Source organism: Actinomyces sp. oral taxon 169 (genome assembly GCF_013394715.1).
Taxonomy (GTDB): Bacteria; Actinomycetota; Actinomycetes; order Actinomycetales; family Actinomycetaceae; genus Actinomyces.
The window spans coordinates 57672-173014 of the sequence record NZ_CP058259.1; the positions used below are offsets into that span (position 1 = coordinate 57672).

The 115343-nt window shown below is 68.2% G+C and carries 83 protein-coding genes, 3 tRNA genes and 2 pseudogenes (1 of these 88 only partly in view); 57 read left to right on the plus strand and 31 right to left on the minus strand.

What is annotated here, in order from left to right; translation table 11 throughout:
• Positions 1-101 precede the first annotated feature (101 nt).
• From nrdH to HW274_RS00260, 4 genes are read left to right on the plus strand one after another with little or no spacing between them, the layout of a single operon-like run.
• On the plus strand, positions 102-347 hold the full coding sequence (nrdH, locus tag HW274_RS00245) for a glutaredoxin-like protein NrdH (protein WP_003788409.1): 246 nt from the start codon (positions 102-104) through the stop codon (positions 345-347).
• A 17-nt stretch (positions 348-364) separates the two neighbouring features.
• The gene (nrdI, locus tag HW274_RS00250) at positions 365-775 is read left to right on the plus strand and encodes a class Ib ribonucleoside-diphosphate reductase assembly flavoprotein NrdI (protein ID WP_070512349.1); all 411 of its coding nucleotides are present in this window, start codon (positions 365-367) and stop codon (positions 773-775) included.
• Positions 760-2916: a class 1b ribonucleoside-diphosphate reductase subunit alpha gene (gene nrdE / locus HW274_RS00255; RefSeq protein ID WP_075255329.1), complete on the plus strand. Its 2157-nt coding sequence runs from the start codon at positions 760-762 to the stop codon at positions 2914-2916. The genes nrdI and nrdE overlap by 16 nt, the downstream gene beginning before the upstream one ends.
• 44 nt (positions 2917-2960) lie before the next feature.
• Positions 2961-3542, plus strand: a complete 582-nt coding sequence (locus HW274_RS00260; RefSeq protein WP_144020858.1) for a hypothetical protein — start codon at positions 2961-2963, stop codon at positions 3540-3542.
• Between the two features lie 173 nt (positions 3543-3715).
• Here HW274_RS00260 and HW274_RS00265 read toward each other — a convergent pair whose 3' ends face one another.
• Complete coding sequence (locus tag HW274_RS00265) at positions 3716-4762, minus strand: bile acid:sodium symporter family protein (RefSeq protein WP_075255330.1); 1047 nt, start codon at positions 4760-4762, stop codon at positions 3716-3718.
• Between the two features lie 189 nt (positions 4763-4951).
• A complete protein-coding gene (locus tag HW274_RS00270) occupies positions 4952-5668 on the minus strand; it encodes an NB-ARC domain-containing protein (protein ID WP_075255331.1) in 717 nt (238 codons plus the stop codon).
• A gap of 439 nt (positions 5669-6107) precedes the next feature.
• Here HW274_RS00270 and HW274_RS00275 point away from each other — a divergent pair, with 439 nt between their 5' ends.
• From HW274_RS00275 to HW274_RS00310, 8 genes are all read left to right on the plus strand, one after another.
• On the plus strand, positions 6108-8864 hold the full coding sequence (locus tag HW274_RS00275; protein WP_260679235.1) for a DUF5979 domain-containing protein: 2757 nt from the start codon (positions 6108-6110) through the stop codon (positions 8862-8864).
• 309 nt (positions 8865-9173) lie between these two features.
• Positions 9174-10058, plus strand: coding sequence for a hypothetical protein (locus tag HW274_RS00280; protein WP_260679115.1), 885 nt, complete (start codon positions 9174-9176; stop codon positions 10056-10058).
• A gap of 183 nt (positions 10059-10241) precedes the next feature.
• Entirely contained in the window at positions 10242-11081 is an 840-nt protein-coding gene (locus HW274_RS00285; protein ID WP_256692562.1) for a hypothetical protein, read from the plus strand.
• A gap of 182 nt (positions 11082-11263) precedes the next feature.
• Positions 11264-12103, plus strand: coding sequence for a hypothetical protein (locus HW274_RS00290; RefSeq protein ID WP_256692561.1), 840 nt, complete (start codon positions 11264-11266; stop codon positions 12101-12103).
• Between the two features lie 132 nt (positions 12104-12235).
• Positions 12236-13210, plus strand: coding sequence for a class 1b ribonucleoside-diphosphate reductase subunit beta (nrdF, locus tag HW274_RS00295; protein ID WP_010612846.1), 975 nt, complete (start codon positions 12236-12238; stop codon positions 13208-13210).
• A 109-nt stretch (positions 13211-13319) separates the two neighbouring features.
• Complete coding sequence (locus tag HW274_RS00300; protein WP_075255187.1) at positions 13320-14033, plus strand: hypothetical protein; 714 nt, start codon at positions 13320-13322, stop codon at positions 14031-14033.
• A gap of 166 nt (positions 14034-14199) precedes the next feature.
• Entirely contained in the window at positions 14200-15615 is a 1416-nt protein-coding gene (locus tag HW274_RS00305; protein ID WP_260679116.1) for an LssY C-terminal domain-containing protein, read from the plus strand.
• The gene (locus tag HW274_RS00310; protein ID WP_185988942.1) at positions 15612-16469 is read left to right on the plus strand and encodes a hypothetical protein; all 858 of its coding nucleotides are present in this window, start codon (positions 15612-15614) and stop codon (positions 16467-16469) included. Before HW274_RS00305 ends, HW274_RS00310 begins: the two co-directional genes overlap by 4 nt.
• A 214-nt stretch (positions 16470-16683) precedes the next feature.
• On the opposite strand, the gene HW274_RS00315 is transcribed toward HW274_RS00310, so the two are convergent.
• Entirely contained in the window at positions 16684-17670 is a 987-nt protein-coding gene (locus HW274_RS00315) for a LacI family DNA-binding transcriptional regulator (protein WP_185988943.1), read from the minus strand.
• A gap of 249 nt (positions 17671-17919) precedes the next feature.
• Here HW274_RS00315 and HW274_RS00320 point away from each other — a divergent pair, with 249 nt between their 5' ends.
• From HW274_RS00320 to efeB, 5 genes are all read left to right on the plus strand, one after another.
• A complete protein-coding gene (locus HW274_RS00320; RefSeq protein ID WP_185988944.1) occupies positions 17920-21111 on the plus strand; it encodes a glycoside hydrolase family 2 TIM barrel-domain containing protein in 3192 nt (1063 codons plus the stop codon).
• Positions 21108-22670: an MFS transporter gene (locus HW274_RS00325; RefSeq protein WP_185988945.1), complete on the plus strand. Its 1563-nt coding sequence runs from the start codon at positions 21108-21110 to the stop codon at positions 22668-22670. The genes HW274_RS00320 and HW274_RS00325 overlap by 4 nt, the downstream gene beginning before the upstream one ends.
• A gap of 228 nt (positions 22671-22898) precedes the next feature.
• Positions 22899-23822, plus strand: a complete 924-nt coding sequence (gene efeU, locus HW274_RS00330; RefSeq protein ID WP_185988946.1) for an iron uptake transporter permease EfeU — start codon at positions 22899-22901, stop codon at positions 23820-23822.
• A 57-nt stretch (positions 23823-23879) separates the two neighbouring features.
• Positions 23880-25208 (plus strand): iron uptake system protein EfeO, encoded by a 1329-nt coding sequence (gene efeO, locus HW274_RS00335; protein ID WP_075405317.1) that lies wholly within the window; start codon positions 23880-23882, stop codon positions 25206-25208.
• A 45-nt stretch (positions 25209-25253) separates the two neighbouring features.
• The gene (gene efeB / locus HW274_RS00340; protein WP_185988947.1) at positions 25254-26801 is read left to right on the plus strand and encodes an iron uptake transporter deferrochelatase/peroxidase subunit; all 1548 of its coding nucleotides are present in this window, start codon (positions 25254-25256) and stop codon (positions 26799-26801) included.
• Positions 26802-26989: 188 nt separating this feature from the next.
• On the opposite strand, the gene HW274_RS00345 is transcribed toward efeB, so the two are convergent.
• Entirely contained in the window at positions 26990-28234 is a 1245-nt protein-coding gene (locus HW274_RS00345) for an MFS transporter (RefSeq protein WP_185988948.1), read from the minus strand.
• A gap of 115 nt (positions 28235-28349) precedes the next feature.
• On the opposite strand from HW274_RS00345, the gene HW274_RS00350 reads away from it, so the two are divergent.
• On the plus strand, positions 28350-28943 hold the full coding sequence (locus HW274_RS00350; protein ID WP_075255178.1) for a TetR family transcriptional regulator: 594 nt from the start codon (positions 28350-28352) through the stop codon (positions 28941-28943).
• Between the two features lie 33 nt (positions 28944-28976).
• On the plus strand, positions 28977-30371 hold the full coding sequence (locus tag HW274_RS00355; protein ID WP_185988949.1) for an amidohydrolase: 1395 nt from the start codon (positions 28977-28979) through the stop codon (positions 30369-30371).
• Between the two features lie 57 nt (positions 30372-30428).
• On the opposite strand, the gene HW274_RS00360 is transcribed toward HW274_RS00355, so the two are convergent.
• Positions 30429-31640 carry a diacylglycerol kinase family protein gene (locus HW274_RS00360; protein ID WP_185988950.1) on the minus strand — a complete coding sequence of 404 codons (1212 nt, stop codon included), beginning with the start codon at positions 31638-31640 and terminating at the stop codon, positions 30429-30431.
• Positions 31641-31747: 107 nt separating this feature from the next.
• On the minus strand, positions 31748-32692 hold the full coding sequence (locus HW274_RS00365; protein WP_185988951.1) for a hydrogen peroxide-inducible genes activator: 945 nt from the start codon (positions 32690-32692) through the stop codon (positions 31748-31750).
• Positions 32693-33252: 560 nt separating this feature from the next.
• Between HW274_RS00365 and serS the strand changes: the two genes are divergently transcribed.
• The 6 genes and pseudogenes from serS to HW274_RS00395 all read left to right on the plus strand — a co-directional run bounded on the left by serS (position 33253) and on the right by HW274_RS00395 (position 41490).
• Positions 33253-34533, plus strand: a complete 1281-nt coding sequence (gene serS, locus HW274_RS00370; protein WP_070511151.1) for a serine--tRNA ligase — start codon at positions 33253-33255, stop codon at positions 34531-34533.
• A gap of 10 nt (positions 34534-34543) precedes the next feature.
• Positions 34544-35677, plus strand: a complete 1134-nt coding sequence (locus HW274_RS00375; RefSeq protein ID WP_185988952.1) for an HAD family hydrolase — start codon at positions 34544-34546, stop codon at positions 35675-35677.
• The gene (locus HW274_RS00380) at positions 35677-37326 is read left to right on the plus strand and encodes an ABC transporter substrate-binding protein (RefSeq protein ID WP_185988953.1); all 1650 of its coding nucleotides are present in this window, start codon (positions 35677-35679) and stop codon (positions 37324-37326) included. Before HW274_RS00375 ends, HW274_RS00380 begins: the two co-directional genes overlap by 1 nt.
• A 145-nt stretch (positions 37327-37471) precedes the next feature.
• Positions 37472-38821 carry an AGE family epimerase/isomerase gene (locus HW274_RS00385; RefSeq protein ID WP_075255172.1) on the plus strand — a complete coding sequence of 450 codons (1350 nt, stop codon included), beginning with the start codon at positions 37472-37474 and terminating at the stop codon, positions 38819-38821.
• Positions 38822-39703: 882 nt separating this feature from the next.
• A tRNA-Ser gene (locus HW274_RS00390) sits at positions 39704-39789 on the plus strand.
• A 286-nt stretch (positions 39790-40075) separates the two neighbouring features.
• Positions 40076-41490, plus strand: a pseudogene (locus HW274_RS00395) (DHA2 family efflux MFS transporter permease subunit).
• 259 nt (positions 41491-41749) lie between these two features.
• Here HW274_RS00395 and HW274_RS00400 read toward each other — a convergent pair.
• Positions 41750-42136: a VOC family protein gene (locus HW274_RS00400; protein ID WP_185988954.1), complete on the minus strand. Its 387-nt coding sequence runs from the start codon at positions 42134-42136 to the stop codon at positions 41750-41752.
• A 104-nt stretch (positions 42137-42240) separates the two neighbouring features.
• Between HW274_RS00400 and HW274_RS00405 the strand changes: the two genes are divergently transcribed.
• Positions 42241-43224: a YafY family protein gene (locus HW274_RS00405; RefSeq protein ID WP_185988955.1), complete on the plus strand. Its 984-nt coding sequence runs from the start codon at positions 42241-42243 to the stop codon at positions 43222-43224.
• Between the two features lie 103 nt (positions 43225-43327).
• Here the strand turns inward: HW274_RS00405 and HW274_RS00410 are convergent, their stop codons facing one another.
• On the minus strand, positions 43328-44038 hold the full coding sequence (locus tag HW274_RS00410; protein ID WP_185988956.1) for a DNA alkylation repair protein: 711 nt from the start codon (positions 44036-44038) through the stop codon (positions 43328-43330).
• Positions 44039-44290: 252 nt separating this feature from the next.
• Between HW274_RS00410 and HW274_RS00415 the strand changes: the two genes are divergently transcribed.
• From HW274_RS00415 to HW274_RS00425, 3 genes are all read left to right on the plus strand, one after another.
• Positions 44291-44380 (plus strand) — tRNA-Ser (locus HW274_RS00415).
• Between the two features lie 210 nt (positions 44381-44590).
• Positions 44591-45898 carry a hypothetical protein gene (locus HW274_RS00420; RefSeq protein ID WP_260679119.1) on the plus strand — a complete coding sequence of 436 codons (1308 nt, stop codon included), beginning with the start codon at positions 44591-44593 and terminating at the stop codon, positions 45896-45898.
• 158 nt (positions 45899-46056) lie between these two features.
• Positions 46057-46132: transfer RNA gene (locus HW274_RS00425), tRNA-Arg, on the plus strand.
• A 104-nt stretch (positions 46133-46236) separates the two neighbouring features.
• Here HW274_RS00425 and HW274_RS00430 read toward each other — a convergent pair.
• The 3 genes from HW274_RS00430 to HW274_RS00440 all read right to left on the minus strand — a co-directional run bounded on the left by HW274_RS00430 (position 46237) and on the right by HW274_RS00440 (position 50810).
• The gene (locus HW274_RS00430) at positions 46237-48003 is read right to left on the minus strand and encodes an alpha/beta hydrolase (protein WP_260679120.1); all 1767 of its coding nucleotides are present in this window, start codon (positions 48001-48003) and stop codon (positions 46237-46239) included.
• Positions 48004-48096: 93 nt separating this feature from the next.
• Positions 48097-49305 (minus strand): PLP-dependent transferase, encoded by a 1209-nt coding sequence (locus HW274_RS00435; protein WP_185988959.1) that lies wholly within the window; start codon positions 49303-49305, stop codon positions 48097-48099.
• A 128-nt stretch (positions 49306-49433) separates the two neighbouring features.
• Entirely contained in the window at positions 49434-50810 is a 1377-nt protein-coding gene (locus HW274_RS00440; protein ID WP_185988960.1) for a MalY/PatB family protein, read from the minus strand.
• A 571-nt stretch (positions 50811-51381) separates the two neighbouring features.
• On the opposite strand from HW274_RS00440, the gene HW274_RS00445 reads away from it, so the two are divergent.
• The gene (locus HW274_RS00445) at positions 51382-52395 is read left to right on the plus strand and encodes an alpha/beta hydrolase family protein (protein ID WP_081376257.1); all 1014 of its coding nucleotides are present in this window, start codon (positions 51382-51384) and stop codon (positions 52393-52395) included.
• Between the two features lie 125 nt (positions 52396-52520).
• On the opposite strand, the gene HW274_RS00450 is transcribed toward HW274_RS00445, so the two are convergent.
• The 3 genes from HW274_RS00450 to HW274_RS00460 form a co-directional block, all read right to left on the minus strand.
• Positions 52521-55277: a cation-translocating P-type ATPase gene (locus HW274_RS00450; RefSeq protein WP_185988961.1), complete on the minus strand. Its 2757-nt coding sequence runs from the start codon at positions 55275-55277 to the stop codon at positions 52521-52523.
• A gap of 99 nt (positions 55278-55376) precedes the next feature.
• On the minus strand, positions 55377-55646 hold the full coding sequence (locus HW274_RS00455) for a heavy-metal-associated domain-containing protein (RefSeq protein ID WP_009406768.1): 270 nt from the start codon (positions 55644-55646) through the stop codon (positions 55377-55379).
• 84 nt (positions 55647-55730) lie between these two features.
• Positions 55731-56012, minus strand: coding sequence for a metal-sensitive transcriptional regulator (locus tag HW274_RS00460; RefSeq protein WP_010612815.1), 282 nt, complete (start codon positions 56010-56012; stop codon positions 55731-55733).
• Between the two features lie 172 nt (positions 56013-56184).
• On the opposite strand from HW274_RS00460, the gene HW274_RS00465 reads away from it, so the two are divergent.
• Entirely contained in the window at positions 56185-57189 is a 1005-nt protein-coding gene (locus HW274_RS00465) for a hypothetical protein (protein WP_185989637.1), read from the plus strand.
• 44 nt (positions 57190-57233) lie between these two features.
• On the opposite strand, the gene HW274_RS00470 is transcribed toward HW274_RS00465, so the two are convergent.
• Positions 57234-57959, minus strand: a complete 726-nt coding sequence (locus HW274_RS00470) for a response regulator transcription factor (protein WP_060957005.1) — start codon at positions 57957-57959, stop codon at positions 57234-57236.
• 264 nt (positions 57960-58223) lie between these two features.
• On the opposite strand from HW274_RS00470, the gene HW274_RS00475 reads away from it, so the two are divergent.
• The 8 genes from HW274_RS00475 to HW274_RS00510 all read left to right on the plus strand — a co-directional run bounded on the left by HW274_RS00475 (position 58224) and on the right by HW274_RS00510 (position 68589).
• Positions 58224-59624, plus strand: coding sequence for a YcaO-like family protein (locus HW274_RS00475; RefSeq protein ID WP_185988962.1), 1401 nt, complete (start codon positions 58224-58226; stop codon positions 59622-59624).
• Between the two features lie 5 nt (positions 59625-59629).
• A complete protein-coding gene (locus tag HW274_RS00480; protein WP_185988963.1) occupies positions 59630-60403 on the plus strand; it encodes a cyclodehydratase in 774 nt (257 codons plus the stop codon).
• Position 60404: 1 nt separating this feature from the next.
• On the plus strand, positions 60405-62237 hold the full coding sequence (locus HW274_RS00485) for a bacteriocin biosynthesis protein (RefSeq protein WP_185988964.1): 1833 nt from the start codon (positions 60405-60407) through the stop codon (positions 62235-62237).
• Positions 62227-62964, plus strand: a complete 738-nt coding sequence (locus HW274_RS00490; protein WP_185988965.1) for a hypothetical protein — start codon at positions 62227-62229, stop codon at positions 62962-62964. Before HW274_RS00485 ends, HW274_RS00490 begins: the two co-directional genes overlap by 11 nt.
• A 207-nt stretch (positions 62965-63171) precedes the next feature.
• On the plus strand, positions 63172-63375 hold the full coding sequence (locus tag HW274_RS00495; protein ID WP_020992058.1) for a thiocillin family RiPP: 204 nt from the start codon (positions 63172-63174) through the stop codon (positions 63373-63375).
• A gap of 98 nt (positions 63376-63473) precedes the next feature.
• The gene (locus HW274_RS00500; protein ID WP_185988966.1) at positions 63474-64709 is read left to right on the plus strand and encodes a PqqD family protein; all 1236 of its coding nucleotides are present in this window, start codon (positions 63474-63476) and stop codon (positions 64707-64709) included.
• Positions 64706-67348, plus strand: coding sequence for a lantibiotic dehydratase (locus tag HW274_RS00505; protein WP_260679122.1), 2643 nt, complete (start codon positions 64706-64708; stop codon positions 67346-67348). Before HW274_RS00500 ends, HW274_RS00505 begins: the two co-directional genes overlap by 4 nt.
• Positions 67345-68589, plus strand: coding sequence for a thiopeptide-type bacteriocin biosynthesis protein (locus HW274_RS00510; protein ID WP_185988967.1), 1245 nt, complete (start codon positions 67345-67347; stop codon positions 68587-68589). Before HW274_RS00505 ends, HW274_RS00510 begins: the two co-directional genes overlap by 4 nt.
• A 2109-nt stretch (positions 68590-70698) precedes the next feature.
• On the opposite strand, the gene HW274_RS00515 is transcribed toward HW274_RS00510, so the two are convergent.
• The 6 genes from HW274_RS00515 to HW274_RS00540 form a co-directional block, all read right to left on the minus strand.
• Positions 70699-72399 (minus strand): RNA-binding domain-containing protein, encoded by a 1701-nt coding sequence (locus tag HW274_RS00515; RefSeq protein ID WP_185988968.1) that lies wholly within the window; start codon positions 72397-72399, stop codon positions 70699-70701.
• 209 nt (positions 72400-72608) lie between these two features.
• Positions 72609-74054, minus strand: coding sequence for an adenylosuccinate lyase (gene purB, locus HW274_RS00520; protein WP_185988969.1), 1446 nt, complete (start codon positions 74052-74054; stop codon positions 72609-72611).
• Positions 74055-74059: 5 nt separating this feature from the next.
• Positions 74060-74470 (minus strand): hypothetical protein, encoded by a 411-nt coding sequence (locus HW274_RS00525; RefSeq protein WP_185988970.1) that lies wholly within the window; start codon positions 74468-74470, stop codon positions 74060-74062.
• A gap of 545 nt (positions 74471-75015) precedes the next feature.
• On the minus strand, positions 75016-75387 hold the full coding sequence (locus HW274_RS00530) for a hypothetical protein (protein ID WP_185988971.1): 372 nt from the start codon (positions 75385-75387) through the stop codon (positions 75016-75018).
• A gap of 153 nt (positions 75388-75540) precedes the next feature.
• The gene (locus HW274_RS00535; protein WP_185988972.1) at positions 75541-76299 is read right to left on the minus strand and encodes a siderophore-interacting protein; all 759 of its coding nucleotides are present in this window, start codon (positions 76297-76299) and stop codon (positions 75541-75543) included.
• 223 nt (positions 76300-76522) lie between these two features.
• A complete protein-coding gene (locus HW274_RS00540; protein WP_185988973.1) occupies positions 76523-77827 on the minus strand; it encodes an aminopeptidase C in 1305 nt (434 codons plus the stop codon).
• A 103-nt stretch (positions 77828-77930) separates the two neighbouring features.
• Between HW274_RS00540 and HW274_RS00545 the strand changes: the two genes are divergently transcribed.
• From HW274_RS00545 to HW274_RS00555, 3 genes are all read left to right on the plus strand, one after another.
• On the plus strand, positions 77931-78602 hold the full coding sequence (locus tag HW274_RS00545; RefSeq protein ID WP_185988974.1) for a bifunctional 2-polyprenyl-6-hydroxyphenol methylase/3-demethylubiquinol 3-O-methyltransferase UbiG: 672 nt from the start codon (positions 77931-77933) through the stop codon (positions 78600-78602).
• A gap of 542 nt (positions 78603-79144) precedes the next feature.
• Positions 79145-79366, plus strand: coding sequence for a hypothetical protein (locus HW274_RS00550; RefSeq protein WP_075254490.1), 222 nt, complete (start codon positions 79145-79147; stop codon positions 79364-79366).
• A gap of 176 nt (positions 79367-79542) precedes the next feature.
• Positions 79543-81327: a hypothetical protein gene (locus tag HW274_RS00555; RefSeq protein ID WP_081376254.1), complete on the plus strand. Its 1785-nt coding sequence runs from the start codon at positions 79543-79545 to the stop codon at positions 81325-81327.
• Between the two features lie 144 nt (positions 81328-81471).
• Here the strand turns inward: HW274_RS00555 and HW274_RS00560 are convergent, their stop codons facing one another.
• A complete protein-coding gene (locus HW274_RS00560) occupies positions 81472-81879 on the minus strand; it encodes a phage holin family protein (protein WP_075254489.1) in 408 nt (135 codons plus the stop codon).
• 46 nt (positions 81880-81925) lie between these two features.
• Between HW274_RS00560 and hisC the strand changes: the two genes are divergently transcribed.
• On the plus strand, positions 81926-83080 hold the full coding sequence (hisC, locus tag HW274_RS00565) for a histidinol-phosphate transaminase (protein ID WP_075254488.1): 1155 nt from the start codon (positions 81926-81928) through the stop codon (positions 83078-83080).
• A 63-nt stretch (positions 83081-83143) separates the two neighbouring features.
• On the opposite strand, the gene HW274_RS00570 is transcribed toward hisC, so the two are convergent.
• The 3 genes from HW274_RS00570 to pgm all read right to left on the minus strand — a co-directional run bounded on the left by HW274_RS00570 (position 83144) and on the right by pgm (position 87159).
• Complete coding sequence (locus HW274_RS00570) at positions 83144-84337, minus strand: YwiC-like family protein (RefSeq protein ID WP_178385016.1); 1194 nt, start codon at positions 84335-84337, stop codon at positions 83144-83146.
• A 234-nt stretch (positions 84338-84571) separates the two neighbouring features.
• Positions 84572-85102: a GNAT family N-acetyltransferase gene (locus tag HW274_RS00575; protein WP_239653387.1), complete on the minus strand. Its 531-nt coding sequence runs from the start codon at positions 85100-85102 to the stop codon at positions 84572-84574.
• Positions 85103-85476: 374 nt separating this feature from the next.
• On the minus strand, positions 85477-87159 hold the full coding sequence (gene pgm / locus HW274_RS00580; RefSeq protein WP_070510841.1) for a phosphoglucomutase (alpha-D-glucose-1,6-bisphosphate-dependent): 1683 nt from the start codon (positions 87157-87159) through the stop codon (positions 85477-85479).
• Between the two features lie 301 nt (positions 87160-87460).
• Here pgm and HW274_RS00585 point away from each other — a divergent pair, with 301 nt between their 5' ends.
• The 10 genes and pseudogenes from HW274_RS00585 to HW274_RS00630 all read left to right on the plus strand — a co-directional run bounded on the left by HW274_RS00585 (position 87461) and on the right by HW274_RS00630 (position 101942).
• Complete coding sequence (locus tag HW274_RS00585; RefSeq protein WP_075254484.1) at positions 87461-87859, plus strand: RidA family protein; 399 nt, start codon at positions 87461-87463, stop codon at positions 87857-87859.
• Positions 87860-88181: 322 nt separating this feature from the next.
• A complete protein-coding gene (locus tag HW274_RS00590; RefSeq protein ID WP_075254483.1) occupies positions 88182-89195 on the plus strand; it encodes a DUF5129 domain-containing protein in 1014 nt (337 codons plus the stop codon).
• A 368-nt stretch (positions 89196-89563) separates the two neighbouring features.
• The gene (locus tag HW274_RS00595) at positions 89564-91045 is read left to right on the plus strand and encodes a DUF5129 domain-containing protein (protein ID WP_256692500.1); all 1482 of its coding nucleotides are present in this window, start codon (positions 89564-89566) and stop codon (positions 91043-91045) included.
• Positions 91046-91143: 98 nt separating this feature from the next.
• Positions 91144-92694, plus strand: coding sequence for a DUF5129 domain-containing protein (locus HW274_RS00600; protein WP_081376261.1), 1551 nt, complete (start codon positions 91144-91146; stop codon positions 92692-92694).
• A 166-nt stretch (positions 92695-92860) separates the two neighbouring features.
• Positions 92861-94435 carry a DUF5129 domain-containing protein gene (locus HW274_RS00605; RefSeq protein WP_256692499.1) on the plus strand — a complete coding sequence of 525 codons (1575 nt, stop codon included), beginning with the start codon at positions 92861-92863 and terminating at the stop codon, positions 94433-94435.
• A 94-nt stretch (positions 94436-94529) separates the two neighbouring features.
• Positions 94530-96173 (plus strand): annotated as a pseudogene (locus tag HW274_RS00610) (DUF5129 domain-containing protein).
• Between the two features lie 111 nt (positions 96174-96284).
• Positions 96285-97880 carry a DUF5129 domain-containing protein gene (locus HW274_RS00615; RefSeq protein WP_075254479.1) on the plus strand — a complete coding sequence of 532 codons (1596 nt, stop codon included), beginning with the start codon at positions 96285-96287 and terminating at the stop codon, positions 97878-97880.
• Between the two features lie 149 nt (positions 97881-98029).
• Entirely contained in the window at positions 98030-99010 is a 981-nt protein-coding gene (locus HW274_RS00620) for a DUF5129 domain-containing protein (protein WP_075254478.1), read from the plus strand.
• A complete protein-coding gene (locus tag HW274_RS00625; RefSeq protein ID WP_260679124.1) occupies positions 99007-100665 on the plus strand; it encodes a DUF5129 domain-containing protein in 1659 nt (552 codons plus the stop codon). Before HW274_RS00620 ends, HW274_RS00625 begins: the two co-directional genes overlap by 4 nt.
• Entirely contained in the window at positions 100614-101942 is a 1329-nt protein-coding gene (locus tag HW274_RS00630; protein WP_081376251.1) for a DUF5129 domain-containing protein, read from the plus strand. The genes HW274_RS00625 and HW274_RS00630 overlap by 52 nt, the downstream gene beginning before the upstream one ends.
• An 8-nt stretch (positions 101943-101950) precedes the next feature.
• Here the strand turns inward: HW274_RS00630 and HW274_RS00635 are convergent, their stop codons facing one another.
• Positions 101951-103345, minus strand: coding sequence for a serine/arginine repetitive matrix protein 1 (locus HW274_RS00635; protein WP_185988975.1), 1395 nt, complete (start codon positions 103343-103345; stop codon positions 101951-101953).
• A gap of 155 nt (positions 103346-103500) precedes the next feature.
• On the opposite strand from HW274_RS00635, the gene HW274_RS00640 reads away from it, so the two are divergent.
• Positions 103501-104391, plus strand: a complete 891-nt coding sequence (locus HW274_RS00640) for a DUF5926 family protein (protein WP_075378031.1) — start codon at positions 103501-103503, stop codon at positions 104389-104391.
• 87 nt (positions 104392-104478) lie between these two features.
• On the opposite strand, the gene HW274_RS00645 is transcribed toward HW274_RS00640, so the two are convergent.
• From HW274_RS00645 to HW274_RS00655, 3 genes are all read right to left on the minus strand, one after another.
• Positions 104479-105336 (minus strand): DUF817 domain-containing protein, encoded by an 858-nt coding sequence (locus HW274_RS00645; RefSeq protein WP_075254473.1) that lies wholly within the window; start codon positions 105334-105336, stop codon positions 104479-104481.
• A gap of 260 nt (positions 105337-105596) precedes the next feature.
• Entirely contained in the window at positions 105597-106343 is a 747-nt protein-coding gene (locus HW274_RS00650) for a DNA alkylation repair protein (RefSeq protein WP_075254472.1), read from the minus strand.
• Between the two features lie 3 nt (positions 106344-106346).
• A complete protein-coding gene (locus HW274_RS00655; protein ID WP_075254471.1) occupies positions 106347-106958 on the minus strand; it encodes an NAD(P)H-dependent oxidoreductase in 612 nt (203 codons plus the stop codon).
• A gap of 1217 nt (positions 106959-108175) precedes the next feature.
• On the opposite strand from HW274_RS00655, the gene HW274_RS00660 reads away from it, so the two are divergent.
• Positions 108176-110200: a DUF885 domain-containing protein gene (locus HW274_RS00660; RefSeq protein ID WP_260679125.1), complete on the plus strand. Its 2025-nt coding sequence runs from the start codon at positions 108176-108178 to the stop codon at positions 110198-110200.
• A gap of 501 nt (positions 110201-110701) precedes the next feature.
• Positions 110702-111583, plus strand: coding sequence for a glycosyltransferase (locus HW274_RS00665; protein ID WP_185988976.1), 882 nt, complete (start codon positions 110702-110704; stop codon positions 111581-111583).
• On the opposite strand, the gene HW274_RS00670 is transcribed toward HW274_RS00665, so the two are convergent.
• Entirely contained in the window at positions 111580-114060 is a 2481-nt protein-coding gene (locus tag HW274_RS00670) for a hypothetical protein (RefSeq protein WP_260679126.1), read from the minus strand. The two genes, HW274_RS00665 and HW274_RS00670, sit on opposite strands and share 4 nt — an antisense overlap.
• A 26-nt stretch (positions 114061-114086) precedes the next feature.
• Positions 114087-115028, minus strand: a complete 942-nt coding sequence (locus HW274_RS00675; RefSeq protein ID WP_185988977.1) for a fructosamine kinase family protein — start codon at positions 115026-115028, stop codon at positions 114087-114089.
• Between the two features lie 234 nt (positions 115029-115262).
• On the opposite strand from HW274_RS00675, the gene pheA reads away from it, so the two are divergent.
• On the plus strand, positions 115263-115343 hold the 5' end (the start) of the coding sequence (gene pheA, locus HW274_RS00680) for a prephenate dehydratase (protein WP_185988978.1). The gene runs 864 nt beyond the window's last position; 81 of the gene's 945 nt are visible here — the first part of the coding sequence; the start codon lies at positions 115263-115265; its stop codon lies off the right edge, out of view.

Below are 115343 nucleotides of genomic sequence, written 5' to 3' on the forward strand. Positions count from 1 at the left end.
TCTGGCCTCCCGTGAATGACAAGCGTGTGGTGCCGCCGGCGCAGTCCCTGTTCGGGGACGGGCCGCAGTCACCGCCACTCGACCCTGAGGAAGAGACGGACATGGCGATCACCATCTACAGCAAGCCCAACTGCGTCCAGTGCACGGCCACCTACCGCGCCATGGACAAGGCCGGCCTGTCCTACGAGACGGTGGACATCTCCTTGGACGCTCAGGCCCTCGAGCAGGTCAAGTCCCTGGGGTACGCTCAGGCCCCCGTCGTCGTCGCCGGAGAGGACCACTGGTCCGGCTTCCGTCCGGACAAGATCAAGACCCTCGCCCTGGCCGTCGAGTCCGTCGCGGTCTGAGGCCGCGGGGGCGCGCCGTGAGTAGCGGGCCTCTGCTGGTCTACTTCTCCTCCACCTCGGAGAACACGCACCGATTCGTGGGCAAGCTCGGCTTCCCGACGGCGCGCATCCCCCTGAGGCGCACGGAGCCGCCGCTGACCGTGGACGAGGAGTATGTCCTGGTCGTGCCCACCTACGGTGGCGGCTCTGTCAAGGGAGCGGTGCCCAAGCAGGTCATCGCCTTCCTCAACAACCCGGACAACCGGGCCCTGTGCCGGGGCGTCATCGCCTCGGGCAACACCAACTTCGGCCAGGCCTACTGCCTGGCGGGTGACATCATCGCCAGCAAGCTGGGGGTGCCGTTCCTGTACCGCTACGAGCTGCTCGGCACCCCCACGGACGTCGCACGCGTCAAAGAAGGATTGGAAAACTTTTGGCAGACACGCTGACGGACACCGGCTCTGAGACCGTGTCCTCCCCGGAGCTGGACTACCACGCGCTCAACGCGAAGCTGAACCTCTACGACGCGGACGGCAGGATCCAGTTCGACGCCGACCACGAGGCGGCCCGGCAGTACTTCCTCCAGCACGTCAACCAGAACACGGTCTTCTTCCACGACCTGGAGGAGAAGCTCGAGTACCTGGTCGAGGAGGGCTACTACGAGGGCCACATCCTGGACAAGTACTCCCCGGAGTTCGTCAAGTCCGCCTTCAAGGCCGCCTACGCCCACAAGTTCCGCTTCGAGACCTTCCTGGGTGCCTTCAAGTACTACACGTCCTACACGCTCAAGACCTTCGACGGGAAGCGCTACCTGGAGCGCTTCGAGGACCGCGTCACCATGGTGGCCCTCACGCTGGCCGACGGCGACGAGCAGCTGGCCCTCGACCTCGTCGACGAGATGATGTCCGGCCGCTTCCAGCCGGCCACCCCCACCTTCCTCAACGAGGGCAAGGCCCAGCGCGGGGAGCCCGTCTCCTGCTTCCTCGTGCGCATCGAGGACAACATGGAGTCGATCGCCCGCGGCATCAACTCCGCCCTCCAGCTGTCCAAGCGCGGTGGGGGAGTGGCCCTCCTGCTGAGCAACCTGCGGGAGATGGGCGCCCCCATCAAGCGCATCGAGAACCAGTCCAGCGGCGTCATCCCCGTCATGAAGCTGTTGGAGGACTCCTTCTCCTACGCCAACCAGCTCGGGGCCCGCCAGGGTGCGGGGGCCGTGTACCTGCACGCCCACCACCCCGACATCATGCGGTTCCTGGACACCAAGCGTGAGAACGCCGACGAGAAGATCCGCATCAAGACCCTCTCGCTGGGCGTCGTCATCCCGGACATCACCTTCGAGCTGGCCCGCAACAACGAGGACATGTACCTCTTCAGCCCCTACGACGTCGAGCGCGTCTACGGCATGCCCTTCGCGGACATCAACGTCACCGAGAAGTACCGCGAGATGGTGGACGACGGGCGCATCAAGAAGAAGAAGATCAACGCCCGCACCTTCTTCCAGACCCTGGCCGAGATCCAGTTCGAGTCCGGCTACCCGTACGTCATGTTCGAGGACACGGTTAATAAGGCCAACCCCATCAAGGGCAAGGTCGTCATGTCCAACCTGTGCTCCGAGATCCTCCAGGTCTCCGAGCCCAGCGAGCTCAATGAGGACCTCACCTACGCCCATGTGGGCAAGGACATCTCTTGCAACCTGGGCAGCCTCAACATCGCCAAGACGATGGACTCCCCGGACTTCGCTCGCACGATCCGCACCGCCGTGCGTGGCCTGACCGCCGTCAGCGACCAGACCCACCTGCCCAGCGTGCCCTCCATCGACCGAGGCAACCACGAGTCGCACGCCATCGGCCTGGGGCAGATGAACCTCCACGGATTCCTGGCGCGCGAGCGCATCCACTACGGCTCGGAGGAGGGTCTGGACTTCACCAACGTCTACTTCGCCAGCGTCCTGTTCGCCGCCCTGACGGCGTCGAACGAGATGGCCGTGGAGCGCGGGGAGAGCTTCGTCGGCTTCGAGGACTCGGCCTACGCCAGCGGCGAGTTCTTCGAGAAGTACGTGACCCAGGACTTCGTGCCGGTCACCGAGCGCGTCAAGGAGATCTTCGCGGCCTCCAGTGTGCACGTTCCCACGCGTGAGGACTGGGCCGAGTTGGCGGAGAAGATCAAGAAGGGCGGCCTGTACAACCGCAACCTGCAGGCCGTGCCGCCCACCGGCTCGATCTCCTACATCAACAACTCCACCTCCTCGATCCACCCGATCGTGGCCAAGGTGGAGATCCGCAAGGAGGGCAAGATCGGCCGCGTCTACTACCCGGCGCCCTTCATGACGAATGACAACCTCGAGTACTACCGGGACGCCTACGAGATCGGCCCCGAGAAGATCATCGACACCTACGCCGTGGCCACCCAGCACGTGGATCAGGGACTGAGCCTCACGCTGTTCTTCCCGGACACGGCCACCACCCGCGACGTCAACCGCGCCCAGATCTACGCCTGGCGCAAGGGCATCAAGACCCTCTACTACATCCGCCTGCGTCAGGCCGCCCTGACCGGCACCGAGGTCGAAGGCTGCGTCTCCTGCATGCTGTGAGCCGGAGTTGGTGGGCCTCTTTAAGGAAGTGGAAAGGATCTTGAGTGGGCCGCGTCGCCTACGGGGATGAGAGTGTTCGTCGTGCTGGCGTTCCTGCTCCGGTGTACTTGTTAGGCGTATATATTGCCGATGAAGATCAATCAGATCTCGCTGATGCGCTCTCTGTGTATGTGCGGCAAGATGGAAAGTTGCACTGGCGAGATCATACTTCTCGTACGAAGCGGGCAGTCTGTAAGACCATCAGTGAATACAGTGCGAACTATCTTGTTGTTGCCGCTTCCCCCATTCCTGAGGGGAGGGGTGAGGAGCGTGCTAGGCAGCAGGCGTTGCACTGTTTAAGCGTGATGCTTGAAGGGGATTTTGGCGTGGATTCACTTGTCCTCGAAAGAAGGCAGCGAACTCAGGATGAAAAGGACAAGAGGACGATTTCCTTGGCTCAGCGTAATAAGGTGTTGACGCCGGGGTTTCGTTTGACTCACAGGTTTGGTCATGAAGATAAGCGCCTATGGGTTCCTGATCAGGTGATCGGAGCGCTGGGCGATCATCGGGCTGGCTCAGATGCTGGCGATAACTGGAGCATGATCGCTGACCGCGTGCGGGTGGAGGAGATTGATCCCCGTAGGTAGCGCGAACGCCGGGCCCACATGACAACACGGGTGCACCGGCGCTTACTTCCACTCCGCGCCTTAACGCGGCGGCACATCCACTATACGCCAGCATTGCTGGGATTGCCAGCAATTGCCGTAATGCTGGCAATCGCGGCATGAGTCACACGTCCCTGACCTTCCGTGTGGCCCTGTCAGTCGACTGCAGGTGACGACTTCTCGGCACGACGGCGCAGCTCGCGCACGGTGGCGTGCGGATCCTCGCCGGCCGGGAACCCGCGCAGGCGCCAGTACATGGCCAGCAGGGAACCGGTGATCGTGTGCCAGAAGGTCGCCACCGCGCAGGGCGCCGCCACCGCCGCGCTCAGGTACTGCAGGGCGAGCGTCGAACCGAGCCCCGCGTTCTGCAGGCCCACCTCGATACCGATCGTGCGGCGGTCGGCCCGCGAGACGCCGAAGACCCGCGCCACGGCGTAACCCAGGGCGTAGCCGGTCGCATTCTCCAAGGCGATCGCGGCGAACATGAGCGGCCCCGCGGTGGCGATGAGCGGCTGGCTCTTGGAGGCCACGGCCGCCACGACCGCGGCGATCGCCACGACCGAGACCCACGGCATCGCCGGCTGGATCCGCGCCACCTGCCGGTGGAAGAAGACGTTGCAGGCCAGGCCCGCGCCCACCGGCAGCAGCACGATCTGCACGATCGACAGCGCCATCGAACCGGCCGGCACCCGCATATAGGTGCCGGCCAGCCACAGGGTCAGCAACGGGGTGACGATAGGGGCGAGCATCGTGGAGAAGGCGGTCATCGACACCGAAAGGGCCGTGTTGCCCTTGGCCAGGTAGCTCACCACGTTCGACGTCGTCCCGCCGGGCACACAACCGATGAGAATGATGCCCACCTTGAGCTCGGGGGACAGCGGAAGCAGGTTCGCCACGCTCCAGCCCACCAGCGGCATGACCGCGTACTGGCTGAGCACGCCCAGAATGACCGGCTTTGGGTGACGGGCGATCATCGTGAAGTCCGGGATGGACAGGGTCATCCCCATTCCCAGCATCGTGACGGCCAGCAACGGCGTCATGTAGCCGGCCAACGGCACGAAGGTGGAGGGCGAGAAGAAGGCGGCGAGGAAGGCGCCGAACATGATGAGTGGGAAGACCGTCACCGCGATGCGAGCGCTGCGGTCCTGTCTCTTCTCGGCGGCTGCATCGGTGCCTGCGTCAATGTCTGTCGGGGGTGTCATGGGATGCCTCGGATCAACGGTGGAGCGTCAGCGGGGATACGCGCCGTGACGATATTCCGAGGAGTGAAACAATGCCGTCTCAGTCCATCGTGCGGACGCACCTGAGTGCTGAGGGCTCGGAACGGGCCGCTGACCGTGATCCGTGTCTGTGGCCTCGCGGGCTCTTTGGGATCGGCGCAGGCCGGGGCTCTACTCGAGGTCGTCGGCGGTGTCGTCGTCGACGACGCCGGACTCGGGTTCATCCTCGGGCTCACGCCACACCTCATCGCAGCGGTGGACGCTCGTGGCGATGAGGCGAGCATTGGGTAGATCCACGGTGCGCACCCAGTGACCGGCCGCCAGCGGGTTCTTACCGAATTCCTCGTGCCGGTTGATGAGCCGCAGCACGAGTACCTCCTCGGGCACGTCAATGTGGATGAGTAGGTCGATCCGCTCGCGCGCCGCACCCCACCCTCGCGTCTCGAGCGCGAGGTAGTTGCCCTCGGTCACGACGACGCCGGTGCCGCTGACGATGCTCCCGGCCGCCACGGACTCGTGCAGATCACGCCGGTAGGCCGGGGCGAAGACTTGTGGGGCGCCGTCGGCCCGCACCCGGTCCAGGGTTGCCAGATATCCCTCGACATCGAAGGTGTCAGGTGCCCCCTTGCGGTTGCGGCGCCCCAGCTCGTCCAGGACGGCGTTGGACAGGTGGAAGCCGTCCATGGCGACCAGCCCGGCGAAGACGCCCGCCGCCTTCAGGCCGGTCTTCAGCTGCTCGGCGATCGTTGATTTTCCCGAACCGGGAGCCCCCACGAGCCCGACGACGAGGCGCTCAGGCGCGTCGTCGGCTGTCAACCGCTGCGTGAGCTGGTCGACGAGGTTGCTGACCAGGGTGGGGATCTCGCCCACCCGAACCGAGGGACTCATGAATCTATTATCTCAGTCAACTAAGTGCCTGAGGGACAGGTGCGGCATCTGCGTCCGTCGTGACGCCAGGAGCGGAGCGGTGGCCGGCTGGACGGCGGAATTGCGGGCGACACCGCCGATGATTGGTTGTTGGCTGCGGTCTCAAGGCCGGCGACGGAACGGGCCGGGGTGCTCACCGTTAATATTCCATTCCGCCCACCCGTTTGATTAGCGATGAAGTCGTCATCATCGTCATCATTCCGAGGCGAAACGGCTGCTGATTCGTAACCCTAGCCTGAGATTTTCGCCATTGATACCAGTAAATATAGAACTTAAGTTCGGCTCCGCATCAATTGAGTGCCGGACTTCTCCCGAAAGGTATGCCGTGTCAAAGATCCCTGCCCCCAGAGCGCTCAGAGCGCCTGCGCGTGCCACAGGTGCTCTCCTCCTGCTCGTGGTGATGGTCGCCGCGATGCTGACGGTCCTGCCCATGCAGGCTCGAGCCGCCATCAACCCGAAGATCACCATCTCCGACCTGTCACTGACCCCCTCCAACGCCACCGGCGAGGAGGACCCGAGCAAGACCTCGGTTCAGAGCGGTGACTACCTCAAGCTGAAGTTCAGCTGGGATGCCAGCAAGGCCCAGGCCAAGGGCGGGGACTCCTTCGAGATCGCACTGCCCGATCAGGTCCGCAGCAAGGACAAGATCACTGAGCCGATGATGCTCAACCACGATGGCGTCAGCACGCAGGTGGGTGAGTGCTCGGTGGCCGAGCGTAAGATCACCTGCACCTTCAACAGTGAGCTCGACAAGATCGTCGCCCAGGGCTTCAAGGACCTGCGGGGTAACGGGACGTCACTGCTGGTGGCTAACGGGGCCTCGAATCTGCCCAACCTGCCGATCAAGGCCAACGGTGTGGATACTCCCGTGGCCGTTCCCGGCGGGAAGGTTGCCCCATACGTCGAAGGCCCCTACAAGCCGGAGAAGGTCACCAAGTGGGCCAGCGACCTGACCGCTGACTCCGACAAGATTGCCTGGCAGCTGATCTTCGGTCCTGACCAGATCAAGGCGGCTCTCGAGGAGAACGGTCAGTCGCTGACCGTGGACGGCAAGACCCGCTCGACCATCATGTTCACCGATGAGCTCGGCCCCGGGCAGAAGTACGTCGCCGACAAGAGCAGGTGGAGGCTGGAGACCGGCACCTCCGAGAGCAAGAGCGCCAGCTCCGGCCAGCTCACGGATGCCTCCGGCGCCGACCAGAACACCAACGCGGGAGACTTCGACCTCGACGTCACCTTCAATGGCGATGTCGCCTTCGTCAAGGTGACTGGCCCCTTCGCGCCGCGCAGCAACTACATCGTCCGCTACGAGTCGACCCCTGACACCGACAACGGCAAGGTTCAGGCGGGTGTGCGGTACAAGAACGACGCCACCGCGCTGGGAACCAGCCTGCGGGGCTCTTACGCAGTGCACTACGCCTCATCCTTCTCCATTAACGTTGAGATGAAGCCCGGCTTCGGTGGATTCGAGATCACCAAGCTCCTCACCGGGACCGAGACCGGCAAGGTGCCGGCGGACACCACCTTCAAGGTCAGTGTCAGCTATGACCTGCCCGGTGACGCGAAAGCAAGCGCCTATCCGGGTTGGAAGGCCCCGGGTACCCTCAACCAGGACCGTACTGGCGGAGACCTGGAAATGACCCTCAACATCGGTGCGAAGACCGTGTTCAAGGAAATCTTCCCCACCGGAACGGTCCTCACGTTCAACGAGGACCCGACGAACGCCTCGACCACTCCCGAAGGTGTCGTCTGGGGCAAGCCGGCTTTCACGGTGAACGGCCAGAGCACCAACACTGCAACCGTTGAGGAGCAGATGCTCGAGACCGTGACGCTGAGCAACTCCGCTGACGCCGTGCCCGTGGATCACGGTGACTTCACGATCACGAAGGCCCTGGCCGGCGACGGCGACTTCAGCAACTCCACCTTCCTGTTCACCTACAGCTGCACTGACAACACCACGGGCTTCCTGATGGTGAAGGGCGGGAAGACCTCGGAGCACTCCGAGGAGGTCAAGGCGGGCTCGACCTGCACCGTCAACGAGGTCACCGACTCCGCCTTCCGGGCGGGGTACACGCTGACCGCCCCGGAGTCGCAGACCGTCGCCATCGTCAAGGGTGAGACGGCCGAGGTGACGATGACCAACACCTACACGAAGGCCAAGGGCTCGTTCTCGGTGACCAACACTGCTTCGGGCGCTCCTGTGGCCGACAAGGAGTTCACCTTCACCTACACCTGCGACAACGGGCAGGAAGGCACCCTCAAGGCCAAGGCCAATGGCGCGGCGGTCAACGGTCCGGAGCTGCCCGTGGGCACTGAGTGCACCATTGAGCAGGACATGGACAAGGCTCAGGTCGACGGGTACACCCTCAAGGCGCCAGCCTCTCAGAAGGTGACTATTGGCGAGAAGGTGCTGGACCTGAGGTTCGCCGGCATGTACACCTCGCTCGCCGTGCCGACGCCGAGCGCTGACGCGACTGCGGAGCCTTCCGCTGAGCCGAGTGCTGCGCCGAGTGCCGCTCCGGCTGACAAGCCCGCTGCTGACGCGAAGGCCGACCCGAACGCCAAGCCCAGTGCTGACGCGACTGCGGAGCCTTCCGCTGAGCCGAGTGCTGCGCCGAGTGCCGCTCCGGCTGACAAGCCGGCTGCTGACGCGAAGGCCGACCCGAACGCCAAGCCCAGTGCTGACGCGACTGCGGAGCCTTCCGCTGAGCCGAGTGCTGCGCCGAGTGCGGACCCGGCTGACAAGCCGGCCGCTGACGCGAAGGCCGACCCGAACGCCAAGCCCAGTGCTGACGCGACCGCTACGCCGAGCGCCGAGGCGACTACGGAGCCGTCCGCGGAGGAGACTGCTACGCCGAGCGCCAGCGCCGGCTCTGACGTGAACGGAGACCCGAACGCTGACGCTGACGCGAACCCGAACGCCAAGCCCAGCGCCAGCGCGAGCAGCTCCACCGCTGCGGGTGACTCGTCGTCCTCCGGTGCGACTCCGCCGGTGACGTCCACCAACTCGGCGGCGCCGGTCCCGGCCGATGGGGCGCCGAGCGGTTCGGCGGGCGGTCCGCTGGCCAGCACCGGTGTGAGGATCGGCCTGCCTCTGGGCATCGCCGTGGTCGCTGTGATGGGAGGGGCTCTGCTGGTGAGCCGCCGCCGCGCCTGACGCCGGCCCCCAGTTCCCACCTCTCACAGGGATAGATCCCCGGGCCCACCTGAGTTCCGCACTCAGGTGGGCCCGGGGCTTCCTGCGCTCCAGCAGCCGCACAGGATGGACAGGGGAACAATCCCCATCCCGTGCGCCGGGGGCGAGGCCCTACGGTGGCGCCATGGCTCATCGTCGACGCAGCGTCATCCGGTTCCTGTTCATCGCGCTCTTCCTGGCGCGTTCGGGTGAGTCGGTCCGGTTGTGACGGGGCTGGCGGTAGGAAAAGCCCTCCCGAGGCGCACGATTCTGGTCGGTGACGGAGCGTTGGTGCTGCCGGTGATGTCGGGCTGCGGGGCGCTGGCTCCAGAGAATATCCGGGCTCGTCATCAGATCGAAAAGTCCTTGAAGAGCTTCCATGCCGTCAAATCAGTAAATGTGGAGCTGGATTCCAACTTCACTGCAGGTGACTCCTGGTCCGTCCTGATCCTCCTTAACAAAAATCCTGGGCGAGAAGAGACTCTTGCCGTCCTTAAAGGCGGTTATGATCGGGTTGTGCAGGTGGTGGAGGATGACTTTGCCAGTGTGTCGGCATCATGGGTGCAGAACGGGGCCTCTGTGTCGTGGCCGATCTCAGGGAATGAGCCGAATGGGGCAGAACTCGATTATCTGAGAGAGCTGGCGAAGCCCGGTCGAGGCACCATGAGTGCTGGTCGTGGTCGTATCTCGGTAAGTCGAGGAGTGGTCAAGGAGTTTCCAGCTGACCTTATCGTGGCGCCACGATCCGGAGTGGGTGTGAGTGACAGCTTTGAGCTTGACGGTATGATTATTCGGGCGGTTTCCGATGCCGTCGACCTCAGTCCCATTCCTCTCCGTAGGGTTGTGGAGGCTATCGACGCTAAATATTGGGAAGGAGCTGTCGTTGAGCTCACAGACAACGATATCGTGAGTGGAAGCATATCGCTCGATGTTGCTGCTTTTGGAAAAGAGTCTGACGGGCTTGACGTCGCCGCGGCAGCGAAAGTTCTCAATGTCATCTCAGGAAATCAGCTACTTCAAGAGCTTGGCCTCACGACCGCATGGAACACGAGTGCTGCCAGTCGAGAAGGCGTGTTCTTCCACATGAAAGCGGGTGTTTTCGATGCCGGAGACCCACCGGAAGAGGGCGCGAAGATACTTGCAGCAGCACAGAAGTCTGCCTCCGATTCGTCGTAACGGGAGCATGAATCTGATGGTTCCCTGTAACAGGAGAGTGCGGCAGGTGTTCTCGATGCAACGGAGTGACGTCCGATGAGTGTGCGACGTCGTCAGGTCCTGGCCGTAGCGGCCGCATCTCTTGTTCTCGCAGTGGCCGGGTGCTCGCCCATGGCCATGGCACGCAAGAGACGGAAGCGGAAGGTGCAGCAGTACCTCTCCGGGCTCGACGCCGTGGCATCCGCGCGGGTGGAGGTGCACCCGGAATTCGTAGAGCCAGATCGTTGGATCGCGGACGTGCGGCTCAAGGATGATCCGTCCGCCGAATCGGTGGCGACAGTTGTCCGGGACGCCTACGCCAAGGTGCTGAACCTGACCGGAGCCAATGAGGTGAGGATGGTCGTCTCCTGGGTCAAGGGGAAGACCTCCGTGTTCTGCTACCTGCCGATGAAGGAGGCTGACAAGGCCGCATCCTCCACGGTGGAGGCGTTATCGCCCGGCATGGAGCGAGTCCAGATCGAAGAGGAAAGAATATCCTTCGAGTACCGGACTACTGAAACCCTCCCGGATCATTTCATCCTGCCGCCCACTTCCCCGGTGCTGCGCCTCGGCTCCCTAAGGGTCGAGCAGAGCATTCTCATTGGACGGTCTCACTGCTTCATCTCCCACGCCAAGGGTAAGGACCTCGCATCCGTGCCGATCAAACGTGCACTGGAAGCCATCCCCGCCGACAAGCGGTACGGAGCGGTTCTGAGCCTGGAGGCGGAGGATTATAACAGTCACCAGGCCCGTCTCATATTCAAGAAATGGGTCAATGACTGGCAGGATGAGGATGTTCAGCCCGACGCTGCAGTTCTTGCCACAGTGCTCGGAAACCAGGTGCTCCAGCGGGTGGAGCTGCTTACCTCGGTGGAAAGCAAAGTCCAGCCCAGGGTGGTTGGCTTTGACATGAAGTCCGGCACTGTGATCGGCCAGGGGGATCCGCCTGAGAAGGGTGCGCCCATCCTCGCCGCGGCTCAGCAAATGGTGGCCTCGGCATCCTGATGGGTCCGAACTCGGGGGCGTCTCTGTCTGACGTGCACATGCCAGACATCATCAAAGGAAGGGCGGTGAGGTCGATGAGTGTTCGACGTCGTGAGGTGCTGGTACTGGGAGTCGCGTCTCTTGCTCTCAGTGCGACTGCGTGCTCGCCGTTCGCTCTGGTTCGCGGCAGGAAGAAAAGGAAGGTGAGCGCGTACCTTTCCGGGCTTGATGGTGTCGCGTCTGTCGAGGTGCATGTTGATCCAGACCTCGTGTCTGGTGATCGTTGGGACGTGACAGTGAACCTCAAGGGGGATCCTGGGCAGGACACAGTCCTCGCAATCATTCGCAACGCACGAAACGAGGTCGTGCATCTGGTTGATTCTGACAAGGTGGACCTTGATGTCAGATGGGATCAGGGTGTGACGTCGATGGCCTGTCACCTGCCCATGGATGACCCCGAGAAGGCTGTGCTGGCTGCCATCAAGGTGGTCTCCTCCGAGCTGGAGCGCGTGGGAATATCCAAGGAGAGAATCACTCTCGACTATCAGAACGGAACAAGCCTTCCTGACAACGCCATCCTGCCGCCGACGTCGCCGGTTGTGGGTATTGGTTCACTCAAGACCGAGCAGGATTACTTTCTGGGTGGATCCTATTGTTTTATCACGCATTCTCAAGGTGTGGATCTCACGTCCGTTCCGATCAAGCGTGTTCTCGATGCCATCCCGGCAGATCAGCGAGTTCATGCGACGGTGATTCTGAATGCGCACGACGACATCAGCCAGGTGACCCAGCTGACCGTGCGAGGGCTCGGTGAGGACGGGAAGGGTGTGGATACTGCTGCGGCAGCCCCAGTCCTGGCGGCCGTCCTGGGGAATCAGGTGCTTCAGAGGGTCGAGCTGACCACCGCGCTGGACGGAGATCAGGACTTTGAGGAGGTCGTCTTCGACATGCAGTCGGGCGACGTGCTCGGGCAGGGCGACCCCCCTGAGAAGGCAGCCGCCATCCTCTTCGCCGCCCGGCAGGCCGCGGCCTCCTCGTCGTGACGGCGGCGACGACGTCGAACCGGACCTCAGGAGCGCGGCGGGTACCACAGACTCGTTCGGGCGGGCTGGGCTGCCCGCCGAGGGACTCGTCGGTAGCATGAGGCCGGATCACCCAAACCTCGGGAGGAACTGATGCACGAGCCCATCAAGCTGGTCGACCGCGTCCAGGCCATCAACTGGAACCGCCTGACCGACGACAAGGACCTCGAGGTCTGGGACCGCCTCACCGGCAACTTCTGGCTGCCCGAGAAGGTGCCGCTGTCCAACGACGTGCAGTCCTGGGCCACCCTCAACGAGGCCGAGAAGAACATGACCACCCGCGTCTTCACCGGCCTGACCCTCCTGGACACGATCCAGGGCACGGTCGGCGCGGTCTCCCTCATCCCGGACGCCCGGACCCCCCACGAGGAGGCGGTGCTCACCAACATCGCCTTCATGGAGTCGGTCCACGCCCGCTCCTACTCCTCGATCTTCTCCACCCTCATCTCGACGGCGGAGATCGACGAGGCCTTCCGCTGGAGCGAGGAGAACGCGAACCTCCAGCGCAAGGCCCGCATCATCCTGGACTACTACCGCGGCGACGACCCCGAGAAGCGCAAGGTCGCCTCCACCATGCTGGAGTCCTTCCTCTTCTACTCCGGCTTCTACGCCCCCATGTACTGGTCCAGCCACGCCAAGCTGACCAACACCGCCGACCTCATCCGCCTCATCATCCGTGACGAGGCCGTCCACGGCTACTACATCGGCTACAAGTACCAGCTCGCCGTGCGCGAGTCCTCGCCCGAGCGCCAGGCCGAGCTCAAGGACTACACCTTCGAGCTGCTCATGGAGCTCTACGACAACGAGGAGCAGTACACCGAGGACCTCTACGACGAGCTCGGCCTGACCGAGGACGTCAAGAAATTCCTGCGCTACAACGCCAACAAGGCCCTCATGAACCTGGGTTACGAGGCACTGTTCCCGGCCGACGCCGTCGACGTCAACCCGGCGATCCTCGCCTCCCTGTCCCCCAACGCCGACGAGAACCACGACTTCTTCTCCGGCTCGGGCTCCTCCTACGTCATGGGTACGGCCGAGGCCACCCAGGACGAGGACTGGGACTTCTGAGAGGCAGGCGGCCGGAGACGGGGAGCGCTCCCCTGGGTGGGCTCCCCATGGTAGGGGGCTCGCGCCGGGTGCACACTTTCGCTATCCCCAGCGCGAGAAAGGAATCCCCATGCGCTCCTCCGTCAAGGTTCTCTCCGTCGCCGCTGCCCTTGTCATGGCTGTCGGACTGTCCGCCTGCGATGAGCAGGACATCGCTCAGCCCTCCCCCGGTAGCGGCTCTGCGACCAGCTCCGCCGAGCCGGACTCAGGCGACTCGGATGCGTCCCCGTCCGAGGACTCCAAGGACGACAAGGATGCCAAGGACACCAAGGGCAAGAGTGGTGAGACCACCAAGTCCGGCTCCGAGATTCAGGAGATCAAGCCGGTGACCTTCAAGGACGAGGAGATCGGTCTTACCCAGACCTGCGACAAGGTGATCGAGGACTACGCCGCACCGAAGTACAAGGCAAGCCGTGATTCAGACACGGTTTACCTGCTTCACTGCACGCTCGACTTCAGTGGAGATATTGCTTTCAGCAGCACGATCGTGGACTCCACCTCGCTCCAGGACAAAACGGAATCCAGGCACAAGGCGGATGAGTACGGGGCGCTGCTGGCCGACGACCTGAAGGATGACGGTCTTGAGGTGTTCGACTCCGAGGACTCCGGATCCACGCATGTTGAGGGCTGGGTCTCCATGGCCACCGTATCGGAGTCGACCAAGCTGAAGCCCTTCTCCGAGGGCACCACCAGCATCGTCTACGACCGCGCAGCCGGAAAGGGCATCCAGTCCGGCAAGCAGTACGCGGCCTACTCCGACACCCAGGACCTCGTGCTCAAGTGATCTCATAGCACTGTCTCCTCGGCGGCCCTGAGAATCCCGCCGATGCTGTTCCCCGACTGCCGCGCCCTACGTTCCACTGGTCCGAAGGGCGCGGCAGCGCGTGAGGGGGCGGCTGATGGCGGTACGGCCGGCCTCCAACGTCAGAGGTATTCGGTAACGTGCTGTCATGACGTCATCCGAGGTGACTCGCCCCCGTCCGACGGTGCCGCCCGTCTACCGGGACGGCCCGTCCAAGATGTCGGAGGTCGATGCCCGCTCCTGGAGCATCGACGACGTCCTCGACGCCGTCTTCTTCGCCATCGCCGCCGTCGCCACGCTCTGGCTGGCCTGGCTGCTCATCGGCTCGGGCTGGCACCTCAATGCGGTGCTCGTGGTCAACTCCCTGCTGTTCTGGGCGGTCCTGGCCTACCTCGCCCTGCCGCGCCTCCATCAGGTCCTCACCTGGCTCTACGTCCCCGACTACTTCATCGGTCGCACCCGCACCCCTGATGGGCTCCTGGGCGACCCCGTCAACCTCGCCGTCAAGGGCGACGAGGAGGACATTCACGAGGCGATGATCGCGGCCGGCTGGGTGCGCGCCGACCCCATCACCCTGCGCTCCTCCTGGCGCATCATCGTCTCCTCGCTGCTGCGCCGCTCCTACCCGGCCGCTCCCGTCTCCAACCTCATGCTCTTCGGACGCAAGCAGAGCTTCGCCTACCAGAAGGAGGTCGAGGGCAACCCCGCCCAGCGCCACCACATCCGCTTCTGGTACTGCCCGCCGGGCTGGTCGCTGCCCGGCGGCGGGCACGTGGACTGGTTGGCCGCCGCCACCTACGACCGCGCCGTCGGCCTGAGCGCCCTCACCCTCCAGGTCACCCACAAGATCGACGCCGACATCGACATCGAGCGCAACTACGTCGTCGACGACGTCCGCTGGGCCAACGAGGCCGCCGAGCTCGAGATCTGGCCGGATGTCTTCACCTCCTACCACGACAAGAACGGGGGAGGAGACCGGGTGGTCACCGACGGCGCCCTCCACGTGCTCGACCTCAACGAGGTGGTCCCCGGCTCCGACGCCGGCCTCTCCCTGCAGTTGGCCCGCCTGGCCGACCATCAGGCCCGACGGCGCCGCCCCAGCCACCTCGTCATCGCCCTGGCGCTCATCGGGCTCATGGTGGCGGTCGAGATTCTGCGCGTGGCCCGCGTCGACATCACCCAGGTGCTGGAGGCCGCCCCGTTCCCGGAGGAGGACCCGGGGGCGGTCACCGCCGTCGTCGCCCTCATCGCCACGGTGTCCGGCGGCCTGACGCTCATCACCGCCGCCCTGGGGGTCGCGGCCTGGCGCGGGCACCCGCGCGGCCGCATCGCCCTCATGGCGACCCTCGTCCTGGGTATCGCCACTGACATGGTTCAGGTCTCCAGCCTCGGGGTCCGCCAGGCTACGCTCGGCCTGGTCGTTACCAGTGCGCTCCAGGTCCTGGCGCTGCTGGCGCTCTCGGCCCGGCAGGTCCACCAGTGGGAGCACGCCCGCAAGGAGGAGCGGCTTGCCGACCGTGCGAGCGCACGGGGCGACCGGGCGGCAGTTAGGCTGAGCTCATGAGCGAGTACCTGGCAGGACCGCAGGACAATGGTGCCGGCGGCGCAGGGCCGGCGAGTCGGTCCGGCCGGCACACCAGCCACGTCAGTCATGTCGATAACTCCCGGCCCGTCGACGGCGAGCGTGAGCACGTGCGCTTCGGCATCCCCTTCAACGGGGTCCTGCCCATCTGGCACGACGATGCCACCATCACCTGGCACCGGCCCGCCGACGGCACCGACCTGTCCACCGTCCTGGGCATGGGGCTGGTGGAGTCCGAGCCCGGCCCCGCCCAGGCCCCGGCCGGGTGGCAGGAGCGCGTCGAGACCGGTGTCCTGACCGACGCCGGCCGCCTCCTGCTGCTCAAGGCGGCCACGCCGTCGGGCCGCCGCGCCATCAACGACCCCGGTGAGGGAGCCCCCATTCCCCTGGAGGCGCCGCTGACCTATGCGGAGGCCATGGAGGGGGTCTTCGACATCGTCGGCTTCGGCATCCACATTGGCCGCGTCATGCTGCGCGCCGCCCGCGACGGCGGCATCATCCTGTTCACCCTGCGTGCGCCGCGCGACCCCGAGCCGCACCACATCCTGTCCGTGCCCGCGAAGGTTGACGACCACGGGGTCATGAGCTTCCACCTGGGGACCCTGCAGGAGATGGAGGGCGGCGCCTGGGACTCCGCCACCCACCGGGACGGCATGGCTCTGCTCGACCTCACCATCCCCTACTCCGACCTCGTGGCCGAGGCCGGCCCCAACGGCGAGGAGGGGCTCGACGCCGACAGCGTCCTGGAGATGGCGCAGCCGGTCGTCCAGTGCATCCTCAAACCCGGTTACCCCTTCGCTCTGGGGGCCTCCATCCTCCTGCCGCAAGCCGACTGAGCCGAGGGCGGGCCCGCGGGCCGGGCTGGGCCGGAGTGGCGGCTGCGGTTCGCGCCGAGGACGTACTTTCCGATCGAGGACTGCGTTGTCCTCCAGGCCACTGGGATCTCCCCGTCGCGATCTGGAGGAGAGCGCAGTCCTGGTGCCGAAAGTCAGTCCTCGATGGGGCGGTGGCTCCCGCAGCGCGGGTGGCCGGGCCGACGGCGCGCTGCGCTCAGGTGGCCGGCGGGGCGGTTGAGCCGCGCACGAGGAGCTCGGTGGGGATAATGACGCTGCGGTCGCCTTCCCGGGTCCCTGAGCCCGCCTGCTCCAGCACCAGGCTCACCATTTCGCTGCCGTGCCTCCTGAAGTCCTGACGCACGGTGGTCAATGGCGGGAAGCTGTACTCGCCTACGTCCAGGCCGTCGAAGCCGACCACTGAGACATCGGCGGGAACCCGCCTGCCCTGCTCGTGCATGGCCCGGATGAGTCCCAGGGCCAGCTCGTCATTGGCGCAGAAGACGGCCGTCACCTCCGGGTCCGCGGCCAGGCGCAGGCCAGCCTCATAACCCGCTGCTGCCTCCCACTCGCCGGCCACCACCTCGGGGACGTCCCTGCCAGCCTCCTGCAGGGTCCTGGCCCAGGTGGCCTTGCGGATGAGGGCGGACTGGGAGTCCTCGGGCCCGCACACGTGGTGGACGGTGCGGTGCCCTAGCTCCAGAAGGTGTGTGACGGCCTCGCGCACCCCACCGACCTGGTCGGCGCTGGCTGAGGGGTAGTAGCCCACGAGCTTGGAGTCCGAGACCGCCACCGGCATCGAGGGCGGCAAGGCCAGTTGCTCGCGTCCCGCCCGTCCGGCCTGCACGACGACGAGTCCGTCGATGGCCTGGTGGGAGAGCCGGTAGACGGCCTCGCGCAGCTCCTCGGAGGTGGGGTGCTCCACCTGGACGAGGTTGACGGCGTAGCCGATGGCGGTGGCGGCCTCCAGCACGCCTGCGGTGGTCAGGGCCTCCCCGGTGCGCTGGATTTGCTGGGTCAGCACGCCGATCGTCTTGAAGGAGCCCCGACGCAGCGCCTGGGCGGCGCGGTTGGGGGAGTAGCCGAGCTGGTTCATCGCGCGCAGGACCCGTTCGCGGGTGTCGGGACGAACGTGCTCCGAGCCCGCCGCTACGCGTGAGACCGTCTGAGCGGAGACTCCCGCCAGGCGGGCTACGTCGCTCATCGACGGCGCTCCCTGCGCGCCCCGGCTCTGCCCTGGCATGGCGAGAGATTATCAGGAGTGTCAGGGGCACCCACATCCTGATGGGATGGTGACGTTACCACAGCGATCCTCCTCAGGGGATGGTGGGTACGGAATTCGGCAGTGAATCTTCCTCGCGGTGAGGATCTCTTCTAGTATGTTAACGTCACCACACAGGCGTCGCACTGCTGCGCGTCCTCTGTTCCCGTCAACCCCCTGGGGAGCCGAACAATGATCGTTCCGAGACACTTCGAGGACCTCGATGTCCTCCATGAACACACACTGCCGCCCCGCTCCTACTACGTGCCCGCATCCCGTCCCATCGCCACCAGCCCCTGGAGGCGGGAGGACTCGGACCGCTTCCACCTGCTCAGCGGCCAATGGGCCTTCCGCTACCTGCCCAGCATCCACGAACTGACTGAGCCCTTCTGGGAGCAGGACACCCCCGCCGTCACGGCCGACGGTGACGAGCTGGGCGAGGTGGACTCCTCCCGCCTCCCGGAGGGCTTCACCATGATTCAGGTGCCCAGCACATGGCAACACTTGGGCTACGACCACCACCAGTACACCAACGTCCGCTACCCCATCCCCTTCGACCCGCCCCACGTCCCTCAGGACAACCCCTGCGGCGCCTACATCCGCGACTTCGACTACACCCCGGATCCCGCCGCCCCCAGCACCTACCTGACCTTCGAGGGTGTGGACTCCTGCTTCTACGTGTGGCTCAACGGCACCTATGTCGGCTACAGCCAGGTCTCCCACGCCTCCGCGGAGTTCGAGGTCACCGAGCTCCTGCGTCCCGGCACCAACCGCCTGGCCGTCCTGGTACTCAAGTGGTGCGACGGTACCTACCTGGAGGATCAGGACAAGTTCCGCACCAGCGGCATCTTCCGCGATGTCTACCTCCTGAGCCGCCCGGCTGCCGTCCTGTTCGACTACGTCACTACTACCTCGCTCGGCCCAGTGGTCGGCACTGGGTTCGATGCAGGCCCGGCTACCGCCCTGGTCAGGATCCAGGCCGCCTACCGGGGCGGGGCCGTCCCCACGTCCGTCGAGCTCGTCGACCACGACGGCGCCGTGGTGGCCGCCGGAGAGTTGGAGCCTTTTGCCGGCGACGACGGCTACACCCGCCGCGTCCGGCTCACCGTCGAGGCCCCCTACCTGTGGAGCGCCGAGGAACCGTACCTCTACACCCTGGTCATCACCACGCCGGGTGAGGTCATCACCGACCGGGTGGGTATTCGTGAGGTCGCGGTGAGCGACGCCGTCGTGCACCTCAACGGCCGGCCCATCACTCTGCGCGGCGTCAACCGGCATGACTCCGACCCGACTACCGGGCCCGTCGTCGGCCTGGAGCACATGCTGTGGGACCTGCGCCTGATGAAGGAGCACAACATCAACGCGGTGCGCAGCTCCCACTACCCCAACGACCCGCGCTTCTACCAGCTGTGCGACGAGCATGGCTTCTACGTCATGTCCGAGGCCGACAACGAGAGCCACGGCACCCAGAGCCGCTTCCTGGCCGACCCCTCCTGGGACAACCAGGTCGAGCACTGGAACGAGCCCATCGCCGACAACCCGGAGTGGACTGAGTCCACTGTCGACCGCATGAGGCTGTGCGTCCACCGCGAGAAGAACCGCCCCAGCATCATCTCCTGGTCCGCCGGCAACGAGTGCTCCTACGGCTGCACCCTCGAAGCGGCGCTCTTCTGGGCCAAGGAATTCGATCCCACGCGGCTGACCCACTACGAGAGCTCCTACTACCGCGACTCCAAGCGCCGCTACGACTACTCCTGCATCGACCTCTACAGCCGCATGTACCCGGCCATCGAGGAGATCCGCGACTACCTGGACTCCGACCCCGACAAGCCCTTCATCCTCGTGGAGTACTGCCATGCCATGGGCAACAGCCCCGGCGACCTCGAGGACTACTGGGAGATCATCCGGGCTGACGAGCGCATGTGCGGAGGCTTCGTGTGGGAATGGTGCGACCACGCGGTCACCGCCGGGAGCAGTGACGACGGACGACCGATCCAGCTCTACGGCGGCGACCACGACGAGGCCGTCCACGACGGTAACTTCTGCGTCGACGGGCTCGTCTCGCCCGACCGCGTCCCCCACCCCGGCCTCGCCGAGCTCAAGAACGTCCAGCGCCCCGCCCGCGTCCTCGAGTACGACCAGGAGGAGGGCCTGCTCACCATCCACAATGACCTCGACCACGCCGATCTGTCCCAGTACCTGCGCATCTCCTACGAGGTGCGCTGCGACGGCGTGGTCGTGGACCGCGAGGACCTCGACCTGGTGGAGCCCGTCCCGCCGCACACGAGCGTCATGCTGCGTTGTGAGCCGGAGGTCCCGCCCACCGGGCGCTGCCATCTGTTAGTCACCTACCGGCTCGCCCGTCCCGACTCGCTGCGGGCCGCCGGCCACATCCTGGGCTTCGATGAGATCGCCCTGCGCAATGCCGACAGGCGCCACCGGTGGGTCGCCGCGCTTGCTGGCCGCCCCATCGGTGAGACCCATCTGCCGGTCAGACGGGAGGGCACTCGGATCGAGATCGACAGCGACAGGCTCAGCTGCGCCATCGACACGCGCACCGGCCTACCCGTGTCCCTGTCCTCGGAAGGCCGCGAGCTCCTGGAGCGTCCGGTGGAGCTCAACATCTGGCGGGCGCCCACCGACAACGACCGCCACGCGCGCCTGGAGTGGGAGCGCGCCCACTATCACCAGGCCGTGGCCCGCGCCTACGGCGTCGACGTCAATGAGGAGCCCGGGCGCGTCACCATCAGCGCCGACGTCGGCCTCGTGGCGCCCTCGGTCCAGCCCGCCCTGCGCGGCCGGCTCATCTGGACCCTCACCGACGACGGCGTCCTGAGCCTGAGCCTGCGACTGCGCCGGACGCTGGGCTTCCCCAGCCTGCCGCGCCTGGGACTGCGCCTCTTCCTGCCCGAGTCCATGAGCCGGGTTGACTACTACGGCCTGGGTCCGCAGGAGAGCTACGTCGACAAGCACCGCGCCAGCTACCACGGGGCCTTCAGCGCCGACGTCGTCGACCTCCACGAGGACTACATCAGGCCCCAGGAGAACGGCAGCCACGCCGACTGCAACAAGGTCCTCCTCTCCGGAGGCGGGCTGAGCCTGGCCGCCGTCGGGCCAACCCCCTTCTCCTTCAACGCCTCCCGCTACACGCAGGAGGAGCTGGCCGCGCGGCGCCGCAACACCGAACTGACGCCGTCGGGCTGCACGGTCCTGTGCCTGGACGCCGCTATGGCCGGCATCGGATCCAACAGCTGCGGGCCCGCCCTGCGGCCCCGCTACCAGGTCGACAGCCAGGAGCTGGGGATGGAGCTCCATCTCCTGCTCAATCCCCTCATCACCCACACCCGCACTCACACCAGCACTCACAACGAGGTGAAGCCATGAGCAGCGACTCCGCCGCCAAGAAGGTCGGCGCCCCCACCGCAGGAAACGGACTGGAGGCGGCCAGCGAGAGGAAGTACCTGAAGTGGTACAACAAGGTGGGCTACGGGTCGGGCGACGTCGCCGGCAACGTCGTCTACGTCCTGTTGACCTCCTTCTTCGTCATGATTTACCTGACGGATACCGTCGGGTTGAATGCGGGCGTTGTCGCAACGCTTCTGATGGTCTCCCGCATCTTCGACGGATTCTCCGACCTCATCTTCGGGACGTTGCTGGACCGCACCAACACGCGGATGGGCAAGGCCCGCCCGTGGATGCTGTGGGGGTTCGTGGGCTGCGCCGTCCTGCTCATCGCGATCTTCGCGATCCCCACGAGCCTGGGGGACACCGCCAAGTACGCCTGGTTCTTCATCGCCTACACGCTGCTCAACGCCGTCTTCTTCACGGCCAACAACATTGCCTACTCCTCGCTGACCGCTCTCATTACCCGCAATGGGGCTGAGCGCGTACAGATGGGCTCCATCCGCTTTATGTTCGCCTTCGGGACGAACCTGCTCATCCAGAGTGCCACCGTGGGCGGGGTGGCCATGTTCGGCGGTGGCGCGAGCGGCTGGCGGACGATGGCGATCATCTACGCGCTGCTCGGTCTGGCGGTCAACACGCTCTCAGTGTTCTCGGTCAAGGAGCTGCCGCCCGAGGAGCTCGAGGAGGAGCCCCAGGAGGACAAGCTCTCAGTGGCGGAGTCGGCCAAGATTCTCGTATCCAACAAGTACTACCTCATCATCCTCATCGTCTTCCTCCTCACCCAGATCTTCACGGCGATGCTCAACATGGGTATCTACTTCATGAAGTATGTCCTGGGGGACGAGGACCTGCTGAAGACCTTCGCCTGGTCGATCAATATCCCCCTCATGATCGGGCTCTTTATTACGCCGTTGGTGGTGAGTCGCTTCGGGGGCATGTACCGGATCAACATCGTCGGCTATGTCATCGCAACCCTGGGGCGGCTCGGGGTGCTCGTGGCCGCTTACATGGACAGCCTTGCGCTCATGCTGTTCTTCTCCGGGGTCGCGGCTCTGGGTATGAGCTCGCTGCAGGGCACGCTCAACGCCCTTATTGCCGAGGCCTCGGAGAATACCTGGCTGCGTACCGGCAAGCGCATCGACGGGCTCATGTTCTCCTGTACCTCGCTCGGTGTGAAGGTGGGGGGCGGTCTCGGCGCGGCCCTTTCCGGGTGGCTGCTGGCCGCCGCTGGGTACGACGGGAACCTCAAGGTCCAGCCGGAGTCCGCCATCCAGATGATCTACGTCATGTACGTGTGGCTGCCGCTCGCGGCCAACGCGCTCATCCTCTTCCTGCTCATGCGGCTCGACGTCGAGAAGGTCAACACCCGGCTCAAGGAGGAGGCCGACGCGCGGGCCGAGGTGGAGGTCGGCGCCGGGGCGACCGCCGGGGGCTCCGTGGCCACAGGGTGGACCGGTGACGCCGTCGGTGGTGGCGACGCCGTCGGAAGCCCGGCTGCCGCGACGGGCATCTCGGAGAGCGAGGACTCGACGAGCTGAGGCTGCGCGAACGGCTGACTCACGGGTGGGGGCGAGACTGAGGCGACGCCGACGGCGCGCCCTCGCTCCCACCCTCCTTCCCGGGGCGGTGCGGGCCGGTGCGACCGGTCAGGATGGGCTTTATCCCACACGAATGCGAAAAATGAGCGTCTTTGGTGGTGAGATCGTCTAAGGCTAGGCTTACCTCGACCGTCGTGACCTGAGATTGATTCGTGACTTGGAGGTCGAGTGTTTCTCGCCAACCTGCTCATCGCCCTGAGGGAGGGCCTGGAGGCGGCGCTCGTTGTCAGCATCATCGTCGCCTACCTCGTCAAGGCCGACCGCCGCGATGCCCTGCCCAAGCTGTGGCTCGGGGTCGGGCTGGCGGCGCTGATCCCGCTGGTCGCCGGCGCCATCATGACCTGGGGCCCCAAGACCCTCACCTTCCAGGCCCAGGAGATCCTCGGCGGCACCCTGTCCTTCGTCGCCGTCGGCATGGTGACCTGGATGATCTTCTGGATGGGGAAGAACGCCCGTGAGCTCAAGGGCGAACTGGAGGGATCACTGTCCAAGTCCCTCTCCGCAGGCAGCTCCGGCTGGGGCGTCGTCTGGATCGCCGTCGTCGCCGTCGGGCGCGAGGGAGTAGAGACCGCCCTGTTCGTGTGGGCCACCGTGCGCTCCAGCATCGAGAGCTCCACCATGCAGACGACGGCGGGCGTCATCACCGGCCTCGTCCTGGCCATCGTGCTGGGCGTGCTCATCTACCAGGGCGCGGTGCGCATCAACCTGCGCGTCTTCTTCGCCGTGACCGGCTACTTCCTCATCGTCGTCGCCGCCGGCATCGTCGCCTACGGCGTCGGTGACCTGCAGGAGGCGAGTGTTCTTCCCGGATTCACGAACCACGCCTGGGACCTGTCCCGCTACTTGCCCGACGGCGCCTCGCCCTTCCACTGGATCTATGTGCTGCTCCAGGCCATGTTCCAGTTCAACCTCCAGCCCACTGTCCTGCAGGTCGTGGGCTGGTGGGTCTACATCGTCCCGACCCTGGTGCTCCTCACCCTCCAGATCACGGGCCGATGGCCCTCGCCCGGACGTGCGGTCGAGGCGGCCCCGGCGGCCGTGAGCGCCGATGAGTCCGACGCCGAGGAGCCCGACGCCGTCGTGACCCCCTGACCACCCCGACCTCCCTCCCCACCCCCTGTCCACGCCACTCCTCACAAAGGAAAGACCATGCCCACCATCAAACGACGCAACGTCCTCACCCTGCTCCCCCTGACCGCCATGGGCCTGGGCCTGGCCGCCTGCGCCGACAACCCCAAGAACGCCAAGGGCGGCGCCTCCGGCTCCGGGGCGTCCCAGGAGATCACGGTGACCCTCACCGATGACGCCTGCAAGCTCTCCTCGACCTCTTTCCCCTCGGGCGTGGTCACCTTCACCATCACCAACTCCGGCTCGGCCCCCAACGAGCTGGAGATCCTCACCGAGGACAAGCTCCAGATCGTCTCCGAGCAGGAGAACATCGGCCCCGGCACCACCACGAAGCTCACCACCTCCCTCAAGGAGGGCACCTACTATGCCGCCTGCAAGCCCAACATGGTCGGCGAGCTCAAGGGCGTTACCGAGCTGAAGATCACCAAGGGCGCCGCCGTCGACATCAGTGCCGACGAGACCAAGGCGCGCGAGGCCGCCGTCACCAACTACACCGCCTACGTGCGCGACCAGACCGGCCAGCTCCTCACCGCCACCCAGGGTTTCGTCACCGCCTACACCTCCGGCGACACCGCCACCGCCAAGAGCCTCTACCCGCTGGCGCGCCAGTTCTACGAGCGCATCGAGCCCACCGCCGAGTCCTTCGGCCTCAAGGAGGCCGGCGACCTCGACGCCGCCCTGGACACCCGCGTCCAGGACCTCGCCTCCGGCGCCGGCAAGGCCGTCACGGACAAGGACGTCCTCGCCGGATGGACCGGATGGCACCGCATCGAGGCCGACCTGTGGGCCCAGGACTCCTCCAGCCCCTTCAAGTTCGCCGACGACGCAGCCCGCAAGAAGGTCGCCGACCAGCTCAACGCCGACACCAAGTCGCTCTACGACCTCGTCTACGGGAACATCACCGGCGCCGGTGGGAAGAAGTTCGAGCTCGAGCTCGAGGACGTCGCCAACGGCGCCTCCGGCCTCCTCGAGGAGGTCGCCAGCTCCAAGATCGTCGGCGAGGAGGAGACCTTCTCCCACACCGACCTCTACGACTTCCAGGCCAATGTCGAGGGCGCCAAGGTCGCCTACGGCAACGTCGAGGAGCTCGTGAAGAAGAAGGACGCCAAGCTCGCCGAGAAGATCACCACCCAGTTCGCGGCGGTTGAGAAGCTCGTCGCGGCCGAGGTCTCCGGAAAAGCCTCCAACGGCCAGCCCACCTACGTGGACTACTCCACCATCGCCTCGGTCCAGAAGGACGCAGGCGAGACCCCCGACAAGAACGCCTACACCGACAAGCAGCGCAAGTTCTCCGACGCCGTCAACGCCCTGAGCGAGTCGCTGTCCAAGGTCGCCGGAACCATCCTCTGAGGCGGCGGCACCAGAGCAACCCGGACACCCCGGAAGGAGACAGCAGTGAGTGGCAAGCCGGCCCACGAGTCGGACACCTCCCCGGTCGCCGACGACGCCGCCCAGGACGAGACCCTGGATGAGCCCCAGGACGAGACTGCGCAGGCGCAGCAGGAGTCGCAGGCCCCGACGTCGGAGGGCCCGGGTAACAGCGCCTCGGCCCCCGACGCGGCGGAGCAGCCCGAGGAGGTGAGCGCATCCGACGAGGCTGACCAGCCGGAGAAGCCGGATGCGACGGGGAAGCCCGGACAGGCCGGGAAGCCCAGTGCCAAGGGCACCAGCCGCCGCGCCATGTTCACCGGTGCGGGCCTGGGTGCCGCGCTCGCGGGCCTGGCCGGTGTGGCCGGCGGCCGCGCCTGGGAGGCCTCCCGCCGGCCCGAGGACGCCATCCTCACGACCTACCCCTTCCGGGGTGACCACCAGGCGGGGATCACCACCCCCGCCCAGGACAACATGTTCACCGCAGCCTTCGACGTCTCCACCACCGACGTCGAGGACCTGAAAACCCTCCTGTCCGAATGGGCCGTAGCCGCCGAGCAGATGACCGCCGGCGAGCTCATCGGCGGCCAGCCCAGCTCCAACAAGCAGCTGCCGCCCAAGGACACCGGCGAGGCCTGGGGCTACAAGCCCAACGGCCTGACCATCACCTTCGGCGTGGGTAAGAGCCTGTTCGTCGACGCCGACGGCAAGGACCGCTTCGGCCTGGCCGCCAAGATGCCCGCCATCCTCAAGGAGGGCATGCCCTCCTTCGCCGGCGACCAGCTCCACGCCGCCCAGTCCGACGGCGACCTGCTCGTCCAGGCCTGCTCCAACGACGCCCAGGTGTGCGTCCACGCGATCCGCAACCTCACCCGCATCGCCTTCGGGACCGCCACACTGCGGTGGAGCCAGGTCGGCTACGGGCGCACGTCGTCAACCTCCGTGGACCAGGAGACGCCGCGCAACCTCTTCGGCTTCAAGGACGGCACCAACAACATCAAGGCCGAGGACTCCACCGACCAGCTCAACAAGCACCTATGGGTCCAGAAGGGCGACGACGCCGCAGCCGAGTGGATGACGGGCGGCACCTACTACGTGGCCCGGCGCATCCGCATGCTCGCCGAGATCTGGGACCGGCTGCGGCTCATCGAGCAGGAGCAGACCATGGGGCGCGACAAGCGCTACGGGGCGCCGCTGAGCATCGCCAACCCCACGAAGGCCTCCGAGGAGTTCACGGCCGTGGACTACAAGGCCAAGGACGACAAGGGCGAGACGCTCGTGCCGGCCGACGCGCATATCGCCGTCGTCTCGCCGGAGCAAAACCAGGGGCGCCGGATGCTGCGCCGCGGCTACAACTACACCGACGGCTCCGACTCCCTGGGGCAGCTGCAGACCGGCCTGTTCTTCATCGCCTTCGTGCGTGACCCGCGCACGAACTTCTACCCGATCCTGGACCGCATGACCAAGAGCGACGCCCTCCAGGAGTACCTCAAGCACGAGGCCTCGGCGCTGTTCGCGATCCCCCCGGGCATCAAGGAGGGCGACACCATGGTGGCCGCCTCGCTCTTCAGCTGAGGCCGGGGTGAGGCGGCTCGGGCGGGCCGCAGTGGTGGCTGCGGTTCTCGCCCGGGACGTACTTTCCGATCGAGGACTGCGCTTTCCTCCAGGCCACTGGGATCTCCCCGTCGCCATCTGGAGGAGAACGCAGTCCTCGTTGCAAAAGTACGTCCTCGATGGGGCGACCGCTCCCGTAGCGGTGGCGGTCAGTGGTCGGCGTCGGCCAGTGCCTTGAAACCGGTGATCGCGGCCAGTGCCACGGCCAGGATGCCGGTCAGGATGAGAGCCAGCGTCCGGAAGGTAGGCGACGACGTCGCCAGGAGCGGGCCGGCGCTCGTGCCGACGAACAGAACGAACCCGTTGAGCGCCATGCCACTGCCGCGGTTGGGTGCGGAGACCAGCCCATAGAGGCTGATCATTGCCGGCGCAGCCAGCGCTACCCCGGCGACGTACACGATGCTGCCGGCCACCAGGCCCACCAGGCTCTGCGCCAGCAGTGCCTCACCGAGCATGCCCAATGCCGACACCCCGAAGCCCAGCCGGGCTATCTGCGCCCAGGGCCACCTGGCCGCGAGCCGGCCCGCCACGAGGCTGAGGAACATGGCCGGAAGGGCCGCCAGGCGAATGAGAATGATCGTCGACGGCCGCATGCCCAGCGACTCCAGATGGCCGCCGATCCCCGTGTACATGGCGACGAACACCATGAGCAGCGTGACGTGCGCCAGGCTGAGCGCCAGAACCGCCGGCCTGACTGCGAGCCGACCCAGCGATGCGAACTGCCCCCGAAGCGACGAGCCCGAAGGGCCGGATGCGGCGTCGTGCACGACGGCGAGGACGACCGCCAGGGCCACGGCCAGCAGCCCGCCGCACAGAGGGAAGAACCACCGCCACCCCAGGTGCAGCGCGACCAGCGAGGCCAGCACCTGGCCAAAGATGCCCGCCACGAGGAACGACGTCGACATCGCCCCGATCCCCCCGGCCCGCCTTGGTGGCGCCAGCGCCTCGGACAGGTAGGCCAGGGCCACGGGTGCGAAACCGGAAGCGCTCAGGCCCTGGATCGCGCGCAGAGCCGCGAGGACTGGGAGCGACGGCGCCAGGGCGCAGCAGACGGTGGAGACGGTAAGGGTCCCCAGCGCGAGCGCCATGGTCCTCCTCCTGCCGTAGTGGTCGGAGACCGGCCCCCAGATGAGGAAGCCCGCGGCGTAAGTGAGGCTGAAGGCCGTCGACAGGGCGACAGTGGCATTGCCATGGAGGTCGGCCGAGATCGGGGCGAGCAGGGGGATGGCGGCGTACAGCTGGGTCAGGACGAGCAGCGCGGTAACCACGAGGGCGGCGGTCGCGCCACTGCCGGCGGGGTAGGCGGTAGAGGTCGAATGAGTGGTCGACTGGGTCGAGGACTCGGGGGAGTGGGTGACGTCGGGATGTTGATCGGGCCGGTGCACGGGAGACATGAGAACCCCTTTCCAACGTAAGCGTTGGAAATGACCCTAGTAGACTGGAGGAGTAGTTGCAACGGTAGCGTTGGAGTTTGCCGCCGGCGCTCGCGGACACGGGAGACGGAGTGTCATGGCCTGGGACACTGAGGGGACCAAGCGCAAGATCAAGGACGCCGCCACCGCCGAGTTCACCCTCCGTGGGCCTGCTGGGACCACCGTCGAGCGGATCGCCAAGCGGGCCGGGGTCAACAAGGAGCGCGTCTACAACTACTTCGGCTCCAAGGACCGCTTGTTCTCCGCAGTCCTGCGCGACGAGCTGACCAGGGCTGCCGAGGCCGTTCCGCCCGCCTTTGACGACGGCGAGGATGCGGGGGACTACGCCGGGCGCCTCTACGACTACCACCGGCAGCGCCCCGAGCTCATCCGGCTGCTGTGCTGGGAGGCCCTCACCTTCGACGACGAGGTGCCCGAGGAGGAGCTGCGGCGCGAGCACTACCAGCGCAAGATCGCCGGGGTGCGCAGTGGCCAGGACTCCGGCGTCCTGACCCGGGACGTCGACCCCGGGGCGCTCATGGTCATGCTCATGTCGCTGACCGGCTGGTGGTCCACCGTGCCTCAGGTGGCCCGGATGCTGTGCGGGCCCCTCGAGGATGAGGAGGCGCACGAACGTCAGCGCGCCGTCGTCGTCGACGCGGCCCGTCGGCTCGCCGCACCTCGCGACTGAGCGTGGGGAGGCCGGCTGGGCCAAGATAGGGCTATGCGCGACCTGAACGACCTGACCCGCCCCACCGTCCCCTCCGGCGCCATCCAGGAGCGCATGCGAGCCGAGACCGAGGAGCGCCGCGGCGTCGTCGGCCCGGCACCGGCCCTGCCCGACGACGCCGGAGCCCCTACCGCCCTGCGCACCGCTCTGAGGGAGGCCGTCGCCGAGCTGGCCCCACAGATCGTCGATCTCTCCCATGACATCCACGACCATCCCGAGACCGGCTACGAGGAGCACCACGCCGTGGCCACGGTCGCCGAGCTCCTGCGCCGCCACGGCATCGAGCCCGAGGTTGGCGTCTACGGCATGGACACCGCCCTGCGCGCCGAGATCCCCGGGGCCGCAGGCGCGGATGCGACGGCCGGAGGCTCCGGCGAGTCGGCCGGCACCATCGCCATCCTCGCTGAGTACGACGCCCTGCCCGGCATCGGCCACGGCTGCGGACACAACGTCATGTGCGCCAACTCCGTGGGCGCCTTCCTCGCCCTGGCCTCCCTGGCCCGCACCCGCCCCGGTGCCCTGCCCGGCCGCGTGATCCTGCAGACCACGCCCGCCGAGGAGAACTCGACCGCCAAGGAGATCCTGGCTGTGCGCGGCATGCTCGACGGCGTCGACGCCGCCATCCAGACCCACTCCTACGCCCACGACGTCACTCACCAGACCTGGCTGGGCGTGCGCCGCCTGCGCGTCATCTTCCACGGCGTGCCGGCCCACGCCGCCTCCCAGCCCTTCATGGGCCGCAACGCCCTGGACGCCGCCACCCTGGCCCTGACCGGCATCGGCCTGCTGCGCCAGCAGATGCTCCCCATGGACCGCCTCCACGCCATCATCACCGACGGCGGCCAGGTCCCCAACATCATCCCCGAGCGCACCGAGCTGTCCATCATGGTGCGCTCGAAGTACCTCGAGACCCTCAAGGAGATCGCCGAGCGGGTCGAGGAGGTCCTCCACGGCGCCGCCCTCATGACCGGCACGGGCGTCGAGATCCTCACCTCCGAGTACTGCAACGAGGTCCCCGTCCGCGACAACGGCCCCCTGCTGACCTCCTGGGTGCGTTCCCAGCGCGAGCGCGGCCGCGACCCCCTGGCCGCCGGGGTCCTGCCTGAGACCATCGCCGCCGGCACCGACTTCGGCAACGTCTCCCAGCGGATCCCCGGCATCCACCCGCTTATCAAGGTCACCGACCGGCCCGACGTCGCCCTCCACACCCCCGCCATGACCGAGGCTGCCGGCGCCCCCACCGGGGACGCGGCCGCGCTCGACGGCGCCTACGGGCTGGCCGCCGTCGCCCTGGACTGGCTGCACGACGCCGAGCTGCGCCGGGCCGTGCGCGCCGACTTCGAGGCCACCGGCGGGGCGATTGACGTCGCCGACTTCTGGGAGGAGTGAGGCGGGGGCGCGCCCTGGCCGCCCCGGCTGTGTCGGCTGTGTTGCCCGCGTCGGCTCTCAGGCCGCCGGGCGGCGGATGAGCAGCGCCCCGGGGTCGATCCGCACCCGCATGCTCTGCGTGGGCGCCAGGAGGTCTCCGTCGACCTCCACCAGGGCCGGCGCCGAGAGCTGGACGGCCACCTCCCCGCCGCGGCGCAGCACCACCCGACCCAGTGAGCGGCCGGACTCGGAGTAGTGCGCCGCGTAGGGCGGCAGCACCTGGCGCGCCAGTGAGCTCCAGCCCGCCAGGCCCGCCACCGTGTCAATGGCGGCAACGTCGAGCAGGCCGTCATCGGTGCGGGCCTGCGGCAGCAGGGTGATCCCGGCCGGGAGCCGGCCGCCGTTGGCCACCAGCAGGTTGCGGGCCCGCAGGCGCTCGAAGCGCCGCGCACCGGCCTCGTCCAGGAGACTGAGCACCAGGTCCATGCGCGGAGAGCTCAGGTTCTCCATGGCCGCCAGCGCATAGGCGCCCCAGCCGACCCGCGCCTTGAGGGCCGGGCGCGTGGAGGCCACCAGTCCGGCGTCGAAACCGATCCCGGCCACCACCATGCAGGCGTGCTCGTCGCCGAGTGTGGGCCGAGTCCACTGATGCGGCCGGCGGGTCGCCCTCTGGATGGTGCGCACGGCCCGGGCCGCCTCAGCCGACAGCTGCCGGGAGTCGGCCGGGTCGGCCGCTGTGGGCGGGGAGTCCGGCGGGGCTGCTGCGGCTCGGTCCGTCAGGGCTGCGGAGTCTGCCCGCCCGCGGGGGTCGTCTGGCGGCGTCGGGTCGGGGAGGGCGCCGGGATCGGACCAGGGCTCGGTGCGTACCCAGGCCAGGTCGGCGGGAAGGTCGACGCCGTGGGCCACCACTCGGGCTGCAGCCCGGGTATCCCCGACCGGCACCCCGAGGTTGCGGGCTGCCAGGTTCGCCGTGCCCAGCGGGATGATGCCCATCTGGGCGCCGGTGCCGGCCAGGCCGGCCGCCACCGAGCGCACCGTTCCGTCACCGCCGGCGGCCACCACCAGGCTCGCCCCGGCCGCCAGGGCCAGGCGTGCCTGCATCGTGCCGGGCTCGGAGACGCTCGTCTCCAACCACACGGGCCCGGCATAGCCGGCCTCGTGCAGCTCGTCCTCCAGCAGGGAGCGCACCGCGGCGGTGGCGCGCGGCTTGGAGGGGTTGACGACGACGCAGGCCAGTGGCCGCCCGGTGCGCGTCGTCGCCCGGGTGCCGCCGTCGGTGCCGCCCGTCATAGGGGCAGGCTAGTCGCCCGGGCGGCCCGGGTCACGGTTCGCGGGGCGCTGTCGAGGAGAAGGGAACCGAGCGTGCGCCGCCGGCGAGGGCAGCCCCGGAGGACAGGTTAGGCCGCAGCCGGGGCCACGACGGGGGTCACGGGCAGGTCGGCCTCTTCGACCAGGCGCGAGATGAGCTCGGCCAGCTGGGCGAAGTCGGCGCCGCGGGAGGAGGAGACCCGGTGCACCAGGCCCATGCGACGCATCGGCGACTCATCGCCGAAACGGGCGATGCCGTACTCCGAGGAGGGGGTCAGCAGCTGGAGCGCCCCCTCGGGGATGATGGTCACGCCCGAGCCGTGGGCGACCATGCGGGTCACCGTCGACAGAGTGGTGGCCACCGCGACCGGGGGCTGGGAGCCGTAACGCTGGCACAGGGCCAGGGTCTGGTCGCGCAGGCAGTTGCCCTCGTCGAGCAGAAGGAGGGGCTGGTCGTCGAGCTCGGCGGGGCTCACGTCCGTGCGGCCGGCCCAGGGGTGACCGGCGGCGGTCAGGACGACGAGCCGCTCGTCGAACATCGGGATCGCGGTGGTGCGCTGGAGGTCGTCCTCCAGGGCGATGATGGCGGCGTCGAGGCGCCCCTGGGCGAGCTGGTCGAGGTTGTCCCCGGTGACCATCTCACGCAGGTCCAGGTCCATCTGGGGCAGGGCCTCGCGCAGGCCGTCGATGAGAACGGGGGCCAGGTAGGGCGCGATGGTGGGGATGATGCCCAGGCGCATCGTGCCGCTCAGGACGGCACCCTGGCTGGAGGCGGCCTCGCTGAAGGCCTCGGCGGCCAGGACGGCGTCCCGGGCGTAGGGCAGCAGGGCCTCGCCCAGGGAGGTGACCAGGACGCGGCGGGTGGTGCGCTCCACCAGCTCGCCGCCGACGCGCTTCTCCAGTGCGGTGATGGCCTGGGACAGGCTGGGCTGGCTGACGCCGAGAGCCGTGGCGGCCTCGCCGAAGTGCTGGTGGTCGCACAGCGCTACGAAGGCCCTCAGCTGGGAGAAGGACGGAGATGATGTGGTCGGCATGAGTTGTGGTCCTGTGGTTGGGGCCCGCATTCATGGCGGTCGGCGAGCCTGATATGACGGAGTGACAGAAAATCGGGGACAGACGACTAGCCGGGAGGTTGTGGGGAGAGTGGTGCGTGGGAGGTGTGGGCGAGCCGCCGACGTGGCGGCTCGGAAACACCGTCGGGAACGATAGGGCGCACCGATTGAAATGGATTCTATTCACAGGTGGATTGCGTTGGTAAGAGGGAAGTGGGTCACGTTCGCCGTCGGACGGTAGTGCGGGCGGGGGCGAGCGTGTATGGGCCGCGGCCTCACCGGACTCGCGCCGCGACCATCCAATCTCCCGGATGATTCCAGGGTTTCCAGGCCCTCGGGTCGCCCCGACGGCGGGGTGGGCGCCGGGGCGACGATGTCGATTCCGGTCCGCCGCGCCCCCGAGTGTCGGCTCGGCCACTCGCCCGTGACTTTGGTCGTCCCCGGCTCTCCCGGTCTGCGCCGCCCGCCGCGCTCGCGGCCCGGATCGGCTCAGGTGCCGATCGAATGCTGTCTGGGCCGCGGTCCTGACTACACTCGGCACCATGATCGACCTGCGTGCGCTTCGTGAGAACCCCGAGCCCTTCCGCGCCAGCCAGCGAGCCCGTGGTGCCGACGTCGATCTCGTCGACCGCGTCATCGCCGCCGACGAGACCCGCCGTCAGGCGCTGGCCGCCTTCGAGAACCTCCGCGCCGAGCAGAAGCAGGTCTCCCGGTCCGTGGGGAAGGCCTCCCCGGAGGAGCGCCCCGCGATCCTGGCCAACGCCAAGGAGCTGGCCGAGCAGGTCAAGGCCGCCGAGGCCGCCTCGTCCGCCGCCGCTGCCGAACTCGACGACCTGGCCCGCCAGTTCGCCAACCTCATCGAGGGGGCGCCCTCGGGCGGCGAGGAGGACTACGTCGTCCTGCGCCACGAGGGCGGCCAGCCCCGCGACTTCGCCGCCGAGGGCTTCGAGCCCGCCGACCACCTGGCGATCGGCGAGGGCCTGGACATCATCGACACCCGCCGCGGCGCCAAGGTCTCCGGGGCCCGCTTCTACTACCTCAAGGGCTGGGGCATGCGCCTGGAGCTGGCCCTCATGACGGCCGCCCTGGACGCCGCCGTCGCCCACGGCTTCACCCCGATGACCACCCCCACCCTCGTGACCCCGCAGGTCATGGGCGGCACCGGCTTCCTGGGCGCCCACAGCGACGAGATCTACTACCTGCCCGCCGACGACCTCTACCTCACCGGCACCTCCGAGGTGGCCCTGGCCGGCTACCACGCCGACGAGATCCTCGACCTGTCCGCCGGGCCCAAGCGCTACATGGGCTGGTCCACCTGCTACCGGCGCGAGGCCGGGGCTGCCGGCAAGGACACTCGCGGCATCATCCGCGTCCACCAGTTCAACAAGGCGGAGATGTTCTCCTACTGCCGCCCCGAGGACGCCGAGGCCGAGCACGCCCGACTCCTGGCCATGGAGGAGGAGATGCTGGCCCTGGTCGAGCTGCCCTACCGGGTCATCGACACCGCCGCCGGGGACCTGGGCTCCTCCGCCGCCCGCAAGTTCGACTGCGAGGCCTGGCTGCCCACCCAGCAGCGCTGGATGGAGGTCACCTCCACCTCCAACTGCACCACCTACCAGGCCCGCCGCCTGGCCGTGCGCGAGCGCCGCGAGGGCGGCACGAGCCCCGTGGCCACCCTCAACGGGACCCTGGCCACCACCCGCTGGATGGTCGCCATCCTGGAGAACCACCAGCAGGCCGACGGCTCGGTGCGCGTGCCCACGGGCCTGCGCCCCTACCTGGGCGGCCTGGAGGTCATCGAGCCCGTCGGCGCCACCGCCTGAGGACCGGCCCGTGAACCCCACGCCCGCCTCCAGCCCCGGGGCCGCCCGCGAGACCGACGCCGTCGGCGAGCCCGCCGGCTCCGAGCCCACCGGCAACGGTCCGGCCGTCAACCCCGCCACCGGGATCGCCCCGGCCGGCCAGCCCCTGACCCAGCTGGGCGGCTCCACGGAGTACCTCGAGCACCTCGAGGACGGCGCCGACCGCACCGCGGCAGGCGGCGAACGTGCCCTGCGCCGTCGGCCCTTGGACCACGAGGAGTACCACGCCCTCGTCCAGGACCGGATGCGGGACCTCGACGCCCTGGAGGCCGACGGCGGCGCCCGGCTCGCACCCGGCCACGGGCTCGTCGTCGCCCTCGACGTTGATGGCACCATCCTGGACATGGACGGGCGCGTCTCGGAGCGGGTCATGGCCTCCGTCGCCCGTCTGCGCGCCCACGAGGTCCCCGTGGTCATCTCCACCGGCCGCGGGATCGCCGCCGCCATGCCGGTGGTGCGCCACCTGGGGCTGTCCACCGGCTGGATGGTGTGCGCCAACGGCGCCATGACCCTGCGGCTCGACCCCGACGCCCCCGGCGGCTACGAGGTGGTCGACTCGCGCACCTTCGACCCGCGCGCCGCCATCGAGACCCTCCACGCCGCCGTGCCCGACGGGATCCTCGCCGTGGAGGACCCCGGCGTCGGCTTCAAGGTCTCCCGGCTCTTCCCCGACGGCGAGCTCATCGAGGACCAGCGGGTCGTCACCTTCGACGAGCTCGTCTCCCGGCCGGTCACCCGCGTCGTCCTGCGGGCCCCGGGGATGTCCGTGGAGCGCTTCTCCCAGATCGTGGCCAACTCCGGGCTGCACTCGGTGGAGTACGCCATCGGCTGGACGGCCTGGCTCGACGTCGCCCCCGAGGGCGTCACCAAGGCCTCCGCCCTCGATGCGCTCATCGCCCGCCTGGGCACCGACTCCGCCCGCGTCCTGGCGGTCGGGGACGGCTCCAATGACGTCGAGATGATCGAGTGGGCCGGGGCGGGCGTCGTCATGGGCAGCGCGCCGCAGTGGGTGCGCGACCGCGGCGATATCCTGACCGAGCCCGTGTGGCGGGACGGCTGCGCGGCCGTCCTGGACGCCCTCATCGAACGAGTAAGGCACCCCTGATGCGACACTCCCCCCTCCCTGTCTCCCAGCACAACTCCATCCCCGAGGAGCACGCCGCTCGCGCCGCCGGCCCGTCCGGTGGGGCGAGCGCCCCCGGCCGGGGCCGCGTGCGCCGTCGGCTGCGCAGAGGCGGCCGCCTCCTGGCGGCCGCCAGCACCCTGACCCTGGCGGCCGCCGCCACCGCCGCCTGCTCAGCCGGCGGGGCGGGCTCGGCGTCGGCCACCGGCTGCGCCGCCTACCAGGCCTACCAGGGCCACAAGGGCGCCACCGTCACCATCTCCAGCAGCCTGACCGGCACCGAGGCCGAGCGCTTCGAGGCCTCCGTGGCCGAGTTCGAGAGCTGCACGGGCATCAACGTCGAGCACACCGGCACCACCGAGCTGCGCTCCCAGCTGCTCAACGGCTCGGGAGCCAACCTGTCCACCAGCTCGGGGGCCTCGCCGTCGAGCCAGGACAACCCGGAGAACCTGCCCGACCTGGCCATCGTGCCCCAGCCCGCCATGGTGGCCGAGCTCGTCGACACCGGCGTCGTCCACCCGCTGCCCAACCAGGTCAACAGCAATGTGGAGGCCGGCTGGGACCGGCACTGGATCCAGGTCGGCATCCACGCCTCCGTGCCCTACGGCGCCCCGCTCATGGCCTCGCTGAAGTCCCTCGTGTGGTACTCGCCGGACGCCTTCGCCAAGGCCGGCTACGAGGTGCCCGACACCTGGGCCGAGCTGGAGGCCCTCACCAGCAAGATCCGCTCCGACCACCCCGACGGCTCCGTGACGCCCTGGTGCGTGGGCGCCGCCGACGGGGAGTCCACCGGCTGGGTACTCACCGACTGGCTCGAGGACGCCCTGCTGGCCACCCAGGGGCCCGGCGTCTACGAGACCTGGGCCTCGCACCGGGTTCCCGTTGACTCCTCGAACGCCGTCGAGGCCCTCGGCGCCGTCAACTCCCTGGTCCTGGACAACGGGCGTGTCGTCGGTGGGCGCGGCTCGGTCATCTCCCGCACCCCCGCGCAGGCCGGCGCCGACCTGGCCAAGGGCAGCTGCCTCATGCTGCACGCCTCCTCCTCCTTCGAGAGCCGCTTCCCCGAGGGCACCGTCATCACCGACGCCGACGGCGCTAACCCGGTGACGGTCCAGGCCCCCCGCCCGACCGCGAGTCCTACCGCCTCCGGCGGGACGGCCGGGGCGACGGCGTCGGCCAAGAGCACGGCCAGCGCAGCGGGCACGACGAGTACGGCGGGTTCGTCTGGAACGAAGGTCTCGGCCTTCGTCACGCCGGCGGCGGACCGCGGATCGGACTCGGTGCTGGTGGGGACCGACTACCTCGTGGCCTTCACCCGCTCAGACGCGGTCAGCGCGGTCATGGAGTACCTGACCTCCCAGGAGTGGGCCCGCACGCGGATGGCGCTGGGCGGGGTGGCGACCGCCAACCAGGGTGTTGATCCGGACCTGGCGCCCAGCGACGTCGGCCGGCGCGCCACCAGGCTGCTCCAGTCGCGCCAGACGACCGTGGAGATGGATGCCTCGGACTCGATGCCGGTGGGTGTGGGTAGCAGCGCCCTGTGGGTCGGGCTGAGCCGGTGGTCGACCGGGACGGTGACCCCCAAGGAGGCACTCAAGCAGGCCGAGGCGGCCTGGCCCAAGCAGAAGTAGCCCTCGGGCGGGGTGGCCGGGCGGTGCAGCCGGCCTCGGGTGGGGCGCTGTCGGGTGGGAGTGAGCCGCTCACGAGCGCTGCGGAGCATTGATCCGTGTCAGGTGGGTCGATAGCCTTGGAACCCCAGCGATTCAAGGAGGACTCATGGGATTGGGATGGTTCGGCGCCCCCGAGCACAAGCGTTGGCTGGCCTACGAGACGCACGCGCTGCTGCACTACGCGCGCGCCGCGAAGGTGCCCACTGGATTCGGGTGGCTCGGTCAGGACGGCGAGGTGGACCCCGCCCATCCGATCGAGCTGTGGATCACCGGCCGCATGACCTTCGCCTTCTCCCTGGGGGCGCTCATGGGGATCCCCGGCTGTCGCCGCTACGCCGACCACGGCGTGCGCGCCCTCAACGGTCCTCTGCGCGACCCAGTCAACGGTGGCTGGTACTCGGCGATCGGCCCCGAGCCCGACGCCGAGGGGCGGGGCGTCCCGGTGGACCGCGCCGCCCGCAAGGAGTGCTACCAGCACGCCTTCGTGCTCCTGGCTGCGGCCACCGCGACGGCCGCCGACCGGCCCGGCGGCCACGAGCTGCTGCGCGACGCCATCGAGGTCCAGGACCGCTACTGGTGGGACGAGGACCAGCAGATGCCGGTGGAGTCCTACGCGGCCGACTTCACCGACTCTGAGGACTACCGGGGCATCAACGCCGCCATGCACACGGTGGAGGCCTACCTGGCCACTGCCGACGTCACCGGCGAGGTGCGCTGGCTGGAGCGGGCCCTGAAGGTCGCCGACTTCGCCGTCAACGTCCAGGCCCGCGAGCACGGCTGGCGCCTGCCCGAGCACTACTCCACCTCCTGGGAGCCGCGCCTGGACTACAACCGCGACGAGCCCGCCCACCCCTTCCGGCCCTACGGCGTCACGCCGGGCCACGGGCTGGAGTGGGCGCGCCTGACCGTACAGCTGCGTGGGGCGCTCATCAACCGCTCCATGAGCGCGCCGGAGTGGATGCTGGAGGCGGCCGAGCACCTCTTCGACCAGGCCCGCACCGACGGCTGGCGCGTCGACGGCGCCCCGGGCTTCGTCTACACCACGGACTTCGACGGCAAACCCGTGGTGCATGAGCGCATGCACTGGGTGGTCTGCGAGGGCATCTCGGCGTCGGCCGCCATCCGCCAGGCCCTGCTCGATGACGGTCGTGGGGAGATCGACGTCGAGCACTACGAGCACTGCTACCGGGCCTGGATCGACTACGCCGAGGAGTTCCTCATTGAGGCGCCCGGCGTGTGGACCCATGAGCTTGACCGCGACAACCGGCCCTCGACCCGCACCTGGGCGGGGCACCCGGACATCTACCACGCTCTGCAGGCCACCCTCATGGCGCGCCTGCCGGTGTGGCCGGCGATCGGGCAGGCCCTGGCCGAGGGGCGGCTCGACGAACCGAACTCCCTGCTACTGGCGCGCGCCAGCAAGCCGCACCGGCGTGGGTTCTTCGGGCGGGCCTAGGGGCTGGGGCCGGGCAGTGGGCCGGGGCGGGCCGCCGAGCCGCGCGTTCGTAGGGTAGGTCGCGCGGTTGTGCCCTAAACCCTCTGTGTTGTCTCATGGCTTCTGAGAGTTTCGGATGTCATGACATCTGAGACACCGGTGGGGTGCGTCTTCCGGATGGGAGAGCTGCTGCTTCAGTCTGCCGGAGGGGGCTCCCTCGGTCACTGTGGTGGCTTACAGCGTCGTCTGGATGCACTGCACGAGGGGTGGGTGCTACTGGACGAGGGTTGGGGGTACTGGAGGTAGGTGGGGCCTTCGTGCAGTACGCACAACCCTTGGCCAGTGGATCCCGACCCTCGTGGAGCAGGCCGACTCAAGGCAAAGCCGGCGTCGGGTCATAGCCTCCCGGCCCTCTGCGCAAGCGGCGAGCAGGGGACGGTGGGGGCGGACCTGTGACGGACGCGCCGGTCCGTGCCGTAAGGACCCCGGACTCGCTCCTGCGCGGCCTGGTGTCCACAGTGCTGACATCAACGGGCCCTGCGTCAAAGCACCCAGCGGAGATCGTTGGAATTCTGCGGTTCTTTTTCGTTGTGCGGCGCCGGTGCGCCTGTGATGTCAGCACCTTGGACACCCACACCCCGTCATGTCTCGCCCCTGGGCCGCCCTCGCCTCCAGGACCACCGGCCTGCCCCGGGTTCCTGCCCGAGCGAGTGTCTCAGAAGTCATGACACTCACATGTCTCAGAAGTGAGGAGACAGCACAGTGCCCTAAACCCTCGATCCCGAGACATAAGGCACGACCGCGCCGTCGGCGACAGGTGGGCTCGGGCCGCTGGGCTCGCGGTGACCGCGGGCCCGCCGGGATGGTAAGGTCTGTGCCTGTCGCGCCCGGTGGGTGCGGCCTGGAGAGGTGACAGAGCGGCCGAATGTGGCGGTCTTGAAAACCGCTGTGCGCCTGGCGCACCGGGGGTTCGAATCCCTCCCTCTCCGCTCAAGTATTGCAATACCAACTTAAACTCACCGAGATGTTATGAGTCAGGTGAGTTTGGTTGCGTTCTCGTTGTTGATGCTCCCGGTGATCGCCTAGTGCAACCTGATGATTCTCCAGCCCGAGAGCCAGTCCCGCATCGTTCCGACGCTGCGGTCAACATCTCAGCAATGGCATCTACGTCAATAGTGGGAGAGTTGGGGAGCGGCCTCGACCTTAATGTGGTGACGACACCGTGACGACCAAGAGAGATACCTTCCGCGATACCGAACTTACGAACGGGGGAACATGACGGAAAACTCCCTAGCCATAACAGTCAGCGCTCGGCAGTGGATCGGGTTGTGTGCGTTGGCTGGTGGGTACTTCATTGCTCTCCTTGATCTGACAATTATTAACCTCGCAGTTCCCTCGCTGACACGGGACTTGGGAGCGTCCACAACCCAGGTGTTCTGGGCGGTCAACAGCTACGGTCTCGTTCTCGCACTGGCGATCATCCCGTCAGGTCGCTTAGGTGACCGATTCGGGCACCGACGCCTCTTCCTCTTGGGGACGATCATTTTGGCAACTGCCAGCCTCGCCTGCGGTGTTGCGACCTCTCCGTTCATCTTGATCGCCAGCCGGTTCCTTCAGGGAGTCGGTGCGGGCATGCTGGTACCGCAGACTCTCACGCTCATCGGCGTCACCTTCCCTGAAAATACCCGTGGGCGCGCAGTCGGCGTCTGGGGATCAATTGCAGGAACTGCGTCCGTCATCGGCCCTCTGCCGGTGGAGTATTGATTGATGGTCTTAGCTGGCGCTGGGTCTTCCTCGTCAACCTTCCGATTGCGATTCTCGTCGTGGTTCTGGGTCTGCGAAGTCTTCCGATCGAAGTGGTCCGGTCCGTGAGAGTTGATTTCATGGGCACCTTTCTTGTGGGCATCGGCCTTGTGGCACTTCTCTATGGGTGTCTGCAAGGTCCCCATGCGGGCTGGGACCCGCTGACCGTTGCTTGCTTGCCGTTCGCTGTGTTCTGCCTGTTTGCGTTCTTCCGGTATGAGCGCCGTGTGGATCCGGCGCACGCAGTTTTTCCACGGTCTCTTCGCGAGAATCCACGGTTCCTTGTTGCCGCTTTGTTCGGCCTTTTTGCCGCCCTTGGCGTGTTCGCCTTGACGTTTCTCGTATCGAACTACATCCAGTCCGTGATGGGGCAAACGGCGTTCTGGGCGGGGGCTGCTCTTGCGCCAGCGTCGATTGCGTCCGTGGTCACAGCACCTATTGCGGGCCGCTGGGTTGATGAAGGGAAGGCCCGCCTCGTCCTACAGATCGGCTTCGGGGCCTCTGCGATGGGAACCGCCCTGAGCATGCTGATTACCGCTACTGGGGTTTCTTGGATGTGGTTCCTGGGTGCGACGATCGTTTTCGGCATCGGAAATGGCTTCTTAATGGCGCCACTGACGACAGTAGGTATGGCCGCACTGAGGAGTGACGAGTTCGGTGCTGCGTCCTCTCTCCTCAACGTCCTTCGCCAAGCAGGTCCCGTGCTAGGGGGAGCTGTTGTCGGGCTCTTGATACAGGTGCTCGCTGCCGCGCCTACCGAGTTCGACCCGCTGGGGCTATCGAGGTCGACCGTTGCGTGGGTGCTGAGTGTTCCATTGCTGCTGTTTTTTGTCGGACTCTTTGTGTATTCGCTCGTTCCGAGGTCGCTGGTGTCGGCAATGGACTGAGATGGTTTCACATCGGAGTGCTGCCAAGGTTTTACTTGCGCTCGGGATCGGTCACCCACGTGGCTCTCGGCGTCCTCTGGGCGCAATGCACGAGGGTTGGGTGCTACTGGGAGGGGTGGGTGCACTCCACGAGGTGCGGGGGTTCGTGCAGTATGCACAACTCCTGGCCAGTAGCCCCCGAAGCTCGTGGAGTAGCCGGCCGGGACATGGTCGACTGTACCTGTGGGGAGGTGATGGGCGGGGCGCCAAGGGCCTCGAATCAGACGAAGTTTGAGGTATCGGTGGCACACACGCGCAGACGGTGCCCATCAGGGTCGGCTGCCACAAAGGTGTAGCCGAACTCGAGGACGGTAGGCTCCAAAACCATCGGAATGCCCAGTGCCTTCCACTGTGCGTGAAGACGATCGACGTCGGCACGCTCGACGTTGCTGAGACTCAGTTCGGTCCCGCCTACGTACGGCTCAGCAGTCGGATCAATCTCATCAGCTGCCTGCAGGCCGAGAGTGACGTCGTCGGACAATGCGAAGACGCTGAATCCTGGATAGGTCTTGATCGGTCCATGACCGAGAATTTCACGGTAGAAGGTGGTACTCGCCTCGACGTCGGAGACGTAGAGGATGACGCTGTTGGGAACGAAGGACGTCATGGTGATGCTCCTGAGACTCTCATGGGTATACAAGGTGGGCGGACAGCATCGAGGTTAGAGAGCATTGGTGACACCTTGTGTCATGTACGTGCGAGGATGAGTCGGTGCGTGCTGACCGCTTACTGTCCATGATCTGGCTGCTGCGCACCCATGGTCGTCTGTCTGCCTCAGACCTGGCACAGCGGCTGGAGGTCTCACGGCGCACTGTGCTGCGGGACGTTGAGGCGCTGTCGACTGCTGGAGTGCCGGTATGGTGCGAGCGGGGACCTCATGGGGGAGTAAGAATCGACCCCGACTTTCGCATTGATGTGACGGGACTTAACCGTGAGGAGAGCCGGGCTCTCTTCGTCGGTCTCACCAGCTGGGGTGCTGCGCCACTGGGCCTTGGCGATGCCCTCGCCTCCGCGTCTCGCAAACTACTCGCCGCCGTCCCCGACAGCCATCGAAGCCGGTCCGTGAGGATTGCCTCGCGCGTTGTGGTCGATCCTCAAGGATGGCTTCCCCTGCCCGAGAGCGAGCGAGCCGACGCCGTATTCCATGCCGTTCAGGAAGCGGTCTTGACGCGTCATCGACTGCGTATGGTCTTCCGTCACAAGTCGAGGACGACGACGCAGGACGTCGTCGATCCGCACGGAATAGTTGCCGCTGGTCGCAGCTGGTACCTGTGTGCCTCACACAGCGCTGAGGTTCGCTTCACCAGGCTTTCTCGGATCGAAGAGGCCGATGTGCTCTCTGAGGAGTGTGCTGACGACTCCGGCTTCGACATGGCTGTGGCATGGCAGAAGCAGCGTGAAGAGTTTCTCGATAGGTTCGAGGCGATCACAGCCACTGTCTGGGTGCGGGACGAGCGTTGGAGCGATGTGCAGGAGTGGACGTTGCGCGCAACGACGACCGATGCAGAGGGTGAACCTCCTGGAGATGGCGGATGGACCTGTCTCCAGCTGGAGTTCATGGACCACTTGCATGCCATGACGATTCTGCTTCGGCTCGGTCCGGATGCATGCGTCATCACCCCCAAGCGCCTGCGTCAGGACCTCCTTGACTACGTGGACCTCATGCGTGAGCGGTACCGTGCCGATGGAAACTGATGGCGTGCGGCTGAGGCAGCGTGCTCGCACGTGCTCCGACGGCGAGGAGTGCCAGCTAACTACGCGGTCCGCCGCATGCCCTCTCGGTGCTGCCGCCCCGGACTCACAGGCGCTTGAGGGCCTCGCGTCGGCTGAGTGGGGACAGGCCCGGATGCGCTTGGACGAAGGCGCGCACCCAGTCGCCGTCCGTGCGCGCATAGTCGCGCAGCGCCCAGCCGATGGCCTTGCGGATGAAGAACTCCGGGTCCTCCTGGTTGACTTCGATGACGGTGGTGAGCAGGTCGAGGTCCGTGTCGGCCTTGTGCTGGAGCTGGTAGAGGATGGCGCTGCGCCGCACCCACATGTCCGGGTCGGTGGCCCACACGCGCATGCGGGCGGCCGCAGCCGGATGCTCACGCACCACCAGCCCGACGGCGTGGGAGGTCTCATCGACCAGATCCCACCACTGCCCCGTGCGCAGAAAGTGCTCATAGAGCGCCAGGGACTCCATGCGTCCAGCATGCGAGGCGGAGAGCTTGGCGCGGATGACGGCCAGCGCCGCATAGCGCTCCTCCCGGTGAGCCGCCCCGTCCCACAGGCGCCGCAGCGCCGCCTCCCAGGTGGCGGCCTCAGTCCACACATCGCTGTGGGCGGTGGCGATCTGTTGCGCAAGGCGCCGCGTGTCCGGGACCCCGACGCCGTACATCGCCATCTCGGACTTCAGGTACGCCCGCTGCTGCTCGGCGCGGGCGGGGTCGCCCGCCTCCTCCAGGGCCTGACGCAGATCGGTGATGAACTCCGCGACCCTCGCATCCGTCTGCCTGTTCGCCACCATCCTCGTTCCTCCTCGCCTCGCAACGCGCTTCCACAGACATATCACTGACATGATGGCCCCGGCGGTGCCGGCACGCGAGGCCTGGAAACCCGCGGCCCCGACCCGTGAACGAGGGCCCCAGGACACCTGCGCGGCCGGCGGTCACAGCGCTTCCTGCCGAGGCGCCTGCACCGTGTCTTCGGCGGTTTGCTCACGCGGCATCCTCCCGGTAGGCTGCCCGTGCGTCCTGCGGCGGAGCCGTGGGAAGGCGATGGAGATGTCGCATAGTGGCCTAGTGCGCCTCCCTGCTAAGGAGGTTGGGGTGGAAGCCCCTCGGGAGTTCGAATCTCCCCATCTCCGCCACAGCGAGAGCCCCGGTGCGCAGCAGCGTGCCGGGGCTTCGTTGTTGCCGGAGCACTCGTTGTGGCCGCCGCCGCAACTCCCCGACGGATTGCCGGGCTCTCGAGCCGGCCCGACGCTCAGGGCGTTCGCCTCTGGCCGATCGGGGTGCCTGTGTGTCTTCCGGCGCGGATCCGGGATAGCGTGATGCTGTACTCGACTGAGAGGGACCTCATGTCTGACCACGACGCAACCCAGCCGCCGACCTCCGGCTCGCCCCGCCCCAATCAGGGCGACGAGTTCAACGCCCGGACCGTCCTCATCAACCAGGACATGCTCGACGCCGCGCGCGCCGAGCAGCAGGCTCCGGGGCAGGCGCCCGGTGCCGTCCCTGGTGCGGCTCCCGGCGCTCAGGCCGGATCGTGGCGCCCGGCGCAGCCCGACCTGCCCACCGGGCCGCCCCCTGAGGAGCAGACGCGCGCCTTCTCCACAGGAGCCGCGCAGGCGGCCGCTCAGCCCGGTGCGGCGCCCGCCGACCCCTACATCCAGGCCAACCCTTACGCCCAGCAGGGCGGGCTCGGCCAGACCGGCCAGCCGAGTCAGCCCGGCCGACCCGATCCGGCCGCTGCCGGCGGATTCGGGGGCGCCCAGCCCGGTGCGGCGCCTGCCGACCCCTACATCCAGGCCAACCCTTACGCCCAGCAGAGCGGGCTCGGCCAGACCGGCCAGCCCAGCCAGCCGGCGCAGCCCGCCTGGGGTGGTTCCACCGCCGCCGACGGCGCCGCACCCGCGTCGTCGCCCTTCGCCCAGTCCGCCCCCGGCATCCCCTCGGCTCCGGGCACGTCTTCGGCCCCCGCTGCCGGTGCGGCTCCAGGCGCCGAGACGAGTCAGGAGACCCCGCGCTGGCCGGGTCGGCAGCCGCAGGCCCAGACGGCGGGCCTGCAGGACCAGCAGCCCTTCGCTCAGCAGCAGCCCGCCTCGCACTCGCACCCCTTCAGTGGGGGACATCAGGAGGGCGAGGTCGGCATGTCCTCGGTCTTCCCCACGGCGACCGCGCGCGCTGAGGCTGAGCAGGCCACGGAGGCCTTCGTCCCCGCTGCGACTCAGGCGGTCGCCCAGTCCGCGCCGTCGTCGTCCTCAGCCTTCCCGTCGCAGAGCTCGGCGCCCCAGTGGGGCTCGGCCCCCTCCTCCGACGCCGCGGCCGGGCAGGCCCCATCCTTCTCCGACATGGTTCCTCCCGCGGCGGGCTCGCCATTCGAGCGGCCGGCAGAAGGGGGCGCGCTGGCAGTGGCGCGTTCCGAGGAGGCCGAGACCGCGGACTCGGTGGGCAGCTGGATGCTGACGATCCTGCTGGCCGGTATTCCGTTGCTCGGGTTGGCCTATGTGCTGTACCTCGCCTTCGGCAGCGGCCGCTCGGCCAGTAAGAAGAACTGGGCCAGGGCCACTCTCGTCTGGGGGATCATTGGCTCCGTTCTGGTCCTCGTGCTCTACGCGGCGCTGGGTGCCTCGGTGCTGGGGATGGTCCCCTCCAACGCAGGATGAGCGGCCCGCTGCGCGCGGTGTGAGCACCGCTGCCGTTACAGCACACAGGGCCGGAGTCCCGCCAACGACGGGACTTCGGCCCTGTGCCCATCCTCACGGGGACAGGATTTGTCCCCTGGGTGGACGCTGAGTAATGTTCTTCCCGTCGGCAACGACATGCGCCTGTAGCTCAACGGATAGAGCATCTGACTACGGATCAGAAGGTTGGGGGTTCGAATCCCTTCGGGCGCACCAACACCCCGTCATCGGCTGAACAGTCGGAGCCGGGGTGTTTTCCATGTCTGGGACTCCCCGGCTCCGACGGCGCGGCTCAGCGGAGTCACTGCTGAATCTTCGCGTCAGCCTTTCTCACCACCTCCTGCCTGGGGCTCCGGGTCCGCCGCGCAGACCTCCCCGTCTGAAGGAAGCGTCCCGTTGACGAGGAAGTCGCTCACCTTCGCGCTCGTGCAGGCATTGCGACCGGTAGCGCCATGACCGTACATATCGACGCTCAGCAGATGGCTGTTGCGGATCCTCGACACCAGTGCATGGGACCACGGGTAGGGCGTGTACGGATCGTGCAGGATACCGACGACGAGCACCGGGTTCGTGGCTTCGACGTCGACGTCGACCGCCTTGGTCTTACTGGTGTGCCCCCAGCCGTGGCAGAACGCGTCGTACTGGGGTAGCAGACTGTGGAAAACCGGGTAGTCGTGGTGGTAGGAGGCCAGTGCCGTATCCCAGCTCGCCTCGTTCCCGGTGTCGGGGAAGTCGAGGCACCGGTTGGCCGAGAAGACCTTGAGGCCCCGGAGCTGCTCGACCACCTGCTTCTCGGTCGTGGGAGGTGCGCTATTGCCGGAGACGGACTCGGCGTTCGTCTTCAGAATGGTGCCGTCGTGCGCATTCATGGCCTGGCTCAGTCCCTCGGTGAGCAGCGGCCACTTATCAGGAGAGGCGGTGACGAGTGCTTTGATCGCGTCAACGGCCTTGGTCCGATCCAAGGACGTTCCGGATCCGGAGACTGTCAGCGGGTTGGCGTCCAGACCATCGAGGAAGGCCGCGAGCTGGGCGACCGCCTCATCCGTTGTCCCGCTCAGGGGGAACCCCGCCTGGCCCTGCTGGGACTCGATATAGGTGCGCAGTGACTGCTCCCAAGCCGCCGCGTCACCCTCTAACGCCCCCTGTCGTGACAGAGTGGGGTCCATGGCGCTGTCCAGGACGACGCGTCCGATGTTGTCGGGGAAGAGCTCGGTGTAGACGGCGCCCAGGTAGGTGCCGTAGGAGTGGCCGAGGTAGTTGAGGTCCTTGTCTCCCACCAGTGCCCGCATGACATCCATGTCGCGGGCCACCGAACGGGTATCCATATGATCGAGGATCTCGGGGACCTCCGTGTGCTCCTCGCAGGCCGCGGCCTTGTGTGAGCCCTGGGCGACGATGTCGGCGGCACTGCCCGGCGTCGAGAGGGAGGGCATCTCCGCCTGCCCGGCCAGAATCGCCTGGACGTCCTCGGGGGTCCAGCAGGTGATGGGGGTGGACTGGCCGACGCCGCGAGGGTCGAAGCCGATGACGTCGTAGTTCGCCAGGACCTCGGACAGATCGCCGCTCTTGTAGAGCTCGGCCTGCGACTCGATGGCGGAGATACCGCTTCCCCCGGGGCCGCCGGGGTTGAGGAACACCGAGCCCCGAGGGGAGGAACTCGTCGAGGACAGCTTCTTGAGGGCCACCGTAATGGTCTGCCCCTGCGGGTTGTCATAGTCCAGGGGCACGGTCACGGTGGCGCACTGGAAGGCGGTCCCGGTGGCGTCGTCGGTGCAGTCGGTCCAGGTGAGGTCCTGGTTGTAAAAGGACTCCAGACCCTTGGGGACGTCCGCCCCTGTGGACCCGGTGGATCCCGTGGAACCGTTTGAGCTGTTGCTGCCGGTGGCCCGAGATGTGTCGGCGTTGCTGTTCGAGTTCGTACTGCTGTCCAGCACGACGCCGGCCTCATGGGAGCCCGGCGCGGGCGGGCTGGCGGCGGCTGCGATATTCGCACCGAGCATGCTGCAGGCGGTGAGCGTGCCGAGCAGGGTGAGGACGGTGAGGGTAGAGCTGGCGTGCGGTGGTGAGGTGGTTCGTAGGCGTCTCATAGTAACGAGCATTGTCCTTCCACAGCCCGATGGCCCCCGCCTGAAGCACAGCACTGCCTGTCCTCATGGACAGTTCGGGTTTCGAACGAACTCTCAGACGCCGGCGGCCTCGAATGCCTGGGCCAGGTCCGCGATGAGGTCGTCGACGTGCTCGATGCCGACGCTCAGGCGCATGAGCCGGTCGGTCAGCCCGTAGGAGGCACGCACCTCGACGGGAACGTCCGCGTGCGTCTGCACCGACGGGCACGTCACCAGCGACTCCACGCCGCCCAGGGACTCGGCGAAGGTGAACACCCGCACCGAGGCCAGGAAGCGGGCCACGTCCACCGACTCGGCCAGATCGAAGCTCACCATGCCCGAGTGCCCCGGGTAGAGCACCCGCGTCACGTAAGGGCTCGAGCGCAGGAACTGCGCGATCGCGGTGGCGTTGGCCTCGTGACGCTCCATGCGCAGCGCCAGGGTCTTGAGGCCGCGCAGCAGCAGGAAGCAGTCGAAGGGACCCAGCGTCGCCCCGGTCGTGTTGAGCCGGTAGTTCAGCTGCTCGGCCAGGGCGTCGTCGGCCACCACGGCCACGCCCGCCATGACGTCGTTGTGTCCGCCCAGGTACTTCGTGCCCGAGTGGACGACGACGTCGGCCCCCAGCTCCAGGGGCCGCTGCACCACCGGGGTGTAGAAGGTGTTGTCCACGACCAGCTTCGCCCCGGCGGCGTGGGCCAGCTCGGCCGCCTCGGGGATCGAGATCTCCTCCATCATCGGGTTCGTGGGGGTCTCGATGATGACCAGGTCGGCCGGGTCGGCCAATGCTCCGCGCAGGCCTTCCAGGCCCAGGACGAAGTCGACGCGCGCCGCCCCCTCCTCGGCCAGGACCTCCAGGAAGCGGAAGGAGCCGCCGTACAGGTCGCGCAGCGCCACGATCCGGCTGCCGTGCGGCGCCAGCGTGCGGGTCACCAGCTCCAGGGCCGCCATCCCCGAGGACAGGGCGAAGGCCGCCGTCCCGCCCTCCAGGCGGGCCAGGGCGTCCTGGAGGACGTCGCGGGTGGGGCTGGCCGTGCGCGTGTAGTCGTAGCCCGTCGACTCGCCCAGGCCCGGGTGGCCGTAGGCGGTCGACAGGTGGATCGGCGTCGTGATCGCACCCGTGGCCGGGTCGGTCCCGGTGCCCGAGCGCACCAGCAGCGTCTCCAGGCGGAGCTGTGGGTCCGGGGCCGACGACGTCGGGTGATGGTGGACGGGGAAGGTGCGGGCGGCCGGCGGCTGGGAACACTCGGTCTGAGCGGTGGGCTGGGGTGCGGACGGACTGGTCATGAGTGGTTTCTCCTCATGGGCGGGGGCGGCGGGAAGACATGATGGCTGACGGTCGACGGCGGTGCAGCCGGTGACCGGTGACTGGACGCCTGCGGGCCGGCACCTGTGGTGCGGCCCGGCGAGCCGACTCAGGCCGACAGGGCGGTGGGGCCCTGCCCGGCCCGTTCGGCGGCGCGGGCGGTCACGGCGGCCACCGCCGCCTCCAACCGGTCCAGGGCGGCGTCGAGGGTGGCGCGGGGGCAGGCGACGTTGATGCGGGTGAAGCCCTCACCGCCGGTCCCGAAGATCCGGCCGTCGTCGAGCCAGAGCCCGGCCTCGTTGAGCATGACCTCGTCGAGCCGCTCGGGCTCGAGCCCGGCGGCCTTCAGGAATCCCGAGCAGTCCAGCCACAGCAGGTAGGTGCCCTCACAGGGGGCGGCCTCGATCCCCTCGATCCGCTCCAGGCGCGCCTCGACATGGGCGCGGGCGGCCGCGATGTGCTCGCGCAGGGCATCCAGCCAGGCGTCCCCACTCTCGTAGGCAGCCCGGCAGGCCGTCAGGCCCAGGGTATTGGGCTGGGAGTAGCCGGTGGTGGCCAGCTCGCGGCGGAAGGTCCTGCGCAGGTGGGCATCGGAGATGAGGATGTTGGCGACCTGCAGACCGGCGAGGTTAAAGGACTTCGACGGTGAGGTGCAGGTGATCGTGTGGGCGGCGGCCGCCTCGCTCAGGGAGGCGAAGGGCGTCGTCGCGAAACCCGGCAGGGCCAGGTCCGCGTGAATCTCGTCGGCCACGACGACGACGCCATGGCGGGCCGTGACCTCCTCCAGCGCGGCGAGCTCCTCCCGGCTCCAGACCCGGCCCACCGGGTTGTGCGGGTTGCACAGGAGCAGCAGGCGCGCACCGGTCGCCTCGATGGTCTCCTCCAGGGCGGCCAGGTCACGGCGATAGACGCCGTCGGCGTCACGCACGAGGGAGACGGCGGCCACGGTGCGCCCGTTGACCTCGACGACGTCGCGGAAGGGGTAGTAGACGGGCTCCTCGATGAGGACCGCCTCGCCCGGCGCGGTCAGGGCCCGTACCGCCAGGGCCAGGGCCGGGACGACGCCGGGAGTCACAGTGTTCCACTCGGCCTCCACCTGCCAGCCGTAGCGGCGGGAGAACCAGCCGGTCAGGGCTGTCCGATAGGCCTCGTCGGGCTCGGAGTAGCCGAAGATGCCGTGGCGGGTGCGCCACAGCAGGGCGCTGGTGACTGCCGGCGCGGTGGCGTGGTCCATGTCCGCCACCCACAGGGGCAGCACATCCTCGGGGCGGCCGCGCTTGACGGCGGAGTCCCACTTGAGGCTGGCCGTGCCGCGGCGGTCGGGGACCGCGTCGAAGACGGCCGGGTCGACGGCGGGGGCGGTGAAGAAGGATGCTGCAGGGGAGGAGGCGGTCGGCGCGTGGGGGGCCGTGAGGTCGGGGCGGGCCGGACAGGCGGAGTCGGTGGAGTCGGCCGAGCCGGAGACGGGGGTGAGGTGGGTGTGCATGGCTGGAGGTCCTCTCGGGTGCCCTGGCGGCGGTGACGCGCGAGAGCGCAAGGCGCTGCTGCGGCGTCGGGCTCAGGGGGGCCGGCGCGCGGGCCGGCCGAGGTGGCGGTTTGCTGGAGGGATGAACACGGGGGCTGTCGGGCCTCCGCGGAGTGCGACGAGCCGGTCTCAGGCGGCTCGGACTCTCACCGTTACGTGTCAGACAGCGACGGCTGGCGCTGTCAGCGCATGCACATTCGACCCTCGCCAAGGGTGCGCACCATCATCGCGCGGGCCTGGGGCGAAAGAGTCGTCATGGCTGTGAGCATAGCGGGAGCGCCGCCGCCGGCGCCACCCGGCTGGTCGGCTCCGTGATCTCGCCCCGCCGGGAGACGTGCACCAGGGCGGGGAGTGTCACCCATAGCCATATTTCTACCGATTAATAACAGTAGGGTTCATGGTGGCCGTGCCGTCTTGGCAGGTTCACGGCCACCGCCGCGGCCATCACCCAGTGGATGCGGCCCGGGGGAGGGGCCTCCCTCCTTCGGCATCACCGACACAGCAACTGACACAGCAAGGAGCTGTCCATCCCATGACCCAGAAACCTGACCATCCGATGACCCTGGATCCGCCTCATCCTTCGGCCCACCCTGTACGCAGCCGGGGTATCACCCGACGCAGCATGCTCAAGGGGGCGGGCGGGGCCGCGGCCCTCGCTGCCGTGGGCGCCGGTGCGTCCGTGGCCGGCGCGGCCCCCGCTCAGGCTGCGGGCCTGAGCGTCGTCGAGCACCAGGACGGCGGCCGCATGCAGTTCTACCGGTTCTCCACGCCATCCATCAGCTCGAATCCGGCCGTCAACGTGCTGCTGCCCGACGGATACGACCCCGCACGCCGCTACCCGGTGCTCTACCTCCTTCACGGAGGAGGTATCGGGGAGAACTGCACGGCCTTCGACAAAATGGGTATTCGTGATGTGACTGTGGGCCGCGAGCTCATCGTCGTCATGCCCGACGGCGGGACTGCCGGCTGGTACTCCAACCCGGTCTCCTCGAACGTCGGCCCTCGGAACTGGGAGAGCTTCCACATGAGCGAGCTCATCCCCTGGGTGGACGCCACCTTCAGCACCATCGCGGAGTTCTCCGGGCGCGCCGTCTCCGGCTTCTCCATGGGAGGTTTCGGGGCCCTGAAGTACACGGCCAAGTACTACGGGCACTTCGCCTCCGTCTCCAGCCACTCGGGACCCGCCGACCTGCGCGGGCCCGACGGCCAGAAGATCACCCACTGGGCGAATCTGACCTCGATGGCCGAGCTCGGGGGCGGCATGGTCTACGGGGCACCCTGGGCCGAGGCGCGCGTGAGCGCCGACAACCCGATGGAGAATGTCGAGAGATATCGGGGTAAGCGCATCTTCCTCGTCTCCGGGACGAGTTTTATCGACTCGAACGAGAAACGGGTTCTGCCGACGCAGAGGAACTTCGGGAGGGCGCTGGAGGCCGCCGGTATTCCTCACGAGCGCTACGAGGAAGCGGGCGGTCACTTCGTGCGCCGTGAGCGGCTGCAGCAGGACATCGACGGTGTCATCGCTCATCTGACCAAGGCTGGTTGAGGGCTTTCCTGTTCGCTCTACGGCCTGACCGTGGAGCCGGCGTGACCGGTCAAGAGCTCGGCGTCGAGAACCGTGAAGTCAGCGGTTCCCGACGCCGAGCTCGGACGTGCCCCTCGGTCGGCTGGTCAACCGGCGCGGCGCAGCCGCAGGGAGTTGGTGACCACGATGACGCTGGAGGCGGCCATGGCGGCCCCGGCGATCATCGGGTTGAGCAGCCCGGCGGCAGCCAGCGGGATCGCGGCCACGTTGTAGGCGAAGGCCCAGAACAGGTTCTGGCGGATGATCCGCAGAGTCGCCCGCGACACCCGCACCGCCGCCACCGCCGCGTCCAGGTCTGTGCGCACCAGGGTGATGTCGGCGGCCTCAATGGCCACGTCCGCCCCCGAGCCCATGGCGAATCCCAGCCCCTGCGTGCCGGCCTGGGCCAGGGCGGCGGCGTCGTTGACCCCGTCACCCACCATGCCGACCACCGCGCCCTGAGCCTGCAGGTCGGCGACGACGTCGCGCTTGTCGGCGGGCAGTACCTCGGCGCGAACGTCGGCGGCCTCGATCCCCACCTGCGCCGCCACATGCTCAGCGGCCCGGGCATTGTCCCCGGTCAGCAGCACCGGGCGGATCCCCAGCTCGCGCAGCGCCGCCACCGCCGCCCGCGAGGAGGGCCGCACCGTGTCCCGCACCACGAGAACGGCTACCGCCTTTAGTGGCTGCGTATCGGGGGCCGCAGTGCCGACATCGTCGGAGGTGTCAGCGGGGTCGGAGGCGTCAGCGGTGCTGTCCGCGGCGGCCTCGTCCGGCGCCTCGGCGTCGGTGCTCGCGCCCCCATCGGCGGCCTCGCCCACGGCCAGGACGACGGCGGTCGCCCCGGAGTCCTGGGCCTGCTCCACGGCGGCGCTGAGAGCCTCGGGAACCTCAGCGCCCATCTCGCCGGTGAGCCAGCCCGGCCGGCCCACCGCGACCCGGCGCCCCTCCACGGTGGCGGAGACGCCCCGGCCCTCGTGGTTGGAGAAGTCGGCCGGCGTCGGCAGGTCTCCCAGTCGTTCGCGGGCGGCTGCCGTGATGGCTGTGGCCACCGGGTGCTCCGAGGCGGACTCGACCGCCCCCGCCAGGCGCAGCGCCTCGTCCCCGAGCGGGCTCAGGCCCGCGGCAGCATCTGCGCCGGTACCAGCGCCGGCACCCACCTCCTGGCAGGCCTCAACCTCCAGGCTCATGCGCCCCTGGGTGACCGTGCCGGTCTTGTCCATGACCATCGTGTCCAGCGCCCGCGTCGACTCCAGCACCTCGGGGCCCTTGATGACCACGCCCAGCTGGGCGGCCCGACCCGAACCGACCAGCAGCGCCGTCGGCGTGGCCAGCCCCAGCGCGCAGGGGCAGGCGATGACGAGCACGGCCACCGCCGCGGTGAAGGCCGCCTGCGGGCTGTGCCCGGTGAGCAGCCACCCCGCCAGGGTCGCGGCCGACAGCGCCAGGACGATGGGCACGAACACCCCCGAGATCCGGTCCGCCAGGCGCTGGACGGGGGCCTTGCCCGCCTGCGCGGCCGTCACCATCCGGCCGATCCGCGCCAGCGTCGTGCCCTCGCCCACGGCCGTGGCCCGCACCAGCAGGACGCCGGAGGTGTTGACGGTCGCCCCGGTGACGGTCTGTCCCGCCTCGACCTCGGTGGGCACGGACTCCCCGGTGAGCAGTGAGGCGTCCACGGCCGAGCGGCCCTCGACGACGACGCCGTCGGCGGCCACCTTCTCACCCGGCCGCACGAGGAACAGGTCCCCGGCCGCCAGATCCTCAACACTGATGCGCTCCTCAGTGCGGGTGGCCTCCGCGCGCGGCGAGCCGTCCTCATCCAAGACGTCGACGGTGTCGCGGCTGCCCGACGGCGAGGTGAGGACGACCCGGGTCACCTCCTTGGCGCCCAGCTCCAGCAGGGCGCGCAGGGCGTCCCCGGAACGGTACTTGGCGCGCGCCTCCGCGTAGCGGCCCGCCAGGAGGAAGGTGGTTACCCAGGCGGCCGACTCGAAGTACATGTGGGCGGCATGCCCCTGGGAGCGGGGCAGCAGCTCCATGCTCATCCGCATGCCGATGTGCCCGGCCCCGCCGAGCACCAGCGCCCACAGGCTCCAGCCGGTCGCGGCGATCACCCCGAGGGATACGAGCGTGTCCATCGTGAAGGCCCCGTGGCGCAGCGCCCGGAAGGCCGCCTTGTGGAAGGGCCAGGCCCCCCAGACCGCCACCGGCAGCGCCATGAGCGCCACCGCCCACTGCCAGCCCGGCAGCTGGAGCGCCGGCACCATGGAGATCGCCATGATCGGCACCGACAGGATGAGGCAGTAGATGAGCCGCAGGCGCAGGTCGGCGGCCCGCTCCATATGCGAGGCGCCCAGAGACTTTGCCCCACTCCCGGAGGCGGAGCGGGGGGAGGTGCCGGTGGTGCCGTTCGTGCTGTTGGTGCCGGCGGGGGCGCCCGGGCGCGTGGCCGGCGCCGCAGCCATGGACAGTGTCGCGCGGCCGCCTGTGCCCTTGGTGCCGCGTCCACCCTCGGCCGAACCGGGCGTGGACGGTCCCGACGCCGGTGCTGCCGGCGTCGTTGACTCAGGCTCCCCGGCCGGTGACGCCTCCGATTGCGCCGACTCATCTGGTGAGGCGGCGTCCAGCAGGGCGCCGGTGTAGCCGGCGCGAGCGACTGTGGCCAGGAGGTCATCGACGCTCACCGCGCTCGGGGCGGTGATGCGGGCCGACTCAGTGGCGAGGTTGACCGAGGCGCTCACGCCGTCGAGCTTGTTCAGCTTCTTCTCCACCCGGGCCACGCAGCTGGCGCAGGTCATGCCCCCGATGGAGAGGTTGACGGTGCGCTGCTGCCCGCCGGATTCCTGGCTGGTCGTACTCATGGGAGCCTCCTGTGTCCGTTGTCGTCCTGTGCTGTCTGCTGGCGTCCGCTGCCGCCCGTCGGCACCCGGGCTTCGGGCGCCGACGGGGCATGTCCGGGCTCAGCGCTCGCGGTCGTCGCGCTCGACGGCGTCGAGCGTGTAGTCCCCGGCCTCGTCGATGGCCTCGGCCAGGGCGGCGTCGTCGAGGCGGATGTCGGAGAGCACGGTGACGGTGGACTGCCCGCCCTTGTTGAGCAGGACGGAGACGTCCTTGACGCCGTCGAGTGCCTCGAGCTCCTCGGTGACGTGGGCGACGCAGTGGCCGCAGGTGAGTCCGGAGACCTTGAGGGTGGTGGTGCGGTCGATACCGTCGGCGGTGAACTCAGTCATCTCTCACTCCTTGGGAAGTGTGTGCGGAAAACGGTTGGATCGGAACGGGAACCAGGTGGTTCGCCGCGAAGCGGGCCGTGACGCTCAGGACCGCACGAGCCGGGCGATGGCGTCGGAGGCCTCGCGGATCTTGGCGGTGCCCTCCTCGTCGCCGGCCTGGGCGGCGTGCAGGACGCAGTGGCTCATGTGGTCCTCCAGCAGGCCGAGGCTGACGGCCTGGAGGGCCTTGGTGGCGGCGGAGATCTGGGTGAGGACGTCGATGCAGTAGATGTCCTCCTCAACCATGCGGGAGATGCCTCGAACCTGCCCCTCGATGCGGCGCAAGCGCTTGAGGTAGTCCTCCTTGGATCCGGTGTAGCCGGCCATATCTCCTCCGTTGTCTCGGTCGGTATGGACCATACCCCTAGGGGGTAGGGGTGTCAAATACCCCTGAGGGGTAGGGGTGTCAAATACCCCTGAGGGGTATGTGGTTGCTGGTGCTCAGCCGGATGGGCGCGGATCCGGGACATGGCGTCAGGGGACGTGGGATGCTCGTGCCATGACCGCTGTTGCCCCTGTCTCCCCCGGCCCCGCCGACTCCGACGCGGCGCCCCAGATGCCAGATGACCCCGATCTCCAGCTCGCCCGGGACCCCAGGGCGGGCGCTGGGCGCCTCATGGTGCTGGCCGGCAACCGACCCGACCTGCGCGGTGTCATTGTGGACAACCCGGGCTGCTCCCCGGAGCTGCGCGCCTGGGTGAGCCGCATGGGGGGAGCCTCCGCCGGCCCCGGTGGCGGCGGGCACGGTGGGCGTGGCGGACCTGAGGCCGCGGTGGCTCGGACGGGCGGCTCTGGAGGCGTCGACGACGCGGATGATGCGGTGTCTCTGGCGCCCACGGGCTGGGAGCCCTCCGACATCGGCCTGGGTGAGGACCCCTTCGGCTCCGTCCTGGGCGACCCGCTCATGGGCTCACCGCTCTTCGACGACGACAACGGCCCGTGCCGCGAGCCCGCCGACGCCGAGGCCACCGAGCCTGCCGGTGCGACCGGTCGCGACGACAGGGTCGGGCGGCATTTGTCGTCGAGCCGGCGTACGGCCAGGCCGCACACCGCCTCCGCCCGCACCACCTCGCGCACAGCCGCGGCCCGGGTCTCGCAGACCCCCGCCCCGCCCCCGCAGCGGCCGGCAGTGACGAGGCCTGCGCCCCCGACCCCGATGCCGCCCGGACGCTTCGCACCCGCGGCGCCCTACCCGGCGCCGGGGATCGCCGGGCCCGTTGGGATCGCCGGGCCGGTCGGGGCCGCCCCGGGTCGCGTAGAGGCCGACCCCTGGGCCGTAGGAGGAGCGCCCGCCGTCGGCCTGCCGACCGCACCTCCGCCGCCCTCCGGCCTCGCAGGCGCCCCCGGCGCCTCCTTCGGGATGGGGCGCTACAACGCCCCGGCCTCCTCGCGCAGCGCCAGGAGGCCGACGTCGTCCTCGCGGTCCAGCACGAGCCCGGCCAAGGTCATCGGCTGGATCCTCTTCGTCCTGCTGTTCATCGTCATCCGGGCCCTCAACGGCTGAGACGCGAGGGGCGCGAGGGTGCGGCCCCAGGGAGTGGTCGCGCCTCAGGGTGCGGCGGAGCCCGGGGTCGAGCCGCTCGGGGCGCTGGTGGCCGGGATGGTGATGGGGCTGTTGGAGGCGTAGCCGTGTTTGAAGGCCCACACCACGATCTCCAGGCGTGAGACCGTCCCCGTCTTGTGGAACAGGCCGGTGATGTGGGACTTGACCGTTGCCTCGGCGATGGCCAGCAGGGAGGCGATCTTGCGGTTGGAGGCCCCTTCGCACAGGAGGCGGAGCACGTCGCGCTCCCGCTGAGAGAGGTGGACGCTGCCGTCCGCGCCGCGTACGGAGGCCAGGGCGTAGTCGATCAGGCGCGTCGTCGGCGTCGGGGCCACGACCTTCGCCCCGGAGTGGACCGTGCGCACCGCCGCGATGATCTCCTCAGCCGGTGCGCTCTTGAGCAGGAAGCCGCTGGCTCCGGCTCCTAGGCCCTGCAGGAGGTCCTCGTCGGTGTCCACCGTGGTCAGCAGGATGACCCGGGTCGACGGCGAGAGGCGGAGCACCTCCCGGGTCATCTCCACGCCGTCCATGTGCTCCATGTGGACGTCGGTGATGAGGACGTCGACCTGATGGGACTGCACAAATCGCAGGACGGCGCGAGGTGAGCGCGTCGCGGTGAGGATCGTGAAGTCCTCGACGTCGGAGAAATAGGACTCCAGGTGGGCCAGGGCCATCGCGTCGTCGTCGACCAGGGCCAGGCCGACACAATCGGGAGAAATCTGGGAAGACATGAGTCTCCTTGGGCAGATGTGTGCAGTCCGCGATCAGTGGGGGGCGCGGTCTGCTGGGAACAGTGAACAAACTACCTGAAAAAAGATGATCGCCGTGTAAACGCCCTCAGACGCGCCCCGACGAAAGGTGGAGGGGGCCATCCAAACGGCGAGGAAAGCAATAGATCAAAGGGCGATGCGAGGCCCCGTCGGATTCCGGCAGGCTCATGTCCAACGGCACTTCCCCAAGTGTGCCTCCTCTGTCGTTCCCAGGAAGGAGGGTCCGTGTATCGCTCTGCGCTCGTTGAGGGCGTCGCGCCATCACTGGCTCGTGCTGCGTTACTCGAGTCTCCCTTCGGCCTGGTTTCCCGTTCCACCGAGCTGCCCCAAGCGGCCGGAGAGCCGGTCTTCGCGATCTGGACCGGTCTTCTGGGTGATCCCTCTGAGGCGCTGAGGTCACAGCGCACCTGGAATCACCGTGCCGAGGCGGGCAACTTCGACGGGGCCGGCGGGGCCATCGACGCCGATCGCGCCAGACACATCGCGATTGTGGAGACGATGGAGCGCTACTCCAGCTGCTCATGGACGGAGGAGGAGCTGGTGTGGGACACCCCCGCCGGTCTCGGCGAGGCCGCGATCGGACCGGAACGCTGGCCGGCGTGCTCGGCCACCGAGCTGGCCGACCCCGACTGCGGGCTCATCGCCTCAGACCCCCGCGTCCCCCTGCGATGGGTGCGCGGCTGGTCCCTGACCCGAGGCCGTGAGGTCTTCGTCCCGGCAGTGCTGACATACCTCAACTTCCCGGTGCGCACCCCCTCCGAGCAATTCGTCAACCCCATCTCCACCGGCACCGCCGCCCACTCCGACCTGCGCGAGGCGGTCCTGGGCGGCCTGCTCGAGGTCATCGAGCGCGACTCCATCGCCCTGACCTGGCTCCAGCACCTGCGCCTGCCCGCGGTCGCCGTCGACCCCTCCACCCTGGGGGAGGAGGTCGCCGAGTACCACCGGGTCGGCACCTCCACCGAGCTGGAGACCCACCTGTTCGACGCCACCACCGATTACGGCGTCCCCACCCTCTACGCCGTCCAGACCTCCCAGGTCGACCCCGAGCTGGCCCAGGTGGTGGCCGCCACCTGCGACATCGACCCGCAGCGGGCGCTGGCCAAGATCTACCGCGAGCTCGCCTCCCTGCGCATCGCCCTGCGCAGCCACGCCCGCGGCCCGCGCGCCCAGGAGATCAAGGGGCAGGACCTCACCGTGGTCGGTGGCGCCCTGGCCGACGCCGAGCTGTCCATGCGCCACGTCTTCGACTTCCTCCTGGAGGGGGAGCGGCCCGTCCACGCCCTCGATGACATCGGCACCCTCCCGGCGTCCAGGCCCGGCACCGGCAGCGGTGACAGCCCCGACGGCGCCAGCGGCAGTGCCGGCCCCGACCCGCTGGAGCAGGTCGTCACCAACCTGGAGCGGGCCGGCGCCGAGGCCATCGTCGTCGACATCACCACCGACGAGGCCCGCCAGGTCGGCATGCACGTCATCAAGGCCCTCATCCCCGAGGCCATGCCCCTGTCCTTCAGCCACCACGCCCGCTACCTGGCCACGCCCCGCCTCTACCAGGCGCCCCGAGCGATGGGCCTAACCGTCCACGACGAGGCGGGGATCAACCCCGTCCGCCAGCCCTTCGCCTGAGCCCGATGCCCGCCTCTCCGTCCACCTCACTGACCGACACCCAGGAGCCCCGACCCGACATGAGCACGACGCCGCCCGCACCGGACGCGCAGCCGGCACAGCACCCGGCACCGCAGGCCCCCACGGGGCCGGTGACGGCCTACCTGCCCCAGGGCGGGTTCGCGCGCGCCGTCGCCACGCGCCTGGCCGGGCCCGGCGACGTCATCATCCCGGTCGACCACGGGCTGGTCAGCGCCTACATCCCCTACACCGACCGCGCGGTCCTCATCGCCGACCCCGACCAGACCGGCCTGCGCGAGGACCTCGACACCCTGTCCTTCACCCGGTCCATGCCCTCCCTGGGCCTGGAGCTCCTCCCCACCGAGCTGCGCTGCGGGCCACTCGTGGTCCCCGGCCGCAGCGCCTGCTACCGCTGCTACGACCGGCGTCGCCGCCAGCATGGCTACCGCCCCCTGCCCCCCGAGGTCGTCTCCGAACACGGCCCGCTGGAGCAGGCCTACGCCCACCACCATGTGCTCCTGGGCGCCGGCCTCATCTCCCTGGCCCTGCAGACCCTCGACGCCCCCGGCCCCCAGGACCCGGCCACGACAGACTCCGACGACGTCGCCCCGATCGGCGGCCGGGTATGGACCATCGACCTCGTCTCCGGCATCACCACCTGCTCGCCGACTGTGGCCGTGGACCGCTGCGAGACCTGCTCGGGCCGCTACGAGGGCCGCCGCGACGGCCTGCTCGCGCTCGCGGCCCTCCTGCCCGAGCGACGTCAGGAGGTGGCCTGAGATGGCCGGGGATGCCACGAGCTCCGTCATGCGTGCCGGCGACGTCGGTCGCGCCGCCCGCCGCGACCTGCAGTTCCGTATCCCCCGCAAGCCTGTGGTGCGCCTGGGACTGCGCGCCCGGCCCGAGGAGACCGGCTGGATCATCGACGGCGCCCGCAAGAGCCAGGTCCTGGGAGGCGCCTTCGCCCGCGAGCACATGGGCCCCCTGCTCCAGGCCTGCGACGGCACCCGCACCCTCGACGAGATCGGCGAGGTCACTGGCATCGGCCCCCAGGCCGCCTTTGAGGCCGTCTCCCTGCTGTGGACCGGCGGCATCGTCGAGGAGGGCGACACCGAGCCCGCCCCCGGAGACCCGCCGCCCGAGCTGGCCCGCCTGCTCTCCCGCCTGGGCGACTCCACCGGCGTCAACGACTCCTGGCAGGACGCCGCCCGCCGCCTGGCCGCCGCCCGGGTCGCCGTCGTCGGGGACGCCGAGCTGGCCGGAGAGATGGTCGCCGCCCTGGAGCCCACCCTGCCCGAGGTGCGGCTCGACAGCGCCCCCCGCCGCGGGGACACCCTCACCGTCCTGGTCGAGACCGCCGACTCCGCGGCCCGCTCCCAGGAGGTGGCGCGCCGCTGCCGGGAGGAGGGCATCCCACTGCTGCGCGTGCGCGCCGAGCAGGAGGCGGTGACGGTCGGCCCTTACGTCGATGAGACCTTCTCGCCCTGCCTGGCCTGCGCCTGCGCCGACGAGCCCGAGATCGGCCCGCGCCCCGAGCCCGCCCGCCACGACATCATCGTCGGCCTGGCCGCCAGGGCTGTGGCCGCCCTCATCGCCCGCGCCACCGTCACCCACCTGCCCGGGGACGCGCGGCGCACCGACCTGGCCACCTTCACCTACACCGACCGCCCGGTCGTCTCCCGTCCCGGCTGCCCCGTCTGCTCGGTGGCCGGGGCCGGCGAGGAGCCGGTGCCGGTGGCGCCCTCGGCCCCCGTGGGGGCCCGCTACGAGCAGTCCGTGGCCATCCCGCCGGCCGCCTTCGTCGACTCCAAGGGCCACCAGCAGCACTACAAGCCCTCCAACCTGCGCCTCCAGCGCGAGTTCCGCGACTGGCCGGTCTGCCCGCGCACGCCCCTGCCGCCGGCCGACCTCGAGCGCCTCGACCAGCCCTGGCCGATCGCGCACCCGCTCACCGACGACGGCGCGGAGCCCGACGTCCTCGCCCGCCCCACCTTGAGCGAGCTCGCCACGATCCTGGCCCTGTCGGTGGGTGTGCGCGAGCCGCTCGGTGCCGAACCCACCGGCCCGGAGTCGGCCGAGGCCCCCCAGGCCCCGCCCAGCGCCAAGCTGCGCCGCTGGACGGCCGCCGGCGGCAACATCGGCTCGGTGACCGCCTACGTCCTCGTGCCCGCAGCAGGATCCGCCGGGCAGGAGGTCACGGTGGCGGCCGGGCAGCGGCTCGCCCCCGGCACCTACGTCTACATCGAGCGCGACCACGCCCTGGCCCTCATCGGCCCCGCCCCCTCGGCGGCGGACCCCGGGACGGACGCAGGGACGGATGCCGCGACGGAGGCCGGGCCGGAGCCCCTGCCCGACGGCGTCGGCGCCCGGATCGTCCTGACCGGCAACGTGGACAAGGTGGCCCGCAAGTACTTCTCCTTCGCCCTGCGCATCGCGGTCCAGGACTGCGGCTGCTCCTTCGAGGTGCTCCGCCTGGTCGCCGAGGCCCTGGGGGTGCCGCTGAGCGCCCGGGCCCGCTGGGACGAGCAGCGCATCGCCCGGGCGCTGGGCACCGACCCGGCCCGGGAGCCGGCCTGCATCGTCGTCGACCTGGGAGGCAGCCGTGCGCACTGACTTCGAGACGCTGCGCGAGCTCATCTCCGGCTTCTCCGCCGGAACGGACACTCGCCCCGCCGAGCCGACCTCCGACGGCCTGGCCGCGCGCCGCCCGCGCCCGCCACTGGACTGCCGGCTGCCGGACGCGCTCGTCCCCGGCCCCCAGGACCCCTACCCCCACAGCCTGCACGAGACCTTCGAGCGCCGCTCGTCGTCGACCAGCTACGGCACCGAGCCGCTCGAGGCCGAGGCCCTCCTGGGCATGGTCCGTGACGCCCTGGCCGACGACGCACACACCTGGGGAGCGGACGCGGCGGCCTGCCCCCTGGAGCCCTTCGTGCTCCTGCTGCGCCCGCGCGGCGCCGAGCCCGGCATCTACCGGGTGCGGCTCGACGGCGTCGACCTCGTTCGCCCCCTGCCGCCGGCCGAGGAGATCGAGGGCATGGCGGTGCAGAAGGAGTTCGCCCGCGCCGGGGCCATCGTCTCGGTGGCCGCTAACCTCGATGAGGCCGACGCCTGGGGCGGGGCCGCCGGCTACCGCTTCACTATGAGCCGCAGCGCCGCCCTCATCTACTCGCTGCACCTGCGCGCCACCGCCCACGGACTGGTGGGGACGGTCTTCGCCGGCTTCGCCACCTCGGCGGTGCGCCACCTGCTGGACTCCGACGGCGTCAGCCGCCACCAGATGTTCGCCGTCACCATCGCCAGTCCGCAGACAGAACCGCCCGATCAGGCGGCCGGCTAGTCCCGGCCTGCCCGCCGCGAGCGCCGTCGGCCCACCCGCTGGTCCACCGCCGGCCAGACGGACCCAGAACTGCATACCGCGTCACAGAGTTCCACAGGCCACCCCGTTCGCGGGGTTGGGGCCCGGTCCCGGCAGACCGGACCCCCGGGGCCCGAAGGGGTCCCGCTCCTGCCCACCAGACACCTGAGAGAAGGAGGTGAACAGCATATGACGAACAGCTCGATTGATCTCACCCTCGCCGACAGTGACTTCGGCGTCGAGGAGCTGCCCGAGGGCAACGCCCTGGGTTGTGCCTTCAGCAGCGCCAGCGCGTCCTGTCCGGCCAGCGCCGCCTCGGCCTCGTGCCCGGCCAGCGCGGCCTCGGCCTCGTGCCCGGCCTGCGCCGCCAGCGCGTCGACGACGTCCTGCTGACGACCCCATGGTGGCGGGTAGGGGACTCCAGTCCCCTACCCGCCACTGGTGGTACCCCGGAGCCCCGTGAACCGACCTGAGGGAGCCAAGAGCCCACGATGAGCACGGTGATGAGTACGGCGAGGACAACGCCGACGATCCCTGGCAGCCGCCCGACGAACCCGATCCCGCGCCTGCGCCGCGGGGTGAGCCTCATCGTCGGGATGGACAACCAGCCGATGCTGTTCGACTCCGACTCGGGCAAGTACCACCGGCTCGGCGCGGCCGCCGCCTTCATCGTCAACCAGTTCGACGGGGTGCGCCCCCTGCCGACCATCATCGAGGAGCTGCCCCAGGACATCGACGAGGCGGGTGCCAAGCGCATCACCGGCCTCGTCGACAACCTGCGCGACAAGGGCCTCCTGGCGGGCGGCCAGCCCGACTCCGCCGACCCCGCCGCACCCGACGCTTCGGCGGCCCCGGCGCGCACCAGGCGCAGCCGCGGACGCCACACCGCCCAGCCCCGCCGGGCCCGCCACCTCAAGGTCGAGAGGCCCCGCCGCAGCGGGGGCTGGTGGCTGCCCCGCATCATCATCGCCCGCAAGTACCACCGAATCGTCGCTCCCGTTGTCACCCTGCTCCAGCGCCTGCCGGCCCCCGCGCTCAGCTGGGTCTTCCTGGCCCTGGCCGCCTGCGGGTACGCGGCCGGGGCCATGGCGCTCAGCTCCCTGGCCGGGGGGCCCCGCCCGGGCATCCTGGTCTTCGTCACGGCGGTGGCGATCCAGCTGGTGAGCATCCTGCTGCACGAGTCCTGGCACGCCATCGTCGCCGGATACCTGGGCACCCCCATCCGCGGACTGGGGGTGGCGCTCATGTTCTGGGCGATCCCCATCGCCTACGTCGACCGCACCGACTCCTACCGGGTGCGCTCCCGGCGCGGTCTGACCATGCTGGCCCTGGCCGGCATCTTCTCCGACGGCGTCGTCTGCGGGCTGGAGGCGGCCGTCGCCTGGGCCTCGACGGGAACGGTGCGCCAGGTGGCCCTGACCCTGTGCGCCTTCCAGCTCACGATGCTCGTCACCAACCTCAACCCCCTCACCCAGTCCGACGGCGTCGCCGCGGTCGAGGCGGCCACCGGCTCGGTCAACCTGCGCGGGCGCTCCATGTTCGTGCTGCGCTGCATCCTGACGCGCCAGCCGCTGCCGCCGGCCCTGGCCGTCATGCGGCCCGCGGTGCGCTGGGGCTACTTCATCTACGGGCTGGCGTGCTCTCTTCTCGGACTGGTGGCCTTCGTGATGAGCATTGTATGGATAGGCTACTGGCTGTACGCCCTCTTGAAAGGTTTCCTCCTATGACGCAGCCGGTTCTCTCTCGTGCCGGTGCCTCCCCCTCCCAACAGCCACAGCCGCAGCCCGTATCCGCCGTGACCCCCGGGGAGCCCATCCCATCCGCTCCGACCTCCGCCGTACTAGCGCCGGTACCGGCACCGGACCCGGAGCCCCCGGCCCTGGCCCAGCCCGCCGTGGCCCTGCCGACCCTCGTGCGCCTGGGCGGGCTGCCGGTGCGGGCCGTCCCCGAGACCAGCGCCGCCGTCATCGGCACCCTGGACTACCTGCGCCGGCTCGACGAGGTGCTTGACGGCGCCGCCGACCAGCTGCTCGACCCGCTCTACGAGATCGTCCCCACCCTGGACAAGGCCGAGCGCCGCCCGGTCCTGCGCGCCAAGCGCTGCGTCTTCCAGGGGCGCGCCACCGACCTGTCCGAGGAGGTCCTGGCGGCCCTGCCCGCCGAGCTGCGCGCGCTGCTGGAGCGCTGGGACGCCCTGGTGGCCCGTAAGGAGGAGACCCGAGCCCGCCTGGCCGTCCTGGTCGACGTCGACCTGGACCGCAGCCGCGAGCTGCTGGCGGCCGGCCTCGACGAGCCCGGCTACCAGGAGGCCCTGGCGATTGCCGCCCCGGCCCTCGTCTCCACGTTGGCCGCCCGCGGCCGCCGGCTCGAGGACCCCCGCGTCCTGCGCACCCTCTACACGCTGGCCACCCGGGCCGCCCTCAAGACCAGCCCCTTCTCGGGACTGACCACCGTCAACGAGGCGGGCCAGCCCTCCAGCGGGCGCAGCCACCGCATGGTGGCCACCCACCTGGCCTACCGCATCCTGAGCGCCACCGCCCAGGACCTGGCCGCCGACGGCGCCCTCTACCTCGAGCCCGCCCCCGTGCGCCGGGCCTACCGCGCCGCACCCGGCCCGGACGCGGCCGGCGCCTACGGCCAGTACCCCTCCCGGGAGGTCGAGGCGGAGGCGCTGACCGTCGTCGGCGAGCACGAGTACGGCAACGGCATGGTCTTCCGCCAGGAGATCATCCAGCCCGCCCGCTGGCTCCAGGAGACCCACGACGCCCTCACCGGCGGCGGCATGCACGCCGTGCTCAGCGTGCGCGACGCCTGCGAGCGCGTCGGCGGCGCCGACCCGCGCCTGCGCCTGGAGCGGCTGCTGGCCTCCGGCGCCATCGTGCCGCACGTGCCCTGGTACCGCGGGGAGAACCCCTTCCCGCTGCTGGCCGCCTCGCTCTCACCGGAGCAGCAGCGCCAGTGGGGCAAGGACCTGACCTGGCTGGCCCGGCTCGACGACGCCGTCGGCGCCGCCGACGGGCCCGGCCGCGCCGAGCTCCTCAACCGCACGGTGCGCCTGGCCGAGCGGGTCTTCCCCGACGGCGAGCTCGGCGAGCGCCCCAGCGGCTTCCTCTACGAGGACCGCGAGTCGACCCGCAGCTGGGTCGACCCTCTCGAGGACGCCCCCTTCGAGCAGGACGTCAAGACCCTGGGCGAGCTCGCCGACCCCTGGGTGGCCCGCTCCCACATCTACGACCTCATGGTGGCCCGCTTCGTCTCCCTGTTCGGAAACGGCGGGGTGTGCAAGGACCCGCTGGCCTTCTTCATGACCATCGCCCACGCCCCCGACGGCGACCAGGAGATGCTGCGCGCCGCCGGGCTCGACTACGCCGCCGGCCCCGACGAGGAGCGCGCAGCCCTGTCCGGCGGGCTCTCCGGCTCGCCCAGGCACCTGGGCGCCTTCCTCCAGCCGGTGGCCCCCAGCGCCCGGACCTACGCCGCCGGCGGGGGCCTGACCGTCGTCAACGCCTTCACCAATGCCAACGGCTCCCTCCAGGCCCGCTTCCACCGGCTCCTGGGCTCCGGCTTCCGGGAGCGCCTGGCCACACGGATCCGCACCTCCTGGGGCACCGAGAGGGTCCTGGAGATCCAGGCCAGCACCGAGTGCAACACCGGTCAGGCCGTCTCCTGCGGGCTCCTGCCGCCGCTGGGGCTGCCCGGTGAGCCGGGGGCGCCCGAGGCGGTCCCCCTCAGCTCCCTGCGGCTCGTCCACGACCCGGCCACGAGCACCCTGTTCCTGACCGACGACGCCGGGCCCGTGGGACTGGCCTACCTGGGCCTGACCCCCCAGTACCTCCTGGGCGGCTACCTGTCCTGGCTGGTGCTGCTGAGCGACCCCTGGTCCCGGCTGCCCCCCTTCGCGGACCACTGGACCAGCCGCCGTCGGGACCTGAACGGGCCTCTGCCCGACGAGGTGATGCACTCCGAGCGGAACGTGGCCGGCCGCCTGGTGACCCGCCGCGAGTCCTGGACCTTCCCGGCCCACCAGATCGCCCCGCTCATGGACCGCGACCTGACCACGACCCTGCTGCACATGGACGACCTGCGCAAGCAGTGGGGCATACCCACGGAGGTCTTCGTCCACCAGCACATGCCCTCCCAGGGCGCCACCTTCGACCAGCACAAGCCCCGCTACGTGGACCTCACCTCACCGGTCTCGCTGCTGGCGCTGCGCGGCTGGATCGACCCCGGCGCCGCCCACATCAGCTTCGTTGAGGCCCTGCCGGCCCGCGGCGAGGCCCTGGGGCTCACCCAGGACGGTGAGCCGACGGTGGCCGAGTACCTGGTGGGACTCCAGTGGCCCAAGAACCTGGGAGGCATGGCATGAGCACCCACGACGACGTCCAGTCCAACCGGCGCGAGCAGCGCAACCAGCCCAGCCGGCTCATCCGCTCCCGCAGGCTGCGCTGGCTCGGCGGGCGCTCGCGGGCCGGCGAGCAGGCGGAGCGCACCGGGCAGGCCGGGCAGGCGAGCCAGGTGGGCCAGATGGGCCAGATGGGCCAGGTGGACCAGCCCAGTCAGGCCGGCCAGGCCGGCCAGGCCGGAATGGTTGGCCTGGGGGGCGCGAAGTCGCAGGCGGGTGGCTCGATCCCGGGGATCCAGCCCCTGGAGATGGCGGCCGCCGACTTCGGTAACCTGCGCGCCCAGCACAGCGCGATGCGTCAGCGGGGCGCGGCGATGGCCGGTCAGCGTGAGGGTGTCGGCTGGCTGTATGCGCGGATCTACTGCGCCGGCGGGGACGACACCGACGCCCTGCTGCCCGAGGTCGCCCAGTGGCTGGATCGGGCTCGCGGCCAGTGGGACATCCGCTCGGCGCACTTCCTGCGCTTCGTCGACCTGCGCGGGCACCACATCCGGGTGCGCCTCAAGGCCGTCGAGGGCGTCCTGGATGAGGCCTACGCGAGCATGCGCGAGCTGGGGGCCGTGGCCCAGCGCACCGAGGCGCGCGCGGTCGAGCGCCTCGTCTCCGACCCGATGACCGGGGGGATCGGTGCCAGCCGGCCCGGAATCACCTTCGGCGTCTACGGACCCGAGTACGACAAGTACGGGGGAGTGGCCGGCGTCGAGGAGGCCGAGCGGCACTTCTACGTCTCGAGCCGATGGTGCCTGGACCACCAGGTCTGGCAGATCCCGAGGCCGGTGCCGCGGGCGGCCCTGGCGGCGCGGTTCTTGGCGCTGGCGGCCCGCAGCGCGCCGCTGCCCGAGGCCGAGCTGCTCTCCGCCCACCTGCGGATGTGGGGCTCGCGGCTCCCCGCGCACCTGCGCGACGGCAGCGCCCTGGGGCCGATCGTTCAGCAGCTGCTGGAGGTCATCGAGTTCCAGTTCGATGAGATCCCGTCCTGGAGTCAGGCAGCGGCGGCCGTCGGTGAGCTGGCCGACGACGCCGGGCGCGCCATCGGGGTCATGGGGGCCGGCACCGGCGGGCGCCGGGCCCTGGACCTGCTGCACATCGACGTCAACCGGCTCGGCCTCAACCCGGCCGAGGAGTGCATCGCCGGGCTGTGCGCCCGACAGCTCCTGACCGGGGGCGCCGTGCCCCCGGCCCAGCCCTCAGCCGCCGTCGGGTAGCCGGGCGCAGCGGCGCCCCGGGAACCCGAAACGCGCCGAAGTGTCCACGGTGCTGACATCAGCGCTGCACTGACCTCCCAGCCTGAGAAGAAACCGCAAGATTCCAACGATCTGTGTCGGGCGCTTCGAGGGCTGACGCGGTGATGTCAGCGCTATGGACACGTGGCTATGCGGGGACTGGGTCCGCCAGGTTCTTGGCGGCGCATCCAGGTTCTCTCACCTCGGGGGCAACCCCACAGGTCCCTGCCTGGCCCCTTCAGGTGCTCGCGCAGGGGGACCCAGAAGTCATGGTTCGACGATGATCTGAGCCGGGTCTTCTTCAGAGCGGCCTACTGCACGAGGGTGGGGGTGTATTGGTCGGGGGTTGTGCGTACTGCACGAACCCCCGGACCCTGTGGAGTACACCCGACCCTCTGCCAGTGGATCCCGACCCTCGTGCAGTTCGGGTGGTGTCAGGTCTGATAGCCGGGCTGAGGCTCTGATCGAGCCCGCCCCTCGCCCCGGCGCACCCTGCACACCGGAGCCAGCCTGCTCATCGACACCCAGGCCAGGCGTCTCGCGGTTCTACTCGCCGGCGAGCACCACGCTCCGGTCCAGGCATCCGGGGGCGTCTACTAGCGCCTGATCCAGACCTACGGGGCTGACTGCCCGGACTTGGGAAAGTACCTGATGCAACAGGCCGTCCCCGACGTGATGATTTGCTAGGTACACAATCGACTTTTACGTCGACAAGGGGAGATTCGTGAAGTGCCTACGTCATGCTCCGTCCAGGGCTGCGTGAGGGCTGGCCAGGGGCTTTGGTGAGCGCAGGGCGGTCAGTGCGGTGGGCGTGACGGCCAGTCATGGGGAGGTGTTTGGGTTTGTCGTCCTCAACGGAGCAGATAAGGCCACGTTGTGAGGTCATCATTCTTGTCTCGGTCGCGGTAGCCTACATTAGTTCCTTCGTCTGAGCGGTGATTGCTGACGGTGACGCAGGTCAGCCGCCTATGCTCTCTGTGGAAAACGATGTCTTTTGCCCTATTTCAATAGGGTTTTCCTGGGATGTCTTTGGATTCGCTCCAGGCATTGTGCTGTGTAGTTTTACCGAGGTAATCTCGGTCGTCTTTCGGATCCCAGTTGGACGTGATCCGTGCTATTCTGATAAGCGGCACCTCGTCGGCGCTTCCGTCTGATGCTGGCCTAGAGTTGATGTCGAGCGACCCTCCTCTCATGTCGGCGTCATGCTCGCAATTGTCGTCATCGTTGCTTGGATAATCGTTGGAAGTTGAGTTTCTACGATGATCCTTCGGCGCAGAGATGTCTAGCGCCTTTCTAGCCAGGAGTATTTTCTATGAGTGGATCTGCCGGTCCTGGAAATTCTGTTCGTGTGAGGACAATCGTTGGACTCGTCGTCGGTGTCGCCGCGACAGCTACGGCCGTTATTCTCGTCGCTGTCGATGGTGGACATATACTGGCCGCCCGGATGTTGGGTGCTGTCGGAATGGTTGCTGCGTTGCTTGGTGCCGTCGGCTCAGTTCGATCTTCCGGGACGGGGGCTAAGGCGATGTTCGCGATAGTGTCCGTTCTCCTGTTTGTGGCATCGTCGACGGTCTACGGTTTGACCTGGAGTTGAGTGAATTATTCTGGATGCAATACCTTTGCGTGTTCTCAATCTATAGAAACAGGACATTCGCTCATACACGAATTTCCTCTGGTTAGCTTTGTGCATCGTGGGGAAGTCGAATCGCGCTGGGTGTGGTGGAGGCGGCGATGATCGGAGGGATCGCTGCCTTGCGGTTCGGGTGTACTCCACGAGCTGGGGATCTTCTGTGCTGTCTCCTCACTTCTGAGACACTCGCTCGGGCGGGAACCCGGGGCAGGCTGGCGGTCCTAGAGGTGAGGGTGGGGCCGAAGGGAAGAGGCCCGGTGAGGTCTTGGTGTCCACGGTGCTGACATCAACACCGCGCTGACCTCCCAGCCTGAGAAGAAACCCCGGGATTCCAACGATCTGTGTCAGGCGCTTTGAGGGCTGGCGCGCTGATGTCAGCGTTATGGACACGTGGCCATTGCCGGACCCGCCTGCGCGCCCTCAGTCGTCCAAGGTGGGAGACGAGCCCGGCGGCGCGCGCATCAGGCGCGGCGGTACGTGGTGGTGGTGTCACCTCGACGGCCGTCTTTCTCAACGAATCCGGCCTCCTCGAGATGTTTGAGCGCGTACGTCACCTGGCGCGGTGACAGGCCTGTGGCCTCGACGATCTGCTGGCGCGTGCGTGGCCCGTCCTCGAGGCTTGCCCAGACGGCGGGTGTGTTGGTGGACAGGGCGGAGATCTCGGTGGGAACAGTGATGTCTGTGGTGACGGAAGTCGGTCGAGTGCTGTCGGAGGCCAGAACGTAGGAGGTGGAGCCGCGTTGTCCTCGGGCCTCGGCGTAGCCCCGGTTCACCAGCACCTGGAGCTGACGACGGGCCTGCTGGGAGTCACAGCCGAAGCGACGGCGATAGGAGGAGTTCGTCCATGACTTTCCGTGCCGCATCTCGACCAGTGCGTGGCGCTGCTCGATGCCGAGGTCCTGGGCTTCAAGGCCGGACAGCCAGGTGAGATCTTCAGGTGAGAGGAGGGCGCTTCGGGGAAGCAGAGCCGTGAAGCGCACGCCGGTGTCCTGAAAGCGGACGGGCTCCATGTCTGCCTCTCGCAGGGCGCGACGGACCTCCCGAATACCGGAGCCTAGGCCTTCGATCACGCGCCGCCCCTCGTAGTCCGTGGCGAAGGTGCAGATGGTGTAGAGGTGCTCGTTGACCGCAGACTTCCCGTCTCGTGTGCCGAGCTGATCCACGCTCAGCCCCCACAGACCACCTGGGCTGGAGATGATGAGGCGGTCGTGCAGCAGACGCATCTCAACCCCTTTCGAGAGCGCGGGCTCGGAGAGGTCTCGGTGGACGAGAGCGTTGGCGATGAGCTCACGAACCGCGATGAGCGGGAACTCGTAGACATCGCGGCCATGCCCATCATTCCCGAACTGGATGCGTGTCTGCGTGGTGCGTGCGACCCAGTTGACGGCGTCGGCGAGCATCTGAGGCAAGGGGCCCGCGATCGTGAGCCGATCTGTTGCCCTGACCGCGTCATTCGTGTCGGTGATGGCGGCTGTGATGGACAGGTTGGGGAACTGCCTCTGGGGATAACGGCCCAGTGCGTACAGCCCTGCCCGGGTCGCCTCACCGTCCTCGGTGAGGATGTTCAGGTTGAGGAGCACCTCGGTATCAGACTGGCCGCTGAGCGCGGTGGAGCCGGCACGAACCGCTCGGAGAAAGCGCTGAACCAGATCGTTGTCGAGGCTGTCGACGGAGGTGCCGGGAACGGCAACGGAATCCTGCCGAGGACGTTGATGGCGCAGAAGGAGCTGCTGCTCCTCCTGCTGCGACATGCGGTAGTCGCCGTCGTACTGGCGGAGGTACGCCGCCCCCGTCTCCTTCCACCGGCATGGCTTGCTGTTGACGGGAACTTCCTGCACGTTGGCGGCGACGACGGTCTTGCCCTCAACGGTGATGGCGTGCGTATCGACAGCGATCTCGGTGGAGAAGCCCTGACGAGCCTGGGAGATGAGGGCCTGCTGGAGGTCGTGCGGGTCCTGGACTCCGACGACGGACACCGGATCCTCGCCGACGCCCAGGAGGATGGTGCCGCCTCCAGGAAGGTTCGCAAAGGCCGACAGCGTGGGACCGAGGGCTCTGTGGGAGTACTCGGAGAATGTCTTCGCCTCGATCTCAAGGCAGTCGCCGCCCTCCAGTGCCAAACGAGCGAGGGCTTCCGTGAGGTCAGTCAGATCGACAATCACATGTCAATTGTACATGAAGTGTCGATGAAGAACTCCAGAGTGTGCATGAAGTGTCGATGAGGTGTTCATGAAGGGCCGCAGAGTGTCGATGAAGGCCCGAAAGTGTCGATGAGAGACCATGAGTGTCGATGAAGGGCGTCATGTGTCCATGAAGGAGCCGACGCCCAGCCGACGGCTTCGGGGGCAGTGCCCGACCCGCTGACGCGGCCTCAGTCGTCCAGGTGGGAGACGAGCTCGGCGGCCAGGCCCGTGTAGGTGGCGGGCGTCAGGGCGAGCAGCCGCGCCTCGACGTCGTCGGGCATGCCGAGCCCGGAGATGAACTCGCGCATGCCCTCGGGCGTGACCTTCTTGCCACGGGTGAGTTCCTTGAGGCGCTCGTAGGGGTCGGCCATGCCGGTCGCCCCGGCGACGGCGGCCGCCCGCATCGCCTGCTGGACGGGCTCGCCGAGCACCTCCCAGGTCGCCTCGAGATCCTCCTCCAGGCGGGAGCGGTCGACGTCGAGCCCGGCCAGGCCCCGGCGGATGTTGTCCACGGCCAGCAGTGAGTGCCCCAGGGCCACGCCCACGTTGCGCTGCGTGGTGGAGTCGGTGAGGTCGCGCTGGAGGCGGGAGGTGACGAGCGTGGCGGCCAGCGTGTCCAGCAGCGAGCAGGAGATCTCCAGGTTGGCCTCGCCGTTCTCGAAGCGGATCGGGTTGACCTTGTGCGGCATGGTCGATGAGCCGGTGGAGCCCTGCGCGCTCAGGCGCTGGTGGAAGTAGCCCAGCGAGATGTAGGTCCACACGTCCGTGGCCAGGTTGTGGGCGATCCGGTTGAAGCGGGCGACGTCGGAGTAGAGCTCGGCCTGCCAGTCGTGGGACTCGATCTGCGTGGTCAGCGGGTTCCAGGTCAGGCCCAGGTGCTTGACGAAGCCGCGCCCCACGGCCTGCCAGTCGGCGCCGGGCACGGAGACGACGTGTGCGCCGAAGGTGCCGGTGGCGCCGTTGATCTTGCCCAGGTACTCGGTGGCCTCGACGCGGCGCACCTGGCGGCGCAGTCGGTGGGCCAGGACCGCCAGCTCCTTGCCGAGCGTCGTGGGGGTGGCCGGCTGGCCGTGCGTGCGCGCCAGCATGGCGGCGTCGGCGTACTCGTGGGCCATGGCGGCCAGGTCCTCGACCAGCCCGCGGGCGGCTGGCAGCCACACCTGCTCGACGGCGCCCCGGATCGTCAGGGCGTAGGAGAGGTTGTTGATGTCCTCGCTGGTGCAGAAGATGTGGACGATCTCGCCGACCGTGGGTAGCACAGTGGGGCCGCCGTCGGCGCCGACGACGCCGGGGGCCTGGACGGCTGCGGCCAGGCGCCGCTTGAGGAGGTACTCGACGGCCTTGACGTCGTGGCGGGTCTCGGCCTCGATGACACCGAGCTCGGCGATCTCCTCAGCCCCGAAGTCCTCGACGATGCCGCGCAGGTAGGCCTTCTCGGAGTCACTCAGGCGGGGGGCGCCGGGCAGGACACCGCCGTCGGTGAGGTGGATGAGCCACTCGACCTCGACCTGCAGGCGGGCCCGGTTGAGCGCGGCCTCGGAGAGGTGGTTGACCAGCGGGGCGGCGACGGCGCGGTAGCGGCCGTCCAGGGGGCCCAGGGCGATGGCGGGGGAGACTGCGGAGAGATTGACCATGCCGCTCATTGTGGCAGGTTGGCACCGATCTCTGCGAGTGGGGCCTCCTGGGTCGAGACGAGGACGGGCTGCGCCTCGGGGCGGCGTCGGCGGTAGGCGGTCACGACGACGAACAGCAGGATGCCGGCCGACGGCAGGTTGATGGCGGCGGTGGGCTCATGGCTGTAGACACCGTGGCCGAGCAGGGCGGCCGCCAGCCCCAGGCCGATGACGGCCAGCGCGAGGACCGAGGGGCCCGGGATCCGCTGGGACGGCTCGGCGCGCTGAACGTGCTGGGCCTGGAAGAGGATGAGACTGACCGTCAGCAGGCTCAGCGGTGTCAGGAGGGAGGTTTCCCAGCCGAACAGGCCGCCGCCGACCGTCAGGGCCAGGACGGTCGTGGCAAGTGTGAAGACGACTGGAGGGAGGAGTCGCATGGTAGATGACCTTCTAGGGCGGGCATGGTGGGGAATGGTATGACCGGGCAAAATCCTGCCGGATCCTTGTGCCGTTTTCAACAAGTGGTCCGTCGTCGTTGGCGGGGAGCACTCCCCGGTCGCCGCCAGCCTATACGGCGCGCCGACCCCGGACCCGGGAAGTAAGTTCCGACCAGGGAGAATGTGATGCCTCTGTGACGCCATGGGTGCTGTGTCGCCCAGAGATCCTGAGCCCGTGGAGGGAGCGCGGATGTCGCCGAGACCGACGACGCCGTCGGCTTCTACCGGGCGCTCGACTTCGACATCGGCCCTGCGCCGTCGGACCCGCGCTGGCCGGGGCGCCGCCGCTACCGATGCGTGCGACGGTCCTGATTCCGAACGGTGTATGTCGAGGACTGCGTTTCGCGCCGAGGACGTCCTTCTCCTCCAAACGACGCGTCTCTGCCCCCAGTCGTCTGAGGGACAGCGCAGTCCTCGGGGCGAAAGTACGTTCTCGATCGACGTCGTCGAGAGGTCTGGCGGCCGGCGCCGGCGGGTGACGGGCCCTATTGGGCCGAGGTCGTGTGCGCGGTGACCTCGCGGGCCTGCCGGTCCCTCAGGCTGCGCACCAGGACGTAACCCAGCAGGCCCAGCGCGGGCATGGCAAGGAGCACGACGAGGTCGGACCGGTAGAGGCCGCGCGCGAGAACGAGCCCGGAGAGGATGACTCCGACGGCCCCCAGCAGCCGGACGCCCGACGGCGGCAGGCTGCGTTCGTCCGGACCCGAGTTCTGGGCTTGCAGCAGGATGAGGCCGAGCAGGAGCATGCACAGCGATGAGGTGAGGCTTTTGAGCTGCCACCCGAGCAGCAGGCTCCCGATTGAGGTGACCAGGACGGTCAGGGCGAGGACAAGAATGGTGGGCTTGATGAGTCGCATGGCGAGCACCTCGATGAACGGGTTGCGGTAGCAAGCGTCCCCAGTCTAAGTCGGTGCCCTGGTCGGAGGCCGGCCGGTGGGGAGGGTGAGTCGACGCCGCTTGGCGGCCGGCGGCCGACCATGAGGCTCGGGCCTCAGGGCAGGGCCCGGGCCTCAGGCCTCGGGGGTGGTGCCCATGGCGCGGCCGCGGATCCAGTAGCCCTGGTGCTGGATGCTGCGCCGGCTCAGGCCGGAGGCGATCAGGTGGCGCCGCACCGCCTTGGTGGCGCTGCTCTCCAAGGCGATGAACACCCAGTCCAGGGCCAGGTCCCCGGTGTCTGCCCACAGGGTGCGGTCGACAGCGGCCAGCAGCTTCTCCTCGGAGACCTCGGGATTCACCCGGATGAGCCGGTGGTCGCGCGCGGCCAAGGGCAGGAAGCCGGTCTCGGGCGCCAGCATGACGACGGTGGCCAGGCTGCTCGGCGGGGCGGCGGCGACGGCGTCGGCCAACGCGGGCGCGGAGGCCCGGTCACCCACCAGCAGCATCTTGTCGCCGGGGGAGGGCATGCGGTAGCTGGTGCCGCCCATGACTTGGACGGACACCGTGGCTCCCGGCTTGACCCGCTTCGACCACCGCGATGCCGGGCCGGCGGGCTCGTGGTGCAGGACCAGGATGATGGCGGTGGCCTGCTCGCGGTTGACACGGGTGATGGTGTAGGCGCGCTGGTGCTGGCGGCCGCCCTGCGGGATCCACATCCGCACCCAGGCAGTGGGCGGCAGTATAGCGGCGCCGCTGCCCAGCAGGCTCGGACAGTGGACGGTCAGCTCCGTATAAGGCGCCAGCTCGCGCACCCCGGTCACCGTGAGCTTGTGCTCCGGCGCCCGCAGCGCCTTGAGCACTGTGCCTTGGAATCCCCTCCCACCACGTGCCATCTGCGTGTCCGCCTCCCGGTCGTCTGATCTCGAGCTTAGGCGAACCATAACCGGAATGGTTGATGGTTTTCTTAGGACCTGCTGTCGAGAACACAGGAGAAAATACCGGAAAAAGTTCGGTGCTGGTTGGGGTAGTGCCCGGCCGACCCGGGAGGCCCGGGGTAGCTGGGAGCGGGGCGCCGTTGTCGAGCTGCCTGTGCCGACCAGGGCCTACCCCGCCCCCTCAGGCCATCGGGTCCCAGCTGGGCAGCATGACGGGCTCGGTCTCCATGGCGGCGCGGACCTCCTCGGGCAGGCGGCTCGCGCGCACCACGACCTCGAAGACATACTCGTCGAACCAGGAGTCGCTCATCGTGTGGAAGCCCTTGTCCCCGAACTTGTCGCCCCAGGAGTTCTCCACCCGCCAGCGCCGCGGGACGCCGTCGACCAGGTCGACGCCGGTCAGGCACATGGCGTGCGTGAGCGCCGACTCGCGCGCCACCAGCCGCTCGGCCTTCGTCATTGACAGGTCCACCCCGTAAAGGCCCTCGTAGTCGTGCAGGGCGGCGTCCCAGATACCGGCCTTCTTGTCCCGCTGCTTGGCGACGTCGCAGGCGAACCACACCGGCTCGCCGTCCTGGATCGCGGCGATTGCGGCAGCCTTGAGCACCTCCAGCTCGGCGGTGACGTGGTCCTGGACCGGTTCGCCCACCATGACGTCGCTGCGGCCCATGCCGTAGCGCGTGTTGACCGCGATCTCGGGGCGCGGGTCGTGGGCCACGACCACGAACTCCTCCACCCCGGTGACGTAGCGCTGCGCGAACTGTCGGGGCGTGAGCGTCCCGACCCGGTGAAATTCCTTGTTCTTATCGCGGTACTGCCACACGAACTCCTCGGGCGGAGTGCCCAGGTGGATGCACAGCATCCGGTGAACCTGCTCCAGGGCCGCGAGCCGCAGCGGCTCAGGGTCAACGCCGTCGGACACCGCAGCCCGCAGGCGCAGGGCCGTGCGCCGCAGCAGCGTGGCCAGGTGCTCGTTCATCGCCTCGGAGTTACCGGCCGAGACGGTGTCCGGCATGGCGTAGGCCGGCACGATCCCGTACTTGGCCACCAGGCGCGCGAACTCCGGCCACCAGCCGCCGTCGGGAATGGGGGAGTACAGGGAGTCGACGACCTCGCGGTCATCCAGCGGGCGGTCCGCCTCGGCGATGACGCGGGTGAGGAAGGCATTGGCCTTCTCCAGCTTGTCGTAGAAGAAGGGGAAGGCCTGGCTCAGCTCCAGGGAGTCGAGCTCGAGCTCCTTGAGCATGGAGGCGCGCAGCACGTTGAGGCCGGCGAAGGCCCAGCAGCGCCCTGACTGCTTCTGGTCGGTGATCGAGGCGTCCGGGACGAGGTCGGACACGGAGGTGTCGATGGAGGTCACCGCGGTCCGGTCCAGGGAGACCTGCTCCACATCCGTGGTGGCGACGGCGTTGCCGGCCAGGCGGGCGGCGGGGTCGGCGAGGAAGGCGGCATTGCGCTGGGCGACCCAGGAGGTGTCGATTGTCATGGCTCAGAGGATAGATCGGGCGGAGCGCTCGTGTCCCCGCTGGGCCGCCGGGCGCCGTCGCCGAACCGCCTGCCGGGTGACTCGCCGTCGGTAGGATCCAGCTATGACGCAGCCCCGCCAGCAGCACTCCGGTCCGCAGTCCGACGCCGCTCACTCCGCCGCCCGCTGGGAGGAGCGCTACGCCTCGGTTGAGCAGCTCTGGTCAGGTCGCCCCAACGACTGGCTGCCGGAGCTCGCCGCCGACTGGAGCCCCGGGACCGCCCTGGAGATCGGCTGCGGGGAGGGCGCCGACGTCCTGTGGCTGGCCCAGCATGGCTGGCAGGTGATCGGGCTGGATCTGTCCGCCACCGCCATCGGGCGCCTGACCGAGCAGGCCGAGCGGCTCGGGGTCGCCTCGCGCGTGACCGGCCGCGTGCACGACGCCGGAGACGGCCTGCCGGCCGGACCCTTCGACCTGGTGACGAGCTTCTACGTCCACGGCGGACACGAGCCGGGCTCCCTGGACCTCGTGGCCCTCCTGTCCGACGCCGCCGCCCGCGTCGCCCCCGGCGGGCACCTGCTCACCGTGGTGCACGCCGTCAACCCGCCCTGGCACACCCACCACGCCCGGACCTACACGGCCGCCGAGCTCCTCGAGGGCCTGGCCGAGGCGACGGCCGGCTGGGAGGTCGTCGTCGGCGAGGAGCGGGACCGGCGGGCCACAGGGCCCGACGGCCAGGAGGGGCACCGGGCCGACGCCGTCGTGTGCCTGCGCAGGCCGCCGGTCGCGGTTTGATTGACAAGCCGTGGGAACGGCCCTGAAGAAGTGCCGGAATATTCTGGGTAATCGCCGGAATGTGGTGCACACTACGTAGAAATGGCGGAATGGCGCCTATTTCTCAGCGTGTTCATAGGGGAATTCGGGGGGTCTGCTCAGGATTGGTGGGTTACATAGTTACTGCCGCCGGACGGAACCGGTCACGAGGGTTGGGGAGCCCGATGACTGGCAGGTCTCCGAGTCTGGAACGGGTCTTAGGGAGCCCGGACCGGACGTTCTGGTGAAGGAGGTCCTGCCTCCCCGGCCTTATGGGAAGCCGGGTAGCAGGAGGACCTCGCGAGGCTTGGGCCCGCGGTCCGGGAAACCGGACCGCGGGCCGAGTCCTTTATTGAGGAGGTGGGCCCGAGGCCCGGCCACCGGTCAGTACGGCGAGCCCCTCCCTGTCTCCCGGCGCGAGGCCGTGCGGTTCACCGGGGGCCACAGGTGCCGGAGTGCAGGGCTGATCCACAAGGCTGCAAGCCCGCGCTGCGGCCACCTTCGGGCCTCTCTACCGTCGAGTCATGTCTTTTTCACTGTCACGCTCCAGGGCGGACTACGACGCCGCCGTTACACAATTCCCCACATCGGTCCCCGCTAGCTGGGTGGGGGCGGACTCCACCGCCTGCCAGACGGCGCTCACGAATGCCTCCGGGCTCCTGACCGCGTTGGCGACGCGCTACGACACGGCCGCCTCCAAGGTCGGTGTCATCGAGTCACGCAACTCACCGGATGGAACGAGCTGATCATGAGTCCAGTTGCCATGGACGGAGACAGTCCGTACCCCGCCTGGAAACAGGACCCCCACGCGACGGATCCGCCTTATGCCAACCAGCCGCCCCCGAAACCCAAGACTCCTCCCGCCTCGGCCGCCCCGGAGGATAGCGGCCACAGCTGGACCATATGGAGTGGGGGCCCTGCGGTGGTGGTGTCGGGCGGAACCGTCTCCGTGAACACGAGTGATCTCGATTCCCTGGCCAGCAGCCTCAACTCGGCGGCAGGCTCCTTGGATGACGCGCGAACCCTCATTGCCAACGTGGTCACTGAAGTGAATGAGGCCCCGCCTCCACCGGTATCCCCACCCAGCATCCCTTACCCGATCCTGGCGGGCCTCGATCTGGAGAAGTCCAACGCTCTTCAGGCCCTGGATGCGTTGACCACCGGGCCGGGGTCGCTTGAGGCTGTCGCCGGTACGCTGCGCGGCATTGCCTCCGACGTCACCGCCTGCTCCCAGGCCCACACTCTGGCCGACGGGAAGGCAACTCCCGTCAATGGTCTTGTGGGACCCGTGGACGTGCGGGCCTTCGACGCCGGTCTCCTCCAGCTGGCGCTGGGATCCTCCGCCGTTGCTCAGTTCCCCACGATCTCAGCGCTGCTGGCGTCGTCAACGATGGGGGGCTGGGTGCTCTACAAGCTGGTGGAGGACAGCGAAGACGGGCAGGCCGCCGTCGAGGTCCTCCAGCTCCTGCTCAGTGACCCGACCACTGAGCAATGGGTCAAGGAGGACCTCGTCAGGATTGTCCTGCTGACGCGCTGGCTGAAGAACGCCAAGACCGGGCGGGAGGCCGCCACGGTCCAGGCATACCTCCAGCAGGTCTCCCAGCGTCTCGACCCCTGGGCGAAGCAGCGCCTGCCCGGGCAGGTCGCCGTCGGGACGCAGACCGTCGACACCAAGAGCCTCACGCCCATGCAACGCGTCGCCATGGTCCTGGGCGCGAACGCCGCCGCGATAGGGGCGGGGGTCTACGGCACCCAGAGCGGCGTCACGGTCACCCCCGTCGGCGGCAACGGATCCACCGTGCTGCCGCCTGCCGCCAAGGACCCCTTCGGGCTCGCCAGCGCCGTGAATCCCGGTATGACCGGCAAGGGCAAGGAGGCCAAGTCCCCGCAGAGCATCTCCGAGACCATCACCCACTGTCAGGAGGTGCAGTCCTCGAAGAACTCCCTGGGGCAGGGCTATGAGGAGGCCGGGGTCATCTCCATCCAGCGGGTCGAGCACGCCGACGGCCGAGTCTCCTGGGTCGTCTACGTCCCCGGCACCACCGACTGGACCTCCGGCGACGGCGAGCCGCAGGACCTGCTCACCAACCTTGAGGCCGTGGGTGGCACGCCCACGGCCATGGAGAGCGGCGTCGTCACCGCCATGCGCCAGGCCGGTATCCAACCGGGGGAGGAGGTCGCCCTCTACGGCCACTCCCAGGGCGGGATCACGGTCTCCAACATCGCCGCCGACCCCGCGATCCAGGGGCGTTACAACATCACCACGGTCCTCACCGCCGGCTCGCCCACCGCGGGGGCCGACATTCCCGACGACGTCCACGCCCTGCACCTGGAGAACACCGGCGACGCCGTCCCCGGGCTCGACGCCGCGCCCACACCCACCGGCCCCCACCGGCAGGTCGCCATGCTCGATACCCACCAGACGAGTACGAACGGCTACCCGCATGCCTCCTCCGCCTACGCCCAGGCCGCTGAGGGGCTGGAGGACAAGGCGCCCGAGCTGGCCGACTGGAACAAGTCCTTCTCGCGGGCCTCGGGCGCCGGCGAGCAGGGGACGAGCACCACCGAGTACACCTTCGCGGTCCAGCGCAACACCGACCCCAACGGGATCTACAAGGGCGGCGCCACCTACCGGGGCAAGGTGCCCTCGGCGCAACCCTCCTACCCGCGGCCCACTCCGAGCCCGCAGTCGACGGGCGAGCACTAGGTGTGTGAGGTCATGACGGTGGTGACGTGTGCTGGGAGGCGGGTGCCGGTCTGCTCCGCGAAGCACTGGGAGCCGCCGGGTGACGCTGGGCGACGCCGGCCGGCATCAGCTGAGCCGTCCGGCGCACCTCCGGCGTCGTCGACCTCAGTCCTCGCTGCGCACGAGCATCGCGGCGATGATCGAGGAGATCACCGAGATGATGATCGAGCCGGCCACCGCCGAGCCGAAGGAGGCCACCTCCAGTCCCAGCGGCACCGAGCCGCCGGCGCCCAGCGCCGCAATGTGGTCGGTGAGCCAGCCCGTCAGCGAGAGCATCGCGCCGTTGACCACCAGGGCGAACAGCCCGAAGGTGATGATGTAGAGCGGAAAGGTCAGGAACTTCGCCACCGGCTTGATGAGCGAGTTCACCAGCGCCAGCACCAGGCCCAGGATCAGCAGGTTCAGCCACATGTGGGAGGCGCCCACGCCCTCGGGCACGCTCAGCCCGGACAGCAAGCGCGTGGCCAGCCACAGGCCGGCCGCGTTTCCAACGGTTCGTGCCACGATCTCCATGGGCCCATTGTGCCCGGGCAACCTGTGCCGGTGCCAAGATGGGGGCATGAATCCTGCAGCGACCCCAGTGCCCGGCGGACCCAGGCCCGCATCCCCCGCCGCGGGCTCGCAGGACGGCCCCTCGACGACGGTGCGTATCCGCCCCGACATCGCCGCCCTTCCCGCCTACGTGCCCGGAGCCCGCCCCGACGCCGCCGCGGCGCAGATCGCCAAGCTCTCCTCCAACGAGCTGCCCTATCCGCCGCAGGACGCGGTCGTCGAGGCCATCACCCGCGCTGCCACCGGGGTCAACCGCTACCCGGAGATGACTGGGGAGAGCCTCGCGCAGGCCCTCGCCCGCCGCTGGGGCGTGGAGGCCGATCAGGTCGTCGTCGGCAACGGCTCGGTCGCCCTCATCCAGCACCTGCTCGACGCCGTCTGCGAGCCCGGCGATGAGGTCGTCATCCCTTGGCGATCCTTCGAGGCCTACCCGATCTGCGTGGCGGTCGCCGGCGCCCGGGCCGTGCGCGTCCCGCTGACCCCCGACGCCCGCCACGACGTGTCCGCCATGCTGGCGGCCATCACCCCCCGCACCCGCGTGGTCATGGCTTGCACGCCCAACAATCCCACCGGGACGATCCTGACTGCCGAGGAGCTGGCCGAGCTCGTGACCGGGGTGCCGCGCGACGTCGTCGTCCTCATCGACGAGGCATACCTCGACTTCGTCACCGACCCGCGGGCCGGCGACGCCCTCACCCTCCTGGCCGGAGCCCCCAACCTCGTGGTCTCACGGACCTTCTCCAAGGCCCACGCCCTGGCCGGGATGCGCGTGGGCTACCTCATCTGCGAGCCGGGCCTGGCCGCCGCCATCCGCTCGGTGGCCACACCCTTCGGGGTCAACCTGCCCGCGCAGGCCGCCGCCACCGCGGCCCTGGGTCAGGGCGAGCTGGCCCGCACCGCCGAGCGCTCGGCCGCCGTCGCCGCAGAGCGGGACCGGGTCGTGGAGGCTCTGCGCACCCAGGGCTGGCAGGTGCCCGAGGCTCAGGGCAACTTCTTCTGGCTGGGCGTGGGCGAGCAGACGATGGCGCTGGCCGATCACTTCCGCGGCGCCGGCATCCTCGTGCGGCCCTTCGCCGGTGAGGGCGTGCGGGTCTCGGTGGGGACGACGTCGGACAACGAGAGGGTCCTGGCCGCCGCGGCCGCCTGGCGCGCCGAGCACTGAGGCCCGCTGGAGCGGGTGCCGCCGGACAGGGCGGGGCGGGTTACGGCGTCGTCGCAGGCCTGGTCACACTGAGATCGTCACCAGTAAGGCCACGCACATGACGACCTCGACGATGCCCATCGTCCCCGGGCGCAGCGGGCGGTGGCGCGCGCGCACCAGCTGCCACTGCCACAGCGGCATGACCAGCGACCGCACGGTCAGCACCACCCACAGGACGGCGTGCCCCCACGGCAGCATCCCCGACGACGCCAGCCACAACGTCGCCGCCGCCACCACCGCGTGCGCCGCCACCGTGCCGGCCAGCAGCGCGTAGTTGAAGCGCTCGCGGATCATCGACTTGATGTAGGGGACCGTCCCGCCGAAGTAGGCGGCCGTCAGCGCCGTGACCAGCCACATCCAGGACCAGCCCGTCAGGGCGCCGCTGGGAGAGGCCCCCGGCAGGGGGGCGCTCGGTGTCCCCAGGCCCAGGAAGCCGCCGTCGCCGCGCACCGCCAGGCTGTAGGTGACGGCGGCCATGAGGGAGGCGGCCGTCGTCGTCGACAGCCCCGAGAGCAGTGAGCGCTCGTGGCCGCGCCACACCTGGTGCAGCGCGATGGCGAACAGTGGCGCCAGGGGCACTGCCCACTGGATGAGGTAGGGCGCCACCATCAGGGTGATGAGGGCCAGGGATGCCGTCCAGCCGGTGTAAACCAGGAGCGGCAGCATGATGAGGGCACGCTTGCGGGCCGAGCGGGTGCGCAGCCACTGCGACCAGGACCAGTAGGTGAGGTAGCCGCCCCACCAGGCGGGGAGGAACAGGAGGTTCACCCAGCTGAAGCCACCCACGATCCAGCCGACGATCGGTGGTAGCACCAGCATCGACCAGGCCCCGTGCTGGTTGGGCACCCAGGCCTTGCGACCGGGCTGGCGGCGAATCTGCTCCTGGGTGGGGGGCTTGGGGCGCTCGGTCTGCCGGGGCTTGCCGGTGGCCAGCATGATGTCGTCCTGCGGGCCGGGGCGGGACTGCTGAGAGGGGGCACGGCGCGGCGCGGTGCTGCCGGAGGGCGCCGTGGTGGCTCCCGGCGGAGTCAGGGCCTGGTCGGCTGACGCGGCCTCCGGGCTCGTCGGGGAGTCGGTGGGCGCGGAGGATGCGGAAGGCGCAGAAGGCGCGGGAGAGTCCGCCGATCCGGCGGCCGGCGTCGGGCGGGCGGGATCGGTGGGCGCGGAGGAGTACTCGACGTGGTGCTTGGACGGCCTCGATGGACGGGACTGACTCACACTCTCACCCTAATCGCTTGCCCCTGACGCTGGCTGGGGACCTTTCGTGCGGTCGGGGACACTTTCTTCCAGCCGGGGACGTCTCACGCGTGCGGGGACACTTTCCTTCGGCCGGGGATATGTTGCGCGTTCGGGGACGGGATTGCTGTCCCCGACGGCGTCGAATGCCCCTGGCCGCAGCGGCACGCACCCGGCCGCGTGGAATGTCCCCGTGGGTGGTGCGCTGCGGGGCGGTCAGGCCAGAGTGAGCCGCATCTGGTGCCAGGGCACGCCGCCGTGGTGGGAGGCGGACAGACCCTCGTCGACGAAACCCAGGCGCGCGTAGAAGGGCACGAGGTCGTCGAGGCAGGTGAGCACCAGGCCCTGGCGACCGTGGACGCGCGTCGTCTCGATGACGGTGCGCAGCAGTCGGGTGGCCAGCCCCTGCCCCTGGGCGGCGGGAGCCGTGGCGACGCCGAAGATCATCTGCCATGGCCCGTCGGGGTCGTGCATCGTGGGGGACTCGTACATCTCGTCGGTGAGATCGCGCTCGTGGGTGCACAGGCCGTTGACCAGTGCCAGCAGCATGCCGCCCTCGTCCTCGATGAGCCAGAAGTGGTCGGCGTAGGTAGCCATCCGCTCGGCGATCGTCGTCGGGCTGGCGGCCTGCTCGGGTGGGAAGCAGATGGCCTCCAGGGCAGCCGCCATGGCCGCGTCCTGCGCCTGCTCTGCTGGTGCCGTCCGGGCCGTGCGGATGTGGAGGACGGGGGAGTCGGATGTACCCATAGCCATATTTTCACCAGTCGGTGGGCATGCGTCGAGCATTCACCAGTGTCCCCGCGCGTCCCGCCGTCAAGGTCGGAGACGTCTTGCGCGTGTGGGGACATTTTCTTCTGGATGGGGACGTCCTGCGCGCCCGGGGGCGGGATTCCTGTCCCCGACGGCGTCGAATGCCCCCGCCCGGAAGGACGCGCGCCCGGCTGCGTGGAATGTCCCCGTGGGCAGAGTGGTGGGAGGCAGGGGGCGAGCCAGGGCGGCGGGAGGCAGACAGGCGCCGAGCCGGGCACTTCTCGCGTAGTCCGACAGAAATTCTGTCGAGGCCTCGAGAAATACCCGGCTCGGTGGGAAGGTCGGCGCGAGACAGGAGGGCGCCTGCGCCGTCAGCCGCCCAGGGCCGCGGCGACCACCTTCTTGGCCTCCTCCTGCACCTGGGCGAGGTGCTCGGCACCCTTGAAGGACTCGGCGTAGATCTTGTAGACGTCCTCCGTGCCCGAGGGGCGCGCGGCGAACCAGGCGTCCTCGGTGGTGACCTTGAGCCCGCCGATGGGGGCCCCGTTGCCGGGTGCGTCGACCAGCCGGGCGGTGATCTCCTCGCCGGCCAGCTCGGTGGCGGTCACGTCCTCGGCGGCCAGGGCGGCGAGCTTGGCCTTCTCCTCCTTGGAGGCGGCGGCGTCGATGCGCGCGTAGGCGCTGGCGCCGAAGCGCTCCACCTGCTCCTCGTGCAGCTGTGAGGGGGACTTGCCGGTGACGGCGATGATCTCGCTGGCCAGGAGGGCCAGGATGATGCCGTCCTTGTCCGTGGTCCACACGGTGCCGTCCTTACGCAGGAAGGACGCCCCCGCGCTCTCCTCGCCGCCGAAGCCGATCGAGCCGTCGAGCAGCCCGGGCACGAAGTGCTTGAAGCCCACCGGCACCTCGATGAGAGTGCGCCCGATCGCGGCCGCCACCCGGTCGATGAGGCTGGAGGAGACCAGGGTCTTCCCGACGGCGGCGTCGGCAGGCCAGCCGGGCCGGTGGGTGAAGAGGTACTCGATGGCCACGGCCAGGAAGTGGTTGGGGTTCATCAGCCCGCCGTCGGGGGTGACGATGCCGTGGCGGTCGGAGTCGGCGTCGTTCCCGGTGGCGACGTCGTAGGGGGTCTTGCCCTCGGCGTCGGGCGTCATCGTGGAGCGCAGCGAGGCCATGGCGTTGGGGGAGGAGCAGTCCATGCGGATCTTGCCGTCCCAGTCCAGGGTCATGAAGTGCCAGGCCGGGTCCACCTCGGGGTTGACCACCGTGAGCTCCAGGCCGTAGCGCTCACCGATCGCGCCCCAGTAGTCCACCGAGGCGCCGCCCAGCGGGTCGGCCCCGATGCGCACGCCGGCCTTGCGGATCGCCTCGAGGTCGATGACGCTCTCCAGGTCGTTGACGTAGGTCTCCAGGTAGTCGTGCTTGATGATGTGGGGGCCGTCGAGCGCCTCGGGGACCGGGACTCGCGGGACGTCCTGCCACCCGGAGGCGAGCAGCTCGTTGGCGCGGTTGGCGATCCACGTGGTGGCCTCCGAGCCGGCCGGGCCGCCGGTGGGCGGGTTGTACTTGAAGCCGCCGTCGCGCGGCGGGTTGTGGGAGGGGGTCACCACGATGCCGTCGGCCAGGCCGGGGCCGCTCGTGCGCACCCCCGCCTCGGTCCCGGCGCCGTTGGCCAGGAGGATGGAGTGCGAGACGGCCGGGGTGGGTGTGTAGGCGCCACGGGAGTCGACGGCGGTGGTCACCCCGGCCCCGGCGAGCACCTCGACGGCGGTGCGCCAGGCGGGCTCGGACAGGGCGTGCGTGTCGCGGCCCAGGTAGAGGGTGCCGTCGGTGCCCTGGGAGCGGCGGTACTCCACGATGGCGGCGGTCGTGGCCACGATGTGGGCCTCGTTGAAGGCGGTGTCCAGAGAGGAGCCGCGGTGCCCGGAGGTACCGAAGACGACCTTCTGAGCCGGGACGGCGGGGTCGGGGACGAGGTCGTAGTAGGCGGAGACGACCTCGTCGACGTCGATGAGGTCTTCGGGCTGTGCTGGCTGTCCTGCGCGTGCGTGCATGGGCACAGTGTGTCACGTGCCACTGGCCGGATCAGCCCGTTTCGCTGTGCGAAACAACAGGCGTTCCGAGGCCGGGACGCGGTGATCGGCGGGGCGCCAAGTCCAACGACGGCGGAGTTGTGGGAGGGCTCGCCGCGAGGGCCGTCGTGGAAGTGCCGTAGGTCCCGGGCGGGGGGGCGGGCGAATCCGGAGGCATGGGTAGTCTGGCCTGGGCGCCGGCGCCACTGCGCTGCCACCCGGGCCGCCGCTCCGCCCACCGGGGACGCGGCCGAACCCCAGCGTCCAGCAGGAACGAGGAACCATGACCGTCAGCCGTATCGCCACGACCAACGCCCCCGCCGCCGTCGGCCCCTACTCCCAGGGCGTCTCCACCGGTCAGGAGGCCGGCTCGCTCGTCTTCGTCTCCGGGCAGGTACCGCTCGACCCGGCCACCGGCGCGCTCGTCGAGGGAGACATCCAGGTCCAGGCCGAGCAGGTCCTCAAGAACGTGGGCGCCATCCTGGCCGAGGCCGGGCTCGGGTACGACGACGTCGTCAAGACCACGGTCCTGCTCGCCGACATCGCCGACTTCGCCGCTGTCAACGAGGTCTACGCCCGCTACTTCACCGGCGAGACCCTCCCGGCCCGGGCCGCCTTCGGGGTGGCCGCCCTGCCGCTGGGGGCCGGTGTCGAGATCGAGGCCATCGCCGCCCGGTCCTGAGTTGGCCCGGTCCTGAGCCGGCCCCGAGGCCACGCTGGCATGTGCCAAACCGGCGCTGGTCCTACAAGTGCGAACCGGGGCGGCTGCATCCGATGGGGCGCCGCCCCACCGGTACGGGGTGTCTGACCCTGCCGGAGGGGCGACCCGTTCACTAGGCTCTTTCCCGGTTCCACGTCCACGGGGTGTCCTCTCGTCGAGGGCGCCCCGTGTTGCTCTCCCCATGGCAGACGGCGTGACCGCGGATAAGGATGAGGCACGGCTGGTGACCGCAGAGCCACCAGCCGACCAGGACTCCGCGTCGAGGTTTCATGAGAGGAAGACGATGCCGCCCACGCGCCTTCCTCTCGCCGTCCGCCTCGGAGGAATCCGCTCGCTGCTGTCCTTCTGCGCCATCATGACTGCGGGCCTGGCGGCTGTGCTCTCACCGGTGGCCGTCGTGGTGTGGGCGCCCTCGGTCGCCGCCTTCACGCTCCTGCCGGCCCTGCTGGGTGCCGGCGGGGTCACCTACTACCTGTGGCGCGGTCTGTCCGCCCGGCGCATGTTCAAGCAGGCGCTGCGGCACTACGCGCAGGTCACCGACGGCTACGAGGCCACCGAGCTCCATGCCCGTCTCATCCCTGAAGGCGAGACCCGCGGCGCCCGCGTCATGGCCCACTACCACTGGTTCCGAGACGAGTACGAGAGCCTGACCCGCTCCTGGCAGGACCTCGGCAGCCCCCGGGGCGCCCAGTGGTTCGAACCGGGAGTGTTCCAGCGGGTCTGTGAGATCAAGCAGCGCTCGGCCGCACTGGACTCGACCGACGACATCATCGCCAGCAACGCCGCGTTCCTGAGCCTGTCCTCCAACTGGGAGAGGCTCTGGCGCCAGGAGCAGCAACCGGTTCTTCACGAGCTCGACCTGCTCCTGGGCCAGTGCCAGTGGTTCGACTCCCGTGCGCTGACTCCCGGCGGCACGGTGGAGGTGCGCGAGCTGGTGCGGGCCCACCACCAGCGCCTCAGCGACATGACCGCGGAGCTGTCGGCCGGCTTGCTGCAGCCCTCGGCGGCGCTTGACGAGCTTGCCTGGATCGTGGCCGATGCTCGCCGGGCGGGGCGCGGCCTGTCGCTCAGCGCGGCCGGCGCGGAACCCTCCCTTGGTCTTCCTGGAGCCGAGGTGCAAGGCCGGCGAGGCGTCGATGGGTGGCCGGCTACTGTGGGAATCGCCGGCGGAGCCGGGGACGGGCAGTGGGCCGATGATGACGCTGTGAGTCATGTGAGCCAGGTGAGCCATGTGAGTCCCCGACGGCATCCGGTGACCCGAAGCTTCCTCGGGGATGGAAGTTTTCCGGGATACTGATACCCGGTACTCCAGCCCTTCCAGATCCCAGTCCCAAGAATCCCTGAAGCAAACACAAACATGAATAAAGTAGAAGTGAATGAACAATTTAATAGTTGGAATGGGGGTGCGCGCCATTATTTCGACGAAATGATGTCGATGTGTGTCACTGCCTTTGATGCGATTCGGCGGGTGTTCCAAGGTGCGGGATCGCCTTGGCGTCATCGTCGTCTCGACAATAGGTGATTGTGTTGAGGGTAGTTTTTCGGATTCTGAGGGCGACGTCCTCATACCTGAGTTTTATTGTCAGTGTGTCAGTGCTTACGGCGCTCATCCTGTCACTTCCCGTCATGTGGTTCTGGCCCTTCGGAAGAACGCATCACCCAACGGTGGAGATCGATGATAGGGCTAGTATTCTTTCAGACGAATCAGTGGCGGACAGTATAAGGGATGTGGGCTTTCGTCAAGATGTTCACGTCGTGGTCGTCTCGGTGCCCGGATATATGATTGACAACCTCAATGGTGAGGTGCTCAAGTATGCTCGCGCTCATCAGAATTCTCCAAGGCCGTGGATCTCCTCATCCAACTCCAACTACTGGAGTGATGGTGTTGTTATCCTTGCAGTCGCACCCGATTCCAGGAAGGTGGGGTGCTACTTCGGGAAGGATGTGCGCCTGCCTTTGAGCCAGCAAGCGTCGATCCAAAGTGCTGCGAAAAAGGCATTCAATGACCATAAGTGGGATGATGGAATTCTGGCAATGGCGAAGAAGACGGCTGACCTGTTAGGGCGCCCCGCTGAAGGGAGCTGGCTCACCACCTTCATCATCCCGGCTCCGGCAAGCGTGATCGGAATATGGGCGCTCCGGAAGTACCTGCGTCGTGGCCTGCGTGCAAGAGCCGTTGGGAAGGAATTGACGGAGAGCTACTCTCGAGTCTCCCTCGGCGACGAGGATGTCGAGCTGAATATGCGCACCATCCCTGAGAATGAACCGTATGGGGCGCGAGTGAGGATGTGGTACCGATGGTACCGCCAGGAGTATGCGAGCATCACCAGAGACCTGCAAGCACTCGGGTGTCCTCGCGGTCCACAGTGGTTCGCCTGGAGAATGCTGAAGCGTGTGTCCAAAATGAAGAAGCGCGCTGTCATGTTGGAGTCGCTTGGGGCGACGATCTCAAACACAGCATCCATCCTCAACATGTCATCGACCTGGGAGAAGGCATGGGAGAACGAGCAAGGGCAGGTGCAGGAGGACCTGCAGGCGTTGAGATCGCTCTGCGATACGATCTCCGCATCTCGGGACGTGCCTCTAGGTGTGAAGAAGGAGCGGAAGTGGATCAAGGAGCAGCGCTCGCGCCTCGGCGATATAGAAATAGCGTTGGCGAGCGGTAGGACACGTCCTTCCGATGCTCTTGACGAGCTGGAGAGGGTGGCGCAATCAGTTCGGGAGAAGGCCTTGGATCTCATGCGTCGCGCAGTGAACGCCGATACGTCCAAGTACGCCGAAGAACGTCGCCGTCGTTACTTCGCGTCACTAGATTCAGAACATGATGTTATGCGCGCGGGGCAATGGTTATTCTCCAGCGACGACGGTGGGAGTAACCACAGCTCGAATACCTACCAGTTCTCCGGCTCGCCGCTCGGTGGCGATACTTCCTCGTCGGGCTGGGAAGGGGCGGGATGGCTCGGCTCCTTCACCTCGGTATCCGATCTGGTGGTGGGGTACGAATCCGCCGCATCCTATGCGCCGACGACCTCGGGGTCGTCCTCCTATTCGGGTGGAGATGGATCGTCGGGGTACTCGGGAAGCAGCTCCTCCGCAGACTACGGCGGGGGTGACTTCTCAGGATCCGGTTCATCATCCAGCTTCTGAGTCATGTTAAAAGTTTCCATTCTCAGTGAGAGGACATGATGACATTGCAATCATCGATACTGATCCGTGCTGGAGGGCTGAGGGCAGTGACTGCATTCGTGTCCAATATTATGTTGTGTCTGGTACTGATCTCGTCGCTTCCGGTCATGTGGCTCTGGCCGTTCGGGGGAGAATATCATCCAACAGTAGAGGTTCGCGACGATGCTCATCTCTTTCAGCCGGCTCCATTGATCGCGGAAATTAAGGGTATGGAGTTCCGGCGAGAAGTGCATGTTGTTGTGCTCACTGTTCCTAAAGTGAATGAGGCGTCCCTCAATGAGGAGGTTCTGGCATATGTCCGTCATCACGGTGATGGTGCATCGAAATGGATATCCCAATCAAACCCTAACCACTGGGCCGATGGAATTCTGATCCTGGCGGTGGCTCCTGACTCTAGAAAAGTGGGATGCTACTTCGGAGACGACATTAAAGTGTCACTGGCGCAGCAGGACATGATCAACGCTGCTGGTGGAGATAGGTTTTCCGAAGCCGACTGGTACGGAGGGATGATCGCCATGGCGAAGACGTCCTCCGACCAGATTGGGAGGCCCCCTGGCGGCTTGCTGACGAAGATCGTCATTCCAGGTGCGCTGTCAGTATGTGGAGCGGTGTGGTTATTCTACTATATACGACGTGGTCTCACGGCTCGCCGCTTTGGGAAGGAGGCGTTACGTAGCTATTCGAATGCTACCCACGACTACGATGCGACGGAGCTGCGTGCGTCAACGATTCCTGATGACGAGGAACATGGCGCTCAGATTCTGACCAGATATCGCTGGTTCTGTGATGAGTACGAAGATGTCACTCGTGCTTGGAACGACTTCGGCTCTCCTGCGGGAGCGCAGTGGTTCCAGGCGGGTATGGCCAAGCAGACGCTTTCCTTGAGGACTCGGTCCCGCGATCTCGAATCCCTCGAGAAAGCGGTTTCCAACGGATCATGTTTCTTGACGATGTCGCCGGGATGGGAGGATGTCTGGGATAACGAGATCGGGCCGCTGATGGAAGACCTGCAGTCGCTTGAGCGGATGTGCGCAAAAATAGACTCCTCTCGTCGCATGACGGTGGATACGTCTCAGACTCGCGACTGGATCCGCTGGTGGCGCCTACGTGTCAACCAGGTAACGTCTGAAATGGAAAGCGGTACATGCTCCCCGTCGGCTGCGCTTGATGAGCTGACGATTATGTCCAACGCCTGCAAGGCGGAGGCTCGTAGCCTGGCCAGGGATGCTCTGAAGGCAAAGACGGCTCGATGGGCTGCGTCTCGACTCCGGTACTTCAATGACCGTCAACGTTCGAGGTCAGGAAAAGCCTACGGTGGCTTGTGGGCTCTCGACAATACTTCTCGGTACTACGATGCCACCTCCACGATCTGTGTGAATGCAGACTCTCCGGGAGCGAGCGTTATTGGATCAGATGACGAAACTCCGTTTGACGCCATGAGATCTGTGGCGCATCTGTTGTCGGACTACGTCTCGTCGTCCAGGTACGTTGAGAGTCTGAATAGTAGTGCAGGAGGGGAAAGCATCTTCTCCAGTGGAAGTGGTTCGAGCGTTACCGGTTACGGTTCTGGTAGCGGCTTTTCCGGAGCAGGTTCTTCGTCGAGTTTCTGAGTGAAGGGGAGCCGGTTATTCATCTATTTTCACTTGATAGTGACGGTCTTCGTTGTGCTGTCCGTCGATAGTGCGACTTGACGAAAGTAGGATAGCGATGCGGAATGCGGCGGGAGTTGGTCTCGGTGGATTTCGGGCAGTTCTGTCATTTTTTATTCACGTCGGTGTGGCGTCGATTCTCGTGGCCTCTCCGTTCGTTGTGGACAACTGGTACTCTCAAAAACATGCGCCACGTTACGAGCCAGTTGTTGAGATTCATGATGAAGCGAATGCTCTTGACGTTGATGATCTTGAGGCGGATCTGAAGGAAGTACGCTTCAGAAAGAAGACCTATCTTGCCGTTCTCACAGTTCCTGGACAGAATGTGGTGAACCTTAATGCGGAGGTCCTCAAGTACGCGGAGACTCAGATGGCTGGCAGTCCGTGGATATCTAAGGACAATCCGAACTACTGGCGCGACGGTTTGCTGATCCTTGCTGTTGCTCCGGATGGCCGCAAAGCGGGGTGCTATGTTGGTGAGGATCTCAAAATTTCGCAAGAGTCGCAGGCCGATATTCAGGATTCAGCAAAAGATCACTTCCGTGCCAAGGATTGGAATGGCGGTGTCAAGTCGATGGCGGAGCGAAGTGCTGATCTTATTGCGAACGGCAACACCTCGCAAAGGACTGTCTTCTTGCTGACGTTGCTTGGTGTCGGAGGCGTTGCGACTGTTTGGCTCATTTGGTATGTGTGGAGCGGGCCCAATACCAGTAAGAAGTATATGATTGCCCGTAGGACCTTCTCCCGGGTGGTGTATGGTTACGAAGAAACGATCTCACGCGCTGCACTCGTTCCCGATGATAATACTCATGGCGCTCTGATTCTGTCTCGGTGTCGATGGTTCGACAGTGAGTACACAGAGGTCAGCCGGATGTGGAATGAGCTGCCCGAACCTTATGGTTTCCAGTGGTACGTCGGAGCGACTCGACGCAGTGTCAATGACCTGAAGGAACGGTCGGATGCTTTGCAGTTGTTTGAGACCATCGTCTCACACGCCGCGATCTTGTTCTCAAGGGCATCGGACTGGCCTGCTGTGTGGGATAACGAGTGCGGTCCGGTCATGGAGGACATTCAGGCCCTCGTGCATCTGTGCCGGGAGGTTCAGAGGTCGAAGGTGGCTGTGGACGGAGATGAGGAGCGAGAGTGGGCGGTTCTCTGCCTGCAGCATTTGAGAAGACTACCTGCGTGTCTCAGAGAGGGGAGCGTTACTCCGTCGCAGGCGCTCAGCGAGTTAGACAAAATTTCTGATGGTGTGCGCGTCCGAGTGGACAGCTTGATGGCCAGGATAGTTGAGAGTGATGGGTCTAGGGGTTCTTCAAGGCGCCGGCGTCGATACGAGAAGATGAAGTCAGAGCCGCCAGCAAATACTATGTCTCGTTATGAAGGTAAGTGGGAGATCGCTGGTAGCAAGGGAGAGTATGATCCCAGGACAACGATTCGCGTTAATCCCGGAACTCCTGACGTGGCCGTATTAATGGGAGTTGATGGCGGTGCTGGTGATGTGACCGACGGTGTCGTACGGCATCAGTTCTCGAGCTCAGGAGGACCTATATGTCATACGCCGGTATCCAGTCTCATCGTCGGTTACTCGGCCGCAATTCCTTCGGATATCAGTGCCGGCTCCGGATCAAGTGGTTCGTCCAGCAGCGGTGGCTATGACGGAGGCGGCTTCTCCGGGACTGGATCGTCGTCCAGCTTCTGAATCGGCTCGATAGGATCAGTCTTCTACCTCGGTGGCCCGCCAGGATATCGAGGCCTTCAACACCCTACTTCCGCAGAAAGAAAGGAAAGTGTGGATGAATCACATGAAACAGTCTTGTAGAGGCGGTTTAGGCGGAGTCCGGTCAGTGACGGCCTTCATCGCCAATATCGCGGTGAGCCTTGCCCTCATCGCCGTACTGCCGATCATGGTGATCTGGCCCTTCGGCGGGAGCCATCGCCCCACCGTGGAGGTCCACGACGAGGCCGGAATACTCCGGACCGAGCCGCTGGCCAAGGAGATCTAGGAGATGCGATTCCGTCAGGACCTCCACGTCGCCGTGCTCACGGTTCCGGGCTGGGACGTTACCAACCTCAATGACTCGGTGCTGGAGTACGCCCGTTCGCACGCGAGCGACACTGACGTCCCGTGGATCTCGGCGTCGAACCCCAACTACTGGAGCGACGGCCTGGTGATCCTGGCGGTCGCCCCCGACTCACGCAAGGTGGGCTGCTACTTCGGTGAGGATGTCGCGGTCACCCTGGATCAGCAGGCAGCCATCCAGGACGCCGCCAAGGACCAGTACCGCCGGGCCGACTGGTACGGGGGCACCGTCTCCATGGCGGCCAAGACCGCGGACGTCGTCGGCCGGGTCGGTGGCGGTGGCATCGTCATGACCTGCATCCTGCCCGGAATCTCAGCGCTTGCAGGCGTCACCTGGCTCGTGTACTACCTGTGGCGTGGCGTCACGGCGCGACGTCGGGCGCGTGAGGCGCTGCGCCACTACTCGCAGGTCGCCCACGACTACGAGACCACCGAGCTCATGGCCGGCACGATCCCTGAGGATGAGCCGCACGGCGCCCAGGTCATGGCCCGATACCGGTGGTTCCTCGATGAGTATGAGAAGATCACCCGCTCCTGGGCGGAGTTCGGCAACCCCCATGGCACCCAGTGGTTCGGCACGTCGTCGTTCAAACGGGCCACCGAGCTGGAGAAGCGCTCCGAGGGTCTGGACTCCCTCGACGACGTCATCGCCAACACCGCCACCTTCCTGAGCCTGTCGCCCGGCTGGGACCGCGTCTGGAGCAACGAGCAGGGGCCGGTCCTGGAGGACCTGCAGTCGTTGCGGAGACTGTGCCACCAGGTCGACAGCTCCGACGCCGCCGAGAACGGTTCGATCGCCGAGCGTGCCAAGGAGGAGCGAGAGTGGGTCCGCTCCCGTAAGCAGCGCTTGGACGACATGACCTCCGGGTTGGAGGACGGTTCGCTCCAGCCCTCGGCTGCGCTGGACGAGCTCGACGAGATCGCCAGTGAGACGAAGACGAAGGCCTTCCGGCTCGCACGCGAGGCCATTGACGCCGACACCTCCAGCTACGCCGACGAGCGCCGTCGTCGCTACGACGACTCGGTCTCGTCCACGGACGCCGCTTACGCCGGCTACTGGTACCTGGGCGGGGGACACGGCAGCTACAACCCGCACTCGACGATCCGCCTCAACCCCTCGTCTCCGGCCATCTCTGCCGTGGGCTCGTCCGGTTCGTCCAGCTCGGGCGTCGGCGCGGGCGGGTCCTTCAGCTCCTTCACCCCGGTCTCCGACCTGGTGGTGGGATACAGCTCGGCCTCCTCCTACACGCCGTCGAGCAGCTCCGGCTCCGGGTCCAGCTTCTCGGGAAGCAGCTTCTCCGGCGGCTACAGCGGTGGTGGCGGCTTCTCCGGGTCCGGTTCCTCCTCAAGCTTCTGAGCCGGTGCGGGGCGGGTCCTGTCAGTGCTGTCTCTGCCCGCCTCCGGGGCCGCCCGGCCCCCGCTAGGATCGGCACTGAAAACGTCCAGTCAGTAGGGAAGTGGGGTTCGGATGGAGCAGCTGGGGCACAACCCCGCCACACGCTCGGGCGGAACCCGTTCAGTGGTGGCCTTCACCGCCATCATGGTCCTGGGCCTGACCCTGGTCCTCTCGCCGCTGATCGTATGGCTCTGGCCATCGAAGAAGGAGGCGGTGGCCACCTACCGGCCCACGGTCGAGGTCCAGGACGAGGCCGGCGTGCTTGACAGCACAGCGCTGAGCGACAAGCTCAAGAATCTGGAGTTCCGCAAGCAGGTTCACCTGGCCGTCCTGACGGTGCCGGGTGAGGACGTCTCCAACCTCGACGACGCTGTGCTGGAGTATGCCCGTTCGCATGCGAGCGACACTGATGTTCCGTGGGTCTCGACGTCGAACCCCAAGTACTGGAGTGACGGCCTGGTGATCCTGGCGGTCGCCCCCGACTCGCGCAAGGTGGGCTGCTACTTCGGTGAGGACGTCAAGGTGATGAGCAGCCAGGAGGACGACATCCAGGAAGCCGCTAAGTCCCAGTTCCGGGAGAAGGACTGGGACGGGGGTCTGGTCTCCATGGGGAAGAAGTCCACGAAGTACGTCGGTAAGCCTCGCAGCGACCTGAGAGCCTTCCTCCTGCAGGTGTCCTTCCCGGTCGCCGGGATCGGTGCCGCCGGTATCGGTGTCTACCTGTGGCGAGGACTCATGGCCCGCCGTCGGGCCGGTGAGGCGCTGCGCCACTACACGCAGGTCGCCCATGACTACCGAGCCACTGAACGGCACGCCCAGCGAATCCCCACTGAGGAGCCCCACGGGGCGCAGGTCATGGCCCGCTACCGCTGGTTCCGCGACGAGTACGAGAACCTGACCCGGTCATGGCAGGACTTCGGCAGCCCCCGAGGCACCCAGTGGTTCGGTCTCTCCATGCTCCGCAGGGCGACCGACTTGCGAAGACGATCGGCCGCGCTGGACACGCTCGACGACGTCGTCGCCAACACCGCAACCTTCCTCAACCAGGACCGTGGCTGGGAGCAGGCCTGGTACAACGAGCAGGGCCCGGCCCTGGAGGACCTCCAGGCGCTCCTCACCCTGTGCCACAAGATCGACTCCTCCGGCAGGCTGCCGGTCAACACGATGGGTACGCGGGAGAAGGTTCGCTGGTTTCATGAGCGCCTCTACCACATGACTATGGACCTCTCGGCGGGCAGGCTCCAGCCGTCTCAGGCCCTCGACGAGCTCGACCGGATCGCCGACGCCACCCATGGGGAGGCCGACGGCCTGGCCCGCTACGCCATCGACGTCGATACCTCGCGGTACGCCGATGAGCGCCGTCGCCGTTTCAACAGCTACCGCGGCTCCGGTCGGTACGCCGCCTACAGCGGCGCCTGGTCCCTGGGCGGCGGCTACGGCAGGTACGACCCCCATGCCACGATCCGCGTCAACTCGGCGTCGCCGGCGATCGCCGGCCTCACTGGCTTCGACAATGCGGCCTTCCGTTCCTTCGTCCCGGTCTCGTCCCTGGTGATGGGCTACAGCGCGGCGTCAACCTTCACCCCGGGCGGCGGATCCTCGGGAGGGGGTGGCTTCTCCGGGGGTGGCGGAGGATTCTCCGGGGCGGGCTCCTCCTCGAGCTTTTGAGCCGGGGGTCGCGCCGGTCCGCTAGTCCGCAACGACGAACAGAATATATTTGGTCTAGAGCGGACAATTGATGCTGCTAACCTCAACATGCCGAGAGCGGAGGTGGTACGTCGTTCGAGGTTGGCTCAGTTATTAACAAGGAATGTCACATGAAGCAATCTGCGATCATCCGTCTTGGAGGTCTTCGAGCGGTCGCAATGTTCGTGGTGAATATTGCCGGGGCGTTGATCGCGATCCTGCTTCTGCCGGCGGTGCTCCTGTACCCGTCCGCATCTGGGCATCGCCCCGATGTGGTCGTTCGCGATGAGGCCGACATCTATCACGAGCAGACTCTTCGCCGCGGCCTGGAGGAGCAGCACTACGATCGTGAGGTTCGTATCGTGGTGCTCTCGATTCCCGGAGCCGGTATCGGCAACCTTGATGAGGAGACCGTCAAGCACGCAGCCGACGGCGCACAAGGTTCGTCGTGGTTCCAGGGCTCCGACGTCGGTAGTCCGGTGGATGGAACGGTCCTCTTCGTGGTGGCTCCCGAGTCTCATTGGGTGCGTTGCTACGCGGCGAAGGACTTGCGGCTGTCTGCCGACAAGCGGGAGGCGATCGAGAACGCGGCGGGAAGCCACTACGCTCAGGACGACTGGGATGGCGGAGCCGTGGCGATGGGGCAGCAGCTGGCCACATACATCGGATCAGGCGATGGAAGCAGCACGATGATGCGGGTCGCCGGTGCGGTCCTCGCCTTCATGGTGGGAAGCGGATGGCTTGCCTTCTACATGTGGCGGGGCGTCACCGGCCGACGCCTTGGCAGGGCTGCCCACAAGAAAATGATGCAGGTCGTCTACGACTATGATCTCACCGAGCTCAAGGCGGAAACTCTTCCGGCGCAGTCCTCTCAGAGTCGTGACGTCGGTTCGGACTACAGGAGATTCCTAGCGGAGTACGACGTCGTCAGTAGGGCGTGGAAGGACTTCGGGGAGCCGCGGGGTGCTCAATGGTTCGGTCGCGGTGTTCGTGCTCAGGCCGCTCGTCTTGCCGAGAGGACGGCCAGTTTGGTCGAGCTTGACGCCGCTGTGAACGCCGGCGCCGCGGCTCGGGTGGACACGATCCAGAATCCTGGGGGTACTGCTCTGTGAAGAAGCCGCCAAAAGTCTCTGAGCTCGGTGGGATACGAGCGATCCTCGGGTATCTAGGCAATCTCCTCATTGGTGTAGCACTTGTGGTCGCGCCATTCATCATCAACGGCGGACAATCACCCTTCTATCCCGCGAAGCAGTTTCATCCGACTGTGGAGATCCATGACGAGGCCGGAATTCTTCAGCGGGACTACGTCAAGTCGGCGCTTGAGAAGCTCACCTTCCGGCAGCCGACCCATGTGGTGGTCGTGAACCTCCCGAATTCTAAAGTTGAAAGCCTCCAAGACGAGGTGCGGAACTATGCTCGCACTCATCCCACGGATGTCCCATGGATCTCGTGGGAGGACTCGGGGCGCTGGGCCGATAACGTGATGATCGTCGCCCAAGCGCCACATACCGACTATGATGATGTGCTGGCAGGGCAGGGGATGAAATTCTTTTACGGGCCGAAGCTTGATATTGACTCGGACGGCCAAAGTGAGGTGTGGTACTCGATTCAAAAGTATCTGACCCAGGGTGACCGTGACGAGGATGCACTCGTGGTCACTGCCGTGGGAACTGCCTCCTCCTATATCGGCTGGCACCTGGGTTTTACCAGGATGTTCAGGGTCGCCGCACTGTTCTTGATCTTCGTGGCTGCTGCCAACCTCTGGTTTCGATACTATCTGACGAGAGGAAAAATGGCTCGCTCGGGCATTGAGGAGGCTCGTCAGGCCTACGAGCGGCTCGTTGGTCGTCGCGCCGACATGAGTGCGTTCACGTCGCTCATTCCTGTTGACGATCCTTACGGGGTTCAGGTTCTTGCCAGGTATATGCTTCTTCAGAAGCACTATCGTCGACTTGAGCGATCATGGAGTGTGTTGGGGACTCCTGTAGGGCTCCAGTGGTACGGACTGAGAGTGGGGAACAAATCGGCCTATGTCAAAGCTTACTCAATGCAATTGGATGCCGCTCAACTGGCGGTCATCAACTGTGCCCGACTGTTGTCTCTGACCGAGTTCTGGTGGGACGCGTGGCAGAACGAGTGTGACGCGGTATTTGCAGATATGCAGGCAGTCAAGCGGTTCGCCGCACCAGTTGGGCGCGCGTATGACTCAAAGTTCACGAGTGCGATGCAGCAGGTGGCCTCCCTGCGTTCGTTGGTCGACGGCCTTGAAGGCAGGCTGTTTCAAGGTCAGATAAGACCTGTCGAGGGGCTCGATGTTCTGGGGCGCGTCGTGTCGGAACTGAGGCAGATCGCGGAACGCTTTGTCGATGGGGTGTTTGCCGGAATGTCGAGGGGTGAGAGGAGGAGGTGTCGTCGTCGGTATAAGAAGTACATGAATTCGTGGGGCAGCAGCCCGCGCTCGAAGATCTCCATGATGCTGGGTGGTGCTCAATTCGGGCGTGACGGGCAAGAGGTTTCTGACGCCGAGGGGCTGGAGCCCGCTGGCCGGTGGGGAGGAGTGCCGAGAATGTCAAGCACCGTGCGCATGCTCACGAGGTCACCCGCGGTTGATGAGGTCGCGGTAACGGGTGAGGGGGTGGGCGCACTGTCCGTCAGTGCACCAGTGATGGATGTGTATAACGCCTACCGGTACGCTTTGTTGTACAGGGATCCCTGGTGGAAACGCGAACCCAGCAAGAAGCGGAAGTGGGCAATACGATGGTCTTAGGGAGAGCTGTTCCGGAGCGTCGGCGGCGCAACACCTCCGATGTCGTCAAATTTGTTGCGAATATTGCCGTATGTGCGATGATGATCTTTGCGCTTCCCATCGCGATTCTCGGTCCGTTTCGGCAAGGTCATGCCCCCACCGTCAATGTTCGCGATGAGGCCGGCATCTTCGATTCCCAGGCTCTTCGGCGTGATCTGCAGAGTCTGAGATTCCGGCAAGACATTCGTTTCGAAGTCGTATCGCTGACGGGTTGGGGTATCAACAACCTGGATGCGGCTACCGCGAACTACGCCGAGAACATCTTCGACTACCGACAGGACTTTCGAGCCTCGGGCGGAGGTCGCTGGAAAGAAGGAGTGGTTGTCATCGCGGTGGCACCTCACGCGCACCAGATGGCCTTCTACCCTGGCGCAGACGTGTCACTGGAGCGATCCGAGCAGGTCGCCATCCAGGACGCGGCGGCGTCACGTTTCGCTGCTCAGGACTGGAACGGCGGTGTCGTGGCGATGGGACGTCAAGCCGAGACCTACCTGGGTCCCTACGGTATGACGGTCTCGGGTATCGGCGTCGTCGGTGCAGGGGTGCTGTGCGTGGCAGGCGTGGTCAGGCTCGTCATCTACTGTCGGAGAGGGCTCAGTGCCCGTCGTCGAGCAAGAGCAGCCGCCCGCTCTTACGCACAGGTGACCTACGACTACGACTCGACCGCCCTACGCGTGGGAACGCTCGAGCCCGGTTCACCAGAGTCACATCAGCTCGCACAGCGCTACCAGCGCTTCGAGGCCGAGTATGACGACGTCGCACGAGCCTGGAACAGATTCGGTGAACCGCGAGGCATCGACTGGTTCAGCAAGAGTGTTCAACGCCAGGCCCTCGAGCTTGAGCGACGCTCCACAGCCCTTGACGACGGCGACGACGTCATCGTGGACACCGTGTCGATGCTGACGATGTCCCCGACCTGGGAGCAGGTCTGGGGCAAGCTGCAGGAACCGGTTCTTGAGCGCCTGAGGTCGGTGACTCGGATGGTGCGATCCGCAAGCCGCCGCCGGTCCGGGCTCCAGGTCGAGGCTGTCCAGAACTGGGTCGGCCACCAGAATCGGAGGCTGGGAGAGCTGACCAACAGCCTGGATCAAGGCGAGATCGCTCCGGCTGCGGCGCTGGCTGAGCTGGACCGGATCTCTCGCCTCGTGGCCACCGTGGAAACGGCGGTGGCACGACGTCGTGATGCGGTCGCCAATGCCGCTGCCGCGACGTCGACGGCAACCGCGGTGCGGGTGTAGGCGGACCGTCACGCGGTGGGCATGTAGCCGACGATCTCGGTCCCGTGGATGCCGATCATCAGGTGCGAGTCGGTGAGATTGGCCTGAATATGCGCCAACCTCCCCGGAGGGGCGATGACCTGCGACGTGCGGGTGTCGATGACGAGGGACGTTTCATCGTTTGTCGACTGGCTCCACTGGCGGCTGAATGCGAACGGGGCCGCCAGGATGTGTCGGTCACCGGTGAGATGCCAGCCGAGCTGCAGCGTGCCTCGTCCCGGAGTCCGGTCGAGGCTTTCCTCGAGGGGCAGCGTCACGGGGGTGCCGTTGAAAGTGCAGGCGCTGGCGGAAGTGCACTCGACGGTGTACGCGGCCCAGGAGAGGTCGCCCGATTCGTAGGCTCGCTGGAACTGCTCCACGGTGGGGGTTCCCGACTCCGACAGGAGCAGCGCCGCATTGCTCCCGGAGAGGGGGAATGTCCCCCTCGGCTCTCCTTGAAGGGAGTAGGCCTCGGCGGTCTCGGAGTCCCGCGGGATGTGGATCCACCCGTCCTGCGCGGGGATGTATGTCGATTCCCTCCCCAGCTCCTCGCCCGCCCAGTCGTTGCGAACACTTCCGTCAGCGAGGTTCATGAGACCAGTCCTTGCCGCTTGGCTGTTGTCAGCCGAGGCAGTCGACACCAGGATGCTTCCAGTGGCGTCATCTCCAGCGATTCCTGACGGCTGAGGGTTGGTTTGGGTGTCGTACCTGCGCTCCCAGCGCCGAGTGGGGCGCCCGCCGCTCCAGTCCCAGGCGCTGCACCGGTTGGTGTTCCAGTAGGAGTCGCAGGTGATGATGAGATGAGGGGAGATGATGTACGGCCAGTTGTCTGAGGACCACGGGGCTGTTTCCGTGCGTCCGGTGGCCGGATCGAGAATCTCGTGATTGAGAACCAAGTGTCCGCCCCACCAAGGGGATCCCCATAGGTTGATACTCTTGTTCGTCAGCTCCCACAGTTTCTTTGGGCCTGCCTTGTCAAGGAGGTAACCGCGCAGGGTGTCCTTATCTTCGCGGGACTCCACGACGAGGTAGTTCCCGCATCGGTGGATCACGGGGGAGCTCAGAGTCATGGATGGATCGGTTCCGCTGTCGAAGCGCCAGGCCTCACCCCACTGGGCCCCTGGTGCGGGGCTCGCGCTAGTGGAAGTGTCGCATGACGTCGTCTCATTCGCCTCGGCCGAGGCCTGCCAGGTCGAGTACGCCGGCGCCTCCGGTTGAGTGAGGGAGGACGCCATGACCGGACGCTGCTGAGCCCACGCCTGTGCGAGCGTGAGGAAGACGGTGATGACGACGAACACCAGCGCAGTCTTGAACAGGCGGCTGCTCCAGGCCGTTCGAGCAACACGGATCCCCAGGTGCCGAAGGCCCACTGCACTGAATCGCATGGGACTAGCATTCCTCACTCCCTGCGGCGGCGGGACTGTTCTCCCTGTGACGTCGGGGAAACCGGTGGGGAGAACTGCCGTGAGGCGCGTCATGGGGCGGCGACGGGCCGTCGTCGACCTCGGTGGGGCGCCACGCGGCCGGTAGGCTGACGGGCATGTCGAAGAAGAAGCGCCACGGGCGCCGTCCGGCCGCCGCGTCGGCCAAGCCCCGCAAGCAGAGCATCGAGTTCGTCGCCCGTCCCTTCGCCGGTTTGCCGGCCGAGGAAGACCTCGTGGCGATGGCTCAGATCATCCCGGCCGCCACGGCCACCGTGCGCCTGACCAAGGAGTACGGGGGCAAGCAGGTTCAGCTCGTCACGCTCCTTCCCGAGTTCGTCCAGGGGCTCAAGCGCTCCGACGGCGAGGTCCTCGTGGCCATGCAGACCTCCATGCACTCCGGGGACGCCTCCCGCGACGTCGCCGCCGCCGTCCTGGCCACCCTCGAGCTGCCCGAGGGCCAGGCCCTGCGCACTGACGGACTGCCCGAGCCCGGCCCGCGCCTCCAGGACATCCTCGACACCAGCGAGCCGCCGGTCGTCTCCGTGCGCGAGACCTTCGACTTCTGGATCGACCCGCAGGCCGCCGGCGAGAACGAGCAGGCCCGCCAGGTCATCGAGGAGGCCATCGAGCGCGCCAAGGAGGAGATCGCTCCGACCCGGCCCGTTCCCGGCGTCGAGCACGCCTACTGGTGCCGACTGGGCGCCAAGGAGTTCGTGCGCTGGGTGCGCGGGGAGGACGAGGACGAGTTCTTCAATGCCTTCGCCCGCATCTACGCCGCGCGCGAGTCCGACCTGGAGGAGGGGGCGCGCTTCGTCGGCGCCTTCCGGGCCAACGGTCTGGCCATTCCGGTGTGGGAGCTCGTTCCCGGTACGGAGGCCGAGGAGCTCACCAAGCCGCTGCAGGCCATGGGCAAGCGCCTGGAGGCCGCACTGGCCGACTCCAGCCCCCTGAGCCCCGAGGTCCGCCGCGCCAAGGCCGGCATCATCTCCCGCCAGGTCAACCTCTAACTCTTTCTCTCGTCGAGCCGGGCATCCTTCGCGTCGCCCTCCGGAATTTCTGTGGGGCACCGCGAAGAATGCCCGGCTCGGCGTTGCTCAGGTCTCGGCGATCCGCAGGCGCCGGCGCGTCACTCGTGGCAGACCGCGTCCGTAGAGGGTGCCCTCCTTCGCCTTGACGGCGGCCACGAGCACGAAGCTCAGTGAGATGAGCAGCGCCCAGCTGCCGAACTTGCCGGCATGCACCAGGTGCCAGCCGTCGGCCTGGTTGGGGTAGCGCCAGGCGCTCAGCGCCGTGGCCAGGTTCTCCGCCAGCCAGAGGAAGCCCCCTATGAGGATGAAGGCCACCGTCGTCGGCATCCAGTAGCGGTCCCCGCCGACAGTGAAGTGGACAGCGCTTCCCCACAGGGCGATGAGGAAACCGGCCGCGATCACCCAGCGCAGGTCGACGATGACGTGATGGGTGAAGAAGTTGAGGTAGGCGGCCACGGCCAACAGACTCACCGGCCACCACCGAAAACCGCCCACGTGCAGGTCGAGGCGCCTGAAGGCCTGACAGATGTAGGAGCCGACGGAGGCGTACATGAATCCGGAGAAGACCGGCACCTCGCCGACGCGTACCACTCCCGCGTCCGGATAGGCCCAGGAGCCGGTGTGGACCTTGAACACCTCCAGCGCCAGCCCGATGAGGTGGAAGGCGCAGATGACGCCGAGCTCGCGCCAGGTCTCCTGCTTGAGGGCCACGAAGGCGATCTGAACGACGATGACGTAGATCAGCAGGGCGTCGTAGCGGGCGATCGGTGGATTCGTGTACTTCCATATCAGGGCGCTGGCCGCGAGTCCGATGAAGATGGCGATGGCGAAGGCGCAGCAGGCCAGCTCCAGGAGGGCGAACTGGACCAGGCGGCGGGGGAGCAGGCGCCACCGACTCAGGGGAAGGCGAGCGGTATCGGGCACGACCGAAGTATGCCGTGCCCTGACGTCGCCTCGCTGACGGGGACATTCCCTCACGGCCGGGGACATCCTGCGCATGCGGGGACACTTTCTTCCCGCCGGGGACGTCTCACGCGTGTGGGGACGGGATTGCTGTCCCCGACGGCGTCGAATGCCCCCGTCCGGAAGGACACGCACCCGGCCGCGCGGAATGACCCCGTCGATGTGGCGCGTGACCACTGAGAGGGCAGCCCCGTCCTGGTTCGAACACCTGGCCGACACCATCACCGGATCGAGCGCAGTGCTCGCTTGATGATCCGTTCAGTGGCCGGGGTGGGTGACTCCTCCTGCCAGCGCCCGCAGAGCTCCCTGGCCCAGGCGGGCTGGGTCTTGGCGGCGTCGTTGATCCAGTTCGCCACGGAGTCCTGCACGTAACGGGAGGAGTCGGCACGCAGTGGCTCGAGCAGTGGAAGGCCCCGCTCGGGCTCCTTCTTGAGCGCGGGGATGTGCCGCGCCCACACGCCTCGCGGACGCAGCGACTCGCTGGCGAAGCGCCGAATGCGCTCCGAGGGTTCGGACGTCCATGGCTGCAGCGCGCGGATCGCCTCGTCGAGCCGGGACACCAAGTGCGGTCGTACCGCCATCCATGCCCACTCGCGCACTCCGAAGTGCGGGTCATCTGCGGCCGGTCGCACCAGGGCCAACAGCGTGTCGACGTCGGCGTCCTTCTCCTGGGAGACCAGGGCGAAGACAACCCAGCCCCGGACCGTGTCGGCCGGGTGGTCAGCGAGATCCAGACAGGCGGAGCGACCCAGGTGCGTATACAGCGCTTCGCCCATGGTCTGCATACGGGCCAGGATGCCGAGCGAGTCGGCGCGCTTGGCCGCCTCAACCAGCCCCTCGGGTGCCTCCGGTACCACCTGCGTCAGAAGCGCGGAATGTGTGATGGTCAGGATCTCCGCCAGTGTTCGGGACTCGTCTTGTCCCGAGTTCAGGTCGGCTTGGCGTGCCGTGGGGACACTGGGGCTCATGCGTCACTTCGCCACGAGCCGGGCGACGCGCTTGAGGTGCTTCTTGTGCTGGCGTCGGCCGGTCTTGCCGACCTTGCCGAAGTTGACCCAGCTCCGCCCGCCCATGCCCAGCTGCTTGAGGACGGCTCCCAGGAACACCGAGCCGACGTAGTTGCCGCAGAACCGGCGCAGGAACCAGGTCGGGGCGGTTGAGGTGGTGAGCACCAGCACCTGCTGGATGTGGGTGAGGTGCCCTTTCACCCCGGAGGCCGTCGGGTGGTAGGCCCAGTTCTGCTTCATGACCTTGTCGACGAAGCCCTTGACGATGGCGGGCAGTTCGCTCCACCAGATCGGGGCGATGATGACGATGCGCGAGGCTCCCTCGATGAGCTTCTGGTAGTGGCTCACCAGCGGGTCCAGCGTGCCGCCCTCCGTGAACAGGGCCAGTTCTTCGGTGGGCATGCGCGGGTCGAAGCCGTCGGCGTAGAGGTCGACGACGTCGTAGGGCCGGCCCGCCTTGTCCAGGGCGGAGGTAGCAGTCTCGAGTACGGCATGGTTGAAGGAGCCGTCGTAGGGGTGGGCGTAGATAATGAGAGTGCGGTCGCCCGTCTTCTTGAGGGTCTTCTTAGCGGTCATCAGCGGTCTCCAATCGTGACAATAACGGGCGGGGCTGCGCGGACGAAGGCGGTGTCGGCGGTGGTGCTGTCGGACGCCATCCGCAGGCACCGGTGCCCCCGACTCAGCGGAAGGCACGCGGTACTGGGCACGACCAACGTACGCTGTGTCTCCGAGAGCTCGCTGGCATGCCGGGGGACATTCTGCGTGTGCGGGGACACTTTCCTCCAGCCGGGGGTGTATTGCGCGTTGGGGGACGGGATTGCTGTCCCCGACGGCGTCGAATGCCCCTGCTTGGAAGGATACGCACCCGGCCGCGTGGAATGTCCCCGGCCGTGATGGTGCCGGTCCGGGAGTCGGTGTGGGAGGCGCGGCTGGTTGGGGTGCGGCGGCGGTCTGCGAGGCAGCGGCCCTGGAGTCGGCGGGGAAGTGTGGCCGGTTGGGGTGCGGCGGGGAGCGGTGACGAACCAGGGTGCGGCTGCATTGCGCACACCTGGCACGCGCTGTCAATGACGAGTGACCACGATGCGGTCGGTTCGGGTCCGGTGGATGCGACTCGACGGCGGAGAGCGCCCTCCCGTGAGCGCTCCCAATGGCGGCAGCGCAGCGATGCATGACGATCGTCAAGATGCCTCTGACCTGCGCGGATATCGGTATGGGTGAACCGCGGCTGCAGATCCTTGACACCGCCGCAACAGCGTCCTTCAATCGTGTCACAACCATCACAGCACAACAACGGCACGACGAGCGCCCCGCGCCGGGGCGCCCCGGCCCGTCCAGTATGAGAGGAGCACTGATGACCCGTACTGTTTGCGGCTCCGCGCCGCGGTCGACGGCTATGCGTGTCAGCCTGCTGCGCTCCTGCTCATCGGCCGGCCGCCATCGATGCCCCTCGACCGCTATCCGGTAGCCACCCGCTGATCGCCGCCCCCACACCCTCGGGCGTCCGTACCAGCAGGAGGGTGTGGGGGAGACCCGACTCCCCTCATCCACTACCGAGGTCCCGGCCCGGACTCGTCGTTGAGTCACGTGCCCCGGGGCTGGACCAGCACCAGTTCCCGTCCGCGCCCGCCGCACTCGAACAGAGCGGGGCGCCCACTAATTCATCCAACCCTCTTTGCCGTCAGATCTGCGACGCCTATGGACCTTTATTCCGCTTCCTGGCACCCTGGTGAGACGGCAATGTCGCCGCTGGGCCCGCACGCCATGCGGTGAGTGAAGCGAAAGGCCTGCTTGTTATGACCGATCACTCCTCAAAGCACTCTCCAACCGGACCCGCTGCATCTGCGGCCGGCTACCACGCGCAGGACGCCCCCGCCGACACAGCGGACGTCGCGCCCGCCCCCGCGACCAGCCCGGTGAGTACCGGGCCGCCCGAGCGGCCACCGGTCCACCCGCAGCACCCGAGCTCAGGAACCTGGCGGGCCGTCCACACGGCCGGCGCCCCCTTGAGCGTACGTGAGGTCGAGGCAGCCGCCTCCGCGGCGCCCGCCGCCCACACCTCCGCCCAGTCCGCCACCCGCTCCTCGGTCCACTCGCCTTCCGAGACCGCGGCGGCCGGCGTCGTCCTACGCGACCTTGCCGACGAGTACGCCCTGCTCCTGTGCGCACACGACCCCGAGGCGGCCGCTCGCACCGGTCTGCCCGGCGGGGCCATCCTGCCCGACTACTCGCCCGCGGGGCTGGTCGAGCGTCTCAGTGCCGAGCGCTCCCTGCGCCATCGCGTGGCCGCCGTCGACCGCTCGACCGGCTCCGACGAGCTCCTGCGCGGCCACCTCCTGGAGCGTCTGGAGACCTCCATCCAGTTCATCTCCGCCGGGGAGGAGGGCGGAAACCTCGGTTTCCTCTCCTCGCCGTTCCAGCAGATCGCCCGCCAGCTGCACCGGCCCCCCGAGGCCCCCGACCGCGTCGGCTCCGAGGAGGCGGACCTCGCCGAGGCCGAGGCCAAGTGGGAGGACGCCTGGAACCTGCACCGCACCCGCCTGGAGGCGCTGCCCACCGCTCTGGAGGGGTTGGCCGCCTCCCTGGCCGCCTCCGCCGAGGCCGGTGCGATCGCCCCGCTCAGTCAGGTCGACGTCGTCGCCGGGCAAGCGCGCGACCTCGCCCGACGCCGCACCCAGGCGCTGCCTGAGGACCTGCCGGCCACCCTGCACGTCCAGCTCCAGGAGGCGGACATCGTCGCCCGCCGCGCCGCGCTGGACTTCGCCTCCCACCTGCGTACGACGCTCTCGCCGCGGGCGCCCCAGGCCGAGGGTGTCGGCCCGCAACGCCATGCCCTGTGGATGCGCCGCGTCCTGGGCACCCGGGTGGACCCCGCGGAGACCTACGCCTGGGCCACCGAGGAGCTGGAGCGGGTCATCGCCGAGCAGAACGCCATCGCCGTCGACGTCCTGGGTCCCGGCGCCGATGCCGGCAGCCTCAACCGGCACCTGCGCGCCGACCCGACCCGCGCCCTGCGCGCGGAGGACTACACGACCTGGGCGCAGGAGGTGGCCGACGAGGCCTGGGACGCCGTCGTCGGCCGGATCCTCGACCCGCCCGACGGCCTGGGCCGCCCCCGGGTGCGCCTCGGGGAGCCCGGCGACGGCGCCGTCCACTACGAGGAGCCGCGCGGAACCGGCGGGGAGCGCCGGCCCGGCGTCATCATGCGCTCCCTGGCTGACGGCGAGCAGCTGGTGTGGCCGTGGATGGAGCGGACCACGGTCCTGCACGAGTCGGTCCCGGGCCACCACGTCCACGTTGGCGCGCACGCCACCAGCACGCGCCTGACCGCCTGGCAGCGCTACCTGGGCTCCGTGCCCGGCTGCGATGAGGGCTGGGGCCTGTATGCCGAGTCCCTCGCCGACGAGCTCGGGCTCATGCCTACGCCCGAGGACCGTTTCGGCTGCCTGGCGGCACGCCGCTGGCGTCTGGCCCGGGTTCTTGTGGACCTGGGCGTCCACTCCCGGCTCCCCGTGCCCGACGACGTCGCCGCCCTCCCGGGGGCCTGCCGCGAGTGGAATCGGGCGACCGTCACCGCCGTGCTGCGCCACCACACCGTGATCTCCGAGGGGCGCCTGCGCTTCGAGGTCTCCCGGCACCTGGGGTGGCCGGCTCAGCCGCTGGCCTACGCGGTGGGGGAGCGGGTCTGGCGGGCCGGTCGGCGCAGTGCCCAGGCGCAGGCCCGCACCGAGGGCGGCGAGCTGGACCTGCGCGCATTCCACAACCGGGGCATCGACCTGGGCAGCGTGGGGCTCGATCTGCTCGCAAGCGCCTTGCACTGACCTGCATGAAGGATGCAGGACTGGAGGACCAAGGCGTGCCGGGGCGGCAGGGGAGTCGCCCCGGCACACGGAAGGACGCGAAATGCGCCGGCGGAACCCGGCTCCGTTGACGGGCTCCTTGTCTCCACTGTGCCACGAGAACCGGGTGTGACATGCCGAAATACGTGACTCTAGCTCCCGAATGAGGGAACCTGATTCATTGCTGCAAGATTTGTCAGTTTCTCCGGGGACCGTGGTCCCATGCTGAAGGTTTGACACAAGATCACCCAGGAAAGCCTGAAAGTGGCAAGGGGTGCCCTCCTCGTGGTGCATCGGCGTGTCGCAGCGGCCGACGCGACGTGCGCGGGGGTCGGCGGGCGTGCCTGTGCTGCGCGCGAATCCCGAGGATTCCGCGCCGCATGGCATGAGATCGCAGAACTTGACGGGCCTCACAAAAAAGGCGTGCGATAACGAGGCGCTCAGGTATCGGCTGGAGGCCGGGAGTCTGGATACCCTGGGGGAGTGAGTTCCACCAAGCGGCCCGACCAGCGCGTTGCCGTGGTCATCCCTGCCAAGGATGAGGCTGAGCGCATCGCCACCACTGTCCGGGCCTGCCGCTCCATCCCGCGAGTGGACCTCGTCATCGTCGTCGACGACGGCTCGACTGACGGAACCCAGGACCACGCCCGCGCCGCCGGGGCCGTGACAGTCCGCCACTCCGTCTCACGCGGGAAGGCCTCCGCCATGGAGACCGGGGCCTCCGTCGTCGCCATGCGCGACTACTCCGACGGTCCCGCCCGGCTGCTGCTGTTCATCGACGCCGACCTGGGGGACTCGGCCGCCTCCTGCGCCGAGCTGGTGCCTCCGGTCGTCGACGGCGTGGCCGACATGTCCATCGCGGTTCCTCCCAAGCAGTCCGGGGCCGGCGGCCGCGGCCGGGTGGTACGTGCCGCCAGGCGGGCCATCTCGCTGTCCACCGGGTGGCTGCCCGTGGCGCCGCTGTCCGGTCAGCGATGTCTGAGCCGCGAGGCCTATGAGAAGGCGGTGCCTCTGGCCGACGGCTGGGGGGTGGAGGTCGGCCTGACCATCGACGTCCTCGTGGCCGGGCTCGCCGTCATCGAGGTCCCCTGCGACATCACCCACCGCGTCACCGGTAACGACCGGGCCGGCACGATGCACCGCGCCTCCCAGTACAGGGACGTCCTGCGGGCCGTGACCCGGCGCAAGCTGCGCCGCCACCGCGTGCCGCGTGCCTCCTTTGAGAGGGCGGCCGCCGAGCAGGACCACTTCTTCGCCTACCGCGCCGTGCCGCAGCCCCCCAAGGCCGACGACGACGTCGAGCCCGCCGAGAAGCCGCACCACGGTGAGGACCCGCAGGCCACCTCGGAGACGGCCGAGAGCTAGCGCGCCGACTCACTGCCGGCCAGCGTCAGCGCCAGCAGGGCGGGGGCGGCGGCCGCCAGGATGAAACCGGCCATCGTGACACCGGAGTCATTGACCAGGACGGCCACGAGCGTCAGCACCCCCAGGGACTTCAGTGCCGTCGTCACCCATCGCGCGGAGGGGGACATTCCACGCGTTGGGGAACCGGATTCCCGTCCCCCCACGCGTGGAATGTCCCCGTGGGCGGCGGGGGCGAGCCAGGCGTAGGGGCTCGTGCCATTGCGCCAGGCCCGCACCTGCCGGCGACTCCACCACAGGGCCGCGGCCACGATGACTGCGGCGCAGGCCAGGGCTGCCGCGATGACCGGCTTCGTGACGAAAGGGCCGACCAGCGCGTAGGCCTTGCGCCCCAGTACGCCGGCGGCCGAGCCGTCGGCCACCTGACGGGCGAAGCGCCCCAGGTGCGTGGGCCCACCGGGTCGGAGGAGGTCGACGACGGCGAAGCCGCCCACCACCAGGACCGTTGCGGCCCCGATGGCCAGCCAGCGCCGCCAGCTCAGGCGCAGACCCGCCAGGCCCGCAGCGAGGAAGGCCAGCGTCGGCACCAGCGTCAGGGCACCGCCCACGTCCGCGCCCAGCTGCGGGGCCCCGTCAACGAGCAGCGCCGCCCCGCCCAGCAGGGCCGTCACCAGCAGCGCGCTTCGCCGCCCGCCGCCCAGAACCTCCCAGATGCCGGCGATGACGACGACAAGCGCGCCGGCCACCAGTGCGAAAGCCGTATTCGACACCCCGTAGAAACGGCCCGCCACCACCGCGTTCATGCCCAGCGGGTTGTTGAAGGCCAGGGGTGCGCCTGCGGCGGCGTCGACCAGCCAGGCCAGCGGGATCGCCGCCGCCACCAGCAGCGCCGTCAGGATCGTCCCGTTGGGGGGCGGAGACAACGGCGCGGAGGGGGTTGGGCCGTCGGCCTCGTCCGGTGGCGGCTCGGCTCCGGCCTCCCCTCGGGCGGAGGAGGCGCCGGCTGAACCGGCCGGCTCGGGGGTGGCCGTAGCGGCGGGTGAGTCGGGTGAAGGACTCGGTGAGGCGGCAGGGTGGGGCCGCTTGCGCCGTCGTACCAGTGCCACGATCACAGCGGCCAGTCCCACGATCCCGGCCGCGACCAGCGCAGTTGCGACCACGGCGACGAGTGAGGCCCACCCCGAGGGGGAGCCGGCCCGGGCCGCCACACGCCACCACGGGGCGGCATTGACCAGCAGTAACGCCGTCGGCAGGCCGCTGAGGTAGACGGCCACCCACGTGACCCGGCGGCGGAGAGCCTCGCGCCGGTTCGCCTTCGGGCTGCGCAGCGCGACGGCCGCCCAGACCAGGAGCGCCACGGCCAGGCCCATGAGCAGGGCGCCGGCCCGTATAACCGTGGCCTGGGAGGCACGGGCGTGCAGGGCGTCGTCGGCGAGCCGCGAGATGCGGGCGTCCCCGGTGGAGGCGCCGGCCGCTGCCACGCCCGCGCGGCCAGTCGCGGGCAGCGTGAGCGCATGGCCGTCGAAGGCCGGGTCGCGGCGGCCGGCCAGGGCGGACACGAGAGTCGGGGTGAGGTCGGTTAGCTGGGCCAGGCCCGGCCGGTGCGTGGAGTCGCCGACGACAAGACCGTCGGAGGTGCCGCGCGCGCTCCGCGTGCCCGCGGGCAGGACCGCCATCTGGGGGCCGGGGGCCTCGTCGTCGGCCAGGGAGGCGACGATGATGCGAGTACCGGGGCGCGCCTGCTCCTGGACCGTGCGCAGGGCCTCGTCGAGGGCGGCGATCCGCTCGGCGTCGGTGGAGGCGGAGCTCGCGGTGTCGATCATGGTGAGGTCCGCGTCTGCGGCCATGGCATCGGCCACCGACGGCGCCACAGGGGCGGGCCTGGTCGCTGAGCCCCCCGGCGCCCCCGTGGCCAGCTGCGTGCCCGGGCCGACGGCCTGGATCGAGACATTCTGCCCGAGCGCCTCGACCAAGGGGGTGCTGCGGGGGATCGCGGTGGTGGGGCCGGCGCAGGAAGCGGCCGCCTCGATGGCGCTCGTGCGCTTTCCCCGGCCCAGGGTGAGCCAGGCGTCGGCCGGGCAGGTGCGGTCCGCCGGGGTGCGCACGGACAGGTTCATCGGCTCGCCCCGCCGGGCGAAGGCCAGCAGGCGGTCGGCCGCCGAGCCGACGCCGGCAGAACCGGAGTCCTCACCGGCGCCCTCGCGGGAGGCCTGTTCTTGCAGGTCCGCCCAGGTGAGATTGTTCGTGGCCAGGACGACCACCGGCGCCGGCCGCGACGACGAGCGCGAAGACGAGGCGGCATCGGACGCCGGCTGGGAGGCCGCCTGGGACGCCGGCGCTGACTCGGATTCCGGCGCCGCTGGAGCCGCGGTGGCGAGGGCCGGCCCCACCACCGCCAGGATCATGCCGATGACCACCAGCAGCACGAGGACGTACACGACTCCGCGCACCAGGCGCTGTTGACGTCGTCGAGGTCTCACCCGACCAGCCTACGGGGCCTGGCCGCTCACAGGTACTGGCGGGCCACGGCGACCGCCTCCCCGCCATAGCCCCCGCCGAAGAGGAAGGCGTGAATCATGAGGATGTGCCAGGAGTGCAGGCCCACCCGCTCGCGCCAGCCCTCCGCCAGCGGCGAGACCTCGTGGTAGGCCGCGTAGATGCGATCCAGGTAGCGCTGCCCGAACACGCCCAGGGCCGCCAGGTCGGTCTCGGCGTGCGCGCCCTGCGCCATCGGGTCGATGAGCACGCCGACCACCGTCGGCCTGCCGGCCGCCCCGCCGGCCGCAACGTCAACCGCTCCGCTGGGTGCCTGCCCGGGGTCGGGCTCCTGCGGCCCGAGGCCGGCCCGTCGCGGCGCCCACTGGGCGGCCTCATCGGCTGGGGTCCACAGGACATTACCGCACCACAGGTCCCCGTGCGTGCGGGCCACCGCGACCCGGGCGCCGCGCTCGCGGGCGCCAGCGCGCACGAGGGCCGGCTGGTCGGTGTCGAAGTCGCCGTCGCGCAGACGCTCGCACAGCCGCTCGACGACTCCGGCCCCGCCGGCGCTGATCGAGCCGTTGTCCCGACTGGGCTGCAGGTAGGGCAGGATCCGGTCCTCGGCGTAGAACTCGCCCCAGCGGCGCGGCTCGCCCTCCTCGACGGCGTGCGGACGCAACCGGATGTCCGAGCGGCCCATCTGCGCCCGGCCGTCCCAGCCGGGAGGCGCCGCCCCGAAGGCCGGGGCGCCCGCGGCGTGGGTGACGGCCAGTGCTCGGCCGAAGGCCTCCGCTCCGGCCGGCGTCACGCCGGTCGTCGTCAGCCGCGGCTCCTTCAACCAGCCCGGGCCGTTGGTCACCGGCACCACGTGCGCCCCGCCGTCGGCCATCGCCTCGGCGAGCCAGGTCAGGCCCTGCGCCTCCAGGGCGGTGGAGACCAGGCCGTCGTCGTGCTTGCGGAAGACACTCATGGCCCCAGCCTGCCAGGCCCGCCGCCGTCGCGGGAGGGCGCAGGGAGAACCTCAGGAAGTTGGCGGCACCCCGGCGGGGGAGTCTGTGGGAAGTCGGCTTTGGCCGGGCCTGGGCTGTTCCCTCTCGACCAGTCCCGGCGCCAGGACCTGGCCCGCCGCCGTCGCGGCAGGGCTCCGCGTTCCACGGAGCAAGCCGCCACCGGCCCGACCACCCGGACTGGCTACCCTGTGCCCATGACTGCTCCCGCTCCGCTCTGGTCCTTCCTGGGGCCTGCCGGCACCTTCACCGAGATGGCGCTGCGCCAGGTCGCCCCC

What these genes read in the sequence shown, in the direction of transcription:
- HW274_RS00300 (WP_075255187.1), top strand. Translation starts at nt 13,320, where the DNA reads ATGCGCTCCTCCGTCAAGGTTCTCTCCGTCGCCGCTGCCCTTGTCATG.
- HW274_RS00620 (WP_075254478.1), top strand. Translation starts at nt 98,030, where the DNA reads ATGAAGCAATCTGCGATCATCCGTCTTGGAGGTCTTCGAGCGGTCGCA.
- HW274_RS00635 (WP_185988975.1), bottom strand. Translation starts at nt 103,345, where the DNA reads ATGCGATTCAGTGCAGTGGGCCTTCGGCACCTGGGGATCCGTGTTGCT.
- HW274_RS00380 (WP_185988953.1), top strand. Translation starts at nt 35,677, where the DNA reads ATGCGACACTCCCCCCTCCCTGTCTCCCAGCACAACTCCATCCCCGAG.
- HW274_RS00550 (WP_075254490.1), top strand. Translation starts at nt 79,145, where the DNA reads ATGTCTTTTTCACTGTCACGCTCCAGGGCGGACTACGACGCCGCCGTT.
- HW274_RS00265 (WP_075255330.1), bottom strand. Translation starts at nt 4,762, where the DNA reads ATGACACCCCCGACAGACATTGACGCAGGCACCGATGCAGCCGCCGAG.
- serS (WP_070511151.1), top strand. Translation starts at nt 33,253, where the DNA reads ATGATCGACCTGCGTGCGCTTCGTGAGAACCCCGAGCCCTTCCGCGCC.
- HW274_RS00650 (WP_075254472.1), bottom strand. Translation starts at nt 106,343, where the DNA reads ATGAGCCCCAGTGTCCCCACGGCACGCCAAGCCGACCTGAACTCGGGA.
- HW274_RS00450 (WP_185988961.1), bottom strand. Translation starts at nt 55,277, where the DNA reads ATGAGTACGACCAGCCAGGAATCCGGCGGGCAGCAGCGCACCGTCAAC.
- HW274_RS00400 (WP_185988954.1), bottom strand. Translation starts at nt 42,136, where the DNA reads ATGACGTCCTTCGTTCCCAACAGCGTCATCCTCTACGTCTCCGACGTC.
- HW274_RS00480 (WP_185988963.1), top strand. Translation starts at nt 59,630, where the DNA reads ATGCCCGCCTCTCCGTCCACCTCACTGACCGACACCCAGGAGCCCCGA.
- HW274_RS00510 (WP_185988967.1), top strand. Translation starts at nt 67,345, where the DNA reads ATGAGCACCCACGACGACGTCCAGTCCAACCGGCGCGAGCAGCGCAAC.
- HW274_RS00530 (WP_185988971.1), bottom strand. Translation starts at nt 75,387, where the DNA reads ATGCGACTCATCAAGCCCACCATTCTTGTCCTCGCCCTGACCGTCCTG.
- HW274_RS00325 (WP_185988945.1), top strand. Translation starts at nt 21,108, where the DNA reads ATGAGCAGCGACTCCGCCGCCAAGAAGGTCGGCGCCCCCACCGCAGGA.
- efeO (WP_075405317.1), top strand. Translation starts at nt 23,880, where the DNA reads ATGCCCACCATCAAACGACGCAACGTCCTCACCCTGCTCCCCCTGACC.
- pgm (WP_070510841.1), bottom strand. Translation starts at nt 87,159, where the DNA reads ATGCACGCACGCGCAGGACAGCCAGCACAGCCCGAAGACCTCATCGAC.
- purB (WP_185988969.1), bottom strand. Translation starts at nt 74,054, where the DNA reads ATGGTCAATCTCTCCGCAGTCTCCCCCGCCATCGCCCTGGGCCCCCTG.
- HW274_RS00310 (WP_185988942.1), top strand. Translation starts at nt 15,612, where the DNA reads ATGAGCGAGTACCTGGCAGGACCGCAGGACAATGGTGCCGGCGGCGCA.
- HW274_RS00355 (WP_185988949.1), top strand. Translation starts at nt 28,977, where the DNA reads ATGCGCGACCTGAACGACCTGACCCGCCCCACCGTCCCCTCCGGCGCC.
- HW274_RS00385 (WP_075255172.1), top strand. Translation starts at nt 37,472, where the DNA reads ATGGGATTGGGATGGTTCGGCGCCCCCGAGCACAAGCGTTGGCTGGCC.
- nrdH (WP_003788409.1), top strand. Translation starts at nt 102, where the DNA reads ATGGCGATCACCATCTACAGCAAGCCCAACTGCGTCCAGTGCACGGCC.
- HW274_RS00675 (WP_185988977.1), bottom strand. Translation starts at nt 115,028, where the DNA reads ATGAGTGTCTTCCGCAAGCACGACGACGGCCTGGTCTCCACCGCCCTG.
- HW274_RS00525 (WP_185988970.1), bottom strand. Translation starts at nt 74,470, where the DNA reads ATGCGACTCCTCCCTCCAGTCGTCTTCACACTTGCCACGACCGTCCTG.
- HW274_RS00545 (WP_185988974.1), top strand. Translation starts at nt 77,931, where the DNA reads ATGACGCAGCCCCGCCAGCAGCACTCCGGTCCGCAGTCCGACGCCGCT.
- HW274_RS00435 (WP_185988959.1), bottom strand. Translation starts at nt 49,305, where the DNA reads ATGACCAGTCCGTCCGCACCCCAGCCCACCGCTCAGACCGAGTGTTCC.
- HW274_RS00420 (WP_260679119.1), top strand. Translation starts at nt 44,591, where the DNA reads ATGTCTGACCACGACGCAACCCAGCCGCCGACCTCCGGCTCGCCCCGC.
- HW274_RS00315 (WP_185988943.1), bottom strand. Translation starts at nt 17,670, where the DNA reads ATGAGCGACGTAGCCCGCCTGGCGGGAGTCTCCGCTCAGACGGTCTCA.
- HW274_RS00440 (WP_185988960.1), bottom strand. Translation starts at nt 50,810, where the DNA reads ATGCACACCCACCTCACCCCCGTCTCCGGCTCGGCCGACTCCACCGAC.
- HW274_RS00505 (WP_260679122.1), top strand. Translation starts at nt 64,706, where the DNA reads ATGACGCAGCCGGTTCTCTCTCGTGCCGGTGCCTCCCCCTCCCAACAG.
- HW274_RS00640 (WP_075378031.1), top strand. Translation starts at nt 103,501, where the DNA reads ATGTCGAAGAAGAAGCGCCACGGGCGCCGTCCGGCCGCCGCGTCGGCC.
- HW274_RS00655 (WP_075254471.1), bottom strand. Translation starts at nt 106,958, where the DNA reads ATGACCGCTAAGAAGACCCTCAAGAAGACGGGCGACCGCACTCTCATT.
- HW274_RS00430 (WP_260679120.1), bottom strand. Translation starts at nt 48,003, where the DNA reads ATGAGACGCCTACGAACCACCTCACCACCGCACGCCAGCTCTACCCTC.
- HW274_RS00460 (WP_010612815.1), bottom strand. Translation starts at nt 56,012, where the DNA reads ATGGCCGGCTACACCGGATCCAAGGAGGACTACCTCAAGCGCTTGCGC.
- HW274_RS00365 (WP_185988951.1), bottom strand. Translation starts at nt 32,692, where the DNA reads ATGCCGACCACATCATCTCCGTCCTTCTCCCAGCTGAGGGCCTTCGTA.
- HW274_RS00275 (WP_260679235.1), top strand. Translation starts at nt 6,108, where the DNA reads ATGGTCGCCGCGATGCTGACGGTCCTGCCCATGCAGGCTCGAGCCGCC.
- HW274_RS00470 (WP_060957005.1), bottom strand. Translation starts at nt 57,959, where the DNA reads ATGTCTTCCCAGATTTCTCCCGATTGTGTCGGCCTGGCCCTGGTCGAC.
- HW274_RS00500 (WP_185988966.1), top strand. Translation starts at nt 63,474, where the DNA reads ATGAGCACGGTGATGAGTACGGCGAGGACAACGCCGACGATCCCTGGC.
- HW274_RS00585 (WP_075254484.1), top strand. Translation starts at nt 87,461, where the DNA reads ATGACCGTCAGCCGTATCGCCACGACCAACGCCCCCGCCGCCGTCGGC.
- HW274_RS00305 (WP_260679116.1), top strand. Translation starts at nt 14,200, where the DNA reads ATGACGTCATCCGAGGTGACTCGCCCCCGTCCGACGGTGCCGCCCGTC.
- nrdF (WP_010612846.1), top strand. Translation starts at nt 12,236, where the DNA reads ATGCACGAGCCCATCAAGCTGGTCGACCGCGTCCAGGCCATCAACTGG.
- hisC (WP_075254488.1), top strand. Translation starts at nt 81,926, where the DNA reads ATGAATCCTGCAGCGACCCCAGTGCCCGGCGGACCCAGGCCCGCATCC.
- HW274_RS00535 (WP_185988972.1), bottom strand. Translation starts at nt 76,299, where the DNA reads ATGGCACGTGGTGGGAGGGGATTCCAAGGCACAGTGCTCAAGGCGCTG.
- HW274_RS00590 (WP_075254483.1), top strand. Translation starts at nt 88,182, where the DNA reads ATGCCGCCCACGCGCCTTCCTCTCGCCGTCCGCCTCGGAGGAATCCGC.
- HW274_RS00495 (WP_020992058.1), top strand. Translation starts at nt 63,172, where the DNA reads ATGACGAACAGCTCGATTGATCTCACCCTCGCCGACAGTGACTTCGGC.
- HW274_RS00455 (WP_009406768.1), bottom strand. Translation starts at nt 55,646, where the DNA reads ATGACTGAGTTCACCGCCGACGGTATCGACCGCACCACCACCCTCAAG.
- HW274_RS00345 (WP_185988948.1), bottom strand. Translation starts at nt 28,234, where the DNA reads ATGTCTCCCGTGCACCGGCCCGATCAACATCCCGACGTCACCCACTCC.
- HW274_RS00465 (WP_185989637.1), top strand. Translation starts at nt 56,185, where the DNA reads ATGACCGCTGTTGCCCCTGTCTCCCCCGGCCCCGCCGACTCCGACGCG.
- HW274_RS00410 (WP_185988956.1), bottom strand. Translation starts at nt 44,038, where the DNA reads ATGGTGGCGAACAGGCAGACGGATGCGAGGGTCGCGGAGTTCATCACC.
- HW274_RS00350 (WP_075255178.1), top strand. Translation starts at nt 28,350, where the DNA reads ATGGCCTGGGACACTGAGGGGACCAAGCGCAAGATCAAGGACGCCGCC.
- HW274_RS00615 (WP_075254479.1), top strand. Translation starts at nt 96,285, where the DNA reads ATGGAGCAGCTGGGGCACAACCCCGCCACACGCTCGGGCGGAACCCGT.
- HW274_RS00575 (WP_239653387.1), bottom strand. Translation starts at nt 85,102, where the DNA reads ATGGGTACATCCGACTCCCCCGTCCTCCACATCCGCACGGCCCGGACG.
- HW274_RS00485 (WP_185988964.1), top strand. Translation starts at nt 60,405, where the DNA reads ATGGCCGGGGATGCCACGAGCTCCGTCATGCGTGCCGGCGACGTCGGT.
- HW274_RS00560 (WP_075254489.1), bottom strand. Translation starts at nt 81,879, where the DNA reads ATGGAGATCGTGGCACGAACCGTTGGAAACGCGGCCGGCCTGTGGCTG.
- HW274_RS00540 (WP_185988973.1), bottom strand. Translation starts at nt 77,827, where the DNA reads ATGACAATCGACACCTCCTGGGTCGCCCAGCGCAATGCCGCCTTCCTC.
- HW274_RS00660 (WP_260679125.1), top strand. Translation starts at nt 108,176, where the DNA reads ATGACCGATCACTCCTCAAAGCACTCTCCAACCGGACCCGCTGCATCT.
- HW274_RS00360 (WP_185988950.1), bottom strand. Translation starts at nt 31,640, where the DNA reads ATGACGGGCGGCACCGACGGCGGCACCCGGGCGACGACGCGCACCGGG.
- HW274_RS00270 (WP_075255331.1), bottom strand. Translation starts at nt 5,668, where the DNA reads ATGAGTCCCTCGGTTCGGGTGGGCGAGATCCCCACCCTGGTCAGCAAC.
- HW274_RS00445 (WP_081376257.1), top strand. Translation starts at nt 51,382, where the DNA reads ATGACCCAGAAACCTGACCATCCGATGACCCTGGATCCGCCTCATCCT.
- HW274_RS00320 (WP_185988944.1), top strand. Translation starts at nt 17,920, where the DNA reads ATGATCGTTCCGAGACACTTCGAGGACCTCGATGTCCTCCATGAACAC.